Annotated in this window: 112 protein-coding genes, 1 tRNA gene and 1 pseudogene (1 of these 114 only partly in view); 40 read left to right on the forward strand and 74 right to left on the reverse strand. The window is 66.6% G+C overall.

Features of this window, described 5'->3' with window-relative positions:
* Entirely contained in the window at positions 1-312 is a 312-nt protein-coding gene (locus HNO51_RS10430) for an SCP2 sterol-binding domain-containing protein (RefSeq protein WP_197447301.1), read from the reverse strand.
* Between the two features lie 143 nt (positions 313-455).
* On the opposite strand from HNO51_RS10430, the gene sohB reads away from it, so the two are divergent.
* The gene (sohB, locus tag HNO51_RS10435) at positions 456-1,496 is read left to right on the forward strand and encodes a protease SohB (protein WP_197447302.1); all 1,041 of its coding nucleotides are present in this window, start codon (positions 456-458) and stop codon (positions 1,494-1,496) included.
* 18 nt (positions 1,497-1,514) lie between these two features.
* On the opposite strand, the gene HNO51_RS10440 is transcribed toward sohB, so the two are convergent.
* Positions 1,515-1,835 carry an ArsR/SmtB family transcription factor gene (locus HNO51_RS10440; protein ID WP_111411897.1) on the reverse strand — a complete coding sequence of 107 codons (321 nt, stop codon included), beginning with the start codon at positions 1,833-1,835 and terminating at the stop codon, positions 1,515-1,517.
* 368 nt (positions 1,836-2,203) lie between these two features.
* Here HNO51_RS10440 and HNO51_RS10445 point away from each other — a divergent pair, with 368 nt between their 5' ends.
* From HNO51_RS10445 to HNO51_RS10455, 3 genes are all read left to right on the forward strand, one after another.
* Positions 2,204-4,114 (forward strand): propionyl-CoA synthetase, encoded by a 1,911-nt coding sequence (locus HNO51_RS10445; protein WP_209537397.1) that lies wholly within the window; start codon positions 2,204-2,206, stop codon positions 4,112-4,114.
* Between the two features lie 195 nt (positions 4,115-4,309).
* The gene (locus tag HNO51_RS10450) at positions 4,310-4,981 is read left to right on the forward strand and encodes a 7-cyano-7-deazaguanine/7-aminomethyl-7-deazaguanine transporter (RefSeq protein WP_209537398.1); all 672 of its coding nucleotides are present in this window, start codon (positions 4,310-4,312) and stop codon (positions 4,979-4,981) included.
* A gap of 45 nt (positions 4,982-5,026) precedes the next feature.
* On the forward strand, positions 5,027-5,809 hold the full coding sequence (locus tag HNO51_RS10455; protein ID WP_209537399.1) for an alpha/beta fold hydrolase: 783 nt from the start codon (positions 5,027-5,029) through the stop codon (positions 5,807-5,809).
* Positions 5,810-5,814: 5 nt separating this feature from the next.
* On the opposite strand, the gene HNO51_RS10460 is transcribed toward HNO51_RS10455, so the two are convergent.
* Complete coding sequence (locus HNO51_RS10460) at positions 5,815-7,083, reverse strand: ABC transporter substrate-binding protein (protein WP_209537400.1); 1,269 nt, start codon at positions 7,081-7,083, stop codon at positions 5,815-5,817.
* Positions 7,084-7,223: 140 nt separating this feature from the next.
* On the opposite strand from HNO51_RS10460, the gene HNO51_RS10465 reads away from it, so the two are divergent.
* The 4 genes from HNO51_RS10465 (at position 7,224) to HNO51_RS10475 (ending at position 9,777) form a co-directional block, all read left to right on the forward strand.
* A complete protein-coding gene (locus HNO51_RS10465) occupies positions 7,224-8,930 on the forward strand; it encodes a potassium/proton antiporter (RefSeq protein ID WP_197447307.1) in 1,707 nt (568 codons plus the stop codon).
* Positions 8,931-9,073: 143 nt separating this feature from the next.
* A complete protein-coding gene (locus tag HNO51_RS10470) occupies positions 9,074-9,280 on the forward strand; it encodes a DUF2795 domain-containing protein (RefSeq protein ID WP_209537401.1) in 207 nt (68 codons plus the stop codon).
* Positions 9,281-9,310: 30 nt separating this feature from the next.
* Positions 9,311-9,397 (forward strand): small membrane protein YohP, encoded by an 87-nt coding sequence (locus HNO51_RS21315; RefSeq protein WP_442345781.1) that lies wholly within the window; start codon positions 9,311-9,313, stop codon positions 9,395-9,397.
* A 119-nt stretch (positions 9,398-9,516) separates the two neighbouring features.
* Positions 9,517-9,777: a hypothetical protein gene (locus HNO51_RS10475; RefSeq protein WP_197447309.1), complete on the forward strand. Its 261-nt coding sequence runs from the start codon at positions 9,517-9,519 to the stop codon at positions 9,775-9,777.
* 55 nt (positions 9,778-9,832) lie between these two features.
* Here the strand turns inward: HNO51_RS10475 and nhaD are convergent, their stop codons facing one another.
* Together nhaD and HNO51_RS10485 are read right to left on the reverse strand one after the other, a co-directional pair.
* Positions 9,833-11,317: a sodium:proton antiporter NhaD gene (nhaD, locus tag HNO51_RS10480; protein WP_209537402.1), complete on the reverse strand. Its 1,485-nt coding sequence runs from the start codon at positions 11,315-11,317 to the stop codon at positions 9,833-9,835.
* 172 nt (positions 11,318-11,489) lie between these two features.
* Positions 11,490-11,579: transfer RNA gene (locus HNO51_RS10485), tRNA-Ser, on the reverse strand.
* A gap of 98 nt (positions 11,580-11,677) precedes the next feature.
* On the opposite strand from HNO51_RS10485, the gene HNO51_RS10490 reads away from it, so the two are divergent.
* From HNO51_RS10490 to HNO51_RS10520, 7 genes are all read left to right on the forward strand, one after another.
* Positions 11,678-12,103, forward strand: a complete 426-nt coding sequence (locus HNO51_RS10490) for an NUDIX hydrolase (protein ID WP_209537403.1) — start codon at positions 11,678-11,680, stop codon at positions 12,101-12,103.
* A gap of 109 nt (positions 12,104-12,212) precedes the next feature.
* Complete coding sequence (locus HNO51_RS10495) at positions 12,213-12,881, forward strand: Bax inhibitor-1/YccA family protein (protein ID WP_197447312.1); 669 nt, start codon at positions 12,213-12,215, stop codon at positions 12,879-12,881.
* Between the two features lie 70 nt (positions 12,882-12,951).
* Positions 12,952-13,344 (forward strand): sulfurtransferase complex subunit TusD, encoded by a 393-nt coding sequence (gene tusD, locus HNO51_RS10500; protein ID WP_197447313.1) that lies wholly within the window; start codon positions 12,952-12,954, stop codon positions 13,342-13,344.
* A gap of 12 nt (positions 13,345-13,356) precedes the next feature.
* Positions 13,357-13,734: a sulfurtransferase complex subunit TusC gene (gene tusC, locus HNO51_RS10505; protein ID WP_197447314.1), complete on the forward strand. Its 378-nt coding sequence runs from the start codon at positions 13,357-13,359 to the stop codon at positions 13,732-13,734.
* Positions 13,735-13,762: 28 nt separating this feature from the next.
* Entirely contained in the window at positions 13,763-14,053 is a 291-nt protein-coding gene (gene tusB, locus HNO51_RS10510) for a sulfurtransferase complex subunit TusB (protein WP_197447315.1), read from the forward strand.
* A complete protein-coding gene (locus HNO51_RS10515) occupies positions 14,053-14,406 on the forward strand; it encodes a TusE/DsrC/DsvC family sulfur relay protein (RefSeq protein ID WP_197447316.1) in 354 nt (117 codons plus the stop codon). Before tusB ends, HNO51_RS10515 begins: the two co-directional genes overlap by 1 nt.
* Before the next feature lie 10 nt (positions 14,407-14,416).
* Positions 14,417-15,007 carry an acyl carrier protein phosphodiesterase gene (locus tag HNO51_RS10520; protein WP_197447317.1) on the forward strand — a complete coding sequence of 197 codons (591 nt, stop codon included), beginning with the start codon at positions 14,417-14,419 and terminating at the stop codon, positions 15,005-15,007.
* Here the strand turns inward: HNO51_RS10520 and HNO51_RS10525 are convergent.
* The 5 genes from HNO51_RS10525 to HNO51_RS10545 form a co-directional block, all read right to left on the reverse strand.
* Positions 14,994-16,202, reverse strand: coding sequence for a molybdopterin molybdotransferase MoeA (locus HNO51_RS10525; protein ID WP_209537404.1), 1,209 nt, complete (start codon positions 16,200-16,202; stop codon positions 14,994-14,996). The genes HNO51_RS10520 and HNO51_RS10525 overlap by 14 nt on opposite strands.
* Entirely contained in the window at positions 16,195-16,716 is a 522-nt protein-coding gene (moaB, locus tag HNO51_RS10530; RefSeq protein WP_197447319.1) for a molybdenum cofactor biosynthesis protein B, read from the reverse strand. Before moaB ends, HNO51_RS10525 begins: the two co-directional genes overlap by 8 nt.
* Positions 16,713-17,033: a DUF1244 domain-containing protein gene (locus tag HNO51_RS10535; protein ID WP_197447320.1), complete on the reverse strand. Its 321-nt coding sequence runs from the start codon at positions 17,031-17,033 to the stop codon at positions 16,713-16,715. Before HNO51_RS10535 ends, moaB begins: the two co-directional genes overlap by 4 nt.
* 64 nt (positions 17,034-17,097) lie before the next feature.
* Positions 17,098-17,730 (reverse strand): helix-turn-helix domain-containing protein, encoded by a 633-nt coding sequence (locus HNO51_RS10540; RefSeq protein ID WP_209537405.1) that lies wholly within the window; start codon positions 17,728-17,730, stop codon positions 17,098-17,100.
* Positions 17,731-17,840: 110 nt separating this feature from the next.
* Positions 17,841-18,776: a histone deacetylase family protein gene (locus HNO51_RS10545; protein WP_197447322.1), complete on the reverse strand. Its 936-nt coding sequence runs from the start codon at positions 18,774-18,776 to the stop codon at positions 17,841-17,843.
* A 108-nt stretch (positions 18,777-18,884) separates the two neighbouring features.
* Here HNO51_RS10545 and HNO51_RS10550 point away from each other — a divergent pair, with 108 nt between their 5' ends.
* A complete protein-coding gene (locus tag HNO51_RS10550; protein ID WP_209537406.1) occupies positions 18,885-21,632 on the forward strand; it encodes a bifunctional acetate--CoA ligase family protein/GNAT family N-acetyltransferase in 2,748 nt (915 codons plus the stop codon).
* A gap of 50 nt (positions 21,633-21,682) precedes the next feature.
* Here the strand turns inward: HNO51_RS10550 and pdxH are convergent, their stop codons facing one another.
* The 5 genes from pdxH to HNO51_RS10575 all read right to left on the reverse strand — a co-directional run bounded on the left by pdxH (position 21,683) and on the right by HNO51_RS10575 (position 24,387).
* Entirely contained in the window at positions 21,683-22,324 is a 642-nt protein-coding gene (gene pdxH / locus HNO51_RS10555) for a pyridoxamine 5'-phosphate oxidase (RefSeq protein ID WP_197447324.1), read from the reverse strand.
* A gap of 114 nt (positions 22,325-22,438) precedes the next feature.
* Positions 22,439-22,840 carry a DUF2069 domain-containing protein gene (locus tag HNO51_RS10560; RefSeq protein WP_197447325.1) on the reverse strand — a complete coding sequence of 134 codons (402 nt, stop codon included), beginning with the start codon at positions 22,838-22,840 and terminating at the stop codon, positions 22,439-22,441.
* Positions 22,837-23,460, reverse strand: coding sequence for an NAD(P)H:quinone oxidoreductase (wrbA, locus tag HNO51_RS10565; RefSeq protein WP_209537407.1), 624 nt, complete (start codon positions 23,458-23,460; stop codon positions 22,837-22,839). Before wrbA ends, HNO51_RS10560 begins: the two co-directional genes overlap by 4 nt.
* Positions 23,461-23,488: 28 nt before the next feature.
* On the reverse strand, positions 23,489-23,845 hold the full coding sequence (gene arsC / locus HNO51_RS10570; protein WP_197447327.1) for an arsenate reductase (glutaredoxin): 357 nt from the start codon (positions 23,843-23,845) through the stop codon (positions 23,489-23,491).
* A 92-nt stretch (positions 23,846-23,937) separates the two neighbouring features.
* A complete protein-coding gene (locus HNO51_RS10575; RefSeq protein WP_209537408.1) occupies positions 23,938-24,387 on the reverse strand; it encodes a gamma-glutamylcyclotransferase family protein in 450 nt (149 codons plus the stop codon).
* 124 nt (positions 24,388-24,511) lie between these two features.
* Between HNO51_RS10575 and smrA the strand changes: the two genes are divergently transcribed.
* Positions 24,512-25,105: a DNA endonuclease SmrA gene (gene smrA / locus HNO51_RS10580; protein ID WP_197447329.1), complete on the forward strand. Its 594-nt coding sequence runs from the start codon at positions 24,512-24,514 to the stop codon at positions 25,103-25,105.
* Positions 25,106-25,165: 60 nt separating this feature from the next.
* Here smrA and HNO51_RS10585 read toward each other — a convergent pair whose 3' ends face one another.
* The 4 genes and pseudogenes from HNO51_RS10585 to metH form a co-directional block, all read right to left on the reverse strand.
* Positions 25,166-25,699 carry a DUF934 domain-containing protein gene (locus HNO51_RS10585; protein WP_209537409.1) on the reverse strand — a complete coding sequence of 178 codons (534 nt, stop codon included), beginning with the start codon at positions 25,697-25,699 and terminating at the stop codon, positions 25,166-25,168.
* Positions 25,692-27,344, reverse strand: coding sequence for a nitrite/sulfite reductase (locus HNO51_RS10590; RefSeq protein WP_209537410.1), 1,653 nt, complete (start codon positions 27,342-27,344; stop codon positions 25,692-25,694). Before HNO51_RS10590 ends, HNO51_RS10585 begins: the two co-directional genes overlap by 8 nt.
* Positions 27,345-27,481: 137 nt before the next feature.
* The gene (locus HNO51_RS10595; protein ID WP_209537411.1) at positions 27,482-28,810 is read right to left on the reverse strand and encodes an MATE family efflux transporter; all 1,329 of its coding nucleotides are present in this window, start codon (positions 28,808-28,810) and stop codon (positions 27,482-27,484) included.
* Positions 28,811-28,891: 81 nt separating this feature from the next.
* A pseudogene (metH, locus tag HNO51_RS10600) lies at positions 28,892-32,606 on the reverse strand (methionine synthase).
* 245 nt (positions 32,607-32,851) lie between these two features.
* Here metH and nfuA point away from each other — a divergent pair.
* Positions 32,852-33,442, forward strand: coding sequence for a Fe-S biogenesis protein NfuA (gene nfuA / locus HNO51_RS10605; RefSeq protein WP_197447334.1), 591 nt, complete (start codon positions 32,852-32,854; stop codon positions 33,440-33,442).
* Between the two features lie 76 nt (positions 33,443-33,518).
* Here the strand turns inward: nfuA and HNO51_RS10610 are convergent, their stop codons facing one another.
* Positions 33,519-34,562, reverse strand: coding sequence for a DNA-binding protein (locus HNO51_RS10610; RefSeq protein ID WP_197447335.1), 1,044 nt, complete (start codon positions 34,560-34,562; stop codon positions 33,519-33,521).
* Positions 34,563-34,831: 269 nt separating this feature from the next.
* Between HNO51_RS10610 and HNO51_RS10615 the strand changes: the two genes are divergently transcribed.
* Positions 34,832-36,043: a tyrosine-type recombinase/integrase gene (locus tag HNO51_RS10615; RefSeq protein WP_209537412.1), complete on the forward strand. Its 1,212-nt coding sequence runs from the start codon at positions 34,832-34,834 to the stop codon at positions 36,041-36,043.
* 28 nt (positions 36,044-36,071) lie between these two features.
* Complete coding sequence (locus HNO51_RS10620) at positions 36,072-36,503, forward strand: SufE family protein (RefSeq protein WP_197447337.1); 432 nt, start codon at positions 36,072-36,074, stop codon at positions 36,501-36,503.
* On the opposite strand, the gene HNO51_RS10625 is transcribed toward HNO51_RS10620, so the two are convergent.
* From HNO51_RS10625 to gorA, 12 genes are all read right to left on the reverse strand, one after another.
* Positions 36,467-36,874: a ribbon-helix-helix domain-containing protein gene (locus HNO51_RS10625; RefSeq protein ID WP_209537413.1), complete on the reverse strand. Its 408-nt coding sequence runs from the start codon at positions 36,872-36,874 to the stop codon at positions 36,467-36,469. The two genes, HNO51_RS10620 and HNO51_RS10625, sit on opposite strands and share 37 nt — an antisense overlap.
* Positions 36,875-36,943: 69 nt before the next feature.
* On the reverse strand, positions 36,944-37,525 hold the full coding sequence (locus HNO51_RS10630; RefSeq protein ID WP_209537414.1) for a DJ-1/PfpI family protein: 582 nt from the start codon (positions 37,523-37,525) through the stop codon (positions 36,944-36,946).
* 143 nt (positions 37,526-37,668) lie between these two features.
* Entirely contained in the window at positions 37,669-38,019 is a 351-nt protein-coding gene (gene yidD, locus HNO51_RS10635; protein WP_209537415.1) for a membrane protein insertion efficiency factor YidD, read from the reverse strand.
* Between the two features lie 3 nt (positions 38,020-38,022).
* Positions 38,023-38,475, reverse strand: coding sequence for a phosphoribosyl-AMP cyclohydrolase (gene hisI, locus HNO51_RS10640; protein ID WP_197447341.1), 453 nt, complete (start codon positions 38,473-38,475; stop codon positions 38,023-38,025).
* Between the two features lie 21 nt (positions 38,476-38,496).
* Positions 38,497-38,949 carry a transcriptional repressor gene (locus tag HNO51_RS10645; RefSeq protein WP_197447342.1) on the reverse strand — a complete coding sequence of 151 codons (453 nt, stop codon included), beginning with the start codon at positions 38,947-38,949 and terminating at the stop codon, positions 38,497-38,499.
* 33 nt (positions 38,950-38,982) lie between these two features.
* Positions 38,983-39,978 (reverse strand): alpha-L-glutamate ligase-like protein, encoded by a 996-nt coding sequence (locus HNO51_RS10650; RefSeq protein WP_197447343.1) that lies wholly within the window; start codon positions 39,976-39,978, stop codon positions 38,983-38,985.
* Positions 39,979-39,983: 5 nt separating this feature from the next.
* Positions 39,984-41,489 (reverse strand): inactive transglutaminase family protein, encoded by a 1,506-nt coding sequence (locus tag HNO51_RS10655; RefSeq protein WP_197447344.1) that lies wholly within the window; start codon positions 41,487-41,489, stop codon positions 39,984-39,986.
* Positions 41,490-41,534: 45 nt separating this feature from the next.
* Positions 41,535-42,329, reverse strand: a complete 795-nt coding sequence (locus HNO51_RS10660) for an ATP-dependent zinc protease family protein (protein WP_234283489.1) — start codon at positions 42,327-42,329, stop codon at positions 41,535-41,537.
* Between the two features lie 378 nt (positions 42,330-42,707).
* Positions 42,708-43,103, reverse strand: coding sequence for an ectoine synthase (locus tag HNO51_RS10665; RefSeq protein WP_197447346.1), 396 nt, complete (start codon positions 43,101-43,103; stop codon positions 42,708-42,710).
* A gap of 92 nt (positions 43,104-43,195) precedes the next feature.
* Positions 43,196-44,461, reverse strand: coding sequence for a diaminobutyrate--2-oxoglutarate transaminase (ectB, locus tag HNO51_RS10670; protein ID WP_197447347.1), 1,266 nt, complete (start codon positions 44,459-44,461; stop codon positions 43,196-43,198).
* 80 nt (positions 44,462-44,541) lie between these two features.
* Complete coding sequence (ectA, locus tag HNO51_RS10675) at positions 44,542-45,120, reverse strand: diaminobutyrate acetyltransferase (protein ID WP_197447348.1); 579 nt, start codon at positions 45,118-45,120, stop codon at positions 44,542-44,544.
* Positions 45,121-45,329: 209 nt separating this feature from the next.
* Positions 45,330-46,691 carry a glutathione-disulfide reductase gene (gorA, locus tag HNO51_RS10680; RefSeq protein WP_209537416.1) on the reverse strand — a complete coding sequence of 454 codons (1,362 nt, stop codon included), beginning with the start codon at positions 46,689-46,691 and terminating at the stop codon, positions 45,330-45,332.
* A gap of 170 nt (positions 46,692-46,861) precedes the next feature.
* Here gorA and can point away from each other — a divergent pair, with 170 nt between their 5' ends.
* From can to HNO51_RS10695, 3 genes are all read left to right on the forward strand, one after another.
* On the forward strand, positions 46,862-47,518 hold the full coding sequence (gene can / locus HNO51_RS10685; protein ID WP_197447350.1) for a carbonate dehydratase: 657 nt from the start codon (positions 46,862-46,864) through the stop codon (positions 47,516-47,518).
* 68 nt (positions 47,519-47,586) lie between these two features.
* Entirely contained in the window at positions 47,587-48,897 is a 1,311-nt protein-coding gene (gene pepQ, locus HNO51_RS10690; RefSeq protein WP_197447351.1) for a Xaa-Pro dipeptidase, read from the forward strand.
* Between the two features lie 3 nt (positions 48,898-48,900).
* Entirely contained in the window at positions 48,901-49,941 is a 1,041-nt protein-coding gene (locus HNO51_RS10695; RefSeq protein WP_209537417.1) for a hydrolase, read from the forward strand.
* Here the strand turns inward: HNO51_RS10695 and msrA are convergent.
* The 6 genes from msrA to galU all read right to left on the reverse strand — a co-directional run bounded on the left by msrA (position 49,922) and on the right by galU (position 59,986).
* Entirely contained in the window at positions 49,922-50,536 is a 615-nt protein-coding gene (msrA, locus tag HNO51_RS10700) for a peptide-methionine (S)-S-oxide reductase MsrA (RefSeq protein ID WP_197447353.1), read from the reverse strand. The genes HNO51_RS10695 and msrA overlap by 20 nt on opposite strands.
* 61 nt (positions 50,537-50,597) lie before the next feature.
* Complete coding sequence (tamB, locus tag HNO51_RS21150; protein ID WP_209537418.1) at positions 50,598-54,836, reverse strand: autotransporter assembly complex protein TamB; 4,239 nt, start codon at positions 54,834-54,836, stop codon at positions 50,598-50,600.
* A gap of 1 nt (position 54,837) precedes the next feature.
* A complete protein-coding gene (gene tamA / locus HNO51_RS10710) occupies positions 54,838-56,721 on the reverse strand; it encodes an autotransporter assembly complex protein TamA (RefSeq protein WP_422674236.1) in 1,884 nt (627 codons plus the stop codon).
* Between the two features lie 53 nt (positions 56,722-56,774).
* The gene (locus tag HNO51_RS10715; protein ID WP_209537419.1) at positions 56,775-57,692 is read right to left on the reverse strand and encodes a coiled-coil domain-containing protein; all 918 of its coding nucleotides are present in this window, start codon (positions 57,690-57,692) and stop codon (positions 56,775-56,777) included.
* Positions 57,693-57,770: 78 nt separating this feature from the next.
* Positions 57,771-59,090, reverse strand: coding sequence for a UDP-glucose/GDP-mannose dehydrogenase family protein (locus tag HNO51_RS10720; RefSeq protein ID WP_197447356.1), 1,320 nt, complete (start codon positions 59,088-59,090; stop codon positions 57,771-57,773).
* Positions 59,091-59,095: 5 nt separating this feature from the next.
* A complete protein-coding gene (gene galU / locus HNO51_RS10725) occupies positions 59,096-59,986 on the reverse strand; it encodes a UTP--glucose-1-phosphate uridylyltransferase GalU (protein ID WP_197447357.1) in 891 nt (296 codons plus the stop codon).
* A 163-nt stretch (positions 59,987-60,149) separates the two neighbouring features.
* Between galU and ubiG the strand changes: the two genes are divergently transcribed.
* Entirely contained in the window at positions 60,150-60,869 is a 720-nt protein-coding gene (gene ubiG, locus HNO51_RS10730) for a bifunctional 2-polyprenyl-6-hydroxyphenol methylase/3-demethylubiquinol 3-O-methyltransferase UbiG (RefSeq protein ID WP_209537420.1), read from the forward strand.
* Positions 60,866-61,528 (forward strand): HAD-IA family hydrolase, encoded by a 663-nt coding sequence (locus HNO51_RS10735; RefSeq protein WP_197447359.1) that lies wholly within the window; start codon positions 60,866-60,868, stop codon positions 61,526-61,528. The genes ubiG and HNO51_RS10735 overlap by 4 nt, the downstream gene beginning before the upstream one ends.
* A gap of 32 nt (positions 61,529-61,560) precedes the next feature.
* Here the strand turns inward: HNO51_RS10735 and HNO51_RS10740 are convergent, their stop codons facing one another.
* The 13 genes from HNO51_RS10740 to HNO51_RS10800 all read right to left on the reverse strand — a co-directional run bounded on the left by HNO51_RS10740 (position 61,561) and on the right by HNO51_RS10800 (position 72,511).
* Positions 61,561-62,319, reverse strand: coding sequence for a YciK family oxidoreductase (locus tag HNO51_RS10740; protein WP_197447360.1), 759 nt, complete (start codon positions 62,317-62,319; stop codon positions 61,561-61,563).
* 27 nt (positions 62,320-62,346) lie between these two features.
* Positions 62,347-63,117: a tol-pal system protein YbgF gene (ybgF, locus tag HNO51_RS10745; protein ID WP_209537421.1), complete on the reverse strand. Its 771-nt coding sequence runs from the start codon at positions 63,115-63,117 to the stop codon at positions 62,347-62,349.
* A gap of 36 nt (positions 63,118-63,153) precedes the next feature.
* Positions 63,154-63,690: a peptidoglycan-associated lipoprotein Pal gene (gene pal / locus HNO51_RS10750; RefSeq protein WP_197447362.1), complete on the reverse strand. Its 537-nt coding sequence runs from the start codon at positions 63,688-63,690 to the stop codon at positions 63,154-63,156.
* A gap of 37 nt (positions 63,691-63,727) precedes the next feature.
* Entirely contained in the window at positions 63,728-65,023 is a 1,296-nt protein-coding gene (gene tolB, locus HNO51_RS10755) for a Tol-Pal system beta propeller repeat protein TolB (protein WP_197447363.1), read from the reverse strand.
* The gene (gene tolA / locus HNO51_RS10760) at positions 65,023-66,282 is read right to left on the reverse strand and encodes a cell envelope integrity protein TolA (protein WP_209537422.1); all 1,260 of its coding nucleotides are present in this window, start codon (positions 66,280-66,282) and stop codon (positions 65,023-65,025) included. Before tolA ends, tolB begins: the two co-directional genes overlap by 1 nt.
* A 31-nt stretch (positions 66,283-66,313) precedes the next feature.
* Entirely contained in the window at positions 66,314-66,751 is a 438-nt protein-coding gene (gene tolR / locus HNO51_RS10765) for a protein TolR (RefSeq protein ID WP_197447365.1), read from the reverse strand.
* Positions 66,752-66,763: 12 nt separating this feature from the next.
* Positions 66,764-67,441 (reverse strand): protein TolQ, encoded by a 678-nt coding sequence (gene tolQ, locus HNO51_RS10770; RefSeq protein WP_179951204.1) that lies wholly within the window; start codon positions 67,439-67,441, stop codon positions 66,764-66,766.
* Between the two features lie 8 nt (positions 67,442-67,449).
* Entirely contained in the window at positions 67,450-67,872 is a 423-nt protein-coding gene (ybgC, locus tag HNO51_RS10775; RefSeq protein WP_197447366.1) for a tol-pal system-associated acyl-CoA thioesterase, read from the reverse strand.
* Positions 67,869-68,906 (reverse strand): Holliday junction branch migration DNA helicase RuvB, encoded by a 1,038-nt coding sequence (gene ruvB / locus HNO51_RS10780; RefSeq protein WP_197447367.1) that lies wholly within the window; start codon positions 68,904-68,906, stop codon positions 67,869-67,871. The genes ybgC and ruvB overlap by 4 nt, the downstream gene beginning before the upstream one ends.
* A gap of 90 nt (positions 68,907-68,996) precedes the next feature.
* On the reverse strand, positions 68,997-69,611 hold the full coding sequence (gene ruvA / locus HNO51_RS10785) for a Holliday junction branch migration protein RuvA (protein WP_197447368.1): 615 nt from the start codon (positions 69,609-69,611) through the stop codon (positions 68,997-68,999).
* A gap of 136 nt (positions 69,612-69,747) precedes the next feature.
* Positions 69,748-70,287: a crossover junction endodeoxyribonuclease RuvC gene (ruvC, locus tag HNO51_RS10790; protein ID WP_197447369.1), complete on the reverse strand. Its 540-nt coding sequence runs from the start codon at positions 70,285-70,287 to the stop codon at positions 69,748-69,750.
* 118 nt (positions 70,288-70,405) lie between these two features.
* Positions 70,406-72,184, reverse strand: a complete 1,779-nt coding sequence (gene aspS / locus HNO51_RS10795) for an aspartate--tRNA ligase (protein WP_197447370.1) — start codon at positions 72,182-72,184, stop codon at positions 70,406-70,408.
* A 54-nt stretch (positions 72,185-72,238) separates the two neighbouring features.
* A complete protein-coding gene (locus tag HNO51_RS10800; protein WP_197447371.1) occupies positions 72,239-72,511 on the reverse strand; it encodes an FmdB family zinc ribbon protein in 273 nt (90 codons plus the stop codon).
* Between the two features lie 155 nt (positions 72,512-72,666).
* Here HNO51_RS10800 and HNO51_RS10805 point away from each other — a divergent pair, with 155 nt between their 5' ends.
* The 3 genes from HNO51_RS10805 to HNO51_RS10815 are packed head-to-tail and all read left to right on the forward strand — an operon-like array spanning position 72,667 to position 75,497.
* Positions 72,667-73,614 carry a D-2-hydroxyacid dehydrogenase gene (locus HNO51_RS10805; RefSeq protein ID WP_197447372.1) on the forward strand — a complete coding sequence of 316 codons (948 nt, stop codon included), beginning with the start codon at positions 72,667-72,669 and terminating at the stop codon, positions 73,612-73,614.
* Entirely contained in the window at positions 73,611-74,537 is a 927-nt protein-coding gene (locus HNO51_RS10810; protein ID WP_242597097.1) for a ribokinase, read from the forward strand. The genes HNO51_RS10805 and HNO51_RS10810 overlap by 4 nt, the downstream gene beginning before the upstream one ends.
* 18 nt (positions 74,538-74,555) lie before the next feature.
* Complete coding sequence (locus tag HNO51_RS10815) at positions 74,556-75,497, forward strand: nucleoside hydrolase (protein WP_209537423.1); 942 nt, start codon at positions 74,556-74,558, stop codon at positions 75,495-75,497.
* Between the two features lie 15 nt (positions 75,498-75,512).
* Here the strand turns inward: HNO51_RS10815 and HNO51_RS10820 are convergent, their stop codons facing one another.
* Complete coding sequence (locus HNO51_RS10820) at positions 75,513-75,785, reverse strand: acylphosphatase (protein WP_197447374.1); 273 nt, start codon at positions 75,783-75,785, stop codon at positions 75,513-75,515.
* A 245-nt stretch (positions 75,786-76,030) separates the two neighbouring features.
* Here HNO51_RS10820 and HNO51_RS10825 point away from each other — a divergent pair, with 245 nt between their 5' ends.
* A complete protein-coding gene (locus HNO51_RS10825; RefSeq protein ID WP_209537424.1) occupies positions 76,031-77,068 on the forward strand; it encodes a Glu/Leu/Phe/Val family dehydrogenase in 1,038 nt (345 codons plus the stop codon).
* A gap of 41 nt (positions 77,069-77,109) precedes the next feature.
* On the opposite strand, the gene HNO51_RS10830 is transcribed toward HNO51_RS10825, so the two are convergent.
* Positions 77,110-78,015 (reverse strand): YihY/virulence factor BrkB family protein, encoded by a 906-nt coding sequence (locus HNO51_RS10830; RefSeq protein WP_209537425.1) that lies wholly within the window; start codon positions 78,013-78,015, stop codon positions 77,110-77,112.
* A 135-nt stretch (positions 78,016-78,150) separates the two neighbouring features.
* On the opposite strand from HNO51_RS10830, the gene HNO51_RS10835 reads away from it, so the two are divergent.
* The gene (locus HNO51_RS10835; protein ID WP_197447377.1) at positions 78,151-79,227 is read left to right on the forward strand and encodes a bifunctional nicotinamide-nucleotide adenylyltransferase/Nudix hydroxylase; all 1,077 of its coding nucleotides are present in this window, start codon (positions 78,151-78,153) and stop codon (positions 79,225-79,227) included.
* A gap of 226 nt (positions 79,228-79,453) precedes the next feature.
* Here the strand turns inward: HNO51_RS10835 and HNO51_RS10840 are convergent, their stop codons facing one another.
* The 7 genes from HNO51_RS10840 to HNO51_RS10870 form a co-directional block, all read right to left on the reverse strand.
* A complete protein-coding gene (locus HNO51_RS10840) occupies positions 79,454-80,371 on the reverse strand; it encodes a LysR substrate-binding domain-containing protein (protein ID WP_197447378.1) in 918 nt (305 codons plus the stop codon).
* A gap of 117 nt (positions 80,372-80,488) precedes the next feature.
* Positions 80,489-81,907 carry a cardiolipin synthase gene (gene cls / locus HNO51_RS10845; RefSeq protein ID WP_197447379.1) on the reverse strand — a complete coding sequence of 473 codons (1,419 nt, stop codon included), beginning with the start codon at positions 81,905-81,907 and terminating at the stop codon, positions 80,489-80,491.
* A 145-nt stretch (positions 81,908-82,052) separates the two neighbouring features.
* A complete protein-coding gene (locus HNO51_RS10850) occupies positions 82,053-83,558 on the reverse strand; it encodes a fumarate hydratase (RefSeq protein ID WP_209537426.1) in 1,506 nt (501 codons plus the stop codon).
* A 172-nt stretch (positions 83,559-83,730) separates the two neighbouring features.
* Positions 83,731-84,552, reverse strand: a complete 822-nt coding sequence (gene nei, locus HNO51_RS10855; RefSeq protein WP_209537427.1) for an endonuclease VIII — start codon at positions 84,550-84,552, stop codon at positions 83,731-83,733.
* 158 nt (positions 84,553-84,710) lie between these two features.
* The gene (gene uvrB, locus HNO51_RS10860) at positions 84,711-86,732 is read right to left on the reverse strand and encodes an excinuclease ABC subunit UvrB (RefSeq protein ID WP_197447382.1); all 2,022 of its coding nucleotides are present in this window, start codon (positions 86,730-86,732) and stop codon (positions 84,711-84,713) included.
* A gap of 81 nt (positions 86,733-86,813) precedes the next feature.
* A complete protein-coding gene (locus HNO51_RS10865) occupies positions 86,814-87,236 on the reverse strand; it encodes an OsmC family protein (RefSeq protein ID WP_197447383.1) in 423 nt (140 codons plus the stop codon).
* Positions 87,237-87,252: 16 nt separating this feature from the next.
* The gene (locus HNO51_RS10870; protein ID WP_197447384.1) at positions 87,253-87,450 is read right to left on the reverse strand and encodes a hypothetical protein; all 198 of its coding nucleotides are present in this window, start codon (positions 87,448-87,450) and stop codon (positions 87,253-87,255) included.
* A 139-nt stretch (positions 87,451-87,589) separates the two neighbouring features.
* On the opposite strand from HNO51_RS10870, the gene ygfZ reads away from it, so the two are divergent.
* Positions 87,590-88,630, forward strand: coding sequence for a CAF17-like 4Fe-4S cluster assembly/insertion protein YgfZ (ygfZ, locus tag HNO51_RS10875; RefSeq protein ID WP_209537428.1), 1,041 nt, complete (start codon positions 87,590-87,592; stop codon positions 88,628-88,630).
* On the opposite strand, the gene HNO51_RS10880 is transcribed toward ygfZ, so the two are convergent.
* From HNO51_RS10880 to prfC, 3 genes are read right to left on the reverse strand one after another with little or no spacing between them, the layout of a single operon-like run.
* On the reverse strand, positions 88,627-89,394 hold the full coding sequence (locus tag HNO51_RS10880; protein ID WP_197447386.1) for a TatD family hydrolase: 768 nt from the start codon (positions 89,392-89,394) through the stop codon (positions 88,627-88,629). The genes ygfZ and HNO51_RS10880 overlap by 4 nt on opposite strands.
* Positions 89,395-89,437: 43 nt before the next feature.
* Positions 89,438-89,926, reverse strand: a complete 489-nt coding sequence (mscL, locus tag HNO51_RS10885; RefSeq protein ID WP_197447387.1) for a large conductance mechanosensitive channel protein MscL — start codon at positions 89,924-89,926, stop codon at positions 89,438-89,440.
* 59 nt (positions 89,927-89,985) lie between these two features.
* A complete protein-coding gene (prfC, locus tag HNO51_RS10890) occupies positions 89,986-91,575 on the reverse strand; it encodes a peptide chain release factor 3 (protein WP_209537429.1) in 1,590 nt (529 codons plus the stop codon).
* Between the two features lie 146 nt (positions 91,576-91,721).
* On the opposite strand from prfC, the gene HNO51_RS10895 reads away from it, so the two are divergent.
* Positions 91,722-92,987, forward strand: coding sequence for an ATP-binding protein (locus tag HNO51_RS10895; RefSeq protein WP_209537430.1), 1,266 nt, complete (start codon positions 91,722-91,724; stop codon positions 92,985-92,987).
* 19 nt (positions 92,988-93,006) lie between these two features.
* Positions 93,007-93,546 carry a response regulator transcription factor gene (locus HNO51_RS10900; RefSeq protein WP_209537431.1) on the forward strand — a complete coding sequence of 180 codons (540 nt, stop codon included), beginning with the start codon at positions 93,007-93,009 and terminating at the stop codon, positions 93,544-93,546.
* 109 nt (positions 93,547-93,655) lie between these two features.
* Here the strand turns inward: HNO51_RS10900 and HNO51_RS10905 are convergent, their stop codons facing one another.
* Together HNO51_RS10905 and hybE are read right to left on the reverse strand one after the other, a co-directional pair.
* Positions 93,656-94,429 carry a 3-hydroxybutyrate dehydrogenase gene (locus HNO51_RS10905; RefSeq protein ID WP_197447391.1) on the reverse strand — a complete coding sequence of 258 codons (774 nt, stop codon included), beginning with the start codon at positions 94,427-94,429 and terminating at the stop codon, positions 93,656-93,658.
* Between the two features lie 87 nt (positions 94,430-94,516).
* The gene (hybE, locus tag HNO51_RS10910; protein ID WP_209537432.1) at positions 94,517-94,963 is read right to left on the reverse strand and encodes a [NiFe]-hydrogenase assembly chaperone HybE; all 447 of its coding nucleotides are present in this window, start codon (positions 94,961-94,963) and stop codon (positions 94,517-94,519) included.
* Between the two features lie 121 nt (positions 94,964-95,084).
* On the opposite strand from hybE, the gene HNO51_RS10915 reads away from it, so the two are divergent.
* The 3 genes from HNO51_RS10915 to HNO51_RS10925 all read left to right on the forward strand — a co-directional run bounded on the left by HNO51_RS10915 (position 95,085) and on the right by HNO51_RS10925 (position 97,205).
* Positions 95,085-95,906 (forward strand): inositol monophosphatase family protein, encoded by an 822-nt coding sequence (locus HNO51_RS10915; RefSeq protein WP_197447393.1) that lies wholly within the window; start codon positions 95,085-95,087, stop codon positions 95,904-95,906.
* A 119-nt stretch (positions 95,907-96,025) separates the two neighbouring features.
* Complete coding sequence (locus HNO51_RS10920; protein WP_197447394.1) at positions 96,026-96,286, forward strand: GrxA family glutaredoxin; 261 nt, start codon at positions 96,026-96,028, stop codon at positions 96,284-96,286.
* A 151-nt stretch (positions 96,287-96,437) separates the two neighbouring features.
* Positions 96,438-97,205 (forward strand): VOC family protein, encoded by a 768-nt coding sequence (locus HNO51_RS10925; RefSeq protein ID WP_197447395.1) that lies wholly within the window; start codon positions 96,438-96,440, stop codon positions 97,203-97,205.
* A 171-nt stretch (positions 97,206-97,376) separates the two neighbouring features.
* On the opposite strand, the gene HNO51_RS10930 is transcribed toward HNO51_RS10925, so the two are convergent.
* Together HNO51_RS10930 and HNO51_RS10935 are read right to left on the reverse strand one after the other, a co-directional pair.
* Positions 97,377-98,036, reverse strand: coding sequence for a CoA transferase subunit B (locus HNO51_RS10930; RefSeq protein WP_197447396.1), 660 nt, complete (start codon positions 98,034-98,036; stop codon positions 97,377-97,379).
* Between the two features lie 78 nt (positions 98,037-98,114).
* Positions 98,115-98,816 (reverse strand): CoA transferase subunit A, encoded by a 702-nt coding sequence (locus tag HNO51_RS10935; RefSeq protein WP_209537433.1) that lies wholly within the window; start codon positions 98,814-98,816, stop codon positions 98,115-98,117.
* A 130-nt stretch (positions 98,817-98,946) separates the two neighbouring features.
* Here HNO51_RS10935 and HNO51_RS10940 point away from each other — a divergent pair, with 130 nt between their 5' ends.
* The 4 genes from HNO51_RS10940 to HNO51_RS10955 all read left to right on the forward strand — a co-directional run bounded on the left by HNO51_RS10940 (position 98,947) and on the right by HNO51_RS10955 (position 102,315).
* A complete protein-coding gene (locus tag HNO51_RS10940) occupies positions 98,947-99,840 on the forward strand; it encodes a LysR family transcriptional regulator (protein WP_197447398.1) in 894 nt (297 codons plus the stop codon).
* Between the two features lie 78 nt (positions 99,841-99,918).
* Positions 99,919-100,788, forward strand: a complete 870-nt coding sequence (locus tag HNO51_RS10945) for an acyltransferase (RefSeq protein ID WP_197447399.1) — start codon at positions 99,919-99,921, stop codon at positions 100,786-100,788.
* A complete protein-coding gene (locus tag HNO51_RS10950; RefSeq protein ID WP_209537434.1) occupies positions 100,737-101,687 on the forward strand; it encodes a LysM peptidoglycan-binding domain-containing protein in 951 nt (316 codons plus the stop codon). Before HNO51_RS10945 ends, HNO51_RS10950 begins: the two co-directional genes overlap by 52 nt.
* A gap of 4 nt (positions 101,688-101,691) precedes the next feature.
* Positions 101,692-102,315, forward strand: coding sequence for an alpha-ketoglutarate-dependent dioxygenase AlkB family protein (locus tag HNO51_RS10955; protein ID WP_209537435.1), 624 nt, complete (start codon positions 101,692-101,694; stop codon positions 102,313-102,315).
* Positions 102,316-102,321: 6 nt separating this feature from the next.
* Here the strand turns inward: HNO51_RS10955 and HNO51_RS10960 are convergent, their stop codons facing one another.
* From HNO51_RS10960 to HNO51_RS10990, 7 genes are all read right to left on the reverse strand, one after another.
* Complete coding sequence (locus HNO51_RS10960) at positions 102,322-103,596, reverse strand: O-antigen ligase family protein (protein ID WP_197447402.1); 1,275 nt, start codon at positions 103,594-103,596, stop codon at positions 102,322-102,324.
* Between the two features lie 129 nt (positions 103,597-103,725).
* Positions 103,726-105,576, reverse strand: coding sequence for a glutamine--fructose-6-phosphate transaminase (isomerizing) (gene glmS, locus HNO51_RS10965; protein ID WP_197447403.1), 1,851 nt, complete (start codon positions 105,574-105,576; stop codon positions 103,726-103,728).
* A 139-nt stretch (positions 105,577-105,715) separates the two neighbouring features.
* Positions 105,716-107,683 carry a polysaccharide biosynthesis protein gene (locus HNO51_RS10970; protein WP_197447404.1) on the reverse strand — a complete coding sequence of 656 codons (1,968 nt, stop codon included), beginning with the start codon at positions 107,681-107,683 and terminating at the stop codon, positions 105,716-105,718.
* 50 nt (positions 107,684-107,733) lie between these two features.
* Complete coding sequence (locus tag HNO51_RS10975) at positions 107,734-108,915, reverse strand: DegT/DnrJ/EryC1/StrS family aminotransferase (RefSeq protein WP_209539214.1); 1,182 nt, start codon at positions 108,913-108,915, stop codon at positions 107,734-107,736.
* On the reverse strand, positions 108,915-109,625 hold the full coding sequence (locus HNO51_RS10980; protein WP_197447406.1) for an acetyltransferase: 711 nt from the start codon (positions 109,623-109,625) through the stop codon (positions 108,915-108,917). The genes HNO51_RS10975 and HNO51_RS10980 overlap by 1 nt, the downstream gene beginning before the upstream one ends.
* Complete coding sequence (locus tag HNO51_RS10985) at positions 109,618-110,217, reverse strand: sugar transferase (protein ID WP_197447407.1); 600 nt, start codon at positions 110,215-110,217, stop codon at positions 109,618-109,620. Before HNO51_RS10985 ends, HNO51_RS10980 begins: the two co-directional genes overlap by 8 nt.
* On the reverse strand, positions 110,214-110,623 hold the final stretch of the coding sequence (locus HNO51_RS10990; RefSeq protein WP_209537436.1) for a glycosyltransferase family 4 protein. It continues 841 nt past the right edge of the window; only the last 410 of its 1,251 coding nucleotides appear in the window; the start codon falls outside the window, past its right edge; the stop codon is at positions 110,214-110,216. The genes HNO51_RS10985 and HNO51_RS10990 overlap by 4 nt, the downstream gene beginning before the upstream one ends.

A 110,623-nucleotide genomic window follows, 5' to 3' on the forward strand; every position in this document is an offset into this window, starting at 1 on the left:
TCAGCGATTCGGAAACAGGCTCGTCAGCTTGGTCGCCAGCATCACGTTGCCGGTGGCCTTGAGCTTGCCGGTCATGAACGCCGTCATGCCATTGACCTCCCCGGTCATGATGCCCTTCAACGTCTCGCTGCTCATGGAGAGCGATACGGAGGGATCGTCATGCTCGCCTTCCTCGATCGACAGGGTACCGTCCTTGACCACCAGGTAGTGGCTGCCATTGTCACTGAAGTGGAACTGGAAGACATCGTTCATGCCCTGGGCAGCCTGTGGGTCGAAGCGCTCTTGCAGTTTGTCTAGTGTCGAGGTGGACATGGAGATCCTTCCTTTGTGAGTGAAGAGGGTCGGGGTGCCCGTAGGGCAGAGGTTATTTCAAACGATTGTTTCAATCAAGTCCGTTGTCAGGAACGTGCCAGCGGGTCACGATGAGTGAAACTACGCGAAAACGGAGAGGCGACGTGAATGAATGGTTGATGGACATGGGGCGTTTCGTCGTGCAGGTGTCGGTTCTGACGCTGCTGGTCGTGGTGACGGTCGTGGTGATCGCCCGGATCAAGAGCGAGGCGGGTGAACGCGTACGCCTGCGGGTCGATGAGCTGAACAATCGTCTCGAATACCGGCGTCGCCGGCTTGCTCTGGCCGCCACCGAGCCGAGCGCTCGCAAGCGCTTGGCCAAGGCTTTCCGGCGCGACGACAAGAGCCGCTCCCGTGCTGGCCGCAGGCAAGCCGACGAGCCTCGCGGCACGGTGTGGGTACTGGACTTCCACGGCGACCTCCGGGCGACGGGAGCCGCCCGCTTCGCCGAAGAGATTTCCGCCGTCACCGCGGCGGCCAGCGAAGGGGACGAAGTCGTGATTCGCCTGGAGTCGGCGGGCGGCCTGGTGCACGCCTACGGCCTGGCGGCCGCCCAGGTCGATCGACTGCGCGAGGCGGGGCTCGACACCACGGTATGCGTGGACAAGGTGGCGGCCAGCGGCGGCTATCTCATGGCGTGTGCCGCGAATCAGCTGCGTGCCGCACCGTTTGCCGTTCTGGGCTCGATCGGCGTCGTGGCCCAACTGCCCAATGTCCACCGACTGCTCAAGCGCCACGACGTCGACGTCGAACTGCTCACGGCAGGCGAGTACAAGCGAACGCTGACCGTATTCGGCGAGAACACCGAAGAGGGACGGGAGAAGTTCCAGTCGGACCTCGAGCACATACATGAGCTGTTCAAGCGGCACGTGGCCGAGCGCCGCCCGACGCTGGACGTCGAAGCGGTGGCGACGGGGGAGGTGTGGTACGGGCGCGATGCGCTCGAGAAGGGCCTGGTGGACGCCTTGGGTACCAGTGAGGCCTATCTCCTGGCGCGCATGGAAGAGGCACGAGTCGTCAGCGTACGCCTGGAAGCCCGACATCCAATGGGAAAACGGCTCGGCCTGGCCGTCAGGGAAGGCATTGAGGCCGGCGTCGAGCGGGTGCTGGAACGGCTCGATGCCAGCCGCTGGGAAAAGCGGTGAGTCATTCAGCCGGGCTCGTCACGCCTCCTGCAGCCTGACGAGCGCTCCGATCATCTCACGCGCCTGCTTTCCCTGCAGCGAATAGTAGATGGTCTGGGACGCGCGTCGCGTCGACACCAGGCCTTCGCGCCTGAGGATCGCCAGGTGCTGGGACAGCGCCGACTGGCTCAGCGCCAGCCGTTGGTTGAGCTCCGTCACCGACAGCTCGGAGCCATCCAGCAGACACAGGATGCGCAGTCGATTGTCGTTCGCCAGAGCCTTCAGAAGCGCAGTAGCCTGGTCGATGGCCGGATTGCCGGCCTGGAGAAGGCGGGATGCAGCGCTGTGCGAGGTGCTCATGGTGATCTCCCCCGTGTTGCTGCCCGGTCCACGCACTGGCTCCGGGCAGGCGGCTTCGGGCGGCTACCTCGCCCACGACAGAGAGCGCAAACCACCTGTCGCAGACGATGCGATCCGGCAGTGCCCAAGTTTGGTTATGGCATTGCTGATTTAGTCATCATTGATAGTGACTCCGCGACTGTCAAACGAAGAATCAACCCAACAGGACATTCAGGAGACGAGCTCGTCACATTGTCAACAATTATGTAGCGGAAATATGCCTTGAATCGCTTTTTCGGTTTGACTAGCCGATGGTATGAAGGAAATCTTGGAAAAAACCTCTAGAGTGTCAACAATCCAAGTTCACAGCGATGCCGGACAAGACCCTCATGACCACCTACAATGCCGAGTACCAGCGCTCCATCGACCAGCCTGAAGGCTTCTGGTCCGACCAGGCGAAACGTATCCCCTGGTTCACGTCACCGCGCACCATTCTCGAATATGACGAGCAGGGCCATGCGAGATGGTACGTCGACGGCGAGATGAACCTCTGCCATGCCGCCCTGGACCATCACGTGGCTCAGGGGCGTGGTGACCAACCGGCTGTCTACTGGGATTCGCCCGTCACCGGCGCCAAGCGCACCCTGACCTATCGCGAGATGCGCGACGAGGTAGCGCTGTTCGCCGGGGCCCTGAAGGACCTCGGCGTCGAAAAGGGCGACCGGGTCGTCATCTACATGCCCATGGTGCCGGAGGCGCTGGTGGCCATGTACGCTTGCGCGCGCCTGGGAGCAGTGCATTCCGTGGTCTTCGGCGGCTTCGCGCCGCACGAGCTCGCCGTGCGCATCGACGACGCCCGACCCAAGGTCGTGGTGGCGGCCTCCTGCGGCATCGAGATCGAGCGGGTGATTCCCTATCAGCCCAACATTCAGGCGGCTATCGAGCAGAGCGAGCACAAGCCCGACGCTTGCGTCTACCTGCAGCGTGAGCAGCAGCGTGCCGCACTCGGTCCGTGCGACCACGACTGGGCAGAGCTGCTGAAGCGTGCCACTCCGGCCGATTGCGTGCCGGTCAAGGGCAGCGACCCGCTCTACGTACTGTATACCTCGGGCACCACGGGCAAGCCCAAGGGCGTCGTACGTGATACGGCGGGCTATGCGGTGGCGTTGCACTACTCGATGGAGACCATTTACGACGTGGCGCCGGGCGACGTGTTCTTTTCCGCCTCCGATGTCGGCTGGGTAGTGGGGCATTCCTATATCGTCTATGCGCCGCTGCTGCGCGGCTGTACCACGGTCGTCTACGAGGGCAAGCCGGTCAGGACGCCGGACGCCGGGGCCTTCTGGCGCGTCATCAGCCAGTACCGGGTCAAGAGCTTCTTCACCGCGCCCACGGCCTTCCGGGCCATCAAGAAGGAAGACCCGGACGGCACGCTGCTGCAGCAGTACGATATCTCCTGTCTGAAGGCGCTCTACCTCGCCGGCGAGCGCCTCGACCCGCCGACCTTCCACTGGCTCGACGACCTGCTCGAAGTACCGGTGATCGACCACTGGTGGCAGACCGAGACCGGCTGGCCGATCGCAGCCAACCTGCAGGGGCTGGAGCCGCTGCCCACCAAGGCCGGCAGCGCCACCGTGCCGGTACCCGGCTTCAACGTGCAGATCCTCAACCGGGAGGGCGAGCAGGCCGGGGCGATGGAGCAGGGCAGCGTGGTCATCAAGCAGCCCATGCCGCCTGGCTGCCTGGTGGGGATATGGGGCGATCCACAGCGCTTCCATAGCGCCTACATGGCGGCGTATCCGGGTTACTACCTGACCGGTGACGGCGGCTACTTCGACGAGGATGGCTATCTGTTCATCATGGGCCGCACCGATGACGTCATCAACGTGGCGGGGCACCGTCTCTCGACCGGTGAGATGGAGGAAGTCGTCGGTGCGCACAAGGCCGTCGCCGAGTGTGCCGTGATCGGTATCCACGATGCCCTCAAGGGGCAGATCCCGGTCGGCCTGGTGATCCCCAAGGACGGCTTCGATGGCGACGAGGTTGCGCTCGAGAGCGAGCTCATCGCCCTGGTGCGCGACAGGATCGGCCCGGTCGCCTGCTTCAAGCAGGTTCTGGTGGTCAACCGGCTGCCCAAGACCCGCTCCGGCAAGATCCTGCGCAAGCTGCTGCGTAACATCGCCGATGGCAAGGAGTACGGCGTCCCCTCGACCATCGACGATCCCGCCAGTCTGCAGGACGTGCACGAGGCCATGAAGGCACGTGACGTCGGCGCCGCCCATGAGGCCCGCCAGGTCTGACCTCCGTCACGGCCAGCCCATCGCGCCGCCCTGCAGGGCGGCGCAGCTGCCAGCGCCGGCATTGGCCAGCGCCGCACCTGCCACGTATAATCTCCGCCGCATTCCGGTAACCGTTCTCGACGGGTGCCGGCGAGGGTTCCCTCACCCCTCGTCCGTTCGACAGGCCACACCAAGGCCGCCAAAAAGGATTCATGCATGTTCGTACTGTCGCAAGCGCAGCAACGCCGCTGCCTGCTGCTGCTGGTGTCATTCCATATCCTGGTGATCGCGGCCAGCAATTATCTCGTGCAGTTGCCCTTCACGCTGTTCGGGTTTCATACCACCTGGGGGGCGTTCAGTTTTCCCTTCATTTTCCTCGCCACCGATCTCACGGTGAGGCTGTTCGGCAAGGAGCCGGCCCGGGCCATCATCATGCGGGTCATGCTCCCCGCGCTGCTCGTCTCCTATGTCGTCTCGGTGGTCTTTCCCCGCGGCACCTTCATCGGCTTCGCCGCGCTCGGGGAGTGGAACCTGTTCGTGGCTCGCATCGCACTGGCGAGCTTCATGGCCTACGTGCTGGGCCAGCTTCTCGACGTTCAGGTCTTCGACCGCCTGCGCACCCTGCGCGCCTGGTGGATAGCGCCGGCGGTTTCCACCGTGCTGGGCAACCTCGCCGATACCGCGGCCTTCTTCGCCATGGCGTTCCATCGCAGCCCCGACCCCTTCATGGCCTCGAACTGGGTCGAGATCGCCACCGTCGACTACGTGATCAAGCTTGCCATCAGCCTGCTGTTCTTCCTGCCGCTGTATGGCGTGCTGCTGGCATGGCTGAGCCGGAGGCTGGTGTCGCTCACCGGACAGCAGGATCTCGCGCCGCAACATCTGTGATCGCCGAATCACGATGCATCGCCAAGACAACCTCGGGGAGGAGCAATGAGCGTCGAACTCAACTACCACGACACCGGAGGAGAGGGCACGCCGCTGGTCGTGGTCCACGGCCTGCTGGGCAGCGCCGACAACTGGCGTTCGCACGTCAGGCAGTGGCAGGCTCGCCGACGGGTGGTGGCTGTCGACCTGCGCAACCATGGCCGCTCGCCGCATGCCGAGGGCATGAGCTATCGCGAGATGGCGGCCGACGTGCTGGCCCTGATGGATCGCCTGCGCATCGACAAGGCGCACCTGCTCGGCCACTCCATGGGCGGCAAGGTCGTCATCAGCCTGGCGCGACAGGTGCCTGAGCGCGTGGCATCACTGATCGTGGCGGATATCGCGCCGCAGGCCTATGGCCATGACCACGACGCCGTCTTCGCCGGGCTCCGGCACCTCGAGCGAGGCAAGCCGGAGAATCGGCGTGAGGCCGACGCCTTGCTGGCCGAACATGTCGCCGAGCGTGCCACTCGGCTGTTCCTGGCCACCAACCTGGAGCGTGGGGAGCATGGCGGGCTGAAGCTGCGAGTCGGCCTCGACCAGATCGAGGCCGGCTATCGCGACATCATGCAGGCCCCCGCCGGTGAGGGCGCCTTCGAGGGGCCGACGCTGGTGCTGCGAGGCGGGAAGTCGCACTACGTCCCGGATACGGCGCTGGCGAACCTGCGCGAGGTGCTCCCCAACTCGCGCCTGGTGACCCTCGAGGAGGCTGGCCACTGGTTGCACGCCGAGCAACCCGAGGCGTTCCAGTCGGCGGTCGAGGAGTTCCTGGATTCACTGCCAGACTGAGGTGCTCAGGGAGCGGTCGTGCCGAGATCGACGGCGAGCCGCTCCAGCGGCGTTGCGGTCTCGACCACGCCCGCCTCGAGCAGGAACTGCTCGAACCGCAGGTAGCGCCCGCGATCCACGGCCGCAGGCTGCAACGCAAGGCGAGGAACGATATCGTTCCAGGCGTCGCGCCCGGTGTGGTCGGCAAGTGCGGGCTCGGCCGTCTCCAACAGCTGCCAGGCCTCATGCGGATGGTTGACGATCCACAGGGCGGCCTCCTCCAACGCCGAGACCAGTCGGCGCACGGCATCACGCTTGCCATTGAGCCGGTCACGATTGGCCATCAAAATCAGTCCATCGTGGGCAGGCAAGCCGTACGCCTCGCTCGGCAACGTTCGTGTCATCACGCCTTCGTCCGCCAGCTGTCGTGGCAGCAGGAAGCGATGATGCATCACCAACCCGTCGACTCGCTGCTCGCGCATGGCCGCCAGGGCAGAGTAGCCGACCTCCTCGAGCTCCACCAGCTCGAGCCCCATGGCCGTGCCCAGCAGCTCCGTGAGCATGCTGGCCAGCACCACATCACGGCCGTCGCCGTCGGTGACACCGATGCGCAGCCCCTCGAGAGGGATCTCACCGCTGTCGCTTCCGAGCGCATCGCTCACTAGCAGGCCGGAAACGGGAGTCGCGATCAGCGTGGCCACGCGCACCACCGGCATCCCCTTGTCGACCAGCAGGTGCAGTTGAGGTTGGCGCCCGAGTGCCAGGTCGGTGCGTCCCGCCGCCAGCAGCTTGGCAGGCACGCTGGGATCCGCTGGCGCGATCAGCGCCACATCCAGCCCGCGGCGTGCAAACATGCCTCGTTCACGTGCCACGAGCAGGGCGGCATGCTGGGGGTTGAGGTACCAGTCCAGGGTGACGGTGAGGCGGGTCGTAGGCGGTGGCACGATTGGTTCGGCAGGCACACTGACCATCGAGGGCACCTCCGCGGCAGGCTCGGCCCGAGGCTCCTGCTGGCCGGATGGTTCGTCCTCCAGCAGTGGCGCGAGGACACCCCGGCCCTCGACCGCCGGAGGCACCTCGACCACTGCCGCAGCTTCGCTTGGCGCCAGGGTCTCCGTGTCGCGCAGCTCGGGAGGAACCTTGACGATGCTCTCGAGCTCAAGCTCGAGCGGAGGGGCTGGCAGGGCGGCTTCCCGGTCGGCATCGGCCACGAGCTGAAGGGAAAGCGATACGGCCAGAATTGCGATCGTTCCAGCCAGGGCGCGAGCCATGCAGCGTCGATGGGGCTTGGCCATGGATGGACGTCTCCAGGCAATTCGTAAGCGTCGGTAAGCAGTTAGTTTATCGTTGTCGTGCCAGTCATGGCTAGCCGAGGCAGCGCCTGCCCCGCCTGGGCACTCGTGGCATAATGGGGCATCCCGGCTCGAGGTCATGCATGGACACCATCAATACGCTTTTCCTGCTTTCCGGTTTTCTGATCGCCCTCAGCGTCGTGGCCAGTCGTATCTCTTCCATGGTGGGGCTGCCCTTGCTGTTGATCTTCCTGGGCCTGGGGATGCTGGCGGGCGAGGAGGGGATCCTTGGCATCCAGTTCGACGACTACTCGCTGGCGTTTCTGATTGGTCACCTTGCGTTGGCCATGATCCTGCTGGATGGCGGGCTGCGCACCCGCCTCAAGACCTTTCGTGTCGGCTTCAAGCCCGCGCTGTCGCTGGCCACACTCGGCGTGTTCGTCACCAGCGGCGTGGTGGGGGTATTCGCCATGTGGGTGTTCGACCTCACCCTGGTCCAGGGGCTGCTGGTGGGAGCCATCGTCGGCTCGACGGACGCCGCGGCGGTGTTCTCGATGCTCAGCGGGCGTGGCGTCCATCTCAACGAGCGCGTCAGTGCCACGCTCGAGATCGAATCCGGCACCAACGATCCGATGGCCATCTTCCTGACCCTGCTGCTGGTCGAACTGTTGGTGGGCGACATCCGCGGCCCGCTCGAGACCGCGATGTTCATGGTGCTGCAGTTCGGTCTCGCCACGTTGATCGGCCTGGGCGGCGGCTGGCTGAGCGCCAAGTTACTGCGTTGGCTCGATCTCGCCCCCGGGCTGTACTCGCTGCTGGCCCTGGGCCTGGGCTTCTGTGTCTTCGGTGCCACCAGTTTTCTCGGCGGAAGCGGCTTCCTGGCGATCTACCTGACCGGGCTGATGATCGGTAACCAGCCGGGGCGTCACCTCAACTTCATCCTTCCCGTACATGACGGCCTGGCATGGCTGAGCCAGATCGGCCTGTTCTTGATCCTGGGCCTGCTGGTCAATCCATCCGGGCTGCTCGAGTTCGCCTTGCCGGCCGCGCTGGTGGCCCTGGCCTTGATCTTCGTCGCCCGACCGCTGGCGGTGCTGCTCACGGTGAAGCCCTTCTTCCGCTTTCGCTGGCGTGAGATCGGCTTCATCTCGTGGGTGGGATTGCGCGGGGCGGTCCCCATCGTGCTCGCCATCTTCCCCGTCATCGGCGGGGTGGAGAATGCCGCGCTCTATTTCAACGTCGCATTCGCCGTGGTGCTGTTGTCGCTGTTGATCCAGGGCGGAACCTTGCCGTTGATGGCGCGCTGGACGAAGGTGGAGGTTCCCCTGGGAGTCACCCCGGACCACCGTGGACCGCTAGGGATCCTGCCCGAGAACGACTACGAGATGTTCGTCTATAAGGTGGACAACCAGGACCTCGACGATGTCCCCATTCGCCTGCTGCGCTTCCCCTCCGGCGCGGTGATCTCGGCACTCTTCCGTCAGCATGCCATGCTGCATCCCAAGGGCAGCACCCGACTCAAGCCCGGCGACGTCATCTGCGTCATCGGGCGCAGCGAGGATCTGCCGGCCCTCAATCGGCTCTTCAGTGGGGATGCCAAGCTCAAGCGCGAGCGCGCCTTCTTCGGCACCTTCACCTTCGACGGCGATGCGTTGATGAAGGACATCGCCGGTGTCTACGGCCTGACCCTCAGCCCCGGGGAGAGCGAGATGACGCTCGCCGAGTTCGTTTCACTGCGCGTGGGCGGCCACCCCGTAGTGGGCGACGACATCGACTGGCATGGCATTCATTGGGTCATCAGCGAGATGGACGGCAACCGTGTGACTCGCGTCGGCCTGCGCCTCTATTGACTGCCCGCCGTGCAGCCTGATGACACCGCGATTGTCCTGCAGCCTGGCAGGGAGCGGTGTCGGCCGCCTCGCTTGTCGCCCCCGTCGAGGGCAGCTATCTTCCTCGATACCATCACGTTCAACAGGATTTGACGGAGGTAGTCATGACTCGAGGACTCGGAGGTCGCTCACCTGCCAACATCACGCACCATCTGCAGGGCGTGGATTTTCCCGCCCGGCGCGATGACCTGATCGCTCAGGCCCAGGCCAATGGCGCGGAGGACGAGGTCTTGGAGGTCGTTCGGCGTTTGCCGGAACAGGAATACGAGAGCATGGCCGATGTCACCAAGGGCGTCGGTGAGGTCGAATAAGGCGCACTTCACTCCCGCAAGGAGAGCGGCATGCTCAAGTTTCTGGCAAGTACCGTCGGCATTATCTTTCTCATCGGGCTGGCCGTGGTCATTGGCCTGCTGATGCTCATCTTCTGACGTCACTCATTGCCAGGGCAGCGCCGCTGCCCTGGTACGGCAAGCCTGCACTCTTCGCAAGAACCTGCCTCCCTTCGCTAGTATGTGGGTACGCTAAAAGAAGTTGACGGGAGCTTGCGATGTTGCTTTCGCATCGACAGTGGTTCGTGCTGGTAGCAGGTCACGCGATCGGCACCTTCCTGTTCGTGATCCTGGGCTGGCCCCCCGATGCCAACCATGACCTTTTCCTGGCCTTTGGCGGCATGCTGGTGCCGACGCTGCTGGCCTTCTTCGGCGCGCTACTGGGACGTATCCACAGCCGGCAGGGCGCAAGCGTGGGAATGGTCATCGGCTATGTCATCTTCTTCGCCCCGGCCGGCGTGGTGATGCTGGGCAGATGAGCGGCCAAGCAAAGCGCCCGGCCGAAGCCGGGCGCATGGATAAGGCGTGGGACCTTCAACCGGAGATGGCAAAACTCGCCGCGTTGAGCCAGAGGTGGGCGGCCACGCTGGCGGCATAGCCCACTGCAATGGCGGGTGCCCAGCGCAAGTGCCCAATGAAGGTATAGCTGCCGCGCGCCTGGCCCATCAGCGCGACGCCGGCGGCGGAGCCGATCGACAGCAGGCTGCCGCCGACACCGGCCGTCAGGGTGATCAGCAGCCAATGTCCGTGCGACATGTCGGGCTCCATGGTGAGCACGGCAAACATCACCGGGATGTTGTCGACCACGGCGGAAACCACACCCAGCACGATATTGGCCCAGGTGGCGTCCCAGCCCGCGTAGAGCGCCTCGGAAAGCAGGCCGAGATAGCCCAGGAAGCCGAGACCGCCGACGGCGACTACCACGCCGTAGAAGAACAGCAGGGTATCCCACTCCGCGCGTGCCACGCGGTTGAAGACATCGAAGGGAACCACGCTGCCCAACTGACGCAGCTTGCGCTCGTCACCGCGACGGGTATAGCGGATGCGCTTCTTCTCCAGCGAACGCGGCAGCGTCATGCGCAGGAAGTAACCGAAGAACTGCAGGTAGCCAAGACCGGTCATCATCCCCAGCACCGGCGGCAGGTGCAGCAGGGTATGGCAGGCCACGGCGGTCGTGATGGTCAGCAGGAACAGCAGAATGATGCGGCGCGCGCCACGCTTGAGCCAGACATCCTCATAGACGCCTTCCGGCTTGCGGTTGTTGATGAAGAAGGTCATCAGCACGGCCGGGATGAGGAAATTCACCAGCGAAGGCACCAGCAAGGTGAAGAATTCGTAGAACTGGACAATTCCCGCCTGCCAGACCATCAGGGTGGTGATATCGCCGAAGGGGCTGAAGGCACCGCCGGCATTGGCGGCCACGACGATGTTGATGCAGGCCAGGTTGATGAAGCGCTTGTCACCCTCGGCCACTTTGGTGACGACAGCACACATCAGCATGGCCGTCGTGAGGTTGTCGGCGATGGGCGAGATGATGAAGGAGAGGGAGCCGGTCAGCCAGAACAGCTGCTTGTAGCTGAACCCCTTGCGAATCATCCAGGAGCGCAGGGCATCGAAGACGCGCCGCTCGTCCATGGCATTGATGTAGGTCATCGCCACCAGCAGGAACAGCATCAGCTCGGCGAATTCGAGCAGCGTCTCGCGAAAGGCGTGCTCGGCCTCGGTGGGCATGCCAGACTGCACGTAGACCCAGCCGATCATGACCCAGATCAGACCGGCAGCCACCAGCACCGGCTTGGACTTGCGCATGTGCAATTTTTCTTCGCCCATCACCAGCGCATAGGCGAGCACGAAGATGGCGACAGCCACATAACCGACGGTCGAATCGGTCAGATCAAGGCTGCCAGTCACCGCCAGAGCGGCAGGGCTGAACAGCAGGATGCCGAAAGCAAGCAATAGGGCACTCGGCCAACGGAGCGATTTCCGTAGCCTGGTTTGTGAACAGCAACCAGTTGGCATGGAGGGTAATCCTGTTTGTTAAGGTTTTCAGGGAGAGGTGAAAAAAGCGCCTGAATTTTATCATGCCCTGTTGCGGTGCAACAGTTATCCGGAAGGGGTAGAGGGGGTTTGGGACTAGACATTAGTCAATAAAAAACCCCTGACTCGGCAGGGGTTTTTTAAAGAATCAAGGTGGCGGAGGGACAGGGATTCGAACCCTGGAAGGGCGTTAACCCTTGCCGGTTTTCAAGACCGGTGCATTCAACCGCTCTGCCATCCCTCCGGCTCACGGGGGCGAATATTACCAGTTACGTTCATAAGGTCAAGTGGGATTCAGCAAAGTGCATCGAGGGGAGGGCGAAGGTGGCCGGAGATGACACGATGAAGGTGAGGCCAGCCCCGGCGGTTGCGGCAGCCGTGGTGGATCGGGGCAAGGTGTTGATGGTTCGCCGGCGTCACCCTCCCAATGCCGATATGCTCGCGCTGCCGGGAGGGCGCGTCGAGCCGGGCGAGACGCTGTTCGAGGCCGCCGTGCGCGAGTTGCGCGAGGAGACCGGTGTCGACGCCGAAGCGCAGCGCGTGCTGACCGCCATCGATCAGATCCAGTGCGATGAGGCGGGTCGCTTGCTCAGCCACTTCGTCATCGTGGTAGTGGAATGCCGCTGGACGGGAGGGCGCGCGATGGCAGGTGACGACGCGAGCGATGCCCGCTGGCTGGATGCGGTACAGCTCAGTGAGGATGCCGAACTGTGCGCCAGCGCACGCCAGATCGCGCTCGAGCTGCTGACAGTCGCGGAGTTTCGATGAAGAGGCGTTGAGTCTTGCAGAACTAAGGACTTGCGTCGGGAACCAAGCAACGGCATCCTTGGTCCACTGCAGAGATCAACCAAGATCAATCACAGGGAGCTCTGGATCAATGGCCTATCACGACACACATGTGGCCCAGCACTCGTCGCAGGCCGTCAGTGCCAGCAAAGTGCTGCGCAATACCTATGCGCTGCTGGCGATGACGCTGCTGTTCTCCGCCATCACAGCGGGTGCCGCCATGGCCATGGGCGTCGAGCGGATGAACATCCTGGTCTTCTTCATCGGCGCATACGGCTTGATGTTCCTGGTGCACAAGACCGCCAACTCGGCCGCCGGCCTGCTGGCGACCTTCGCCTTCACCGGCTTCATGGGCTTTACCCTCGGCCCGATTCTCAGTGCCTACCTGGCGCTGCCCAACGGGGCCGCGCTGATCATGAACGCCCTGGCCATGACCGGGTTGACTTTCATCGGTCTCTCCGCGGTGGCGCTGATCACGAAGAAGGATTTCAGTTTCCTGGGCAACTTCCTGATGGCCGGTGCCATCGTGCTGATCCTGGCCATGGTGGCGGGCCTGGTCTTTCAAATCCCCACCCTGATGCTGATGGTGTCGGCTGGCTTCGTGCTGTTCGCCTCGGCCGCCATCCTCTTCCAGACCAGCGAAATCGTACATCGCGCCGGCGAGACCAATTACATCCTCGCCACCATCACCCTGTACGTCTCGATCTACAACCTCTTCGTCAGCCTGCTGTCTCTGCTCGGCATCATGAGCAACGACTGAAGCCAGCGGTCAACGGTTGCCAGGCCCCGCCACTGCGGGGCCTGCGTGTTTACGAAGACAGGAACAGCCCATGCGCTATGGTCTACTCGTCGAGGGAGCGCCCTACAGCAGCCAGGCATCCCACTCTGCGCTACGTTTTGCCATGGCGCTGATCGCCAGAGGACATCGGGTGGAAAGCGTCTTCTTCTACCATGATGGGGTCTACAATGCCTCTCGCCTTGCCGCACCGCCCCAGGACGAACCGCATCTTCACGATGCCTGGTGCTCACTCCATGCCGAGCACGCTACCCGGCTACAGGTCTGTATCGCCGCCGCCTTGCGCCGCGGGCTGCTCGATTCGCGCGAAGCCGATCGGCATGGCAAGTCGGGGCACAGCGTCGAACCTCCCTTCGAGCTGACGGGGCTTGGCCAACTGGTCGATCTGGGGCACTCGGTCGACCGGCTGGTGACCTTCGCCCCCTGAGGAGAACCAACGATGCCAACATGCCCCCCGGTCACCGGAGACGTGCTGGTCATCCTGCGGCATGCACCGCATGGCAGCAGTTGGCTGCGCGAAGGCCTCGACGCCGCGCTGGTGGCCGCCGCCTTCGGTCAGTCGGTAACCCTGCTGTTCCAGGGCGACGGCGTGCTGGCCCTGGCCAAGGGGCAGCAGGGCGGCCCGCTCGGCCAGAAGGGCACTGCAGCGACCCTCGATATGCTGGCCATGTACGATATCGAGTCGGTCCACTTCGATCCGGAGGCGCTCGAGCGCTTCGGGCTTGCCCAGCAGGATCTGCAGCTCCCTGCCACGGCAGTCGACGCCGGCTCGCTCCCGCCAATGATTGCCGGGCATCGGCTGGTCCTGACATTCTGATGACCTTGACGCCGGAACGAGGACGCCCATGATCCTGCATATTCTCAATCGACCGCCCAGTTCGAGCCTGGTCTACCGCGACGCGCTCGCTGCGATGGGGGGCACGGATCGACTGCTGCTGATCGAGGACGGCGTGCTGGGCGCCATGACGGCGCAGGTTCGCCACTTCCAGGCGATCGACGGGCGCCTTTTCGCGCTGCGCGAGGATCTCAGCGCGCGCGGTCTCGAGGGCCAGTGCGATGCCAGCGTCCAGGTCGTCGACGTGGATGGCTTCGTCACCCTGACCGAAGAGGCCGACAAGACAGTGAGCTGGTTCTGATGGCTTCCTCCGAGATCGATCGTTACCTGCAGGTCGGCGACGAGCGCATCGCCCTCGACCCCGAGGGCTATCTTGTCGACCTCTCGGCCTGGACCCCGGCCGTGGCCGAAGCCCTGGCCGCCGAGGAGGGGCGCGAGCTGACGACGGAGCACTGGGAGGTGATCGAGGTGCTGCGCCGCTTCTATGAGCGCTATGAAGCAGCGCCGGCCATGCGCCCGCTGGTCAAGGCGGTGAACCAGTCGCTGGGACCGGAGAAGGGGCGCTCGTTGCACCTGATGAAACTCTTTCCCGACAGCCCCGCCAAGGTGGCTGCACGCCTTGCCGGGCTGCCGAAGCCCGCCAACTGTCTCTGACGGCAGCAACATGAACTTCCTGGCCCATGCCTGGCTTGCCCGCGGCGGCAGCGACGACTTCCTCTACGGCAACCTGATCGCCGACGGCGTGAAGGGCCGCGACCTCACCGCCTGGCCCGCCGAAGTGGCCAACGGTATTCGCCACCACCGTCGCGTCGACGCCTTCGTCGACGCGCACCCGGTGGTGCTCGCGGCCCGCCGACGTGCGCCCCCAGAGTATCGGCGCTACGCAGGGATCGCCCTCGATCTGGTGTGGGACCATTTCGTGGCACAGGAACTCGCGCTGGATCAGCGGCCGTCTCGCCTGGTCCAGCGCAGCTACCGGGTGCTGAGTCACCGACCTGCGCCGGCGCGCCTGGAGCGGATGATTCCGGCCCTGGTCGCCCAGGACTGGCTGCACCGCTACGCCGACTTCGCCTTTACCTGCGATGCGGTGCGCGGGATCGGCCAGCGCCTCTCCGGCCCGAACCGCCTGGCGGCACTGGTGCCCTGGTTGGAGGAGGACTACGTCGCCCTGGAGTACGACTTCCGCCGGCTGTGGCCGGCAGTGGCGATGGCGCTCGAAGTAGCCCCCGGCAGCGAACGCCTCAGCCGCCCCTAAGCCACAGGCACTCGACCGTGTCGCCCACTTCGATACGTGAATCGGCCGGGATCGCGGCCAGCGCATCGGCTCTCACACAGGAGGAGAGCACCGCCGAGCCCTGATCCGCGAAGGCATGGGCCGTGATGCCGTGCTCGCTCATGTCCAGGCTGACCCGCATGTAGTGCCGCCGTGGCCCAGTGCGAGTGGCAAAGTCGGCGCGTGCGCTGAGCCTGGGCAGACTGGCAAGGCCGGGGCAGTCGAGCAGGGCGCCCATCAAGGGGCGCAGGAAGAGCCAGGCGGCGACGAAACCGGAGACGGGATTGCCGGGCAGGCCAACGAAGCGCACCTCGCGCCCGTCGCTGGCGGCAAGCCTGCCCAGTGCCAGCGGCTTGCCGGGCTTGAGCGCCAGGCGCCACAGGTCGAGCCGACCGATCGCCTCGATGGCGGACTTGACGTGGTCTTCCTCGCCGACGCTAACACCACCGGTGCTCACCACCACATCGACCTGCTCGGCAGCCAGTGCCAGCATGGCGCGGGTGCCGGCGGCATCGTCGGGCATCGAGGCAATGAAGGTGACCTCGGCGCCGAAACTTTCCAGCAGCTCCTTCAGCATGGGGCGGTTGCTGTTGTAGATCTGACCCGGGAGAAGCGGCCGGCCCGGCTCGACGATCTCGTCGCCGCTGGCGAGCAGGGCGACGCGGGGGCGACGGCGTACCGCGACCTCGACGATGCCTTGGCTCGCCAGATGCCCCAGCGCGGCGGCATCCAGGCGATGGCCGGCCTCGAGCAGCACCGCGCCGGCGGCGACGTCGCTGCCGCGGTGGCGCACGTTATTGTTCGCAGGCACCTGGCCTGGTATCGCCACGACGTCACCAGCGAATTCGACCTTCTCCTGCATCACCACGCAGTCGGCGCCGGGGGGGAGCGGGGCGCCGGTGAAGATGCGTGCGCAGCTGCCCCGCTCCAGCGGCTGCGGCTCGCTTCCCGCGGCGATGCGCTGGGCGATGGGCAACCGCTTGCCGGCGTCCTCGTGGTGCAGGGCATAGCCGTCCATGGCGCTGTTGTCGAACGGTGGCACGTCGAGGCGGGCGATGACCTCTTCGGCCAGCACGCGACGCCCGGCCAGTTCGCAGGAAACGGTCTCCGCCTCGACGGGGGAGACCTCCTTCAACAGGGCGGCAAGCGCCGCCTCGACGGACTGTAGCTCAGACATGCTGGCCTCGTTCGGGGATGACCAGGTTGGCGAAGTTGCACGGCTTGTGGCGGCTGTCGAGCTGTTCGAGCAGCAGCCCATCCCAGGCCGTGCGACAGGCGCCGCTCGAGCCCGGCAGGCAGAAGATCGCGGTGGCGTTGGCCAGGCCACCGAGACAGCGGCTCTGGATGGTCGAGCTGCCGATCTCCTGCCAGGAGAGCTGGCGGAACTGCTCGCCGAAGCCCTCGATGCGCTTGTCGAGCAGTACCGCCACCGCTTCGGGCGTGGAGTCGCGGCCGGTGAAGCCGGTCCCGCCGGTGGTGAGGATCACCTGGATCCCAGGGTCTGCGATCCACTCGGAGACCACGGCACGAATGCGGTAGACGTCGTCGATGACGATGCGGCGGTCGGCCAGGCGATGCCCGGCCTCGGCGAGCCGCTCGGCGAGCAGGGCGCCACTGCGGTCGCTGTTGAAGTCGCGGGTATCGGAGATGGTCAGAACCGCGATGCTGAGCGGGATCATCGCCTCGCTCATGACCGGGGTTCCCGCTTGCGGGCCTGACGCGCCTCGAAGGCGGCCTGCTGCTCCGGCGTGGCCTCCTGCTGGTACTTCACCTTCCACTCGGCGTAGGGCATGCCGTAGACGTACTCGCGCGCGGCCTCATAGTCGAGCTCGGCGCCCTGTTCGTCGGCGGCGGCCACCAGCCACTTGGAAAGACAGTTGCGGCAGAAGTCGGCGAGAATCATCAGGTCGATGTTCTGCACGTCCTTGTTGGCATCCAGATGCTGGAGCAGGCGACGGAAGGCGGCCGCCTCCAGCTGGGTGCGTGTGGCGTCGTCGAGATGCTGCATGACGTTGGCTCCTGGTTCAGGTCGCCTCAGGATAACAAATGGCGGCGGGCCTGACGTCTACCGCTCAGGTCGTATCGCCGCGGGTGCAGACCGAGAGCACCACCGCATCGTCGTCGCTGACCGAGACCAGTGCATGGCCCATGTCGCTGTCGAAGTAGATGCTGTCGCCGCGCGACAGCAGCAGCGGCTCGTAGAACTCGGTGTAGAGCTGGATCTCGCCCTCCAGCACCATCAGAAACTCCTCGCCGTCATGGCGCACCCACTCGCTGAACTCGTCGAAGCTGCGTGCGCGGACGATGGTCTTGAACGGAATCATGCGCTTCTGGGCCAGCTCGCAGCTGAGCAGCTCGTGCTCGTAGGTAGGCGTCGGGTGGCGCTGCCCTTCGCCCTGTCGGGTCAGATCGCGGCGCCCCATGGTGCGCGGCTGCACCTTGGGCGGCGTGAGCAACTGCGGCAGGTCGATGCCCAGGCCGTTGATCAGTTTCTGTACGGCGGTGAACGTCGGCGAGATCTGGTCGTTCTCGATCTTGGACAGGGTGGAGCGGGCCAGGCCGGTGCGCTGGCTGACGTCCTCCAGGGTCCACTGGTTGGCCAGGCGGATTTCCTTGAGTCGTTCGCCGAGGCGCAACGGTTCGACGAAGGGTTTGCGTCCCGAGGCGATGCGTAGCGCGGCCTGCTGGTCGGTGTTGGCGGGCATGAATGAGTTCACTATCGGAAACAGAGTTTCCCGAAGCGTACCACAGATGTTCCGCTTGCACCGGTCGCATGGCGCCACCCCCATGCGCGTTCCCGACACAGCCGGGCGGCTCAGGTCTCGAAGGGCAAGCCTAGCAGGGCCTTGAGGTGGGCCTCGGCGCTGCGCCCCAGCGAATCCAGGTCGTAGCCGCCCTCGAGCACCGACACCAGGCGCCCCTCGGCATACAGCGCGGCGACATCCAGGGCCAGGCGAGTGACCCAGTAGTAATCCTCGTCCTCCAGGCACAATTCCGCCAAGGGGTCGTCGCGATGCGCGTCGAAGCCGGCCGAAACCAGCACCAGCTCGGGCTTGAAGGCGTGCAACGCCGGCAACCAGTCGTCCTCGATCGCGCGGCGGAAGGCGGCGCTGCCGGTGCCGGCCTCCAGCGGCGTGTTCACCACGTTCTGCCACTCGCTGCGCAGGTAGCGCCAGGGGTAGAAGGGGAACTGGAAGCTGGAGCAGATCAGGACATCCGGGTCGTCCTTGAAGATATCGATGGTGCCGTTGCACTGGTGCACATCGAAGTCGAGGATCGCAATGCGCCGCGCCCCGTAGCGGGCGCGGGCGTGAGCCGCGCCGACGGCGACGTTGTTGTAGAAGCAGAAGCCCATGGCATCGGTGGCCTCGGCGTGGTGGCCGGGGGGGCGCACGGCACAGAACACGTTGTCGGCCTGGCCGCGATAGACCTGGTCGACGCCGCGGATCACCGCGCCCGCGGCCACGCGGGCGGCGTCCAGGCTGTCCGGATTCATCAGCGTGTCACCGTCCAGGCTGACGATGCCCGACTCGGGAACACACTTGTCGAGCGCTTGGAGGTGACGCAGCGGATGCACCCGGGCGAGTTCCTCTTCGCTGGCGGGTCGCGCCTCCGATTGCATGGTCTGCTGCAGCAGGCCGCTGAGGGCCAGACGGGCGCGGATGGCCTCGAGGCGCAGGGGGCTTTCGGGGTGCTCCGGGCCCATATGGTGAAGGTCGCAGTCCGGGTGCGAGATGAACGCCGTGATCATATGGAACTCCAGAGTGACTGAAGTCACCTTAATGCGCGCAAGCCCTTGCACAACAGTGTCAATAAGTCGTACACAAGGAGGCATCCACTGCTCTGCTGAGGTGACGTCTTGAGCACCCGATTCCTGCGCCACTTCTTCGAACCTCGTACCATCGCGGTCATTGGCGCCTCGGAAAAGCCCCACTCCATCGGCGGCATCGTGATTCGCAACCTGCAGGAGGCCGGCTTCCCCGGGGCAGTGTGGGCCGTCAACCGCAAGGGCTACGAGACGGTTTTCGACCGGCCGTGCGTCTCGCGGGTGAGCGAGCTGCCCGAAACGCCCGATCTTGCCGTGGTCTGCACGCCCGCGGCGACCCTGCCCAGGGTGATCTCCCGGCTGGGGCGGATCGGCGTGAAGGCGGCCCTGGTGCTCTCCGGCGGCGCACATCTCGACGACCCGGAGGAAGGCCGCGGCTCGATCCGCGAGCGCATGCTGTCGGCGGCGCGCGAATCGGGTATCCGCGTGCTGGGGCCGGAGTGCATGGGACTGATCGTGCCGGGCCGACGCATCAACGCCTCCTACTCCAGCCAGCCGGTAAAGCCGGGCAAGGTCGCCTACCTCGGGCAATCGGGCATGCTCGGCAACGCCATGATCGACTGGGCGGCAGGCCGCGGCATCGGTTTCTCGCACCTGATCACGGTGGGCGACAGCGTCGACGTGATGCTTCCCGATCTGATCGACTACATCAACCAGTACGCGCCGACCCAGGCCATCCTGCTCCACCTGGAGCGCATCCAGGATTCCCTGCATTTCATGACCGCGCTGCGCGATGCCTCGCGCCATCGCCTGGTGCTGGCGATCAAGAGCGGCCGAACGCCGCAGTCCGATCTCTCCGGCATGCCGCCGACCCCGGGCATCGCCAATCGCGACGTGGTCTTCGAAGCCGCCTTCTCGCGCGCCGGCGTGGTGCGGGTCAACGATTCCGACGAACTGTTCGATGCGCTGATGACCCTGTCGCAGATGCGCCCGCTCAAGGGCGATCGCCTGGCCATCGTCTCCAACGGGCTGGGACCGGCCATGCTGGCCATCGACAAGCTGATCAGCGCGGGAGGCGCCCTGGCGAGCTTCAGCGCGGAGACGCGCCAAGCGCTGCGCGAGGGTGAGTTCGACATGAGCAAGCCCGGCGAGAACCCGGTGGACCTGGGGGGCGATGCCACGCCGGAGCGCTTCGTCGCGGCGCTGGAGATCGTCGCCGCGGACCCCGGCGTGGACGCCGTACTGGTGGTACACGCTCCCACGCGGCTGGCCCCGTCAAAGACCACCGCCCAGGCACTCATCGCCAATCGCAAGCGCTTCAGGCGCAACCTGCTGACCAGTTGGATGGGGCTGGAGGGCGCCCTCTATGCCCGCCACGAATGCAGCATGGCGGGCATCCCCACCTATGTCTCGCCGGAAAAAGCGGTCAAGGCGTTCATGCACATGGTCGATTACCAGCGCGTCCAGGCGCTGCTGCAGGAGACGCCACCGAGCCTGCCATTCAGCACCACCACGGACATTCGCGCCCGTTGCCATACCCTGATCGAGCAGGCCAGGGCAGAGGGGCGCGAGACCCTGTCCCACGCCGAGACCGCCCAGGTGCTCGAGGCCTACGGCATCCCCGTGGCCCCCAGCCGCTACGTGCACACGCCCGAGGAAGCCGCGGCGGCAGCCGAGGAACTCGAGGGTCCCTGGGCGTTGAAGGTGATTCACGATGGCAACTGCCGCCCGTTTCGCTATCGCAAGCATCCGCACCGCATCTCGGCGGGGCTGCTGCAGGACCTCCATGAGCCGAGCCAGGTCGCCGAGGGCCTCACCCGGCTGGGCGAGAAGGTGCACGAGAAATTCCCCCCGGTGAAGATACGCGAGTACTGCCTGCAGCCCATGCAACGCGGCAAGCAGTCGATGCAGCTCTGCGCCGGCATCACCCGCGATCCGGTGTTCGGGCCGCTGATCGTGTTCGGCATCGGTGGCTACAAGGTCAATATCCTGGCCGACCGGCAGGTCGCGCTACCGCCGCTCAACATGACCCTCGCCGCCGACGTGGTGGGGCGAACCCATGCTGCGAGGCTTATTCGCGAACACTCCGGTGAACCCGAGCGCGACCTCCAGCGGCTGTGCCAGCTACTGGTCAAGCTGTCGCAGATGGCGTCGGACCTGCTCGAGCTGCGCGGGCTGGAGCTCAACCCCCTGCTGCTCAATCGCGACGGCATGCTGGCGGTGGATTTCGCCCTCGACCTCGGCCCCCCGGCACGCTTCGCCATCATGCCGTACCCGGAGGAGCTGCGGGAGTGGGTGACGCTTAACAACGGCATGCGCGTCGAGGTGCGCCCCATCCGCGCCGAGGACGCCCCGCTGATCACCAGCTTTCACAGCCAGCTGTCGGAGGAGAGCATTCGCTTCCGCTACTTCCACAACAAGTCCGACCTCAGCCAGCGCGACCTGTCGATGCTGTCGCACATCAACTATGACCGCCAGATGGCCTTCATCGCCGAGCACCAGAAGGAGGATGGCGGCAAGGAGATGCTCGGCGTGGTACGGGTGTGGAACGACCCCGACAACATCCGCACCGAATTCTCCATCATCGTGCGTGACGATATGGCCGGGCAGGGGCTCGGCAGCCTGCTGATGAAGAAGATGATCGCCTACTGCAAGAGCGTGGGTACGCTGGAGATGATCGGCAAGATCATGGTCGACAACCACCCCATGCGAGCGCTGATGAAGCATCTCGGCTTCCGTTGCCGCTACAACATGGAAGAGCAAGTCGTGGATGCGGTACTGCGCCTCAACGAGCCGGAGAGCGAATGGCAGCGGCACCGGCTGGAAAGCCTGCCGGACTGACGCCATTCGGCGCCGACCTCAGCGTCGGCGCCTGCCGTTGGGGCGGGACCTCAGGGCGCCAGGCGGAAGGAGTGCCAGCTCTCGTCCCGATACTCGTAGCGAATGCGATCGTGAAGCCGGCTCGGCTGCCCCTGCCAGAACTCGATCATGTCGGGCACCACACGGTAGCCGCCCCAATGCACGGGGCGCGGGATCTCCTGCCCCTCGTAGGCCTGCTCGAAGCGGTGTTGACGCTCCTCGATCCAGTGCCGGTCGGGGATCACCACGCTCTGGGTCGCCACCCAGGCGCCGAGCTGGCTGGCACGGGGGCGACTGTTGAAGTAGGCGTCCGACTCCTCGTCGGAAACCAGTTCGACACGACCTTCGATGCGCACCTGCCGCCCCAGGGAAGGCCACCAGAACACCAGCGCGGCATGCGGCACGTTGCTCAGCTCGCTGCCCTTGTGACTGTGGTAGTTGGTGTAGAACACCACGCCACGCTCATCGTAGCCCTTGATCAGCACGATGCGCGCGTGAGGTAGCCCCTGGCTGTCGACGGTAGCCAGCGTCATCACGTTGCCATCCTCACCCTCGACTTCCAGTGCCAGCGTCAACCACTCATCGAACAGTACCATGGGCGCCGCGGGCACCATGCCTTCCTCGAGCCTGCCACCCTCGTAGTCGCGCCGTATGTCGGCGATGTTGCGTGTCATGGCGTACTCCTCGTCTTTCTGTTCATGGTCGCCGCTGAGAGACGTCAGCACAACACCCCGCGGCTTGACCGTTATCATGTTTTCGTCATCCGGACCGTGCCGGTAGCCCGCGTTTCACGCGTCGCGCGCCGCCTTGATCTGACGACTGCGAAAGCGGGCGTAGAACATGCAGCCGGTGAACAGCGCCAGGGCGACCAGGGCCTCGGCAACGCCGAGCGCCCCCTGCCCGGGCAGCGTGGCCACCATCACGCCTTGAACGAAGTACAGCAGGCTGACGAAGGCCAGCCAGGCATGGCCCCTGGCGCGCTTTCCCAGGATCGAAGGCAGGAACAGGATCAACGGCAGCGCGCGGATCAGGATCGGCGTCAGCGGATGGGTCCCGGCCTGCATCGCCAGGCCGCTCCAGACCAGCAGGACCAACAGCAATACATAGCTGGTGAGGACCAACTGGCGACTGCGCTCGGTGAGCATGTCCAGGCCATGGCGAGTCTCGAGTCCCTCGACCCAGCGCCTCATGAAGCTTTTTCCCTCAGGTGCCCGAGCGCCAGGGCCAGGCGCCCCAGACGCTCCCCCTGGGCACGCACCAGCCGCCGCTCGGCATCGGCCAACGGCTGGTCGCTACGCTGCCCGGCCAGATGGCTGGCCCCGTAGGGAGTGCCACCGACGGTAGTGGTCATCAGGTCGGTCTCGCTGTAGGGCAGGCCGGCATAGACCATGCCGTGGTGCAACAGCGGCAGCAGCATGGAGATCAGCGTGGTTTCCTGACCACCGTGCAGGCTGGAAGTGGAGGTGAACGCCGTCGCCGGCTTGTCCACCAGCACGCCGTTGAGCCACAGGGCGCTGGTGGAATCGATGAAATACTTCAGCGGCGCGGCCATGTTGCCGAAGCGGGTCGGGCTGCCCAGCGCCAGGCCGGCGCAGTGACGCAGGTCCTCCAGGTCGGCATAGACGGCCCCCTCGGCGGGGATCTCGGGGTCGACGGCCTCGCAGGTGGGTGAAACGGGCGGCACGGTACGCAGCCGTGCCTCGATGCCGGGGCAGGACTCGACGCCGGCGGCCAGCTGCTCGGCCATGCTGCGCGTGGCGCCATACCGGGAATAATAGAGGATCAACACATAGGGCAGGGAGTCGCGCATCGTGGCTCCGATTCGAGTGGGCAGGCGATCAGTCGTGGGCATGGAGCAGGGCGAGCACGTCCTCCGGCGGGCGACCGATCACGGCGCGCTTGCCGTCGTCGGCAATCGGACGCTCCAGCAGCTTGGGAAAGCGAAGGAGGGCGGCGATCACCTGCTCCTGATCCTGCAGGTCGGTATCGTCGACTTCCTGCCACTCCGCCTCCTGGGTGCGCACCAGGCGCTCGCCGTCGGCGTCCAGGCGCGACATCAGATCGCGCAGCTCTTCCTCGTTCAGCGGCTCGTCGAGGTAGCGCCGCACGGTCACCTCGGCGCCGTGCTCCTCCAGCAGCGCCAGCGCCTGGCGCGACTTGGAGCAGCGGGGGTTGTGATAGAGCGTGATGGCCATGCGCGACTCCTCGATCCTTGGAAGGTTGGTCCATATTGTAGAAGGGGCGTCACCCAGGCCACAACCGCAGCCACTCGAAACTTCCGCGCCGATCAGTCGGTTGCGCCGGCGCCGGCGGGGTGCGATACCTCGCTCAGGCGGCGGTAGACCCATGCCATGCGGCCATCCGCCAGGCGCATGGGCACGCGTCGATAGCGTATCCCCAGGCGCTCGTAGCGATCCAGGCGCTCCAGCTCATCGGCGTCGACCACCACGATTTCACCCGGGACCCGCTCGCCCGGCGCCTCGGCCAGATCGAGCCCCTCGCGGCGAAAGCCTTCTAGCACGGCCGCCTGGGTCTCTCCCGCACGGCCCATCACCACCCAGCGTATAGGGGCGAAGCGCAGTGTGCCGTAGACGAAGACGGCATGCTCGCCTTCCTCGATCGGGGGGAGATGGTCGGGACGATCGTAGCTGAAGGGGCTGAGCAGGGTCAGCCATAGCCAGCCGAGCACGGCCAATGGGGTTGCCAGTGCCACGATAACGGCATGGGACAGGCGCATACACGCTCCTTGCGTTCGTGATGGGATTTATCCTGACACGGCAGAGGCGAGGCTGTCCGGTTCTCCCTCGGCTCGACGCTCTGTTAGGATGCGAAGCATGGCTCGACCACCGCGGAGGATGCCCATGGCCCAGTCGGCACACGAGGATCAGGACTTCAGGGCGTTGATGGGAGATGTGAAGCCGCTACGCCGGCGCACCAACCGAGCCGATCCGGGTCAGCGACGACGCCGGCCCACGGAGGCCCAGTTGGCACGACGCGAAAGCGCCCAGGCCGAACTCGCCGAGGACAGCTTCCTGTCGGACGATTTCGTCGAGCTGCTTCCACCGTTCGATCCCGTCGCGTTTCGCCGCGACGGCATCCAGCAGGGCGTCGTCGACCGCCTGCGCCACGGCGGCTATCCCGCCCAGTCACGCCTGCATCTGCTGCGGCGCCCGCTGGCCGAGTGCCGGCGGGTACTGCCGCCCTTCATCCGCGAAGCCTATGCCCACGACCTGCGTTCGCTGCTGATCGTACACGGCCGGGGGCAGCAGCCCGACAGCCCGGCCAACGTACTGCGCTCCTACCTGGCCAAGTGGCTGGCCCAGTTCGATGAGGTACAGGCGTTCGCCTCCGCCCAGCAGGCCGACGGCGGTCTTGGCGCCACCTGGGTGATGCTGCGCAAGAGCGAGCGGGCGAGGGCGGACAACCGCGAGCGGCAGCAGAAGCGACGCGGCTGACGCTGCCCCTGCACCACGAAGCCGGCACGCGGCCGGCTTCGTGGTTACACCAAGGGGGCTTTATGCCAACGCTGGCTCAGCGTGCTTTACCGCTTCGCGCATGCGCCGGCGGAACAGCGGCTCATCGACGTCGACGGCCGGCTGATAGGCGCGGCTGAAGGCGTTGAGGGCCTGCAGGGCGTCTTCAAGCCACTGGTCTTCGCGCAGCGACAGGGCATCGAAGCCGCAGCGGGTGAGGAAGAAGGCTTGATCGACCAGCACGTCGCCGATGGCACGAATCTCGCCATCGTAGCCGTAGCGCTCACGCAGCAGGCGCGCGAGACTGTAGCCACGGCCGTCGGTGAACTTGGGGAAGTCGATGGCGATCAGCGGGGCAGAAGCCAGCTCGTCGGCCAGTTCCGGCGTCAGCTCGGTGTCGCTGCCCAACCAGGGCGCCAGCTCCTGGCTTCCTTTCAGCTCCTGCCAGCGCGCCAACGGCACGATGGCCGGAGAGGCGGGCAGCGCGGCGTCCTCTTCGCGAATCAGCACCCAGCGGTCTTCGGCCGGCTTGCCGCCACGAATGAAGGGGCGCACGGAGACGTTCTGATCAGGCATATACCCGCTCCTTGAAAGGCTTGAGGCCGATACGGCGATAGGTTTCGATGAAGGTTTCGCCCTCGACACGCTCACCGACATAGACTTGCAGCACCTTGTCGATCACCTCGGGCACGCTTTCGCGGTCGAACGAAGGGCCGAGAATCTTGCCCAGCGATGATTCGTTGCCCTGAGCACCGCCGAGCGAGATCTGATACCACTCCTCGCCCTTCTTGTCGACGCCGAGGATGCCGATATGGCCGACGTGGTGATGTCCGCAGGCGTTCATGCAGCCGGAAATGTTGAGATCCAGCGGCCCCAGGTCATAGAGGTAGTCGATGTCCTCGAAGCGCTCCTGAATGGCCTGGGCCACCGGGATGGACTTGGCGTTGGCCAGGGCGCAATAGTCACCGCCCGGGCAGCAGATCAGGTCGGCGAGAGTGCCCACGGTGGGGTTGGCCAACCCGAGCTCGCCCAACCGGTGCCAAAGTTCCTCGAGGCGATCCACCGCCACGTCGGCAAGCACCAGGTTCTGCTCGTGGGTCACGCGAATCTCACCGTAGCTGAACTCGTCGGCCAGGCCGGCCACCTGATGCATCTGCTCCCAGGTCAGGTCACCGGGCGAGTGGTTCTTGCGCTTGAGTGACAGCGTCACCGCCTTGTAGCCCGGCACCTTGTGCCCATGCACGTTATTGGTCACGAAGCGGGCAAAGGCCCGGTTCTCGCCGCGCAGGCGCTCGAACTCGGCAATTGCCCCGTCGCTGACGGTGCGCCGCTCGGGGTCGACGAAATGCGACTGCATCGCCTCGACGGCTTCGCGGGTCAAGGTCTGCGGCCCATCCTTCAGATGCGCCCATTCGGCGTCCACCCGACGGCGGAACTCCTCGACGCCCAGCGCCTTGACCAGAATCTTGATGCGCGCCTTGAACTTGTTGTCGCGGCGGCCGAACTGGTTGTAGACGCGCACCAGGGCCTCGAGATAGGTCAGCAGGTGCTGCCAGGGCAGGTCCTCACGCACCACCTCGCCGATCATCGGCGTACGACCGAGACCGCCACCGGCCAATACCTTGACGCGAACGTCGCCGTGTTCGTCGCGCCATAGGCGCAGGCCCACGTCATGCACCTGGATGGCGGCACGATCCTCGGCGGCACCCGTCACCGCGATCTTGAACTTGCGCGGCAGGTAGGTGAATTCGGGATGGAAGGTCGACCACTGGCGGATCAGCTCGCACCACGGGCGCGGATCGACCTCTTCGTCCTCGGCAATGCCGGCGAACTGGTCGGTAGAGGTATTGCGAATGTCGTTGCCGCTGGTCTGGATGGCATGCATCTGCACGCTGGCCAGCTCGGCCAGCATGTCCGGCACCGTCTCCAGCTTCGGCCAGTTCAGCTGCAGGTTGGTACGGGTGGTGAAGTGTCCGTAGCCGCGATCGTAGTCGCGAGCCAGATCGCCCAGCTTGCGCAGCTGGTAGGAGGCCAGCATGCCGTAGGGGATGGCAATACGCAGCATGGGTGCGTATCGCTGGACGTAGAGGCCGTTCTGCACGCGCAGCGGCAGAAATTCCTCGTCGCTGATGCGGCCGGCCAGGTAACGGTTCATCTGCTCGCGAAACTGGGCGACGCGTTCATTGACCAGTGTCTGATCATGGGTGTCGTAGCGGTACATTCAGCCGGTCCTGCTGCTAGGGGATTGGCGAAGCGTCAGGGGGCACCATAACGCCCCTGCGATATTCTATGAAAGAATAAATATTCATATTTTTTATACGTAAAGACATATAAAGCGTCAAGGGGCATGCTACCTGCTCAAAACTGCAGCCGAAGCCACTGACGACGCTGCCAGATCGCGGCAAACCACAGTGAATTCAGGCAGCGATAGCCGAGCTGCACCCACCAGATGCCCAGCAGGCCCTGCTCCATGGTCACGCCGACCCACCAGGCCAGAGGCAGGAAGACCAGCCACTGCAAGGTAAGGGTAGTGGTCATCACGGTACGGTTGGCCCCGGCACCCAGCAGCGCCTGCCCCAGAACCAGGGCAGCGGCATCCAGCACGATCATCACGGCAGTCAACTGCAGCGGCAGCCGGGCCAGGGCGATCAGCTCAGGATCGTACAGGAACAGCCCCAGGACATGCTCGGGCCACAGCGTCATGGGCAATGCCAGCGACGCCAGGCATAGCCAGGCCAGGCGCACCACGTCCCAACCCCAGCGATGCGCCTCGCCATGAGCCTGTTCGCCAAGCGACTGGCCCACCAGGCTCATCGCGGCCATGCCCAGGCCCACGCCGGGCAGGATCAGCAGCAGCGACAGATTCACCAGCACATGGCCCACCGCCACGCTGGCGGTATCGATCCGGCCCAGGATCCAGAACAACACGGCATAGCCGGCAGCGAACCAGAGCTGCTGAAAGGAGTGCGGCGTGGCCAGGCGCAGGGTCGTCAGTAGCGTAGGGCGCTCCGGCAGTTGCCTCATGAAACCGCAGGAGACGGCGTGACGGGCGCTGACCCAGGCCCAAAGGCCAAGCCCGGCGAGCAGCGAAAGGGTGGTTCCCGCGCCAGCGCCTGCCGCCCCCATGGCGGGCATTCCCAGGTAGCCGAAGATCAGACAGAGGCTGGCGAGCACGTTGACGACGTGCATCACCAGCATGATGCGCAGGTAGTAGCCACTCTGCTGGATGCCGTTCCAATAGCCACGAAAGCAGAAGATCATCGCCACGGCGGCGAGCGACATCACTCGCCAGCGGAAGTACTCCACCGCGACCTCGGTGACCTCGGCGCTGGGGTTGAGCCACCCCAGCAGCCACGGCGCCTGCCACAGGCAGAGCAGGGTAACGGGCAGCGACACCAGCAGGGCAATCGCAAGGCCGGCATTGAGCGGCAGGGCACGCAGGTGCCAGGCCTGCTCGCCGTGCCGCCAGGCGGTCTGTGCCTGCACCCCCGACGAAAGCCCGAACACCAGCGCGGTGATCAGGAACATGGCGTAGCCGCCGATGCCCACGCCGGCCAGCGGCACCTCGCCGAGCGAGCCGACCAGGCCCGCATCGATCAGATTGATCAGGCTCTGGGTGACCATGGCAGCGATGATCGGCAGAGCGAGGCGCAGGATTCTCCGGCGGCGCAGGGAGTCGGGTAACATCCGTACTATCGGTTCGCGTACTATCGGTTCATCTGAAAAACGCCCGTGCCGGTGGCACGGGCGGTGTCGAATGGCGACACGTCAGGCCGGATCGTAGGAGAGCACCGGCGACAGCCAGCGCTCCATCTCGGCAAGCGTCATGCCCTTGCGCTCGGCCAGCGCCTCGACCTGGTCGCGGGTGATCTTGCCGGTCGAGAAGTACTTCGACTGGGGGTGGGAGAAATACCACCCCGAGACTGCCGCGGCCGGCCACATGGCGAAGTTCTCGGTCAGCTCGATACCGGCGTTCGCCGTGGCATCGAGCAGGCGGAACAAGGTGCGCTTCTCGGTGTGGTCGGGGCAGGCGGGGTAGCCCGGCGCCGGCCGGATGCCCTGGTACTTCTCGGCGATCAACGCATCGTTGTCCAGCGTCTCGTCGGGCACGTAGCCCCAGAACTCCTTGCGCACCCGCTCGTGCATGCGCTCGGCGAAGGCCTCGGCCAGGCGGTCGGTGAGGGCCTGGACCATGATCGCGTTGTAGTCGTCGCCGGCGGCCTTGTAGCGCTCGGCCAGCGCCTCGACGCCATGGCCGGTGGTCACGGCGAAGCCGCCGATCCAGTCGGGCTTGCCGCTCTCCTTGGGCGCGACGAAATCCGCCAGGCTGTAGCAGACGCCGTCGCGATTCTTGGTGGTCTGCTGGCGAATGTGATGCAGCCGCTCGATCACCCGGCTGCGCGACTCGTCGGCATACACCTCGATGACGTCGTCATCGACGCTATTGGCCGGCCACAGGCCGATCACGCCGCGCGCCTCGACGCGCTTCTCGTCGATCAGCTTGCGCAGCATCTGCTGGGCATCGGCGAACAGGCTGCGCGCCGCCTCGCCGACCACGGCGTCGTCGAGAATCTTGGGGTACTTGCCCACCAGCTCCCAGCTCATGAAGAAGGGCGTCCAGTCGATGCGCTCGAGCAGCTCCTCGATATCGTAGCCATCGAACACCTTGAGGCCGGTGACGGCAGGCCGGGGCGGGGTATAGCCGTCCCAGTCGATGGGCAGCTTGCGCTGACGCGCCTCGGCATAGCTCAGGTCGGCCGCCTTGGGTCGACGCTTGGCATTGCGGTCGCGCACCTGCTCGTACTCGGCCTTGATCTCGGCCACGTAGGTGGGCTTGAGCGCGGGCGAGAGCAGCTTGCCGGCCACGCCGACCGCCCGGGAGGCGTCGGCCACGTAGATCACCGGCTCGTCGTACTGCGGCTCGACCTTTACCGCCGTATGCGCCTTGGAAGTGGTGGCGCCACCGATCAGCAGCGGCAGCGTGAAGCCCTGGCGCTGCATCTCCTTGGCCACGTGTACCATCTCGTCCAGCGACGGGGTGATCAGGCCCGAGAGACCGATAATGTCGGCGTTCTCCTCGCGGGCCGTCTGCAGGATCTTTTCCGCCGGCACCATGACGCCGAGGTCGACCACGTCATAGTTGTTGCACTGCAGGACCACGCCGACGATGTTCTTGCCGATGTCGTGTACGTCGCCCTTGACCGTGGCCATCACGATCTTGCCCTTGGCCTGCTGATCTTCCGCCGCGAGCTCGCTCTTCTCGGCCTCGATATAGGGAATGAGATAGGCCACCGCCTGCTTCATGACCCGCGCCGACTTGACCACCTGGGGCAGGAACATCTTGCCCGCGCCGAACAGGTCGCCGACCACGTTCATGCCGTCCATCAACGGCCCCTCGATCACCTCGATGGGGCGGCTGGCCTGCTGGCGGGCCTCCTCGGTGTCGTCCTCGATATAGGCCGTCACCCCCTTCACCAGGGCATGCTCGATTCGCTTGTTGACCGGCCAGGATCGCCACTCGAGGTCCTCCTTTCTGGCCGCACCGCTGCCATCGCCCTTGTACTTCTCGGCCAGATCGACCAGTCGCTCGGTGGAGTCGCTGCGGCGATTGAGCACCACGTCCTCGACCGCCTCGCGCAGTTCCTCCGGCAGGTCGTCGTAGACCGCCAGCTGGCCGGCGTTGACGATACCCATGGTCAGCCCGGCACGGATCGCATGGTAGAGGAAGACCGAGTGGATCGCCTCACGCACCGGGTTGTTGCCACGGAAGGAGAACGACACGTTGGAGACGCCGCCCGAGACCATGGCGTGGGGCAGGTGCTCGCGAATCCAGCGGGTGGCCTCGATGAAGTCGACGGCGTAGTTGTCGTGCTCTTCGATGCCGGTGGCGATGGCGAAGATGTTAGGATCGAAGATGATGTCTTCCGGCGGGAAGCCGACCCGTTCGACCAGCAGCTCGTAGGCGCGCTGGCAGATCTCGGTCTTGCGCGCGAAGGTATCGGCCTGGCCGGCCTCGTCGAAGGCCATCACCACCACGGCGGCGCCGTAGCGGCGGCACAGGCTGGCCTGCTCGAGGAAGGCCGCCTCGCCCTTCCTTGAGCGAGATCGAGTTGACCACCGCCTTGCCCTGCACGCACTTGAGCCCGGCCTCGATGATCTCCCACTTGGAGGAGTCGATCATGATCGGCACGCGGGCGATGTCGGGCTCGCCGGCGATCAGGTTGAGGAAGCGCACCATCGCCTCCTGGGACTCGAGCATGCCCTCGTCCATGTTGATGTCGATGACCTGGGCGCCGTTCTCCACCTGCTCCAGCGCCACCTCCAGCGCCGTGGTGTAGTCCTCTTCGACGATCAGCCGCTTGAAGCGCGCCGAGCCGGTGACGTTGGTGCGCTCGCCGACGTTGACGAACAGCGAACTCTTCTCGATGTTGAACGGCTCGAGGCCGGAGAGGCGGCAGGCGCGCGGGCGCTCGGGCACCTGGCGCGGCGCCAGGCCCTGGATGGCGGCATGGATCGCGGCGATGTGCTCCGGGGTCGAGCCGCAGCAGCCGCCGATGATATTGACCAGGCCGCTCTGGGCGAACTCGGCGACGATGGCGGCCATCTCCTCCGGCGTCTGGTCGTACTCGCCGAATTCATTGGGCAGCCCGGCGTTGGGGTGCGCGGAGACGAAGGTGTCGGCCTTGTTCGAGAGTTCCTCGAGATAGGGGCGCAGCTCCTCGGCGCCCAGCGCACAGTTGAGGCCGATGGAGAGCGGCCGGGCGTGACGCACCGAGTTCCAGAAGGCTTCCGTGGTCTGGCCGGAGAGGGTGCGCCCCGAGGCGTCGGTGATGGTGCCCGAGATCATGACCGGCAGGCGCTCACCGCGGGCCTCGAACAGGGTCTCCAGGGCGAAGATGGCGGCCTTGGCGTTGAGGGTGTCGAAGATCGTCTCGATCAGGATCAGGTCGGCGCCGCCCTCGATCAGCGCTTCGGCCGCCTCGTAGTAGTTGTCGCGCAGCTCGTCGAAGGTGACGTTGCGCTTGGCCGGGTCGTTGACGTCCGGTGACAGCGAGGCAGTGCGCGAGGTCGGCCCGAGCACGCCGGCGACGTAGCGCGGCACGCCGGTTTCGGCCGCCACGGCGTCGCACACCTCGCGCGCCAGGCGCGCCGACTCGCGGTTGAGCTCGGGCACCAGCGCCTCCATGCCGTAGTCGGCCTGGGACAGGCGGGTGCTGTTGAAAGTATTGGTCTCGATGATGTCGGCACCGGCCTCGAGATACTGGCGGTGAATGCGCGTGACCAGATCGGGGCAGGTCAGCGCCAGCAGGTCGTTGTTACCCTTGAGGTCGGAGGGCCAGTCGCCAAAGCGCTCGCCGCGGAAGTCGGCTTCGTCGAGCCGCGCATTCTGCAACATGGTGCCCATGCCGCCATCCAGCATGAGGATGCGCTCGCCGAGCCGTTCGGAGAGGGAGGCGGTCAGTGCAGAAGGTAGGGCGGCCATGGGTCGGGTCAGTCTCCAGCGAAAGTCACGTCCAGGAATCGAGGCCGCCCCGCGAATTCTTGTCGGCTGCTGGCGGTGGCGGTCGTGTCGGCCCGCCATGGTAGCAAAACCAGCGCCTTGAGGGCAGGGCCGATCAAAAACCGAGCAAAACAGTCGGGATTGTCTCTCAGCCGGCTTTTGCTTACCATAATGGCATGTCACTTACGGCCGGCCGACGCGGCCGAGGCCCGACCAGCGAGAACACCATGAGCGAGACCATCCAGATTACCGACAGCGCCCAGGACTACCTCGCCGAGCTGCTCGAGAAGCAGAACGTCGAGGGAATCGCGGTGCGCATCTTCATCACTCAGCCGGGAACCCCCTACGCCGAGACCTGCCTGGCCTACTGTCGCCCTGGCGAGGAGGAGCCGAGCGACGAGAGACTCGCGCTCGAAAAGATCGTGGTGTTCCTCGACAAGAACAGCCTTCCCTTCCTCGAGGAGGCCGTGGTCGACTTCAATGCCGACCGCATGGGCGGCCAGCTGACCATCAAGGCGCCCAACGCCAAGATGCCCAAGGTCAACGCCGATAGCCCGCTGGAGGATCGCGTCAACTACATCCTCTACAGCGAGATCAATCCCGGCCTGGCTGCCCACGGCGGCGAGATCAAGCTGGTCGAGCTGACCGAGGATCAGGTGGCGGTGCTGGCCTTCGGCGGCGGCTGCCAGGGCTGTGCCGCGGTCGACCTGACCCTCAAGGAGGGGGTGGAGAAGACCCTGATGGAGCGCATCCCGGAGCTGGCCGGCATCCGCGACGTGACCGATCACACCGATACCACCAACGCCTACTATCGCTGAGCCTCCCGCGGCGAGCCGCATCTGGCGGGATCGCCGCGGTTCACACCGAACGCGCCCACCGGGCGCGCCGCTCCTTTCAGCGAACGCTCTCGGAAGGCTCTATCCTGGAGCCTTCCTGGGTTTCGGCTCCCCGTTCCGCACGGCGTGACGCCTTTCCTTCCTCGTCAGGCTGCCAGGTTCGCCGCATCAGCTCCGCTTCGAGCGTACGCAGGCGTGCCGCCTGCTCGTCGATATGGCGTTTCTGGTCGTCGATGCGGGCCTGCAGCAACGACTGCTCGTGGCGCAGGGTATCGATGCGCTCCTCGGCACGGCTCCTGGCCCACTGGGTCTCGCGATGCTGTTTCTCCTCCCTGGACAGCGCCGCCTGGGTCTCGTGCAGCTGCCGCTGCATGTTCTCCTGGCGCTTCTCGAGTTGCGCCACCGTGGCGTCGTGTCGCTTCTCGGCCGACATCCGCTCTTGACGCGCCTCGTCGAGCAGGCCCATCAGTCGCGCCTCGGCGGCCTCGTGGCGCTGCTCCTCCTGGTTCAGGCGCGCCAGTTGCTGGGCGTCGCGGTCGGCCAGCGCCTGCTGGTGCGCCTGCATCTGCTGCTCGTTCTCTCGCTGCAGCTTGTCGAGCTGCTGCAGGGTGCGATTCAGGCGCTGTTCCAACTGGCGCGTGCGCTCCTGCCACTGGTCGCGCTCGCTCTCCACCTTCGCCAGCGCAGCACTACGCTGCTCGAGCCGCTGCTCCGTGCCCGCCAGGTGCGCTGACAGGGCGGCCTCGCGCTGCTCGGCATCCTCGACCTGGCGCTGCGCCTCCTGCATGGCGGCCTGCGCATCCGCCACGCGCCGGTCGGCCTGCTCGCGGTAACCCGCCAGCCCCTCGCCGGCCGCCTCCTGGGCCTTGTGCCACAGGCTTTCCGCCAGTTTCAGCACCGGTTCCGGCATGGATTGGGAGGCGGGCAGGTCGCGGCTGGCCTCACGCTGCAACCGCCACTCCCTCAGATGATCGCTGATGGTGGTAAAGCTGCCGGTTCCCAGCACGTCGCGAATCTTCTGGACGCTGGGCGCCTCCCCTTTGGCCAGCAGGGTCTCGATGGCCTGCTGGACGTCCTCGTACTGCACACCGCTGCGCGCCATGACGATCTCCTTGTGTGGTGGGGCGGCTGATCCTTGCTCTAGCGGCAGGCGTCGCTTGTTGTTGCTGTTTCCGTGCGCCCGCTCGGATACCTAAGCATAGCGACTTTCGTCCAAGGCGGAAAGCTAATTACATTATACGTAATTACGTAATTTACGTAACACAGATCACCAAAAATTCATGATTACCCGTCTTATCTTGAATTTGTTGCCGCTACACGGGAGACTCAAGCACACGACAAGGGGCAGAAAGCACAGCGGCAGGGCAGGCGATGCACGAACGAGAGGCGTACGAGGAGAGCGGCAGTGACACCACCGCGAACCGGAACCAGGGGCGGCCGCCGGTTCGCCATGCCATCCCACCGACGACGGTTCCTGTCGTGGCCAACGCCAATGGCGCTGCTCGTATCGCGGCCAGCAGCGATGCCGAGGCCGTGGCCCTGTGGCTTGCCGAGTACCGTGCCAGCCCGCAGACCCTGCGCGCCTATCGCCGCGAAGCCGAGCGGCTGCTGCTATGGCTGGAACACCAGGGGCGGGGTCTCGAGCAATTGCACCGCCAGGACCTGGACGCCTTCGAGGCGTTCCTGGCGTCGCCCACGCCGCGCCACCTCTGGGTGGGGCCGCCGCGGCCGCGACACGCGCCGGACTGGCGGCCGTTTCGCGGACCGCTGTCGCCGGCCAGCCGCAGGCAGAGCCTGGTGATCCTGCAGGGCATGTTCGCCTGGCTGGTCGAGGCGGGGTGGGTTGCACACAACCCGTTCCGCTTGATGCGCGACAAGCGCCGCCGGCTCGACAATCGTCAGCCCGGCATCGATCGCTATCTGGAGCGCCCGCTGTGGGAGTGGCTGTGGCAATGGCTCACCCAGCCCCTGGAAGATGACGCCAGCGCTCGCGAACGCTACCTCTGGCAGCGTCGGCGCGTGATATTCGGCTTCGCTTACCTGCTGGCACCGCGTATCGGCGAGATGGCCGGCGCCGAGATGGACGACTTCTTTCAGCGCGAAGGGCGCTGGTGGTGGCGCGTAGTGGGGAAGGGCGACAAGGCTGCCCGGATACCGGTGCCCGACGACATGCTGGCCCTGTTGCGTGACTGGAGGCGTGAACTCGGCTTATCCGCTGAGCCTGCGCCCGGGGAGGCAGGCCCCGTGCTGCGCGGACTGGACGGCCAGCGTGGCCTGGGCGACAACCAGCTCTACCGCCTGATACGCGACACCTTTCACCAGGCCGCCTCGGCCCTGGAAACCGAGGCCGGCGATACGGCGACGGCACAGGTGGCGCGGCTGCGCAGCGCCACGCCGCACTGGCTACGCCATACCGCGCTCACGCACCAGGCCCAGGCCGGCGTGGAGCTGCGCTACCTGGCCAGCACCGCTCGCCATGCCCGACTGGACACCACCGCCCAATACCTCCATACCGAAGACGAGGAGTGGCATCGCCAGCAGTCGGCCCATGGATTGCCCGGCAGGGCGGCTGAGCCGGTATAATGGTGGACGAGCCAATACGGGAGACGACATGACTACCGAAGCCACGGCCGAACAGGCCCAGCAGGCGCTGCTGGAAGAGTTCGAGATGTTCGACAACTGGATGGACCGCTACCAGTACATCATCGACATGGGCAAGCAGCTGCCGGCGTTTCCCGAAGAGTGGAAGACGCCGGAGCGCAAGATCCAAGGCTGCCAGTCCAACGTCTGGATGCATCATCGCCGCGAGGGCGAGGTACTGCACTTCGACGCGATATCGGATGCCGCCATCGTCTCCGGCCTGATCGCCGTGCTGATGCGCATCTACAACGACCGGCCGGCCGCCGAGATTCGCGACACCAGCCCGCATTTCCTCGAGGATTTGGGACTGGACAAGCACCTTTCGCCGACGCGCAGCAACGGGCTGCACGCCATGCTCGGCAAGATCTACGAGGTCGCCGACAGCGAGGCAGCCTCGGCCTGACGCCGCCCCGGCGCGAGCGCGATGGCGCGTCGTCGCCGCTCCCGCGCGAGGATGCCCTCGGCATCCAGACTGGTGATGGAAACGTCACGCGCGGCAGGGATCTCGCCCGCCAGTTGCAGCGCCTGGTAGCGACCACAGCAGACGCGCAGGAAAGAAGCGAAGTTGGCGGGGTCGTGGCCGGCCTCGGCGCACTCCCGCGACAGCTTCGCCAACAGCTGGCTCAGGGACAGCCCGTCGCGCCTGCCGATCTCCTCCAGGATCGCCCAGAAGAAGCGCTCCAGGCGCACGCTGGTGGAGACCCCGTCGAGGCGGATGGAGCGGGTCCGGGGCTCCCAGAGGCTGGATTCGGCGCCGATGAAAAGCCTGCACATGCCGTTGTCCCCCTTGCTGGCCCGACCGACACCTCATCATGGTACCGGATGCGGGCCAGAGCAAGGCGATCAGGGCTCGATGCGCGTTCCGAGGACCTGCAGGAACTGGGCGAGCCAGGCAGGGTGGGCGGGCCAGGCCGGAGCGGTGACCAGCTTGCCATCGGTAACCGCATCGTCCACCGCAATATCGGCATAGCGCCCCCCGGCCAGCTCCACCTCGGGTCGACACGCCGGGTAGGCCGAGCAGGTACGCCCCTCCAGCACCCGGGCGGCCGCCAGCAGCTGGGCGCCATGGCAGATCGCCGCCACTGGCTTGTCGGCCTCGAAGAAATGACGCACCAGGCCGATGACCTTGTCGTTCAGGCGCAGGTACTCCGGCGCCCGGCCGCCGGCGATGACCAGGCCGTCATAATCGGCCGGCTCCACCGTAGCGAAGTCGGCGTTGAGCGTGAAGCGATGGCCGGGCTTCTCGCTATAGGTCTGGTCGCCCTCGAAATCGTGAATGGCGGTGGCGACGGTATCGCCGGCCCGCTTGTCGGGGCATACGGCGTCGACGCGATGCCCCACGGCCTTGAGGGCCTGGAACGGCACCATGGTCTCGTAGTCTTCGGCAAAGTCGCCGCACAGCAAGAGCAGTCGCTTGGCAGGCATGGCGTGTCTCCTCATCGACTCGTCGTGGTGGATGTGCCCACGCATCAGTCTGGCACGGGCGGGCCGGAGGAGGGTGGTAGCGGGCTACTACAGCCACTCGTCAAGCAAAGGCAGGCGCGCGACGAGGCGCCGGCATGGCAGGGTCAGCGTTCGGGCAGGTGGCACGCGTGGCGACAGCGAAAGTGCTCGTCCAGCTCGGGGTCTTCGCGACAGAGCCGTTCGCTGGGTCCGCCGGGCACGGGATCAAGGCCGCCTTCGCTACCGGGGTGGCAGCGTACGATGCGCTTGGCGGCAAACCAGCCGCCGCGCAGCGGGCCGTGGACATGAATGGCTTCCACCGTGTAGTGGGAGCAACTGGGCCAGAAGCGGCAGCGTGGGCCCAGCAGAGGGCTGATCGCCAGCTGGTAGAGCCTGACCAGGCCGATCATCGCGAACCCAAGAGCGCCGCGTAGCAATCGACCAAGGCAGGCGAGCCAGGCCGCCAGGCAGGGCATGGCTCAGCGCCCCTCCGCCGGCTTGCGGTAGAGGGTTTCCGGGTCGATCAAAGGCTCGCTGGTGATGCGCGCTTCGCCGTTTTCCAGGGCCACGTAGAAACAGCTGCGCCGCCCGGTATGGCACGCGGGGCCGGTCTGTTCGACCTGTAGCAGCAGGGTGTCGCCGTCACAGTCGAGGCTGGCTCCGCGCAGGTGCTGCTGCTGGCCCGACGACTCCCCCTTGCGCCACAGCTTGCCGCGGGAGCGCGACCAGTAGCAGACGCGCCCGGTGGCGAGCGTCTCTTCCAGCGCCTCGCGGTTCATCCAGGCCATCATCAACACTTCACCGCTGTCGTGCTGCTGCGCAATGGCGGGGATGAGGCCGTCGCCGTTGAAGCGTACGGCGCCGAGCACCTCGGCCAGCGGCACTCGGGAGTCGAGCTCGGCATGCTCGAGTTGCTTGAAGGTATCGGTCATGGCTTTTCCGTTATGACTCGCTCAGGCCTGCGCCACTGCCTTCAGGCACAGGTCGCAGCTGCCCAGCAGCTCGATGGTCTGGCGCTCGACGCGAAAGCCGAGGTCGCGGGCCTGGGCGCTGAGCTGGGCGTTGACGTCGTCCAGATGCAGCTCCTCGACGCGCCCGCAGTGGCGGCAAATCAACAGCTGGAAGCCGTGTGCATGCTCGGGGCAGGGGCAGGCTACGTAAGCGTTGAGCGACTCGATGCGATGCACCAGCCCTTGCTCGATGAGGAAATCGAGCGCGCGGTAGATGGTCGGCGGGCGGGCAGCCGCATGCTCGACGGCGAGCCGATCGAGCAGCTCATAGGCCTTTAGGCCGCCGCTGGCCCCGGCGATCATCTCGAGTACGCGTCGTCGGATCGGGGTGAAGCGCACCCCGCGAAGCTGACATTGTCTTTCGGCCTGCGCGAGCAGGGTGGTAGCGTCGGTCATGGGCGACCCAGGATTTCAGGAACAGCCACCATTCTACGTGGTGACACAAGGCTCGGCCAGCTCGGGATCGGGCAGGTCCTTGAGTTCGCCGCGGCGAGCGAAGTGCTGCTGGGCGAACGCGACCCGCGCCTTGACGCCCATCCCTTCGGGCTGCTTTTCCACCAGGTCCAGGCGTGAGCGCAGCCCCTCACCATTGGCCATTTGGATGGCGAGACCCGGGCGAGCATTGAGTTCGAGCAGCATGGGGCCGCGGTCGCGGTCGATCACCATGTCGGTACCGAGATAGCCGAGCCCGGTCATCTCGTAGCAGCCGGCGGCCAGTTCCAGCAGGTTGGTCCAGTCGGGAATGCGCAGGCTGGCCAGCTCGTGGCCGGTATCCGGGTGGTCGCGACGCGAGCGGTCGAACTGGACGCCACGCACCGCCGTGCCCGTGGCGATGTCGAGCCCCACCCCCACCGCGCCCTGGTGCAGGTTGGCCTTGCCGTCCGAGGCGGCCGTGGAGAGACGCATCATGGCCATCACCGGGTAGCCGCGGAAGATGATCACGCGAATGTCCGGCACGCCCTCGTAGGTGTACTCGGAGAGCTGCTCGTCGAAGTTGATCAGCGCCTCGATCATCGCCACGTCGGGCGCGCCCCCCAGCGAGTAGAGCCCCGACAGGATGTTCGAGATGTGGCGGTGCAGGTCCTCGAGGCTGAGCTTGGCGCCGCTGGGCTTGACGAAGCCATCGCTGTCGACCCGCTCGATCACCAGGATGCCCTTGCCGCCGCTACCCTTGGCCGGCTTGATGGCGAAGCCGCCATGCCCCTCGATCATCTTTCCGACCTGCTTGACCTCGAACTGCGTGGTCACCGTGCCGATCAGTGCCGGCGAGGTGATGCCGTGCTTCTCGGCAAGCAGCTTGGTTTTCAGTTTGTCATCTACCAGGGGGTAGAGACGGCGCTTGTTGTAGCGTCCGATATAGCGGATGTTGCGCCGGTTCATGCCGATGATGCCGCGGCTACGGAGTTGGCTTGGCCATACCCACATGATGCTCAGTCCTCGGTGACCGGTTTGAAGCGCCGCAGCTCGAGCAGGCGGTAGCCGGTGTAGTTACCCAACAGCATGATCAGCGCCATGATGATCAGCTGGACGCCCAGGAAGTTGAAGGTGATGTGGCGAATCCAGGGATTGTTCATCGCCAGGTACGCCAATACCGCCGTTATGAGGCTTCCGCCGCCCTGAATCAATACCTGCTTGGGGCCTTCCTCTTCCCACAGGATCGACATGCGCTCGATGGTCCAGGCCAGGATGATCATCGGGAAGAAGGTGATCGTCAGGCCCGCGTTGAGGCCCACCCGGTAGGAGAGCACGGAGAAGATCGAAATGATGGCGATGACCGTGATGATCACCGCCGAGACTCGAGCCACCAACAACAGGTTGAGATAGGAGAGGTAGTTGCGTATCACCAGCCCGACGGAGACGACCAGCAGGAAGCCGACCAACCCGGTGGGCAGAGTCGTCTGGATGAAGGCCAGTGCGATCAACACGGGCATGAAGGTGCCCGAGGTCTTGATCCCGACGAGGATGCGCAGGAACACGACGACCAGCGCGCCGATGGGAATGAGCAGGATGGTCTGGAACAGCGCCTGCTCCTCGAGCGGCAGGCTGTGAATGGAAAAGTTGAGCAGGGTATCGTCTGCCAGCTGGCTGCGTACGGCAGCCGCAGCAGGCTGGCTGCGCGACAGCATGGAGAAGGTGACACGCGAGTTGGTGCCGCCCTGGACCTCGAGCACGGCACGTCCGGCCGTCTCCCAGAGCAGGAGATTCTCCGGCTGACCCTGGTCGGCGGTGCGCGGGTTGAACAGCGCCCAGTTCTCTTCGTCCTCGAAGACCATGATCCAGGAGGTCAGCGTCTGGCGCCGGCGCCCGTCCTCGAGCATCAATCCGCTGACTTCGCGGGCATGCACGCCGGCCTGATTGAGCAGGCGCACCAGCAGGGGCGTACGCTCGAACTGGGTCAGCAACAGGCGTGCGTTCTCGCCCTGGCGATCGTCGTTGAAGTCGCGGATCAGCTCGCGTGTGAACGTGTAGGGATCGGCGCTGCGCATCCAGGCGCGCTCGATCACCTGCGCCGCCGCGGTATCGTAGGGGCGCTCCCAACTGACTTCGCGCAGGGAGGGGCGCGAGATCTGGCGCTTGCGCTGGTCATCGGTCACCAGCAGGCGCACGGAGTAGTAGAGCTGCTGGCTGCCGGTGGCCTGGCGGATCGACCACTGCGCGCGCCGCCCGGTTTCGTCCTGCAGGAACGACAGCCCGTAGCCCGGGGAGGCGGTGTTCTCGGTCAGGATCCGGTAGCCGCGCTGATGCGAGGGCAAGGCCAGTTCGACGCGGGCGGGCTCGCCCAGGGCGGTGAAGTCGACGACCGCTTCGACTTCCCAGACCTGGCGCTGCTCGCCCGGGGTCCAGGGCACCTCCATCGCGATGTGTCGATGCAGGCTCGTGCCGATACCGAGCACCATCAGCAGACCCACGATGAGATAGAAGGGCAGTCGCGACATGTATCATCCTTGGCAGATAGGCAGATAGGGTAGTGAGGCTCGGTATCAGCCTTCCTCTTCGTCCCGGTCGTTGATCTCGTCTTCCGCCGCCTCGGAGGCCGGGCGGCCGCCGGGGAATTCGGGCCGTGGGTGAATGTAGTTCTCCGCCACGTCGATCAGGGCGATATCCATCAGAAAACGTCGACCCAGCAGGACCGGATAGTTGAGGTGGGTACGGTCGTTGAGGGTGAACTCCACCGTTTCACGGATCGGCCCCAGGGTCATCAGCAGGCTGACGACCGGGCGCGACGTGCTGCCGGCGGCCTGCATCACGCGCACGCGACGCTCGACCGGCCGTTCGATCCACTCGTCGCGCACGCTGTCGACGACGACATCGTCCTCGTTCAAGCCCAGCTTGAAGCGCACCCAGTCCTCGCCGTCGCGCTCGAAGCGAGTGATATCGGTAGCCGAGAGAGAGGAAGTGTTGGCTCCGGAATCGACCCTTGCCCGCAGGTAGGTGCCTACATCGGGCAAGCCGATCCATTCGGAGCGACCGACCATCGACTTGGACGAGAGCGTCTCGCTCAGTTCATTGTTGCATTCCGCCGGAATCACCTGGGGCTCGTCGCCACGCTGCTCGAGCCGCTCGATATCGCCGCGTAGATGGCGAAGGGTGACGCCGGCATCGCGCAGCTCGGCGAGCAGCTCGGCCTGTCGCTGGTCGCTGGCAGCCTGGCCATCGGAACGGTCGCAGCTCTGTGCGATCTGTTCCTCGAGCTGGCCGATACGCGCCTCGAAGGCCGTAGGGCTGAGTGTGGGTTCGGGCTCCGGCTCTGGTGTGAGGGCGCATCCGCTGATCAATAATGTACTCAGCAACCAGGGTATGGGTGCGGATAGCGTTCTCGGTCGCATTGGAATTGACAGCCTCCGGTCGGGCTACGGGCGAGGCGTAGCGGCAGTGGGCTTGGCTTGAAGGGTGCGCGCGTCGTCGCGGTGAAACATGACGGTGGATGATAAGGATTTCGAGGTAGCGTTGTCCAACGCCGTGACAGAGATCCGATTTAACATAATATACATTACACGCACTAACGGATCAGGCTAGGCGGGCCGGATCGCACCAGGCAAAACGGCCCGCTGTCTGCCGGCATCGGCTCCCGCGTGACGCTATCCACACGACGAACCCCGACTCGCCGGCCGGGGTTCGTGGCTTCGCTGACGCGGCGGCCAATCGCCTTCATCTCATGCCTCGTCGGCCGGCGCGTAGGAGCCGTCCTCGCGATGCACTTCCTTGCCGGTGATCGGCGGCGTGAACACGCAGGCCAGGTGCATGGTCTTGTGGGCGCGCAGCAGGTGCTCGTCGTGCTGGTCGAGAATGTAGATGTCACCCGGCTTGATCGGCCAGATCTTGCCGTCGGCCAGGGTTTCCACTTCGCCTTCGCCCTCGATGCAGTAGACCGACTCGTAGTGATGCTTGTAATGAATGTGCGTCTCGGTGCCTTCGAAGATCCGCGTGATGTGGAACGAAAAACCACCGCCATCATTGGCCAGCACCAGGCGCGTGCTGTCCCAGGTGCCGCTCTCCGCCTTGACCAGGCGCTCGGTCTTGCGCGCTTCCTCGAGATTGCGAACGATCATTTTCCCAAGTCTCCGTTCAATCCATGGATTGGCCGGCAGCCGCTGCAGCCGGCCGACAAAAGGTCATGGGTGCCGCGTCGGACGGACGTCGCTCAGGCCATGACTTCCTTGACACTTGCCTCGAGAATGTCCAGCCCCTCGAGCAGGTCCTCGTCGGGAATGGTCAACGGGCACAGGCATTTGACCACCTCACCGGCCTGACCGCTGGTCTCGATCACGAGCCCCTTCTCGAACGCCTTGGCGGTGATCCTGTCGGCCAGCTCGCCATCGCCGACGTCGATACCGCGCATCAGCCCACGGCCACGCTCTGACGCCGCTACGCCCTGCTCGCTGATCCAGGCCGCGATCTTCTGGAAGCGGTCCTCGACTACCCTGCCCTTGCGCTGGACATCGCGCTCGAAGGTATCGTCCCGCCAGTACTGTCGCATGGCGGCGGCGGCCGTGGCAAAGGCCAGATTGAAGCCGCGGAAGGTGCCGTTGTATTGGCCCGGTTTCCACTTGTCCAGGTCGGGACGCATCAGCACGTGAGCGAACGGCAGGCCGAAGCCGGACAGCGACTTGGAGTTGGTCACGATGTCGGGCTTGATGCCGGCGTGTTCAAAGCTGAAGAACTTGCCGGTGCGGCCGCAGCCGGCCTGGATGTCGTCGACGATCAGCAGGATATCGTTGTCGCGACAGATCCGCTCCAGGCGCTTGAGCCAGTCGAGGCCGGCCACGTTGATGCCGCCCTCGCCCTGTACCGTCTCGACGATCACCGCCGCCGGAATATCCAGGCCGCTGGAGTTGTCGCCCAGCAGTTTCTCGAAGTAATCCAGGCTGTCGGCGTGCTCACCCAGGTAGCCGTCATAGGGCATGAAGGCGCTGCCCTGCAGCGGAATGCCGCCGGTGGCCTCGCGGAACTTGCGGTTGCCGGTGGCGGCAAGCGAGCCCATGGTCACGCCGTGGAAACCGTTGGTGAAGGTGACGATGTTGTGTCGCCCCTGGGCGACCCGGGCCAGGCGGATAGCCGCCTCGACGGCGTTGGTACCGGTCGGGCCCGGCAGATGGACCTTGTACTCGAGCCCGCGCGGCTTGAGGATCACCTCCTCCAGCGTCTCCAGGTAGTCGCGCTTGGCGGCAGTCCAGAAATCGAGGCCGTGCACGATCCCATCGCTCTCCAGGTAGTCGAGCAGCGCCTGCTTGAGGTGGGGGTTGTTGTGACCGTAGTTGAGGGTGCCGGCGCCGGCGAGGAAGTCGATGTATTCACGGCCGTTCTCATCGGTCAGCCGGGCGTTCCTGGCCTGGGTGAAGACGACCGGGAAGGAGCGGGAATAGGTCCGCACGTTGGATTCGAGCCGTTCGAGAGTCTGGGTCTGCATGTCGACCTCCTGTCGGGATAGTCAAGCGTAGGAAAGCATGGACGGCCGAGGGGCTCGACCATCCAGCGATTCGGGTAGGATCAGATGCGCCGTGTGTCGAAGGGACCGATGCGCACGAGGTTCTCTGGGTCGTGTTCGCCGCCGAGCTGGTCCGTGGAGAAGTATTCACGACTGTTGAGCGGTGCCTGCCAGCGATCGGCCAGGCGCCGGAAAAGCCCCCAGGACGCCTGGTTGTCCGGCGTGATGGTGGTCTCCAGATGGTGGACCTCTCCCTGCTCGGGGCGACTCATGACGGCCTCGACGAGGCGGCGGGCCAGGCCGGTGCCGCGGGCCTTCTCACCCACCGCCACCTGCCAGAGAAAGTAGGTATCCGGCGCGTTGCTCTTCACGTAGCCCGAGACGAAGCCGACGATCTCGCCCTCCTCGTTGGTGGCGACGGCACAGCTATCGCGGAACTGGGTCGCCAGCAACAGGTAGGCATAGGCGGAATTCACGTCGAGCGGCGGACACGACTTGACCAGCTCGTAGATTCCCCAGCCGTCGTCGGGGTTGGGCTTGCGAATGAACAGTGGCGAGGCATCACTGCCGACCACGGCATCGGCCACGCTGGGGCGGGCCAGGTCGGCGGAAGGTGTGAAGGGCTGCGTTGTCACGTTCATGGTTAGGCTTCGCTGTAGCGATGTTGCTCGTAATGATAACAGGGCTCATCATTAAATCAAAACTAGCATTATGAGAGCGGCACAGTTCAATAACAAAAATTTATCGACAGTTGCCGAAGCGCCAGGGAAAGTGTAGCCCAGGAAACGACCGGGAGTCGGAACGACATCGGGCCGCTCGAAGGCGGCCCGATGTGGCGTGGAGAAGCGCTTCAGCGGCGTGAAAGGGTGCGCATGGTGACGAACTCCTCGGCACCCGTCGGATGGATACCGACCGTGGCGTCGAAATCCGCCTTGGTCAGGCCGGCCCTCACGGCGATGGCGACGCCCTGGATCAGCTCGCCGGCCTCCTCGCCCACCATGTGGGCACCGACGACCACGTCGCTGTCGTCGGCGACGATCAACTTCATCAGGCAGCGCTCCTCGCTGCCGGAGAGCGTATGTTTCATGGGGCGAAAGTCGGTGCGGTAGACCCGAATCGCCCCGTACTGCTTGCGCGCCTGCTCCTCCGAGAGCCCGACCGTGCCGATGTTGGGATGACAGAACACCGCAGTGGCGATATTGCGGTAATCCATCGGGGCCGGTGGGGCGTCGCCGAAATGCTGCTGCACCAGATGCATCGCCTCCGCCAGCGCCACGGGGGTCAGCTCCGGCCCGCCGATGACGTCGCCCAGCGCCAGGATGGAGGGAACGGACGTCTCGAAGCGCTCGTTGACCTTGACCGTGCCGTCGCCGTTGAGCTCGATGTCCAGCGCATCGAGCCCCACGCCTTCCAGGTGGGGCCGGCGCCCCGTCGCCGCCAGCACGGCGTCGACCTCCAGCGACTCGCCGTTGGTGAGCGTGACCAGAAGCCCACCCTCGACCTTGTCGATACGCTCGACGTTGGCTTCGAAATGCAGCCTGACGCCCTTGGCCGCCATCTGCTCGCGGGTGAACTCGCGAACCTCGCGGTCGAAGCCTCGCAGGAACAGCTCGCCCCGGTAAACCAGATGGGACTCGCTGCCCAGGCCGTTGAAGATGCTGGCGAACTCCACCGCGATGTAGCCGCCGCCGAGGGCCAGGAAGCGCCGCGGCAGCTGCGCCAGGTCGAACACCTCGTTGGAGGTCACGGCGAGCTCACGCCCCGGGAAGTCGGGCACCCAGGGCCAGCCACCGACGGCCACCAGGATCTTGGCGGCGGTAATGCTCTCGCCCGCCACCTCGACGCGGTGCGCATCCACCACCCGTGCACGACCATGGATCAAGCGTACGCCGGCGCTGTCCAGCAGGCGGCCGTAGATCTCGTTGAGCCGGGTAATCTCGCGAACCTTGTTGTCACGCAGCGTGGCCCAGTCGAACACTGGCGCTTCGGGCAGGCGCCAGCCGAAGCCACGGGCGTCCTGGAAGGCGTCGTGGAAGTGGGCCGCATAGGAGTAGAGCTTCTTGGGCACGCAGCCCACGTTGACGCAGGTACCCCCCAGGTAGCGATCCTCGGCAACGGCCACCCGGGCACCGGCGGCCGCTGCGGTGCGGGCGGCGCGCACTCCGCCGGAACCGGCTCCGATGACGAATAGGTCATAGTCGAAGTCAGACACTCGATTCTCCTCGTCTTGCCGGGCGTGGGACGACGGCCCGGTCGAATCGCTCGATCTTACCAGCGCGACCCATGGCGTGTGGAGCCGCCCCCGCGACTGCGCCGGTTGACCCCCATCCGCAGCGGCGGTAAAAGAGGCCCTCGACAACAGCCCCGGCGAACGGACCCAGCATGGACAAGGACATCGAAACCCTGCTCGACAACAACCGCTCCTGGGCGGAGCGAATGTGCCGCGAGGATGCGGACTACTTCACACGCCTGTCGCAGCAGCAGAACCCTGACTACCTCTGGATCGGCTGCTCGGATAGCCGGGTACCCGCCAATCAGATCGTGTCGTTGCCACCGGGCGAGGTCTTCGTGCATCGCAACGTCGCCAACCTGCTGCATCACAACGACATGAATGCGCTGTCCGTGGTGCAGTACGCCGTCGACATGCTGCAGGTCAAGCACATCATGGTGGTGGGCCACTACGGCTGCGGCGGCGTGAGGGCAGCCGTGGCCGGCGGTGAATGCGGCATGGTCGACTACTGGCTGCACTCGGTGCGTGAACTCTACAGTCAGCATCGCTCCGTGCTGGCGCACCTGCCACTCGACCAGCAGATCGATCGCATGTGCGAGCTCAATGTCCAGGCGCAGGTCAACAACCTGTGCCGCACCAAGATCATCCAACTCGCCTGGCAGCGTGGTCAGCCGCTGGCCGTGCACGGCTGGATCTACGGCCTTGGCGACGGCCGCATCACCGACCTGAAGTGCACCGTGAAGGGCCTGGACCAGGTGGCTACGCTCTACCGTATCGACCGCATCGAGGCGAGCCCCGACGCCTCCTGACTCGGGCCGACTCGAAACCGTGGGCGATGCCCCCTACACTGCGAGCGACGACACCCCAGGGAAACGCCATGGCCGATCCACTCGCCACGCTTCAGCAGCAACATCTCCAGGCCCTGGAACGCCATTACGTCGAGACCCTGGCGGCCTTGGGCTACGATGGCGTGCTGATCTACAGCGGCCGCCCTGCCCTGCACTTCGGCGACGACCAGTACGCCAGCTTCTGCAGCTATGGCCATTTTCAGCACTGGACCGGCCAGGCCGGCCTGGCCCATAGCTGGCTGCTGATCCGCCCGGGACGACGGCCCGTCTGTTACCTGCATGCCCCCGACGATTTCTGGCATCTGCCGGCGCAGCTCCCCGACGAGGCCTGGACCGAAAGGCTCGAAGTGATTCCTGGACGCTACGACGAGGCGCCCCCCATTGCCGCCGGCGGTCGCCTTGCCGTGGTCGGCGATGTCTCCGCCGCCACATCCGCCGCGCTTGGTGCGGAACTCAACCCAGCCGCCCTGCTCACCGCGCTGGATGAAGGCCGTGTACGCAAGTCCGATTACGAGGTCGCCTGCCTGGGCGAGGCCAATCGCATGGCCGGGCTCGGGCACCGCGCCGCGCGGGAGGCCTTCCTGGCCGGCGGCAGCGAACTCGACGTCCACCTGGCCTATCTCCAGGCCTCGCGTCAGCGTGAAAGCGAGCTCCCCTACGGCAACATCGTCGGCAGCGGCGCCCATGCCGCGGTGCTGCACTATCAGCACTACGACACGCAGGCGCCACGTGAGCGATACAGCCTGCTGGTGGATGCCGGTCACCGCCATCGCGGCTACTGCGCCGACATCACCCGCACCTGGGCCGGGGCAGATGCCGAACCGCTCTTCGGCGACCTGGTCGCGGGGATGCACGATATCAAGCAGCGCCTCGTCGAAGCGGTCGCGCCCGGCGTTGACTTCGTCGAACTGCACGAACGGATGCATTGCCTGCTCGGCGAGCTGCTGGTCGCCAGCGGGCTGGTCACCGGCTCTGCGGAGACGGCCGTCGAAAGCGGCATCACCCGTGCCTTCTGCCCGCATGGACTCGGCCACCTGCTCGGCATCCAGGTCCACGACGTGGCCGGCCGCCGGGCCAGCGACGGCACGGCGCTGCCTCCGCCCGCCCAGCACCCGGCGCTGCGCCTGACACGGGAACTGGAAGCGGGAATGGCGGTCACCATAGAACCGGGGCTGTACGTTATCCCCATGCTGCTCGAGCCGCTCACGTCGGGGCCTGCTGGGCGGCACCTCAACCGGGCTTCGATCGAGCGCCTCGCCCCCCATGGCGGCATTCGGATCGAGGATAACGTGGTTGTCACGGCCAACTCAGCCAGGAACCTGACCGCAGACATCGAGTGACCCATGCCTGAACGGTGGCAGCAGACCGGCTTCGTTCCCCCGCGCGGGTTGGCCAACCCGCACGTGCAGACGCTGCTGCCTCGATGCCTGCCTCGGCCCCACCTCGCACGCAACAGCGAGGTCCTCGAACTGCCCGACGGCGATTTCGTGGAGCTCGACTGGATCCTCCCGGCCCCTGCCGACTCCGGCGCGCCGCTCTTCGTGCTGTTCCATGGGCTCGAGGGCTCGTTCCAGTCACCCTATGCCCGTTGGCTGCTGGCCACGGCCAGCCGCATGGGCTGGCGGGCTCTGCTGATGCACTTTCGCGGCTGCGGCAGCCGACCCAACCGGCTGCCGCGCGCCTACCACAGCGGCGACACCGCCGACGCCTACTGGCTGATCGGTGAATTGTCGCGGCGCTACCCCAAGGCGCTGAAGGTGGCCGCGGGGGTCTCGCTGGGAGGCAACATGCTGCTCAAGCTCGTCGCCGAACAGGGCGGCGGCGGTCTCGACCTGGCCGGTGCGATCGTGGTCAGCGCACCGCTCGACCTCGCCGCCAGCGCCGAGAGACTGCACCGGGGGTTTTCCCGCCTCTACGAACGCCACCTGCTGAACGCCCTCAAGCGCAAGGTCGCGCCACGTCTCGCACGCGGCGAGCTGCCCCTGGCATTGGATAGCCGTGCGCTGGCACGCATCGACAGCCTGCGCGGCTACGACGACGCCGTCACCGCGCCGCTGCATGGCTTTAGCGATGCCGCCGACTATTACCGCCGCGCCTCCGCCGGGCGCCTGCTCGGCGAAGTCGAGCTGCCCACCCTGATCCTGCACGCCGACGACGATCCGTTCATGCCCGCCGGCCTGTTCGAGCGACTGCCCGATCCGGCCGATGCAGTGCGCCTGGAGATCACCCGCCACGGCGGCCATGTCGGCTTCATGGAGTGGCGCGAACGGCGCCTGCAGCCCTGGCTGGCCCGGCGCCTGGCCCATGAACTCGCCTGCTGGGCAGACACCGGCGCGTCCTGCCAATCGGCGATGGATCACCACCTCAGCCGATCGGACAACTGACCCCGGTTCCCTGCAGGCCGCAGTACCCCCCCGGGTTCTTGTGCAGGTACTGCTGGTGGTACTCCTCGGCCAGGTAGAAGACGTCGAGCGGCGCGATCTCCGTGGTGATGCGGCCACGCCCGGCCTGGGCCAGCGAGTACTGGTAGGCGTCGCGGCTGTGCTGCGCGGCCGCAAGCTGGGCATCGCTGGTGGTGTGGATCACCGAGCGATACTGGCTGCCCACATCGTTGCCCTGCCGCATGCCCTGAGTGGGGTCATGGGCCTCCCAGAACACCCTGAGCAACGTCTCGACATCCACCTCCTGCGGGTCGAAGACCACCCTGACCACTTCGGCGTGACCGGTGCGCCCGGTGCAGGTCTCCTCGTAGGTGGGGTTGGGCGTCACGCCCCCGGCATAGCCCACCGCCGTGACGTAGACGCCGGGCAACTGCCAGAACAGGCGCTCGGCGCCCCAGAAGCAGCCGAGGCCGAAGACGATTGTCGCGTGTCCCGCGGGGAACGGCGGCAGCATCGAGCGACCGTTGACGGCATGCACGCCCGAGACGCGCATCGGGGTGTCGCGCCCCGGCAGGGCATGGGAAGGCTCGACGGTCATGGCGATTCTCCTGTTAACGGATCCCGTTGACGCCCCGTGACGCCCGCCCCGGGGCAGCCGATCATGGCGCTTCGTCGATCCGGGGCGGCTTGCCCGGCCGGGTGAAGATGTAGACCAGGTCCACGGCCTGGGCGGCACCCGAGACGGCCTGCACGTAGAGGTTACGCCACAGGGTGTAGCGCAGCGTCAGTTCAGCGATCGGCGAGAAGATACCGACACCATAGCTGACGCGCAGATCCTCTGTCAGGTAGCCGCTCACCACCACCTGGCTTTCGTCGCCGACCCCGGTGGTCTCCAGCGCCAGGTCGTCGATGCCGAAGGCCTGGCCGATCGCCCCCACGGCGCCGCCGGTACGCCCCAGGGTGAGGCCAACCAGCGCGGAGGTCAGCGCGCCATCGGCGTCGCCGTCCCGCGGTGCACGCCCGCGCAGCAGGTAGGAGAGCGCGCGAGCCTCGTCCATGGCCGGTTCGGAGAAGATCGTCAGGGTCGGTTCGGCAGCGAAGCCGGTCACTCGCAGGCCAGCGATGACGCCGTCCTCGGTGATGTCTGGATTGCGAATGGCCTCGAAGTCGAGCAGCGGCTGGTCCGGCGGGCCGCTGAACAGCAGCTGGCCCTGGCGGATCAGCAGATCCTGGCCGAAGGCGCGGAAGCGGCCATCGACCAGGTTGACCTCGCCGAACAGCTGCACCGGGCCGTCCTGCTGACGCACCTGCAGGGTGCCGGCCAGCCCGGTCTCGAGTCCCGACGCGGCGAGCTGCATGTCCGGCCCGAGATGCAGCTCGAGGCGCACATCCAGCACCATGCCGGCCTCGCGCAGGGCCACGGCGGCCGCTTCGTCGTCGCCCGCGGTGGCCGGCAGGTCCTCGCGCTGCCGGGCCCGCGCCTCGTCGCGCCGGGTGATGATGATCTCGTCCGGGCTGGGGCTGACGGCCGCCGGTGGCGCTTCGCCGATCTCCAGCCTCGCCCAGGGCACCTGCACATCGCCGCGCACGCGCAGTCGCCGGGGATCGATACGCACGGCGATCTCCGGGGCGATGCGCAGGCGCCCGAACTGGGGCAGGCTCACCAGCAGCGGGCGGCGGGTGCCGTCCAGGTCCACGGCGATGCGCCACTCGTCGAGAGAGGGCCAGTTGGCGTTGCCGTCGATGACCAGGCGCCCCTCGTCGCTGGCGACGTAACCCATCAATCGCGCGCTGTCGCCGGCGAACTCGACGCGTATGCGGCCATCCTCGACGATCAGCGGCACGTCGAGACCCGAGGCCTGCAGTCCGGTGAGTTCGAGCGCCCCGTCCAGGCTCGGGTTGTCGCGGGTCCCCGATATCCCGACCCGACCGCTGACGACACCCTCCAGCGTGTCGAGCCCTTGCACCAGGGTGCGATAACGCGACAGATTGAGCCCGTCCAGCACCAGGGTGCCGCTCAGCTCGGCGGCCCCCAGCGGGTCGTCGAGACCGATATCCAGATCGAGCCGCCCGGCATCGCCCAGGGTCAGGTCAAGATTGAGTGCCGTACGCGCCTGATCGGCATCCAGCGTCACGTTGAGTCGCGTATCGGGCATCGACCAGGGCTGGCCGTAGATGTCGACTCCCTCCAGGTCCAGCGCGCTGTCCAGCTCCGCCTCGACGTTCCAGCGGTTGCCGCCCTGGCGCCAACCTGCCTGGAGCCGCAGGTCGGTCTCGCCGCTCGCGCGCCACTCCTCCGGCAACCACTCGGCGAGCAGGTCCATGGGCAGGCCGCGCATCGACAGCACAACCTGTCCCTGGTCGGCGCCGGCCTGCAGCGTCTCGTCCAGGCAGACCCGCCCCCCCTGCTCGCGACGCAGGCAGAAGGGCTGCACCTGGGCCCGCCCGTTGGCGAGGTCGGCTTCGAACTCGACCGGCGAATCGAGACGCATGTCACCGTAATCGCTATCGACCTCAAGCGGTTCGATACGCCCCGTATAGCGCTGTCGCTCGGTGGAGAGCCCACCCTCGAGGCTCAGCTCTGCCCGCGAGAGCGGCATGTCGCGCCCGGCAAGCGCCGTCAGGTTTGCCCGATGTGACGACAGGCGACCGCTCAGGTCGAGACTCACGTCACTGAAGCGCTGGCCTCCGGCATCAAGGCGCTGGAGGTCCAGCGCCAGGTCGAGTTCGGGGTCGTCGAGCCCCTCCACACTGCCCGACAGTGCCAGCGCCTCGACGCGGTTGTCAGCGAAGGCCAGCCGGTTGCCCTGCAGATCGAGGTTCAACCGCGGCCGCCCCGACGTACCCGCAGTGCGGAAGCGCCCGGTCACGCTGCCGCTGAGCTCATCGTGCAGGCTGCCGAGCTCGGTGAGCGAGATGTCCCCGCCAAGATCCATGCGCTGCTCGGAGATGGCGCCTTCCGCCGTGATGCGATTGTCACCCTGGCGGAAGTCGAACTCATGCACCTGCCATTGCATGTCGCTGTCGCCTGCCAGGCGTGCCCGCAGCGACAGCGGCAGCTCCTGCAGCACGCCGTCGATGGCGAGGCGCGGCACACTCAGTTGCCACCCCGCCGGGGTCTGGCGGAAGGTCGCGTCGACGTTGCCGCTCAGGCGCCCCTCCATCGCTTCGGTGAACAGCCCAGGATCGACATTGTCGAGGCGAGCGGTGGCATCGACGCTCAAGCCCTCCTGCCACTCGATCCGCCCGCGGCTGACCACCGAGGCATCGCCGAGTGCCAGCGACAGCGGCGTCCAGGCGAAGTGCTCGAAATCGCCGCTTCCCGACAGGGCGACCCGGGTCAGGGGAATGTCGGGGCCTTCCAGGCGCATCGACAGCGCGGCGGTGTAATTCTCCAGGCTGCCCGACGCTTTCAGCGTCAGGTCCTCCACCACGAACGGCTCGGCGACTTCCGTGCCGTCGGCCTGAGCGGCGGCCATCGGCAGCGGCCACTGCAGGAACTCGCTCTGCAGCGCGGCATCGAACGGCACGCGGGGGTCCAGCACATCGGCGCTGGCGGTCAGCTCGGCGTCCACCGGGCCGCGCGCGGTCAGCCGTGCGCTCAACTCGCCCAGGTTGCCGTCCAGCGTCAGTTCGAGGCGCTGGCCGGCCAGCTCGGGCATCGTTTCGGGCACCCACAAGGCGGCCTCGAGTCGTGCCTCGAGCGGATAGTCGTCACGCAGCATGACCCGGGCGGTCAGGCGGGCGTCGGCATCGAGGCTGGCAACCTTCAACGCCGCAATCTCCACTTCCTGGCCACTCGCCTCGAAGGCGAGCGTCAGGAACCGCAAGTCGTAGTCCACGGGCCCGCTCACCTCGATGCCATCGACATGCACGCGCGGTGCCGACACGGTCACCGGCAGGGTGATATCGGGCAGCGCGATGCGTTCGCGCTGGTCAAGGGGTAGCGACGCCGCTTCGTCAGCGCTGGCCGGCGCCTGCACGGCCTCGGCTGCCGCCAGCGCCCGCTCGTCCAGCACCGCGGCGTCTCCCGCCGCCTCCAGGGCCAGCGCGGTGGCCGCCGGAGGCATCGCGACCCGCAGCGCAACGAGTCGCGTCGGCAACAGGGTGAGCCGCTCGTCCTCCGCCTCGACGCCGGTATGCAGGCGATCCCATCCGATACGCGTCCCGTCGGCAAGTCGCAGCTCGACATCCTCCACGTCGAGTTGCGGCGCCACGATATCGAGCGGGAAGCGGAACGGCACGACGGCAGCCCCGGAGGCCTCATCCACGAACGGTTCCTCTGCCGGGACCGGAGGCGCCCCTTGGCCCGCTTCCGGCGTCGGCTCCGATGACTGCAGCAGTTCGACACGCAGGCCATCGGCGCGGGAGGCCGCCAGGTGCAGCTGGCTGTTCTCCGCCTGGGCTGCCGTCGCTAGCCGCTCGAGCTCGATCCGGGTGCCGTCCGCCAGCTCGACCCGGGTGTCCTGCAGTGTCAACTCCCGGACCTCCAGGGGCAGCGGCAACTGGATGGGGTCGCTCGCCTCGACCTGTCGTTCCGGTTCTCCCGGCTCGCCAGCCCCGGTCTCATGCAGCCTTACGTGCCCTCCCTGCATGGCCAGGCGCTCGATGCACAGCCGGCCACGCAGCAGGCAATCGTCCGCCCAGGCGAGCTCGAGCCGCTCGGCGGCGATCTCGGCGGGGCCGGCCTCGAGTCGGAAGCCATGCAGCACCAGGCGGTCCAGCGGCGCCCCTTCGACCCGCTCCAGTTGGTAATAACCGCGCTCGGCGCCCTCCTCGAGCAGCAGACCGGTGCCCCACGGCGACAGCGCCAGGCCGATCACGAGAAACACGACCCCGGTCGCCAGCACAGGCAGCACAATCAGCAGTTTCAGAATGGCAAGAATCAATGACCGCATCTTAGAATTCCGGGCCGATGGCGAAGTGCAGGCGCCACGAGTTCTCCTCGTCATCGAAGGGATGGGCGATGTCGAAGCGCACCGGCCCCACGGGGGAAATCCAGCGTACGCCGAGGCCGGCCCCGGTATTGAGGGCCTGCGGCCACCAGTCGTCGAAGGCATCCCCGCTGTCGACGAAGGCCGCCCCCCACCAGTTGCCGGTGACGCGGCGCTGGATCTCGACGCTGCCGGCCAGCATCTGCTGGCCGCCGCGCAGCAGGCCCTCTTCGTTGCGGGGCGCCAGGGTCTCGTAGCCGTAGCCGCGAACCGAACGATCGCCACCGGTGAAGAAACGCAGCGAGGGAGGGACCTTGGAGAAGTCGCTGGTCTCGATGGCGCCCAGGGCGAGACGAGTGACGAAGCGCAGATCGTCCCCCAGCATGCGTATCCACTCGGTATTGCCCGTCATGCGCAGGAAGTCGGCACCCGACCCCCAGGACGTGTCGGAATACTCGAAAGTGACGCGTTGGCGATCGCCCCAGGTGGGGAAGCGAGGATCACGGGTCCGCACGCGCGACCAGCTCACCCCCGGGTAGTAGATGAAGACGCTCTCGTCCTCCCCGCCCTGGGTGAAGTCCTCGTAGGTAGCGCGCGCGAACAGGGTCTGCACCCAGCGGTTGTCGAACTCCCAGCGGCGAGCCAGCTCGACGGTCGCCTCGTTGGATCGCGTATCCTCGTTGTCGCGGTGGCGCAAGCCGTACTGGAAGCGGTACTGATCGCGCAGGGGGTCGTCGAGCGGCATCAGGTAGGTGCCGCTCAGCTGCTGTTCCGGCTGCGAGAGAAAGACGTCGTGCTCGAGGCTGTGACCATAGCGGTTGATCCACGGCTGGTTCCAGCCGAACTGCAGCCGCGGCCCGACATCGGTGGCGTAGCCGATGCCGGTCTCGAACTGGTGGCGATCGGCGGGATCCAGCGCCACGTCGATTGGCATGCTGGGGCGCTCGGGGGCATTGAGCCGCGCGGCGGCGTCCAGCGCCAAGGCGGAGAGCCGGGGGCCTGCGGTCATGGCCGTACGCGACGACGGCGCCTGCGGCAGCGCGGCGTCGCCCTCGGTTTCCACCACGTTCCACCAGCCCAGGGTCGGCGGCGCCAGGGCCAGCTCACGACGGGCATCGAGCCGGGGTCGCACACTGACCGAGCTGAACCAGTTGGTCTGCCCCAGGCGCTGGGCATAGAGCGCCACCTGACTGGCCCGATAGGGCTCGCCGGGCTCGAAGGGTGCCAGGTTGCGCAAACGCTCCTCGACGATGTGGCTGCCGCGAATGGCGATGTCGCCGAAGGCGTAGCGCTGCCCGCTGTCGAGGGTGAGATAGAGCCTGGCACTCTGGTCGAAGGGCCGCACCTCCATGCGCCGGTCGGTGAAGGACCAGTCGAAGTAGCCGCGCTCGAGCGCGAGATTGGCCAGCCGGCTGCGCATGCGATCCCAGGGCGCATGCACCAAAGGGTCCCCCTCTTTCAGCGGGAAGGCGCCCAAGGTGTCGTCGAACGGCTCGTCCCCGGCAGCCTCGCCTTCGAGGCGAACGTCGAGAACCTCGATCACCACCCGGGGGCCGGGGTCGATGGCGAGGCTGACGTAGCGCGGGGGATCCTGTTCATCGAGCCGTGGGCGCACCCGCGGCTCGTAGTAGCCATAGACGCGCATGGCCTCGCGCGTGCGGCGTACCGCCTCGCCTTCCAGACGACGGCGGTCATACTGCGCAGCATCCAGATCGTCGAGATAGTAACGAACGTTGTCGGCAACGTCGCCTTCCAGTCCGTCGATACGTGCCTCGAGTGCCAGCGCTCCATGCACCATGCCGAGACACAGGGCCGCCGCCCCCATGCGTGAGATCACGCCTCTTCCCATATTCACGGCTTCCCGACTTGACTCTCGCCCGGCCCGCACCTGGGCCAGGCAGATTACCGCAGGGCTTCCAGTCCTGCGCTGAGTGACAGCTGCTCCTGACGCAGCTCACGGAGCTCGGCCTCCATCGAGGTCAAGCGCCCCCTCAGGGTCTCGATGTCCTGGGCGGCATCGCCGCGCTCGGCAACCGCCTCGAGCTCGCCGGACAGCTCGTCGAGGCGCTCCTGCAGGGCCGCTTCCCGTGTCGCGAAGCTTTCCTCCAGCGCGGCAAGCTCCTGTTCGACGAGCTGCCGGACTTGCTGATCCGTGCTGTCGAACCGCTCATCGAACGATGCTCTCACGCCCTGCTGGCTTTCCGCCAGCTCCTCCTGCTGAGAGCGCAATTCGTCAAGGCGCTGGCCGTGGCGCTCGCTGGCCTCGGCCAGCGCCTCGACCCTGGCGGCCAAGGCGTTGCGCCCCTCCTCGCCGGCACTTTCCAGCGAGTCGAGGGAGGCGCGTACCGCCACCAGCAGGGCATTACGATCCTCGGCCTCCTCGGCCAGCCGCCCGAGCCTGGCCGACACGTCATCGACACGTTCGTCGAGCGCCTCGAACCGAGAGGCGTCCCCTTCGCTGACCTGCTGGACCTCGACCTCCAGCCCCGCCATGCGTGCCACGATCGACTCGGCATGCTCCTCGGTGGAGGAGAGACGCGACTCGATGTTCTCCAGACGATCGCCGCGCCCCTCTTCCGCATCGAAGCGGGCATGGACGTTGGACATCTCGGCGGAAACTTGCTGCAGCTGGGCATTCAACCGTTCGCGCTCCTGCCAACCCAGCCATATCGCCACGAGCAGCAGGGCCAGAAGCAGCAGTACGGCGAACTTCAGTGGCCACAGGCGTGGTTGCGGTTGGGAAGGACGGCGCGGCCTTGTCAGGCTGGAATCCGGATCGGGCACGATGGGACGTCGCTCGGAGGGACGCGCTTCGGGCATGTCAAGCTCCTTGTGGGCAGATGCGGCAGGCGCCTGTCCATTGTAAGCAGGTCAAGCACCTGCGCGCACACTGCTGCCTCAACGCGTCGCCGGCCGCTCTCGCGCATCCGCGCGGCGACCGATGCCCCGGTAGGTCAGTCCCCAGCTGGCCACGTGGTTGGGGTCGTAGATATTGCGGCCATCGAGCAGCAGACGCTCGCGCAGCAGCTCGGCCAGGCGCGGCCAGTCCGGGTTCCAGTAGTGCTTCCATTCGGTGACCAGCATCAGTGCATCGGCACCCTCGCAGGCGGCATAGGGGTCGCCGTCGAACAGCGACAGCAACGGATGGTCGCCCACGGCGGCGTGCAATGCCGGGGTCGCCGCCGGATCGTGCAGTCGCACCCGCACGCCCTGGGCCCAGAGCGCTTCGAGCAGCGTGAGCACCGGGGCGTGATCGATGCGCGCCGAGCCCGGCTTGAAGGCGGCCCCCCAGATCGCCAGGGTGCGCCCCTCGAGCTGGCCCTGGAAGTGGGTCCAGAGCTTGCGGAAGAGCGTCTCCTTCTTCTGCTCGTTGATGTCCAGCACCTGCTCGAGCAGCGCCGAGTGACGCCCGCTGGCCTCCTGCACGTCGGCCAGGCGCATCAGGTCGCGCGAGAAATGCGGTCCGCCGAAGCCGCAGCCGGGATAGAGGTACTCGTAGCCGATTCGCGAATCCGCCCCCATGCCTTGGCGTACGTATTCCACGTCGACCCCCAGGCTGTCGGCGAGCCCCGCGATCTCATTCATGTAGCTGATCCGCGTGGCCAGCATGCCGATCGTCGCCAGCTTGGTCAGTTCGGCAGCCCGGCGCGGCATCAACTGGATCACGTCGCGGCGACGATTGAAGGCACGCAGCAGTTCGCGCACCTGGGTCTCGGCCTGCTCGTCGTCGCAGCCCAGCAGCCAGCGGCCCGGACGGGTGAAGCTGGCCCACGCCCGCCCCTCCTCGATCATGTCGACCAGGGCCACCGCGCGCCGCGCGCCGCTCTCCAGGCGCGCCTCCAGCCGCTCGGTCTCGCCGACGGGAAAGGTCGAGTTGTTGACCAGGGTCAGCGGGCCCGGTTCGCGCGAGGCGACCCGGGCGACCAGGTCACCGGCTTCCTCGCGCTGCTCAGGCGACAGCGCGAGCCAGAGGATGTCGACACCTTGCGGCGAGGTGTCGGTTCCACCCTCCCCGTTGGCCAGGTGCAGGGTCCCCTGCTCCAGCCCCTCCTCGAGGCGGTCGAGCAGGTCCGGCTCCCGGCGCAGCCAGTCGGCCTTGCTGAGCGATGGCCAACGCATGCTCTCGTGCGGCACCCAACGCACCTGATGGCCGACCCAGGAGAGTGCGGCGGCGGCTGTCGCCGCCGCCAGCTCACTGCCATGTATCTCGATGCGCATGACGCTCACCTCGCCTGGCTATAGCGGGCCAGCAGCTCGCGGAAGCCTTCGCCGAAGCGCGGGTGACGGCGGCCATAGACCAGCGTGGCCTCGAGATAGCCGAGCTGATGCCCGCAGTCGTAGGTCTTGCCGCGCATGCGCCAGGCATCGACACCGTCGCGCTGACGCAGCGTCTCGATGGCGTCGGTCAACTGGATCTCGTCGCCGGCGCCGGGGGGCGTCTCGGCCAGCAGGGGAAAGATGCTGCCCGGTAGCACGTAGCGACCGATCACCGCCAGGTTGGAGGGCGCCTCCTCGCGAGCAGGCTTCTCGACCACGCCGGCCAGCGGACAGGCATTGCCGGCAGTCGGAGCCTCGCCTTGGGGACTCACGATGCCGTACTTGTGCACGTTCTCCCAGGGCACCTCCTCGACCATCAGCTGCGAGCGCCCGGTCGCCTCGAAGGCCTCGAGCATGCCGGCGAGGTCGTTGCGCTCGAGTCCCTCGTCGTCGACCAGCACGTCGGGCAGCAGCACCGCGAAAGGCTCGTCGTCGCCGATGACGGGGCGCGCGCAGAGCACGGCATGCCCCAACCCCAGCGGCTCGTGCTGGCGCACGCTGATGATGTTGACGTCGGCGGGCACGATGGCACGCAGCTCGTCGAGCAGCTCCTGCTTGTTCTTGGCCTCGAGCGTTGCCTCGAGTTCGTAGTGAGTGTCGAAGTGGTTCTCGATGGCGCTCTTGCTGGCGTGGGTCACCAGCACGATGTCACGGATACCGGCCTTCACCGCCTCGTTGACCACGTACTGGATCACGGGACGGTCGACGATCGTGATCATCTCCTTGGGAATTGCCTTGGAAGCCGGCAGGCAGCGGGTGCCGAAACCGGCCACGGGCAGTACGGCCTTGCGGATCATGGGTGCCTTCCTTGTCGGTTGATGAATGGACGTGAACGATACTCCCCGGGCCGGTCCTTGATTCCGTCATGGGAAAGCCCGGGCAGCTACGGGTACAATGTGCATGATACCGAAGGTAAAGAATGTTGCCAGGGTGCCGGACCAATTGACACGGAGAGACCACATGAGCGCTACCCTCCACCACAATGTCGACCAGGGCGAGATCGCCAAGTTCGAGGCCCTGGCCAGCCGCTGGTGGGATCCGCACAGCGAGTTCAAGCCGCTGCACGACATCAATCCGCTGCGCCTGGACTTCATTGACGCCCGCTGTGGCCTGGCCGGCCGCGAGGTGCTCGACGTGGGCTGCGGCGGCGGCATTCTGGCCGAGGCCATGGCGCACCGCGGCGCGCGGGTCACCGGCATCGACATGGGCGAGGCGCCGCTTGGCGTGGCACGCCTGCATGCCCGGGAGAGCGGCGTCGAGGTCGCGTATCGCCAGGCCAGCGCCGAGGCCATGGCCGCCGAGCACCCGGGCAAGTTCGACGTGATCACCTGCATGGAGATGCTCGAGCACGTGCCCGACCCCGGCTCGGTGATCCAGGCCTGTGCCACCCTGGTCAAGCCCGGCGGCCACCTGTTCTTCTCGACCATCAACCGCAACCCCAAGGCCTATGCCCTGGCCATCGTCGGCGCCGAGTACCTGCTGCAGATGCTGCCCCGCGGTACCCATGAGTATCGCAAGTTCATCCGCCCTTCCGAGCTGGCCGGCTGGTGTCGCGAACACGGGCTTGCCGTTCGCGAGCAGAGCGGACTGGTCTACAACCCGCTGACGCGCCGCTATCGCCTCTCGCCGCGGGACGTCTCGGTCAACTACCTGATGCACTGCCGCCGGGAGCCGGCATGACAGCTTCGCCCCATGCCCTGCTGTTCGACCTCGACGGCACGCTGGTCGACACGGCCCCGGACCTGGCCCGCGCCACCAATGCCCTGCGCGCCCACCATGGCCTCGCGCCGCTGCCCTACCCGCTGATTCGCGCCCAGGTGTCGAACGGTGGCAGTGCCCTGGTCACCCTGGCGCTGGGGATCGAGCCGGCGCACCAGGACCACGACGCGGCGCGTCAGTTCCTGCTCGACGCCTATGGCCAGGCCGTGGCGGAAGAGAGCTGCCTGTTCCCCCACCTCGACCGGCTGCTGGCCAGCTGGGAAGCGGGGAGCCGCCCCTGGGGCATCGTTACCAACAAGCCCCGCGCCTATGCGGCGCCGCTCGTCGAGGCGCTGGGTCTGGCACCGGGCGCGCTGCTGTGTGCCGATGACCTGCCGCAGCGCAAGCCGGCGCCGGAACCGCTATGGGCCGCCGCCGAACAGCTGGGCGTACCGGCCTCGCAGTGCTGGTACATCGGCGATCACCTGCGCGACATGCAGGCGGCCCGCGCCGCCGGCATGGTCGCGGTGGCCGTCGGCTACGGCTACATCGAGGAGGGAGACGACTACCGGGAGTGGCCGGCCGACTGCTGGTTCGAGACCTGCGAGAAACTGGTCGAAGCCCTGCTGGAGCCTGCCTGAGACGCCCCAGGCAGTCCCGCGCAGCCATTTGCTTACCTAGGCGGCTGGGCGTCGAAGCGCTCGCCGTTGTGCCCTTTGCTCTCCGGCCCCATCAGCCACAGGTAGGTCGGCATGATCGCTTCCGGCGTGCGCAGGGTATTCGGGTCTTCTGCCGGGTAGGCATTGACACGCATCGCCGTACGGGTCGCCCCGGGATTGAGCGAATTGACGCGCAGCGTACCCAGGTGCTCGACCTCGTCGGCGAGGACTTCCATGAAGCCCTCGGTGGCGAACTTGGACACCGCGTAGGCCCCCCAGAACGCCCGCCCCTTGCGCCCGACGCTGGATGAGGTGAAGACCACCGAGGCATCGGGCGAGGCCTGCAGCAGCGGCAGCAGGGCCTGGGTCATCCAGATCGGCCCGTTGAAATTGACCTGCATCACCTGCTCCCACAGCTCCGGGTTGTACTGCTCGAACGGCGTGATGCGACCCAGCAGCCCCGCGTTGTGCAGGATGCCGTCGAGCCGGCCGAACTCCCTGTCCAGGGTCTCGGCCATGTCATGGTAGTCCTTGTGCGTGGCGCCCTCGAAGTTGAGCGGGAAGATGGCCGGCTGGGGGCCGCCGGCGGCCTCGATCTCGTCGTAGACCTTCTCCAGCTTGGCGATGGTGCGGCCCAGCAGGATCACGGTGGCACCGTGTCGAGCGAAGGCCAATGCCGCCGCCCGACCGATACCGTCGCCGGCCCCCGTCACGAGGATGATGCGATCGGCGAGCAGGTCGGCCGGTGCCACGTAGTCGATCTTGCAGGTCATCTTGGCTCCTTGGACGAGACCAGTCCGCTACAGGGACTGGCGCAGGAAATCGTTGGCAAGCCCCGCCGCGCTGGAGTCGGGGTAATCGTCACGCACGCGCTCGAGCAGCCCACGACTCTCCTCGAGTTCGCCCTGACGCGCCTTGATCAGGCCGAGCTTGTAGAGCGCATCGGGCACCTTGCTGCTCTGCGAGAAGTTGTCGATGACCTGGCGAAAGGCGGCTTCCGCCTGGTCCAGGTTGGCTTCCGCCGAGTGCAGCTCGCCCAGCCAGTAGTAGCCGTTGGCGGTCAGGTTGGTATCGGGGTAGTCGGTGACGAAGGCTTCGAAGGCCTGGATGGCCTCGGCGAACTCCCGCGACTGGACGCGAGCGAAGGCGGCCTGGTAGGCGGCCTGGGCGTCGGGGCTGTTGCCGCTTGGCGAGGGGGTCTGCGCCACCTGGCGGGCCGACTCCTGATCGACCTGCGGGTTGGCCTCGATGCCGGCGCTGCCGGCCATCAGCCGCTCGTCGAGATCGAGGTACTGCTGGCGGGTCTGGTTGCGCAGCTGCTCGAGCTGGTGGCGCAGTTCCTCGATCTGTCCGCGCAGCTGCTGAATCTCGCGCTGATGCTCCTGCAGCTGGTTGTACATCACCAGACTGCCGCCGGCCTCCTCGCGCACCTCGGCCTGTTCGAGGAACCCCCGCGGCTGTGCGGTGCGGTCTTCGACGATCGGGCGCTGCTGGGCTTCTACAAGGCTCATCACGGACAGCGGGAGCACCAGGGCTCCCGCGCCGCACAGCCTTTTCAGACTGTGTCTCATGCTTCACTCCATTGGCGCACGTCGGCGCCAGTTCGCTCAGTAGGCAAACACGACGCGGCGGTTCTGGGCATGAGCATCGTCGCTGTTGCCACGTGCAGCCAGGCGCTCCTCGCCATAGCTCACCACCTCGAACTGGGACGGGGAGACGCCCTGCACCTCGAGGAAACGCTTCACCGCGTTGGCACGACGCTCACCCAGCGCCATGTTGTACTCGCGGGTGCCGCGCTCGTCGGTGTGGCCCTGCAGCACGACGCGTGCATTGCTATTGGAACGCAGATAGCGCGCATGCGACACCAGCACCGATTCGAATTCCGGACGGATGCTGTCGCGGTCGAAGTCGAAATAGATGGTGCGAACTTCCGGGATGCGGCCGTCGGCCTGCTGGCCGGAACGGTCGCCGCTGACGCCGGAGCCGCTGACCTGGCCCGAGCCGGCCGTTCCGGTCCCGACGCCGCCATTGGCGCCCGTGCCATCCATGGACCCGTCACGGCTTCCCCCGGTGCTCGAACAGCCGGCAACCAGAGCCAGGGACAGGGCAATTGCCAGGATTCTGGCATGCGACTTGAATTGCATCGTCAAACTCCTCACAGGATTCGAATGACACGTACCATTAGTTCAAGAACGGTGACCATGCGGGTTCACGCACGTCACCCTGTGCCGAAGGCAACCGGTAGGACGCCCGTCCATCGGCCGACACGGCCCCCAACACCCCGCTGTTACCTTGCTGGGTGGCGAAGATTACCATGGTCCCGTTGGGTGCAACACTAGGGGATTCATCCAAACGGGAGTCACTGAGTACGACCAGGCGGCCGGAATCCAGGTCCTGCCGCGCCACCTGATAGCCGTCATTGCTGCGATGGATCAGGAACAGCGACTCGCCGTCCGGCGAAATGCGTCCCCGCGCATTGTAGTTGCCGGTGAAGGTCAGGCGCTCGGCCTCACCGCCACCGAAGCTGTAGCGATAGATCTGCGGCCCACCGCTGCGATCCGAGGTGAAGATCAGGCTGCGCCCGTCGGGCGACCAGGCCGGCTCGGTGTCGATGCTCGAGTTGTTGGTGATGCGCTCGAGATTGCGCGAGCCGACATCCATCACGTAGATCTCGGGCTGGCCATCCTTCGACAGGGTCATGGCCAGGCGACGTCCGTCGGGCGACCAGGCCGGCGCCCCGTTGATGCCGTCGAACGAAGTCAGCCTGGTCCGCTGCCCGGTGTTCACGTCCTGCACGTAGATCGCCGGTCGCTCGGTCTCGAAGGAGACGTAGGCCAGCCGACGGCCATCCGGCGACCAGGAGGGAGACAGGATCGGCTGGCGCGAATTCAGCACCTGCTGGCTATTGTGGCCATCGGCATCGGCAACGTAGAGAGCATACTGTGCGTCGTCACCGGTGCCCTGGGCGGTGACATAGGCAATCCGGGTCGAGAAAGCCCCTCGGATGCCGGTGATGGCCTCGAAGATCTGATCACTGACGAAGTGAGCGACGGCACGCAACTCGTTGGCGCCACCAGTGACGCTCTCGCCGAGCATGCGGCGCTGACCGCTGACGTCCATCAGCTCGTAGCGGATGCGGTAGCCCTCCGCCCCGCGGCTGACCTGACCGACGACCAGATAGCGCACGTCGAGCGCACTCCACTGGCCATAGCGCACCTGGTCGCCGGAGCTGGGACGGTCGTACATGGCATCGCGCGGCAGTGGCTCGAAGAAGCCACTGCGCTCCAGATCGTCACTGATGATCTGGGCCACGTCCCCGGGCAACTCCTCGCCGTCTGCTGCGAACGGCACGATGGCGATGGGGGTCGCCCGGTCGCTGCCGCGGGTGATCTCGATGGTCAGGTCGGACTGAGCATGGGCGAGCGCGCCGAACATCAGCAGCACGGCAGCCAGCCAGGTGGTCATCAGGGCTTTCATCAGCGTACATCTCCCGGTGTGAAACGCAGATTGAACTGGCGGAAGTCACGTTGCGCCGTTGGCGGCAATTGGCGCAGTTCGTTGAACGGGGCGGCAGCTTCCACCGCCTGAATGGCGGAGCGGTCGAAGCTGCTGTCTCCGCTACTCTGACTAATGGTAGCGCCAAACAACTCTCCCGAGGGCCCGAGCTGGACCTGAACGGTAGCAGACAGCCCCCCGCTGGCCCCGGGCGGGATCACCCAGGCCTGCTCCACCGCACGGCGGACCAGGTTGATGAAGCTGTTGGCCGCCTCCTGGCCCTGTCGGGCATCGGCCACGCTATCCGACTCGCCCTCGATGGCACGCTCGAGTCCCTGGGAGGCAGCCTCCGCTGCACGGCGCGCCTCCTCCTCGCGACGCCGCTGCTCCTCGGCCTCGCGCTGGCGCTGGGCTTCCTCCTCGGCCTCGCGCTGGCGCCGGGCTTCCTCCTCGGCCTCGCGCTGGCGCCGGGCTTCCTCCTCGGCCTCGCGCTGGCGCCGGGCTTCCTCCTCGGCCTCGCGCTGGCGCTGGGCTTCCTCCTCGGCCTCGCGCTGGCGCTGGGCTTCCTCCTCGGCCTCGCGCTGGCGCCGGGCTTCCTCCTCGGCCTCGCGCTGGCGCCGGGCTTCCTCCTCGGCCTCGCGCTGGCGCCGGGCTTCCTCTTCGGCCTCGCGCTGGCGCCGGGCTTCCTCCTCGGCCTCGCGCTGACGCCGGGCTTCCTCCTCGGCACGACGCTGCTCCTCGGCCTCGCGCTGGCGCTCGGCCTCCTGTTCCTCGCGCAGCTGGGCCTGCCGCTCGGCCTCCTCGGCGCGGCGCTGGGCCTCCGCCTCGGCTTCCTCGCGGGCCTCCTGCAAGCGGCGCGCCTCCTCCTCGCGTTCGGCCTGCTCCTGCTCGGCCTGGCGCGCCTGCTCTTCGGCCGCCTGCCGTTCGGCCTCCTCACGCGCCTGCTCCTCGGCCTCGGCCTGCCGGGCCTCTTCTTCCTGTTGCGCCTGCTCCTCGGCCTGCCGGGCCTCGGCGCGCGCGCGGGCTTCCTCGGCCCGCTGGGCCTGGTCGGTCGTGGTCTCGGTGCTGACGAGCGTGGCCTGGACGATGGAGGTCGTCTGCGACTCCGGCTGACGCTGGGGCAAGGTAACCACGCTGAGGATCAACACCAGCACGTGCAGGCCAATCGCCAGCAGCGCCGGCACGCCATAGCCGACCGGTCGGTCACTTACATGAGCAGGTCCACGCTGACGTCGGGCCATCACGTCTCCCACTTTGCTAATCAAGAAGCGCCTAATCACGCGGTGGCGGCTCGGAAATCAGCCCGACATTGGCCACGCCGGCCACCTGCAGAGTGCTCATCAGGGTCACGATTTCGCCATAGGGGACGTAGCGGTCGCCGCGCACCATGACCGGCGTGCCGGGCTGGCGATCGAGCAGGATGATCACCCGGTCACCCAGCTCCTCGAGCTCCACGTTCATCTCCTCGCCGCCGATCGAGAGGTAGTACTGCCCCTCTCGATCCACCGACACGATGATGGGTTCTCGGTCCTCTTCGACGTCGATCGGCTCGGAGGTGACCTGGGGCAGCTCGACCTGCACGCCCTGGGTCAGCATCGGTGCGGTGATCATGAAGATGACCAGCAGCACCAGCATGACATCGATGAAGGGGACGACGTTGATCTCCCCCATCGGCTTGCGGCGGCCACCGCGGTTGAACGGTCCATGCATGTCGCGACTCCCTCAGGCGGCGCCGGCTTCGCTGCGGCCCTGCAGATTGCGATGCAGGATGGAGTGGAACTCTTCGGCAAAGTCCTCGTACTTGCCCAGCATGCGGTCGGTTTCGGACGACAGGCGGTTATAGAAGATCACCGCCGGGATGGCGGCGAACAGGCCCATGGCGGTTGCAATGAGCGCCTCGGCGATCCACGGCGCCACGGTGGCCAGCGTGGCCTGCTGGGCCATGGAGAGCGACTGGAACGAGCCCATGATGCCCCACACGGTGCCGAACAGGCCGATATAGGGGCTTGCCGAGGCCACCGTGGCCAGGAACACCAAGTGCAGGGTGAGGCGCTCCTCCTCCCGCGACCAGGCGACACGCATGCTGCGCTGAACGCCGTCGAGGATGGCATCGGCGCTCTTGGTCTTGGCCATCAGGCGATTGAACTCACGAAAACCGGCGCGGAAGACATGTTCGGCGCCCTGGGTCTCCTGCTCGGAGGGTGTCTCGCGGTAGAGCTCGTTGAGGTCGACCCCCGACCAGAAGCGCTCTTCGAATGACTGGTGCGCCCGGCGTGCCCGACGCAGCACGAAGGTGCGCTGGAAAATCACCACCCAGGAGAGAATCGAACCTATCACCAGGATCAGCATGACCAGCTGCACCACGGTGCTGGCGCTCATGATCAGGTGTGGTATTGACATGGAGTCGTTCACGGGCTTCCTCGCTGATCTTGCAGTTGACCGTTGAGAACCGCGGCGAGCGCCGGCGGCCAGGGCATGGGTTTGAGACGCACGGCATCCACACAGGCGATGTCGACCCGCGCCTCGCACAAGGGTTCCTCGCCACGCATCACCGCCTGAGAAAATCTCAACCGGCAGCGGCCGGTGGTTTCGACGGCCGCCGTGACCGAGAGTTCGTCGTCGAGATGGGCGGGCTTGGCATAGCGGCACTCGAGCCGGTGCACCACCAGTTGGATACCGGCGTCGAGCAGTTCACGCTGGGTGAAGCCGCGCTGGCGCAGCCACTCGCTGCGCGCCCGCTCCATGAACTTGAGATGGTTGACGTAGTAGACGATGCCACCGGCATCGGTATCTTCGATGTAGACCCTCAGCGGCAGGCGAAAATCACTCACTGACGCACCTCGCCAGAGGCATCCAGAGCCTGCTCGTGCGGCACCAGGTCGAAGTGCTGCCAGGCCTGGCGGGTCACCACCCGACCACGGGCAGTACGCATCATCAGGCCCTGCTGGATCAGGTAGGGCTCGATCACGTCCTCGATGGTATCGCGCTCCTCGCCGATCGCCGCCGCCAGCGAATCGATACCCACCGGGCCACCGTCGAACTTCTCGATCATGGCCAGCAGCAGGCGACGGTCCATGTGGTCGAGCCCATGGTGGTCGACGTGCAGCATGTTCAGCGCCTGATCGGCCACTGTCGCGTCCACCTGGCCATTGCCGCGCACCTGGGCGAAATCGCGCACTCGGCGCAGCAGTCGGTTGGCGATGCGCGGCGTACCGCGCGAGCGGCGCGCCACCTCGCGGGCACCGCCTCGGTCCGCCTCGACGCCGAGCAGCCTGGCCGAGCGCGCAACGATCTCGGTGAGCTCCTCGATGTCGTAGAACTCCAGGCGCTGGACGATGCCGAAGCGGTCACGCAGCGGAGAAGTGAGCAGGCCGGCCCGGGTGGTGGCGCCCACCAGGGTGAAGGGCGGCAGATCGAGCTTGATGGAGCGTGCCGCCGGGCCCTCGCCGATGACGATGTCGAGCTGGAAGTCCTCCATCGCGGGATAGAGGATCTCCTCCACCACCGGCGACAGGCGGTGGATCTCGTCGATGAAGAGCACGTCGCCGGGCTGCAGGTTGGTGAGCATGGCGGCGAGGTCGCCGGCTCGCTCCAGCACCGGCCCGGAGGTGGCCTTGAGCCCCACCCCCATCTCGGCGGCAATGATGTTGGCCAGCGTGGTCTTGCCCAGCCCGGGAGGACCGAACACCAGGGTATGGTCGAGACTCTCGTCGCGCCCCCGCGCCGCACTGATGAAGATCTCCAGCTGCTCGCGCACGCGGGGCTGGCCGATGTACTCGGCCAGCCGCTTGGGGCGAATCGCATGGTCGACGCGGCTCTCGCCCTCGCGCTCGTCGGCGGCGATCAAGCGATCATTGTGCATCATGTCGAACACTCGTGGCGCTCATGAAAATGCCCTCTGTCACCGATCGGATGAATCCTGGCACCGTGATGGAGACATGCGTCGAGCCTCGCCCTAACCCGCCATGCGCCGGGTCAGCGCCGCCTTGATCATGGCCTCGGTCGACAAGCCTTCGTCGAGCCCGGAGAGCATCCTGGCCGCCTCGGTGGGCTTGTAGCCCAGGCTGACTAGCGCGGCCTCGGCGTCGGCCAGCGGGTCCTGACGCCCCTGTCCGGTGGCGGGTGACGGCTTGGCGCCGGCGAGGTCGGTCGCTCCCGGGTGTTCCCAGTGGGGAAAGCGGTCGCGCATCTCGACGATCAGGCGCTCGGCGGTCTTCTTGCCGACACCGGGCAGACGCGTCAACGCCTTGGCGTCATCCTCCATCACGCAGCGGATGAAAGCCGTCTCGTCCATGCCGGATAGAATCGCCAGGGCCAGCTTGGGGCCGACGCCATTGACCTTGATCAGCGCACGAAACAGTGCCCGCTCCTGCTCGCTTGCGAAACCGAACAGCAGATGCGCATCCTCGCGCACGGTGAGGTGCGTATAGAGAGAGACGGGCTCCCCCGCCCCGGGCAACGCCATCAGCGTCGTCATCGAGGCTTCGAGCTCGTAGCCGACGCCGGCCACGTCCACCACCAGCCAGGGGGGCTGCTTCTCGAGCAGGGTGCCACGCAGGCGTCCGATCATGGAATTCAGTGTCCCGATCCGTATACGACCATGGCCAAAGGCCTTCCTGGCGCCACTATACTGATCACTCAAGCGCCTGACCAGTCTAGAGTAAACGGTGTTCGACAATTAATCGACTGCCGCTGCCCGGCCTCATTCAAGGGCGGAAATCGCGCCAGGAACCGCCTCGGCGCCGCGAGCGATGCCCGCCGAAACTGCCTCGGGTCAGCAGCCCGAGCCTGGCATGGGCGTGGGTCAGCGCGATGGCCAGGGCATCGGCGGCATCGGCCTGCGGCGAGGCGCCGAGCCCCAGGATCGCGACCACCATGTGCTGCACCTGGGCCTTGGTCGCCCCACCGCTGCCGGTCACCGCCTGCTTGATCTGGCGCGGCCCGTATTCGTCGACCGGCAGGCCATGGTTGGCGGCGCAGACGATCGCCGCCCCTCGCGCCTGGCCGAGCTTGAGCGCGGAGTCCGGGTTCTTCGACATGAACACCTGCTCGATGGCCACTTCCCCCGGACGATACTCGCCGATCAATTCGGCGATACCCGCATAGATGCGCGCCAGGCGCTGCGGCAACTCGACGTCCTGCAGGCGGATGCAGCCGCTGGCCACGTAGCGCGGCGTGGGTGTGCTGACGTCGAGCACGCCGTAGCCGGTGATGCGCGAGCCCGGGTCGATACCGAGGATCAGCACGCTGCGTTCCCCCGTTCGCGGGCGACCGACACGCGCCCGGCATGACGTCGCTTGACGCGTCGTGAAACCGGCGCCACGTGGGCGCCGGTTTCTTTCATCGCACAGCAGGCTGGCGTATTCACTCCTGCCCTTCCGCCTTGGCCTTCTGGCGCAGGCGGATGTTGAGCTCGCGCAGTTGGTCGCCGCTCACCTCGCCCGGGGCGTCGGTCATCAGGCAGGCCGCGCTCTGGGTCTTGGGGAAGGCGATCACTTCACGGATGGTGCGCGCCCCTGCCATCAGCATCACCAGGCGGTCGAGACCGAAGGCCAGGCCGCCGTGGGGCGGCGCGCCATAGTGCAGGGCGTCGAGCAGGAAGCCGAACTTCTCGCGGGCCTCCTCCTCGCCGATGCCGAGGATCTCGAACACGGTGCTCTGCATCTGCTGGTCGTGGATACGGATCGAGCCGCCACCCAGTTCGGTACCGTTGAGCACCATGTCGTAGGCTCGCGAGAGCGCCGCGGCCGGGTCGGACTTGAGCGCCTCGGGGCTGCACGAGGGCGAGGTGAACGGGTGGTGCAGCGGACTCAGGCGCCCGCTGTCGTCGGTCTCGAACATCGGGAAGTCGACCACCCACAGCGGCGCCCAGTCACGGGTATAGAGGTTGAGGTCCTCACCCAGCTTGACCCGCAGCGCCCCCAACGCCTCGTTGACCACCTTGGCCTTGTCGGCGCCGAAGAAGACGATGTCGCCATCCTCCGCACCGATGCGGTCGAGCAGCTCCTCGATCACGTTCTCCATGAACTTGACGATCGGCGACTGCAGGCCCTCGAGCCCCTTGGCGCGCTCGTTGACCTTGATCCAGGCCAGGCCCTTGGCGCCGTAGATACCGACGAACTTGGTGTAGTCGTCGATCACCTTGCGCGACATGCTGGCCCCGCCCGGCACCTTGAGCGCCGCCACGCGGCCGTCGGCGGCATTGGCCGGGCCGGAGAAGACCTGGAAGTCGACCTGCTTCATCAGGTCGTCGACGTCGACCAGCATCAACGGGATGCGCAGGTCGGGCTTGTCGGAGCCGTAGCGATCCATGGCGTCGGCCCAGCTCATGCGCGGGAACTCGGGCAGCTCGACGTCGAGCACGTCCTGGAACAGCTCGCGGATCATGGATTCGGTCACACCCATGATGTCCTCCTCCTCGACGAAGGAGGCCTCGATATCGATCTGGGTGAACTCGGGCTGTCGGTCGGCGCGCAGGTCCTCGTCGCGAAAGCACTTGGCGATCTGGTAGTAGCGGTCGAAGCCGGCCACCATCAGCAGCTGCTTGAACAGCTGCGGCGACTGCGGCAGGGCAAAGAAGCTGCCCGGATGGGTGCGGCTCGGCACCAGGTAGTCGCGCGCGCCCTCGGGCGTGGCGCGGGTCAGGATCGGCGTCTCGATGTCGAGGAAGCCCTGGCCTTCGAGGAAGGCGCGCACGTGGTGCGAGATGCGCGAGCGCAGGCGCAGCTTCTCGATCATCTCGGGCCGACGCAGGTCGATGTAGCGATGCTTGAGGCGCACCTCCTCGCCCACCTTGCCATGCTCGTCGAGCTGGAACGGCGGCGTGGCCGCCGTGTTCAGCACCTCGACGTCCTTGGCCAGCACCTCGACCAAACCGGTGGGCATCTTGGGGTTCTGGGTGCCTTCGGGGCGCAGCCGCACGCGACCGGAGATGCGAAGCACGAACTCGCTGCGAGCCCGGTCGGCAGTGGCGAAGGCCTCGGCGGTGTCGGGGTCGACCACGACCTGGGCGATGCCGTCGCGATCGCGCATGTCGAGGAAGATCACGCCTCCGTGGTCACGGCGGCGGTGAACCCAGCCGCACAGGGTGACCGTCTGGTCCACCAGGGTCTCGTTGAGCTGGCCGCAATAATGGCTGCGCATGTCGTATCCTGTTTCGTTAAGCGTTGTCTGTGAAAGGGTCGGTATGGGTCACGGTCAGGCCGCGGCGCCGTCCTTCGCCGGCGCCTTGCTCTGCTTGCCTTCTCCGCCGCCACTTCCCGAATCGCCGGCGAGGTTCTTCTTGCTGCCGGATTTGAAGTCGGTCTCGTACCAGCCGCCGCCGGCCAGACGGAAGCCCGCCGCGGAAACCAGGCGGCCGAGCGCCGGTGCTTCGCAGGCGGGACAGTCGGTCAGGGGAGCGGCGCTGAGCTTCTGGAGCTTCTCCAGTCGATGGCCGCAGGCCTTGCACTGATATTCATAGATGGGCATGGTTCAATTCACTCCTGATTCGACAGCGCGCAACCAACGGCGATATAGGGTCGAGCGGTGCACTTTCCAAGCCTGCCGTGAAAGCCCGATAGTATAACGTGCCCTGCAAGGCCTGTCCCAGCCCTGCCGCGGCGAACCAACACAAGGAATCCAGCATGAAAGCCGTGATACTCGATGCCGCCAGCCTGGGCCCTGACGTCGACCTCACCGCCATCCGCGAGCAGGTCGATACGCTGGAGGTCCACCAGACCAGTACCACCGCGCAGAGCCGCGAGCGCCTGGCGGGCGCCGAGATCGCCATCGTCAACAAGGTGGTACTCGACGGCGCCACCCTCGAGGCGCTGCCCGAGCTCAGGCTGATCTGCGTGCTGGCCACCGGCACCAACAACATCGACATGGCCACGGCGGAGCGCTTGGGCGTTCCGGTGCGCAACGTCACGGCCTACGGCACCGCCAGCGTGGCCCAGCATACGCTGATGATGATCCTGGCCCTGGCCAATCGCCTGCCGCTCTACCAGCGCGACGTGGCGACCGGGCGCTGGAATCAGAGTCCCTTCTTCTGTCTGATGGACCACGGCACGCTGCAGCTCGAAGGCAAGCACTTGGTCATCGTCGGCCAGGGCGAGCTGGGCAGGCGCGTGGCTGCGCTGGCAGAAGCCTTCGGCATGCGTGTCAGTTTCGCCGCCCGGCCCGGCAACGAGGCCGGCGACAGCCGCCCTGGCATCGCCGAGCTCGCCCCCGAGGCCGACGTGATCAGCCTGCACTGCCCGCTCACCGAGGCCACCCGCCACCTGATCGGCGCCGACCTGCTCGCCTCGCTGAAACCCGGTGCCCTGCTGGTGAACTGCGCCCGCGGCGGCATCATCGACGAGGAAGCGGCACTGGAAGCGCTGCGCGGCGGGCGCCTGGGCGGACTGGGTGTCGACGTGCTGCCGGTGGAACCGCCGCGTGACGGGCATCCCCTGCTCGACGCCCTGGGCGAGCCCCTGAACCTGATCGTCACCCCGCACAACGCCTGGATCACCCCCGAAGCGCGCCAGCGCATCGTGGCGCTCACCGGTGACAACCTGCGCCGCTGGAAGGCCCAGCGGGACGGAGCATGACCATGCTGCACAACTCCATGCTTCACAACCTCGGCTCGATCAACCTCGACCACTTCTATCGGGTACCGCACCTGGTCCACCCCGGCGAGACGTTGGCCAGCCACAGCTATCAGGTCGGCCTCGGTGGCAAGGGCGCCAATCAGTCGCTGGCCATGGCCCTGGCCGGCGGCCAGGTGTGTCACTGGGGGCGGCTGGGCCGACAGGACGGCTGGGCCCGCGACAGGCTGGCCCGCGCCGGGGTCGACGTCACGCATGTCGAACTGGTGGACGAGCCCAGCGGCCATGCCATCATCCAGGTCGACGACCATGGTGAGAACGCCATCATTCTCTGCCCCGGCGCCAACCACGGCTTCACCCGCCGCCACCACGAAGCGCTGTGCGAGACGGCCAGGCCCGGCGACTGGCTGCTGGTGCAGAACGAGTGTAACGCCCTGCCCGAGCTGCTCGAGTGCGCCCGCCAGCAGGGGCTCGCCATCGCCTTCAATCCCGCGCCGATGAGCGACACGGTGCTGGCGCTGCCGCTGGAAGCCTGCCAACTGCTATTCGTCAACCGCGGCGAGGCCGCCTGGCTCGCCGGCCTGCCCGAGACGAGCGACGCCCGCGTACTGCTGGAAGGCTTGCACGCGCGACTGCCGGCTACAGCCACGGTGTTGACCCTCGGTCGCGAGGGCGCCTGGTACCAGTCCGGCAGCGAGCGTCACTTCCAGCCCGCGCTGCCGGTGGCGCCGGTGGATACCACCGGCGCCGGCGACACCTTCATCGGCTTTTTCATGGCGGCGCTGCAGGAGCAGCGCTCACTCCCCGACTGCCTGGCGTTCGCCGCTCATGCCGCGGCGCTCGGCGTACAGCGCCCCGGCGCCGCCGACAGCATCCCGTCCCGCGACGAGGTCGAACGGTTCCTCGCCAGCCCCTCAAACGCCTGACACCCACAAGGAGGCAACGTGTCGCATCCGATCATCTTCGATACCGACCCCGGCGTCGACGACGCCCAGGCCATCGCCATCGCCCTGCGCCATCCCGAGATCGAGCTGCTCGGCCTGACCACCACCTACGGCAACGTCGACATCGAGACCGCCACTCACAACGCCCTGCTGCTGAGCGAGCTGGCCGGCCGCGACATCCCCGTCGCCCAGGGTGCCGCCGGCCCCATGGTCAAGCCACGCCACCCGGCGCCGGCCCACATCCACGGTGCCAATGGCCTGGGCAACATCGAACTGCCCGAACTGAGGGGCGAGAAGGATCCGCGCAGCGCCGCCCAGTTCATCGTCGATACGGTGAATGCCCGCCCCGGCGAGGTCACGCTGGTCGCGGTGGGGCCGGTGGGCAACCTGGCCGCCGCCCTGCAGCTCGACCCGGGGCTGACCGAGAAGGTCAAGCGCGTGGTGATCATGGGCGGTTCGATCCGCGAGGGTGGCAACGTCACTCCGGTGGCCGAAGCCAACATGTTCAATGACCCGCATGCCGCCCAGCGCGTGCTCACCGCCGGGTGGCCGCTGACCCTGGTCGGGCTCGACGTCACCCACCGCTGCGTGCTCAGCCAGGCGCACATGCAGCGCATCGAGGCGGGCCAGGGCGAGCTCGGCAAGGTGCTGGCCGGCAGCTACGCCTTCTATCGCGACTTCTACCGTGAATTCCTCGGCATCGACGGCTGCTGTCCCCACGACAGCTGCGCGCTGGCCTGGCTGCTGCGCCCGGAGCTGTTCACCACCGCCCCGGGGCACCTGTCGGTCGTCACCGAGGGGATCGCCGAGGGCCTGACCCTGTTTGCCCCCGAGGGGCGCGGCTTCATTCAGGAGCGCTGGTCGCAGACGCCCCTGGCGGAGGTGTGCCTCGAGGTCGACGGCGAGGCCGTGGTGGAGTGGATTGCCGACACCCTGAGCTAAGGGGCCTCCCCGGCATTACAGACAGACGAAGTTGTCCGGGTCATGACACTCCAGCGCTTCCAGCTCGACGTGCGTGACCCGGGCATTCGGCGGCCCCTGCCACAGCCAGTTGGCAACCTGATTGACCGCCTCGCCGTCACCGCACAGCAGCACCTCGACCTGGCCGTCGGCCAGGTTTCTGGCATGGCCGGTCAGGCCGTGCTGCAGCGCCTGCTCCTGAACCGCCCGGCGGTACCACACGCCCTGTACCTTGCCAGCCACCAGGGCCTTCACGCAGCGCTTGTTCATGCTTCCCTCCTCGCTCCGCCAGTTGGTGTTCGTCCATCCCAGTCTGGCCACTCGCGTCAAGCCTGAACAGGAGATCGGTATCAACGCTCGAAGCCGGCGAGCGGGATTCCAGCCATCTGCCCAAATGCTCTAATCTAGATAGTAGGGATGCGGCCTCGCCACAAGCAACGGCCGCCCCACTGGAAGCGCTGCCACCCACCGCGCTTACGACCACAACAATGGATCCTCACAAGGGAGATAACGCCATGCGGGTCTTCGACCACCCCGAGTTCGACCATCACCAGCAGATCGTCTTCGGCTGCGATGAAGCCAGCGGTCTGCGCGCCATCATCGCCGTCCACGACACGCGCCGCGGTCCCGCCCTGGGCGGCCTGCGCATCTACCCCTATGCCGACGAGGTTGACGCCCTCACCGACGTGCTGCGGCTGTCCCGCGGCATGACCTACAAGTCGGCCCTGGCCGACCTGCCCCTCGGCGGCGGCAAGGCGGTCATCATCGCCGATCCCCGTCGGGACAAGACGCCTGCCCTGCTGCGCGCCATGGGCCGGCTCGTCGAATCGCTGGGCGGACGCTACATCACCGCCGAGGACTCCGGCAGCGGCGAAGAGGACATGCGACTGATTCGGGAGGAGACCCGTCACGTCAGCGGCCTGGGCCATGACGGCGAGTCCGGCGACCCTTCGCCCTTCACCGCCCATGGCGTGTTCTGCGCGCTGAAGAGCACCGTGCGTCATCGCTTCGGTCGCGACGACCTGAAGGGCCTGCGCGTGGCCATCCAAGGTGTCGGCCACGTCGGCGCCCACCTCGCCCGCGAGCTGCACGAAGCCGGCGCCCAACTGCTGTTGACCGACATCGATCGCGGCAGCCTGGGCCTGCTCAGCGACGAACTGGGGGCGCGGAGTGTCGCACCGGGGGAAATCTTCGATGTCGATGCAGACGTCTTCGCTCCCTGCGCCATGGGCGCCGTGCTGACGGAAGCGGTGGCCGAACGGCTCAAGGCCAAGGTGGTCTGCGGGGCGGCCAACAATCAGCTCGCCACGCCCGACGTGGCGGAGCGCCTGCATGCGCGTGGCATCCTCTACGCCCCCGACTACGTAGCCAACGCCGGCGGCGTCATCGAGGTTGAGGCCCAACGCCATGACCACTACGACCGGGAAGCCGTGATGCGCCACGTGGAGCGGATCTCCGCCACCATCGACGAAATCCTCACGCGCGCCCGGGAAGAGGACAGCAACCCGGCAGAGGTGGCCGACCGGCTCGCCCGCGAGCGCCTGCAAGGCTGAGCCGTTGCCGGGCGCCATCGGCGCCCGGCTTCGTCACTCGCTCACTCCGTCAACAGCTCGCGCCTGACGATCACGGCGCTGTTGCGCGGTACCACCTCACGCCCCATCGCGACCACGTAGCTACGCGTGAAGGCGGCGCCGAACAGCAGGATCAGCGAGCTGTAGTAGACCCACAGCAGGATCATCACCAGCGAACCAGCGGCGCCGTAGGTCGAGGCGGTCGCGGTATAGGCCAGATAGTAGGCGATGGCACTGCGACCGATGGCGAACAGCAGTGAGGTGACCAGCGCTCCCAGCAGTACGTCCCGCCAACTCAGCACCACATCGGGGAGCACCTTGAAGATCGTCGCGAACAGCGCGGCGATCACCGCCAGGGAGATGAGGAATTCCGCCCCGGCCGTCAGCGGCCCCACCAGCGGCATGGCGTCGTCGATGGCCTGCAGCACGGCACGCAGCATCACGCCCACCAGCAGCGAGACGAGCAGGATGAAGCCGATGGCGAGCACCACCGTGAGCGACAGCAGTCGCTGCTTGAGGAATACCAGGACACTGTTGCGGCTGGGCTTGGCGGTCACGCCCCAGATCATGTTCAGTGAATACTGCATCTGGGCGAACACCGTGGTGGCCCCCACCAGCAGGCCGCCAAAGCCGAGCAGGGTCGGCACGAGACCCGACTCCTCGATACGCGACGCCGCCACCGCCTTTTCGACCGCTCGCGCCGCCTCTTCACCCAGCGTTCCCTGCAACTGGGCGACGATCTGCCCCTGGGCGGCATCCTCGCCGAACACCACGCCGATGACAGCAACGGCGATGATCACCGTCGGCGCGAGCGAGAACAACGTGTAGAAAGGCAGCGAACCGGCATAGCTGAAGGCATTGCGCTCCAACCACAGGCTGAAGCCTTGCTGCAGCGCATTCCACCAGAACCTTAACGAGAGACTGTGCACGCCACCTCCTTGTCAACAACTTTCGTACCCAGCTTAGGCAATCGAAATGCTCCTGTCGGCCAAAGGCTTGCATTGCAGCCCCAAACCGACCGCGCCCATAATAAGGCCCCCGAGCCACACGCGAAGGATACGCCGATGAGCGATACCGATCACGATTTCGACTGTCTCGTCTTCATCGGGCGTTTCCAGCCTCCCCACCTCGGGCACCTGGCCGTGATCAACGAGGCCCTGCGCCATGCGCGTCAGGTCATCGTGCTCGTTGGTTCGGCCTGGCAGGCACGCTCGCTGCGCAACCCCTGGCGCTTCGACGAGCGACAGGCGCAGCTGCGCAGCTGCTTCGACGAAGAGGAAAATGCACGGCTGGAGATCGTGCCGCTACTCGATGCGCTCTACAACAACGACGTCTGGGTGCGCGACGTGCAGCGCAAGGTGCGCGACATCGCCGGCCATCACCACGCCCGGCTGCCACGCATCGGCCTGATCGGCGCGAGCCGCGGCCAGTCGAGCTACTACCTCTCGCTGTTCCCCCAGTGGGAGTCGGTCAGCGTGCCGCTGGTCGATGGCATCTCCGCCAGCCAGATCCGCGAGCGCCTGTTTCGTTCACCCTCCTCCACCGAGGATTACCTCAGCACCGGGGCAGCCCACGACCTGCCGCCCGGGGTGTGCGATGCGCTGCGCGACTTCGCCGGCAGCGACGCCCACCTGCAGCTGATGGAAGAGCAGACGCTGCTCGACCAGTATCGCAGGGCCTGGGCCAACGCCCCCTACCCGCCGATCTTCGTCACCGTCAACGCCGTGGTGGTGCAGTCGGGCCACGTGCTGCTGGTGCGGCGCACCGCGGCACCGGGCAAGGGGCTGCTGGCGCTGCCGGGTGGCTTCGTCAACCCGCACGAGCGCCTGCTCGACGCCTGCCTGCGCGAACTGCGCGAGCGGGTCCGTCTCAAGGTACCGGAACCGGTACTCAAGGGCTCGCTGCGCGGCCAGCGGCTGTTCGACGAACCCCACCGCAGCTGGCGCGGCCGCACCCTGGCCGAGGCCTTCTACTTCGCCCTGCGCCCCGACCAGCAGTTGCCCCGGCTCAAGCCGGTCAAGGGCGGCGATCACGCGCGCTGGGTACCATTGGCCGAACTCGAGCCCGACAGCCTGTTCGAGGACCACTTCTTCATCATCCAGAACTTTCTCGGCCTGCCGGCCGACTTCGGCGGGGCCTAAAAGTGCTTTACGGATCGGCGAGCGGCCCTAGCGCAAGGCGACCGGAGCACAGGAGGTGCAGCATATGGTGTATATGTGACGCCTCGACGGTCCGACGCTTCGGCACCGCGTACAAATTCGTCGGGAACGAATTTGAACAGCCTTTAGGCTGGCCCGAAGGATAGCCGCCAGGGGACGGCGGCGATAGCGCAGCGATTGCGGGCGCAGTCATTCGTAGAGTGCTTTCCTAAGCCTGTAGGAAGTCGCGCGGCAGCTTCATCATCTGCCGCCACAGCTTCTCGACGCCCGGCTTGTGCACCAGCGAGCAGCGATAGAGGCGGATCTCCAGCGGCACGTCCCATTTCTCGCCGCCGGCGCGCACCAGCCGGCCGTTCTTGAGCTCCTCGCGCACGCAGAAGTCGGGAATCCAGGCCAGCCCCACCCCTTGCAGCACCATGCCCTTGAGGCCTTCGGCCATGGCCGTCTCGTAGACGGTACGCAGACGCAGGCGCAGCGGATCGTTCTTGAGCAGCATGCGCACGCTGCGGCCGAGGAAGGCGCCCTGGGTATAGGCCAGGTAGGGAATCGTGTCCTTGCTGTCGAGGCTGAAGCGCGGCCTGCCCTTGGCGTCGGGGAGGCTGACCGGCAGCATCTTGACCTGGCCGATGGAGAACGAGGGGAACACCTCGGCATCGAGCTGCATGGTCGCGTAGGGATCGTGGTAGGCCAGCATCAGGTCGCAGTTGCCCTCGCGCAGCACATGGATCGCCTCGCCCACGTTCATGGCCACCAGCCGCGTCGGCAACTCACCCAGCCCCTCCTGCAGGCGTGAGATCCACTCGGGGTAGAAGCTCAGCGCCAGGGAGTGGGCGGCCACGATGTCCAGCGCCTCGCGCGCCATGGAAACGCCACGCAGGTGGCCCAGGCATTCGTTGAGCTGTTCCACCAGGTTGCGCGCCGTGATCAGGAACAGCTGCCCTTCCGGGGTCAGGTTGATGGGCGTGGTCGAGCGGTCGACGAGGGTGACGCCGACTGCCTGCTCGAGTGCGCGAATGCGGCGACTGAAGGCCGGCTGAGTGACATGGCGCTGCCGGGCGGAGGCAGAGAAGCTGCGGGTGTTGGCCAGGGCCACGAAATCTTCCAGCCACTTTGTCTCGAGGTTCACCGGGACTCCCGCTGACAGCAATCACGATTCGAGTGAATTCATCGTGCCCCAGGACATCTTTCTGAGGCAGCGCCTAATGTACCCCAGCCGCTCATCGAACCCAAGGAACTTCACGCCTCACTGGATCGGCGCGGTGAGGTAGGCGGCGCGTGACACCAGCTTGCTCCACAGCGGTCGCCGCTGAAGCTCCTCGTAGCTGATGCGACGGCAATCGGCGAAGTCCCGCTCGAGCATCAGGTGCACCTCGGCCGCGAAGCGACGGTCGGGGATGAAGGCGGTGATCTCGAAGTTGAGGCGGAACGAGCGATTGTCGAGGTTGACCGTACCGACCGCCGCGGCGCTGTCATCGATCAGTATCACCTTCTGATGCAGGAAGCCCGGCTGGTAGCGATATACCTTGACCCCGGCCCGCACCATGTCGGGGAGGAACGAGAAGGCGGAAATGTAGATCAGCAGGTGGTCGGGATGCTCGGGCATCATGATGCGAACATCGACGCCGCGCATGGCCGCCAGGCGCAGGGCGTCCTGTACGCCCTGGTCGGGCACGAAGTAGGGGCTGGTCACCCACAGCCGCTCCCTGGCGCTGTGGATGGCCTGCTGCACCAGCAGGCTCGCGGTCTCCTGGCGATCGGCGGGGCCCGACGGCACGATGACCACGTTCTGGCACTCGTCGCAGGTCACTAACGGCTCCCAGCACAGGTTGATGACTTCACCGGTCGCCCAGTGCCAGTCTTCCCAGAAGGCCTCTTGCAGGCCCAATACGCTGGGGCCGGTGAGCTTGAGGTGGGTATCGCGCCAGGGACCGTGCCGGGGATGCTGGCCGAGGTACTCGACCCCGACGTTGAAACCGCCTAGCCAGCCCTCTCGGCCGTCGACCACCAGGATCTTGCGGTGGTTGCGAAAGTTGAGCTGAAAGCGGTGCTTGAAGCCGCGCGACGAGCGGAACGGGCTCACTTCCACCCCTGCATCGGCGAGCTCGCGGAGATACCCCTCGGCGAGCTTGCGGCTGCCGATCTCGTCGAACAGGAAGTAGACCCGCACGCCGCGTCGCACGGCGCGAAGCAGGCGCTCCTTCAACTGCTGCCCCAGGGCATCGTGGCGGACGATGAAGAACTGTACCAGCACGTAGTCGCGGGCGGCATCGATGCCGGCGAAGATGCTGTCGAACGTGGCCTTGCCGTCGATCAGCAGTTGCGCATGGTTGCCGCTGGTCAGCGGCATCATGGCCAGACGCTCCACCGCGCGCACATCGGGGCTGCGGGCATCGGCCAGATACGGTTCGAGGCGGACGCGATAGTCGGCGAGAATGCGCCGCAGCACGGTGTCGCGCTCGCCGCGGGCGGAAACGTAGCCATAGAAACGTGGCCGGCCGAAGATCCAGTAGGCAGGCACCGCCAGATAGGGGAAAGTGACCAGGGAGATGATCCAGGCCACGGCGCCCTGTGAGGTGCGACTGGAGAGCAGCGCCAGGATCGCCGACAGAAAGCCGAGCAGATGCACCAGGAAAATCGCTAGGCCGAACAGCCAGGATGCCATGATCTCTCCCTGAAAAAACAGCACGCTGCAGCATACCCCAGACGACGACGGCCCCGCCAGTTGGCGGGGCCGTTTGCAGCATGGGCCATCGACGACCAGAAGGACGCCGGGGACAGCCTTGTTCCCGGCCCAGGGTCGAGCGCCCTCAAGCGCGCTCGGCGATGATCTCCTTCCACTTGGCGGGGCCGGTCTGGTGCACCGAGGTGCCCTGGCTGTCCACCGCCACGGTGACCGGCATGTCCTCGACCTCGAACTCGTAGATCGCTTCCATGCCCAGGTCGGCGAAACCCACCACGCGGGACTTCTTGATCGCCTGGGCCACCAGGTAGGCGGAACCGCCCACGGCCATCAGGTAGACCGCCTTGTTGTCGCGGATCGCCTCGATCGCCGCCGGGCCGCGCTCGGCCTTGCCCACCATGCCGAGCAGGCCGGTCTCTTCCAGCATGGTACGGGTGAACTTGTCCATGCGCGTGGCGGTGGTCGGGCCAGCCGGGCCGACCACCTCGTCGCGCACCGGATCCACCGGGCCGACGTAGTAGATGAAGCGCCCTTTCAGATCGACCGGCAGTTCCTCGCCCTTGGCGATCATGTCGACCATGCGCTTGTGGGCGGCATCACGCCCGGTGAGCAGCTTGCCGTTGAGCAGCAGGGTGTCGCCCGGCTGCCAGCTCTGCACCTCTTCCGGCGTGACCGTATCCAGGTTGACGCGCTTGACGTTGTCCCCCGCCTCGCGGGTGATCTCGGGCCAGTCCTCGAGCTTCGGCGCCGGCAGCGCGGCCGGGCCGCTGCCGTCCAGGGTGAAGTGCGCGTGACGGGTGGCGGCGCAGTTGGGGATGATCGCCACCGGCTTGTTGGCGGCGTGGGTCGGGTAGTCCTTGACCTTGATGTCGAGCACCGTGGTCAGGCCGCCAAGGCCCTGGGCCCCGATGCCGCTCTTGTTGACCTTGTCGAACAGCTCCAGGCGCAGCTCCTCGGCGCGGTTGGACGGGCCACGCGCCTGCAGCTCCTGGATGTCGATGGGATCGAGCAGCGCCTCCTTGGCGATCTCCATGGCCTTCTCGGCGGTACCGCCGATGCCGATGCCGAGCATGCCGGGCGGACACCAGCCGGCGCCCATCTTGGGCAGTTGCTCGAGCACCCAGTCGACCACGCTGTCGGAGGGGTTGAGCATGGCGAACTTGCTCTTCGCCTCGCTGCCGCCGCCCTTGGCCGCGACGTGCACCTCGACGGTGTCGCCCGGCACCAGCTTGTGATGGATCACCGCCGGCGTGTTGTCGCCGGTGTTCTTGCGCGCTCCGTCCGGATCGGCCAGCACCGAGGCGCGCAGCACGTTGTCCGGGAAATTGTAGGCACGGCGCACGCCCTCGTTGATCATGTCGTCGAGGCTCATGTCGGCCTCGAAGCGTACGTTCATGCCCACATGCACGAACACGGTAACGATACCGGTATCCTGGCAGATCGGCCGGTGCCCCATGGCGCACATGCGCGAGTTGATCAGGATCTGAGCGATGGCATCCTTGGCCGCCGGATTCTCTTCCCGCTCGTACGCCGCCGCCATGGCGTCGATGAAATCCTTGGGATGGTAATAGGAGATGTACTGCAGGGCGTCGGCGACGCTCTGGATCAGATCGTCCTGGCGGATCACGGTCATGTGCTAGGAACTCCTCGGCAGTGTCGGCATACCCGCTTCTGGATTCGCAAGCGCGAAGCGGCGGGTTCGAACGGTGCCGAATTATACCGTATCGGGACCTGCTAGACAGGTTCGTAGGCCAAGGTAGTAGGCAGACTGGAGAAATGCAGGAAGATAACGGTATAAATACAAGTTACTGTGACTGGCACTGCGGGCAAAGATAGAGCCGACGCGAAGCCACCATGGCCCGTTCGATGGGCGTACCGCAGGCATGACACGGCAACCCGTCGCGCTCATAGACAGCAAAGCGACAAAGGCGCCGGTTCTCGCCTCGCCGTCGCGCAGCTGCTGCCCATTCGTCACGGTTGGTCACACCTGCCTGGTCGTAGGCACGCCGCGTCACGTCGAGAATGGCGCGCGCCAGTAGCGCCAGACGCTCCTCGCCCAGCTCCATGGGCTTCTCACTGGGCGAAGCGCCGGCGAAGAACAAAATCTCTGAGCGAAGGTAGTTGCCGATGCCGGCGAATAGCGTCTGATCGAGCAGTAGCCCGCCTAGCCTGCGCCGTGCAAAACGCGGCTCGGCCAGGCGCGCCATGGCCTGCTTCGGTGTGACGCCGTGGGTCAGCAGGTCGGGGCCCAGCCGGGAGAGAAATGGATGCTCGGCGAGCCTGTCGCCCGGCCACAGCGAGACGTCCGAGGCGCTGTAGAGGCTGGCCGAGCGCCCTTCCGCCGTCAGCCGCACGCGCAGCGAGCGCTCGGTATCGGGCTCGCGCTCGGCGTCGTGCAGCTTCCACACGCCGTAGAGCTGGTTATGACTGTAGAGCACGCGACCGTCGTCGAAGCGGGTCAGCAGCGCCTTGCCCCAGCTGTCCACCGCCGTGACCTCTCGACCTACCAGCGAGTCGGCCTCGGCGGCCAGTTCGGGGAAGGCGAACCACACCGACTCCAGCCGCCTGCCGGCAAGCTGCTCGTGCAGGCGGTCGGCGGCACGGCGAATCTCAGGGCCTTCGGGCATCGTGACTCCAAGTTCAGGACAATGCGGGAACGCAGCAAGAGGCGCCGGGGACTGGGCGTAGAGGGGGTCTTTTGCCATGGATGGCAAAAGTAGCGCCCAGGGATGGGTTTACAGCGCCCCCTCGTAGTCCTGTCGACGGAAAGCCTCGAGCGGACAGACTACCCAAGCGCCAGTTGCCGCTCCTTGAGCTCATGCAGCCGGTCGCGCAGCCTGGCCGCCTCCTCGAACTCCAGGTTCTGGGCCGCCTCGAACATGGCGTCCTCGACTCGCGAGACCTCTTTGACCAGGTCCGTCGGCGAGAGCTCGGAGATATCGTAGATCGCCGCACCCTCGGCCACCTTGCGCTCGCCGCGGCGCCCCTTGCCCTTGCGACCCGGGGCCTGGGCCGCCTCCATGATGTCGGCCACCGAGCGGGTCACGGTGGTGGGCGTGATGCCGTGCTTCTCGTTGTGGGCGATCTGCTTGGCGCGGCGCCGCTCGGTCTCGTCGATGGCGCGGCGCATGGAGTCGGTCACCCGGTCGGCGTAGAGGATCGCCTTGCCGTGGGCGTTGCGCGCCGCCCGGCCGATGGTCTGGATCAGCGAGCGCTCGTTGCGCAGGAAGCCCTCCTTGTCGGCATCGAGGATCGCCACCAGCGAGACCTCGGGGATGTCGAGGCCCTCGCGCAGCAGGTTGATGCCCACCAGCACATCGAACTTGCCCAGGCGCAGGTCGCGGATGATCTCCACCCGCTCCACCGTGTCGATGTCCGAGTGCAGGTAGCGCACCCTCACGTCATGTTCGTCGAGGTACTCGGTGAGGTCCTCCGCCATGCGCTTGGTCAGGGTGGTGACCAGCACCCGCTCGCCCACCTCGGCGCGGGCACGGATCTCGGAGAGCAGGTCGTCGACCTGGGTCGAGGCCGGACGCACCTCGATCTCGGGATCGACCAGCCCGGTGGGGCGCACCACCTGCTCCACCACTTGGCCGGCGTGCTCGGCCTCGTAGGGCCCCGGGGTGGCCGAGACGAAGATCGTCTGCGGGCAGATGCGCTCCCACTCCTCGAAGGTCATGGGGCGGTTGTCCAGCGCCGAGGGCAGGCGGAAGCCGTACTCGACCAGCGTCTCCTTGCGCGAGCGGTCGCCCTTGTACATGCCGCCGACCTGGGGAACGCTGACGTGGGACTCGTCGATGAACAGCAGCGCATCGTCGGGCAGGTAGTCGAAGAAGGTGGGCGGCGGCTCGCCGGGGTTGCGGCCCGAAAGATAGCGCGAGTAGTTCTCGATGCCGTTGCAGTAGCCCAGCTCGTTCATCATCTCGAGATCGTAGAGAGTACGCTGCTCCAGCCGCTGGGCCTCGACCAGGCGATCGTTCTTGCGCAGCCACGCCAGGCGTTCGACCAGCTCGGCCTTGATCGCATCGGCAGCCGAGATGATGGTCTCCCGCGGCGTCACGTAGTGGCTCTTGGGGTAGATGGTCATGCGCGGTACCTGGCCGCGCACCTCGCCGGTAAGCGGGTCGAACAGCCGGATCGAGTCGATCTCGTCGTCGAACAGCTCGACCCGAACCGCTTCCTCGTCGGAATCGGCCGGGTAGATGTCGATCACGTCGCCGCGCACCCGGTAGGTACCACGCTTGAAGTCCATGTCGTTGCGGGTGTACTGCAGCTCCGCCAGGCGGCGCAGGAAGCGGCGCTGATCGATCAGCTCGCCGCGGGTGAAGTGCAGGCGCATCTTGAGGTACTGGTCGGGGTCGCCGAGACCGTAGATCGCCGAGACCGACACCACGATCAGCGCATCGCGCCTTTCCAACAGCGCTTTCGTCGCCGAGAGCCGCATCTGCTCGATGTGGTCGTTGATCGAGGCATCCTTCTCGATGAAGGTATCCGACGAGGGAACGTAGGCTTCCGGCTGGTAGTAGTCGTAGTAGGAGACGAAGTACTCGATGGCGTTGTCGGGAAAGAACGACTTGAACTCGCCGTAGAGCTGGGCGGCCAGGGTCTTGTTGGGCGCCATGACGATGGTCGGCCGCTGCAGCCGCTCGACCACGTTGGCCATGGTGAAGGTCTTGCCCGACCCGGTCACGCCGAGCAGCGTCTGGTGGGCCAACCCGGACTCGAGCCCGTGGATCAGGCCCTCGATGGCGGTAGGCTGATCGCCGGCGGGCTTGAAGTTGGCATTGAGGCGAAACGGCTTGCTCATGACGGCTCCAGACGGCTTCAGGCGCCGTTCGGCGCCCGGACGGTACGTACCGATATCAGCAGCAAAAGGCCGGCCTTCGGCCTATGCCTGGGTGACATCGGCAGCGCGCGTGGTGACTTCCACGGTGGCACTGGTCATGAGGCGATGAATGGGGCACTTGTCGCTGATCTCCTCCAGCCGCACCCGCTGCTCCTCGTCCTCGATGCCATGGAAGGTCATCACCACTTCGAGTCGGTAGACGCCCTTGCGTTCCTCGCTGTCGTCGCGGTTGACCCTGACGCTGACCCCCTCGAGCGGCCACTGCTTGCGCCGGGCGTACATCTGCGCGGTGATCGCCTTGCAGGCGCCGAGGGAAAGGTCGAAGTAGTCGTGCGGGTCCGGCGCACTATCCTCGCCGCCGAAGGCACTGGGCACATCGGCGTAGAGATCCTCGAACCCCTCGATGCGAACCCGCTGACGAAAGATGCTGTTGCGCTCGCTGACGATCTCGATGGACTTGGGCATGGGCGATTCCGTTCGGTTACTTGATATCGATGGGAAGCTTGAGGGCCTGGACGGCACGGATCAGCGCCTCGCGGCTGACGCGCCCCTCCACGTCCGCCCCATGGCGCCCCACCTCGGCGCTCTCCACGCCCTCCACCATCATCAGGGCCGTGGTAATGCGATTGACCTGATCGGCGCTCTCCACGCCGCTGAAACTGAGCGACTGCTGCGGCATGCCTGACTCCCCGGGGCATGGAATAGGAATGCACGAGTCTAACATGGCAACCTTGAAGCGGCAGCCGCTTGCATTCCCGCCGCCGTGCCCGCATACCATGGGCCATATCCCTGACATGACGACCCGGAGCCACACAGGCATGAACGATTGGATAACCGCCCTGGGAGGACGACGCTCGAGCGATGAGCGGGTGGCGTTCGATACGCCAGACCCCGCCCGCCAGGCCATGGAGCATACCGTCATCACTCCGCTCGTCCACCTCGGCGTTCTCGATGTGGTCGGCCCCGGCGCCGGCAAGCTGTTGCAGGGCCAGACCAGCGCCCAGGTCGACCTGGCCGACGGCAGCTTCGCCCCGCTGACCTGCTTCTGCAGCGCCAAGGGGCGCATGCTGGCCAATGCTCAGCTGCTACGCATCGATGCCGAACGCTACCGCCTGATTCTGCATCGCGGCCTGCTCGCGCCGCTGTGCGCCCACCTGAAGAAGTTCGCGCCGTTCTACAAGAGCGAACTCGCCATCCGCGACGACCTGGTACTGCTGGGGCTGATCGGCAAGGAGGCCCAGGCGCTGGCAGAGGTACGCTTCGACGTCGCCCCTCCCGCCGTCTGGCACCAATCGGGCGACGAGAAGGTGCAACTGCTGGCCCACCCGGGGCCACAGTACCGGCTGCTGGCCTGCCTGCCGCTGGAGCAGGCCGAAGCGGTCGCCACCCGACTCAACGAGCAGGCGGCTGCGGTCGGCAACGCCGTGTGGTGCCTGCAGGACATCCAGGCCGGGCTCGCCTGGCTGACGCCAGCCCACCAGGACGCCCTGCTCCCGCAGATGATCAACTGGGAGGCGCTGGGCGGGGTCAGCTTCAAGAAGGGCTGCTACACCGGCCAGGAGGTAGTGGCCCGCGCCCACTTCCGCGGCCAGGTGAAGAAGCGCCTGGTTCGGGCTCAGCTCGAGGGGGAGTGTCTGCCTGCACTCGGCGCAGCGGTGGTCGACGACAGCGGCAAGAGCCTGGGCGAGATCGTGGCGGCGGAACTCGACGCCTACGGCCAGGCCGAGATCCTGGCAGTGCTGAGTACCCGCGACGATCCCGGCCCGCTCAGCGTCGATGGCCAGACTGTCAAGCTGCTGAAGCTGCCCTACCCCATCGAACGCCTCGATCCGGAGAGCCTGGCCCAGGCAAGCGCCTAGGGCAAGTCCAGCCCGAACACCCGCTTGGCGGTCGCCGTGCTCTGGGCGGCGACCGCCTCCGTGCTTTCCCCTCGCAGCTTGGCCACCATCTCGCACACCTGGGCGATGCGTGCCGGCTCGTTGCGCTGGCCCTGGTGCCCGCATAGCGGCATGTCGGGGCTGTCGGTCTCCAATACGAAGCCATCCTCAGGCAGGCGCTTCACTGCCCGCCACAGGCGCTGGGCGCGCTCGTAGGTCACGGCACCGCCCAACCCGACCACGAAGCCGAGATCGAGGAATTTCCAGGCCTGGTCCGGCGAGCCGGCGAAAGCGTGAATCAAACCGCCCGCCGGCAGGTCGAGCTGGCGCAGCCGCTTGGAGACCTTGTCGTTGGCGTGTACGCAGTGGATCACCACCGGCAGCCGGCGCGCCTTGGCCAGGCGCAGTTGGGCGTTGAACAGCGCCCACTGGTCGTCCAGGGTCTCCTCGAAGCGCGCGTCGATGCCGCATTCGCCCAGCGCCCGCACCTCGGGATGGTCATCCAGCATCTGCGCCAGCGCCTCGACGTCGCCCTCGCCGTGTTCATGCATGAAATAGGGGTGCAGGCCCAGGCTGACGTGGACGTCGTCGCGCTGGCCGAGCGCCAGCACGGCCGGCCAGCGCTCGCGGGTGGTGCCCGGCACCATGAAGTGACCGACACCGGCCGCCCTGGCGCGCGCGAACATCGCCTCGCGGTCGTCGTCGAAGGCCTCGAAGTCGAGGTGGCAGTGGGCGTCGATCAACATCCGTGTCGTGCTCCCTTGCGTGGCGTGGCTTCGCCGCCTGCCGTCACTCCGCCTCGGCTGGCGTCGCCGGCAGCTCAGAGGTGCAGGCCGGACAGCGCGTGGCCGGAATGGGAATCTTGCTGAGGCAGTACGGGCAATCCTTGACCGTCGGCGCCGCCGCCGTCTCGGGCGGATAGGCGAGGTTCTTGAGCCGATTGATGTTGCGGATCAGCAGGAAGGTGGCGAAGGCGACGATCAGAAACGACAGCACCGCATTGAGGAACAGGCCGTAGTTGAGGGTCACCGCCCCCGCCGCCTGGGCCTGCTCCAGGGTGTGGTAGATCTCCTCCCCCGGGCCGTCGCGCAGCACCAGGAACTGGTTGGTGAAGTTCAGTCCACCCGTCGCCAGGCTGATCAGCGGGGTGAAGACATCCTTCACCAGGCTGTTGACGATGGAGGTGAACGCCGCCCCGATGATGATCCCCACCGCCATGTCGACGACGTTGCCCTTGACCGCGAACTCGCGGAACTCCTTCAGCATCTTCGATGCCATGCCCCCATCTCCCCATCGCAGCTTCTTCGGCTTGCTCTCTCGCCTGGTCGACGCCCGCCTCAGTGTTCCCGGGTGGCGGCGAAACGAATCTCCGGCCAGCGCTCCTGGGTCATCTGAAGATTGACCCTCGTGGGAGCAATGTAGGTCAGGTAACCGCCGCCATCCAGCGCCAGGTTGGCGCTCGCCTTGCGCCTGAACTCCTCGAGCTTCCTGGCATCGTCGCAGTAGACCCAACGCGCGGTCTGCACGTTGACCGGCTCGTAGACGCAGTCGACCTTGTACTCCTCCTTGAGCCGGTGCGCGACCACATCGAACTGCAGGGTACCCACGGCACCGAGGATCAGTTCGTTGTTGTCCAGCGGCTGGAACAGCTGGGTGGCGCCCTCCTCGGAGAGCTGCTGGAGCCCCTTCTGCAGCGCCTTGAGCTTGAGCGGGTCCTTCAGCTGCACGCGCTTGAACAGCTCCGGCGCGAAGTGGGGGATGCCGGTGAAGCGCATCTCCTCACCCATGGTGAAGGTATCGCCGATCTGGATCGTGCCGTGGTTGTGCAGGCCGATGATGTCGCCGGGCCAGGCCTCCTCGACGTGGGCGCGGTCGGAGGCCATGAAGGTCAACGCATCGGCGATCTTGACGTCCTTGCCGATGCGCACGTGGCGCATCTTCATGTTCTTCTCGTACTTGCCCGAACAGACCCGCAGGAAGGCGATGCGATCGCGATGCTTGGGGTCCATGTTGGCCTGGATCTTGAATACGAAACCGGTGAAGCGCGAGTCCTCGGCCTCCACGGTACGGGTGTCGGTCTCGCGCGGCTGCGGCGGCGGCGCGTACTCGACGAAGCCGTCGAGCATCTCGCGCACGCCGAAGTTGCCCATGGCGGTACCGAAGTAGACCGGGGTCAGTTCGCCGCGGCGGTAGGCGTCGAGATCGAACTCATGGGAAGCGCCACGCACCAGTTCCACCTCCATGCGCAGCTCCTCGGCCTGCTCGGCACCCAGCACCGCGTCGACCTCGGGATTGTCGAGCCCCTCGATGCGCCTGTCGTCGGGAATGCGGCTGCCCTGGCCCTGGGTATAGAGATGGATCACGTCGTTGTAGAGGTGATAGACCCCCTTGAAGTGGCGCCCCATGCCGATCGGCCAGGTCATCGGCGCGCACTGGATGTCGAGCACCGTCTCCACCTCGTCCATCACCTCGATGGGATCGCGAATGTCGCGGTCCATCTTGTTGACGAAGGTGAGGATCGGCGTGGTGCGCAGCCGGCACACCTCCATCAGCTTGATGGTCCGCGCCTCGACGCCCTTGGCGCCGTCGATCACCATCAGCGCCGAGTCCACCGCCGTCAGGGTGCGGTAGGTGTCCTCGGAGAAGTCCTCGTGCCCCGGGGTGTCGAGCAGGTTGACGATGCGCCCGCCATAGGGGAACTGCATCACCGAGGTGGTCACCGAGATGCCCCGCTCCTGCTCCATCTTCATCCAGTCGGACGTGGCGTGGCGGTCGTTGCGCTTGCTCTTCACCGAGCCGGCGAGCTGAATGGCGTTTCCGAACAGCAGCATCTTCTCGGTGATGGTGGTCTTGCCCGCATCGGGGTGCGAGATAATGGCGAAGGTTCTACGCAGCCCGACTTCGCGGGCCAGATCGGCAGCTGACATCAGTCTCGGATTCGTCGTGGCACCCAGACGGTGCGTGAATGGTGAATTGGCACGCATTCTACGGCTTTGCCCCGCACAGTTGTAGGGCAGCGGCGAGAAAGGGCACGAGACGGTATCATGGCGGCACGAATGCTCCAGGAGACGTCATGCCTACCGCTCCCCCCCTCCCGCTGTCGACGCCCAGCCGCAACCTGATTCGCCTGACCATCGTACGCGGCATCACCTGGACCGGCTTCCTGGCGGCGGTCATCGTCGGCGTCGAACTCCTGCACTTCGAACTCGAGATCGCAGCGGTGATCGGCGTGATCGTCTGCATGGGCCTGGTCAACCTGTTCACCTGGTGGCGGCTCGGTCGCCAATGGGCGGTCAACCACACCGAGTACGTGATCCACCTGCTGGTCGACGTGCTCGGCCTGACGCTGCTGTTTTATCTCACCGGGGGGGCCACCAACCCCTTCATCAACTATTACCTGGTGCCGGTCACCATTGCCGCCGCCACCCTGCCATGGCGGTATGCCTGGATCGTCGCCGCCTCGGCCATGGCCTCCTACACCCTGCTGATGTGGGACTACCATCCGGTCCCTCAACTGACCCACGACCAAGGCAACGAGATTCTCAACCTGCACGTGCTGGGCATGTGGATCAACTTCGGCCTGTCGGCCGGCCTGGTGACCTTTTTCATCTTCAAGATGGCCCACGCCCTGCGCAGCCGTGAACAGGCCCTGTCCCAAACCCGCGAGACGGCGCTGCGCAACGAGCAGATCGTCGCCGTGGCCACCCAGGCCGCCGGCACCGCCCATGAGCTGGGTACGCCGCTGTCGACCATGGCGGTGCTGCTCAGCGAAATGCGCGAGGACGCCCGCGGCAACCCGGCGCTGGAACAGGATGTCGAGTTGCTGCGCCAACAGGTCGATGTATGCAAGTCGCGGTTGCGCCACCTGGTCGAGAGCGCCGACCGCCGACGCATGGCCGAACCCGAAGTGCGCGACGCCCGCGATTGGCTCAGCGGCGTGGTGCAGCGCTGGCTGGTACTGCGACCGGACGTCAGCCACCGCCTCGAGATCGCCAGCCAGCGCGGCACGCCCTGGCTCAAGGTCGACACGACCCTCGACCAGGCAATCACCAACCTGCTCAACAACGCCGCCGACGCCAACCCCGACGACATCCATATCGGCCTGGACTGGAATGCCCAGGACGTGGTGATCGACATCCGCGACCATGGCCCCGGGGTTACCCTGGACATCGCCGACCAGCTGGGCGAGACCTTCGTCTCGACCAAGAGCAAGGGACTCGGCATCGGCCTGTTCCTCACTCACGCCACCATCAATCGCTTCGGCGGCGGCGTGAGGCTGTATAATCATCCGGACGGGGGGACGCTGACCGAAGTGATCCTGCCACACAGTGAGCCCTGAGCGACGCGACGAGGTTGCCATGCAAGATGCCGATACCCGCCTGTTGATCATCGACGACGACGAGATGTTCTGCCATGTTCTCTCTCGCGCCATGACCCGACGCGGCTACGAGGTGCTGGTGGCCAACGATGCCGAACAGGCACTCGCGTTGGCTCGCCGTCACCGCCCCCAGCTGGCCACGCTAGATCTCAAGCTGGAGCACAGCTCGGGGCTGAAGCTGCTGCCGGAATTGCTCGAGGTGATGCCGAACTGTCGCATCGTGGTGCTGACCGGTTACTCCAGCATCGCCACCGCGGTGGAGGCGATCAAGCTCGGCGCGGTGAACTACCTGTGCAAGCCCGCCGATGCCGACGAGATCCTCGTTGCCCTGGGTCGGGAAGAGGGCGATCCGGAAGCCGAAGTGGCCGACAACCCGCCGTCGATCAACCGCATCGCCTGGGAGCACATCCAGAAGGTGCTGCAGGAGCACGACGGCAACATCTCCGCCACCGCCCGCGCCCTGGGCATGCACCGCCGCACCCTGCAGCGCAAGCTGCAGAAGCGGCCGGTGCGGCGCTGATCAGAGGCGCAAGAATGAAGATTGAAGAGAGAAGAAGGGATGGAGTTCTTTCTTCCCTCTTCCAGGTGCGTAGCGCCGCTCTGCCCTCTTCGAGCGGCGTAGCCGCGTCTTACTGAGCCGTCCAACCCAGATCAATGTTCCAGCTCGAGCCGCTCACCGCACCCGCCGCATCCGAGGCCAGGTAAGCCACCAGGCCGGAGACCTCCTCTGGATCGATCAGGCGCTTGACCGCGGCGTTCTTGAGCATGATCTGCTCCACCACGTCCTGCTCGTCCATGTTGTGCAGCCTGGCCTGGTCGGCGATCTGGTTCTCCACCAGCGGTGTCTTGACGTAGGCCGGGCAGATCGCGTTGGCCGTGATCCCCTGGGGGCCACCCTCCAGCGCTGCCGTCTTGGTCAGCCCAATCAGGCCGTGTTTGGCACTGATGTAGGCCGACTTGCCCGGCGAGGCGACCTGGGCGTGCACCGAGGCAATGTTGATGATCCGCCCCCAGCCGTTCTGGCGCATCGAGGGCCAGACCGCCTGGGTCAGCAGGAACGGCGCCGTCAGCATCAGGTCGACGATCTGCCGCCACTTGGCTTCGGGAAAATCCTCGATCGGCGAGACATGCTGGATGCCGGCGTTATTGACCAGGATATCGACCCGGCCGAAGCGCTTGATCGCTTCCGCGACGGCTCCCTTGCAGGCCTCGCCATCGGTGAGGTCGGCCTGGTAGAAGGCCGCCCCGGCGGCGTCGGCCTTCTCCTTGGCCTGTTCGTTGAAATCGACGGCCAGGACCTGATGGCCGAGCTCGCGGAACTGGCGTACCACGGCTTCACCGATACCGCTGGCGGTGCCCGTGACCAGGGCGACGCGAGGCACGGGGGTCGTTGCATTGGGCATGGGTAAATCCTTCTACGCGGCGTTGGGATGTGAGAGTGTCACCAGCATAAGCCGGAGGCGGCGATCAGGGCCAGCCGCGGCATCGCCTCAAGCGGCATCCTCGGGGTTCATCACCCGGTCCATCAGGCGTTGCGCCAGGCGGCTGCCCTCCTCGCGTGTCTCCAGGTCGGAGAGATCGTCGAGCAGCTGGCAGCGCCACAGCCACAGTTCCGCCTCCAGCACCTCGGCGACGAAGGGGTAGCGGCCCGATGGCAAGGCGAAGGCGCGACGCTCGCCCTCGGCCGGTGCCGCGACGGTGGCAAAGGCCGGGAACAGCACCAGCGACAGCGAAACGGGGCTGATCAGGGCGCCGACAAGGTAATCGCGGCCCGCCGTCGCCGCCACGTCATCGGGACAGACCTGGAAACACAGCGCGTCGACGTCGAGTTGCGGGTTGTATCCCGGGGCTGTCTCGATCGCATCGGCCTGGCGGCGCTTCCAGGCCTGGGCCATCTCGTTCAGGCGCCGGTACTGCTCGGGCGTTGGGGCCAGCATGCCGCTCTCCTCTAATCCGCAATGGACGATGCGCCACCGGCGCTCATCGGCGAGAGGTCTCATTCGGCAGGACGCCTCGCGGCTGCTATTCTGGCAGCTCCATGCGCGACGAGGAATGCCCATGCTCCCCCAGCAACGTCTTGAGCTGGCCGTCTCCATCGCCCGCGAGGCCGGCGAGCGAATCGTGGCGGCCAGGCAGAGCCAGAGCTTCAACCAGCAGTTCAAGCACGGCCAGGAGCTTGTCACCGACGTCGACGTGGCCGTCGACACCCTGATCCGCGACCGCCTCGACGCCAGTCTGCCGGGCGAGCAGCGGCTCAGCGAAGAGCTCGCCCCCGACCGTGAGGTGATGCGCACGGCCGAGGCGCTGTGGGTCATCGACCCGATCGACGGCACCGTCAATTTTGCCCATGGCCTGCACCATGTCGCCGTCTCCATCGCCTGGGTCAGCGAGGGCAAGTCCCGCCTGGGCGTGGTGCATGCCCCCTTCCTCGGCGAGACCTACACCGCCCTGTGCGGTCAGGGCGCCTGGCGCAACGGCAAGCCGATTCATGCCAGTCGCACCACCAACCTGCAGCGCTGCCTGGTCGGCACCGGCTTCCCCTACCGGCGCGACAGCCGCCCGCCGTTGATGCGTCGGCTGATGGCCGTGCTGGAGCACTGCCAGGACGTGCGGCGCAACGGCTCGGCCGCGCTCGACCTGTGCGACGTCGCCTGCGGCCGGCTGGATGCCTATTACGAGAGCGTATCGCCCTGGGACTTTGCCGCCGGCCTGCTGATTGCCCGCGAGGCCGGCGCCCGTACCGGCCACCTCTATCCCTGCCCGAAGGGCATTCCGGAAGACCTGTACGGCGAAAACCTGCTGGTCAGCGCCCCCGAGATCCACGCCGAGCTCGGCGACCTGCTGCGCGCGGCCGATGCCAACGAGCTGAGACCGTACTGAAGGCTTCCGCCGCGGCCGCGATAGGGCTGTCCAATCGGGCCGCTAGCAGCCTGCTATTGGCCCGCAGCCCTCCCATCCGTCACAATGGCGCCCAGGAAAATACCTTCAGGAGACATGCTATGTTCGTGGTCATCTTCGGTCGTCCCGGCTGCCCCTTCTGCGTTCGTGCCCAGCAGCTCGCCGAGAGCCTGGAAAGCGCCAACGTGATCGAGGGTCACCGCTACGTGGACATCTGGGCCGAAGGCATCAGCAAGGCCGACCTGGAGAAGACCATCGGCAAGCCGGTCTCGACCGTGCCGCAGGTCTTCATCGACCAGCAGCACGTCGGCGGCTTCACCGAGTTCGATCGCTACGTGCGTGACAATGCCCTCATGGCCTGACGAATCCGGCCCGCCAGGCCGAGACAGAGCGCCGGCCTGGCCCCTGCGTCCATTTCCCGTTTAACGTTCCTCCCCCGTTGAAAGCCGTTCCTGTCCAGCCCCTATACTGAGGTCTAATGCGCAAGCGCATCTGGACATAAGGAACGGCACGATGCAAAGGGAAGAATTCCTCCAGCAGCTCTGGCTCGACTACATCCATCACCATCCAGACGTGGGGATGCTGCGCCTGTGGCCGACGAATGCGCCGGTCGAGTACCTGACGCTGCTCACCCTCAATCAGCCTCCCTTCGCTGCCGACGACCTGCTACCCACGCTCGGCCACCTCGGCTATCGCCCCGTACAGCGCTACGCCATGGCCGACCGCGGCCTGCTGGTCACCCTGCTGGCGCCGCCCGACAGCGGCACCTGGCTGGTGCTGGCGGAACTCCAGCTCAGCAGCCTGTCGCGCCAGCCGCGCGATGCGCTCGCTGCGCTGGTCAGCCGCACCCACCCCCAGGATACCCGCGGCAAGAACCTGCTGAGCCGGGGCCGCCCTTGGCCCATGCCCAGCTGGGACGTCTATCGCTCGCTGTACGACGCGCACCCCTTGGCCGCCTGGTTTGCCGCCATGGGGCCGAGCGTACATCACGCCGGCTTCGACTGCGCACGCCTCGGCAACAGCTTCGAAGCGCTCGATGCCGCCCTGTCGGCAGCCGGCCTCGCGGGCAATGAAGACCGTCATCACGGCGTCTTCCCGGTATCGCCGCTGCTCCAGTATCGCTTCTACCCCACCTGCTCACAGCGGCTTGCCTTTGCCGAGGGCGACGAGCACCGCATCTGCCTGGGCGGCCTGGCCTTGATGCAGAAGCGCCTGAGCAGCGACCACGAGCGCAGCGTGGAGCTGCTGCTGCCTCACCACACCCGCTGCGAGCTCACCTGACCCGCCGCCGGGCGTTATCCACAGAAACTGTGGATAACGCTGTGCAAGACGCCGTGACAAGCCTCGTTGGCCCAGGCACGACGCCCCTCGCTCGGGTTGATCATAAAATCATCACAGATTGAAACAGAAAGGCCCGGGCAAAGCCCGGGCCCGAAGGTACCGCGGAGCAGCTCAATCGAAGGTCATTTCCGGCACGTGATCCGGGACGATCAGCTTGCCGGCGGTCTTCTCGACGATCTCCTCGACGCTGACGCCGGGCGCCCGCTCCTTGAGGATGAAGGCGCCGTTCTCGATCTCCAGGTAGGCGAGGTCGGTGAGCACCCGATTGATGCAGCCCGCCCCGGTCAACGGTAGCGTGCATTTCTCGAGCAGCTTCGACTCACCATGCTTGGAGGCATGGGTCATGGTACAGATGATGTTCTCGGCGCCGGCCACCAGGTCCATGGCGCCGCCCATGCCCTTGATCAGCTTGCCGGGGACCATCCACGAGGCGATGTTGCCCTCCTGGTCGACCTCGAAGGCGCCAAGCACGGTCAGGTCGACGTGGCCGCCGCGGATCATGGCGAAGGATTCGGCGGAATTGAAGATCGCCGCCCCCAGGCGGGCCGTCACCGTCTGCTTGCCGGCGTTGATCATGTCGGGGTCGACCTCGTCCTCGGTGGGGAAACGCCCCATGCCGAGCAGGCCGTTCTCCGACTGCAACATCACGTCGATGCCCTCAGGCACGTAGTTGGCCACCAGGGTGGGGATGCCGATGCCCAGGTTGACGTAGAAGCCATCCTTCAGTTCCTGCGCCACGCGCTGCGCCATCTGTTCGCGAGTCAGTGCCATCTTGTTTGCCTCTAGTGTTCGGTGGAGAAGCGATATGTGGTGTGCCGGTCGCTGCCGGCGGCGGAAGCGGCGCCGGGCTCAGCCCTCGCGCACCGTGCGCTTCTCGATACGCTTCTCGAAGGTGCCCTGGATGATGCGGTCGACATAGATGCCCGGGGTATGGATCTGGTCGGGGCGCAGTTCGCCCGGCTCGACGATCTCCTCGACCTCCACCACGGTGATCTTGCCGCAGGTGGCAGCCAACGGGTTGAAGTTCTGGGCGGTGTCGCGGTAGATCACGTTACCGTAGCGATCGGCCTTCCAGCCCTTGACGATGGCGAAATCGGCGTGGAACGCCTCCTCGAGAATATAGTGGCGGCCGTTGAATTCGCGCACCTCCTTGCCCTCGCCGATCGGCGTGCCGTAGCCGGTGGCGGTGTAGAAGGCCGGAATGCCCGCCCCTCCGGCGCGCATCTTCTCGGCCAGGGTGCCCTGCGGCGTCAGGATCACTTCGATCTCCTCGTTGAGCATCTGCTGCTCGAACAGGGCGTTCTCTCCCACGTAGGAGGCATAGAAACGCTTGATCTGCTTGTCTTCCAGCAGCACGCCCAGGCCGAAGCCGTCGACGCCACAGTTGTTGGAGATGACGGTCAGGTCCTTGACACCGCGGCGCTTGACCTCGGCGATCAGGTTCTCGGGGATGCCGCACAGGCCGAAGCCCCCAGCCACCACGGTCATCCCGCTTTCGATGCCTGCCATCGCCTCTTCGTAGGAGTACACGCGCTTGTCGAATCCGGACATCGCAAAGCCTCGTCTTGTTGTGAAATGGGTACAGGTGACGGTACCTGATCAGTGTTGACCTGCCCAATATATTTGTTAAGTTTGTTTTTTTTATCAATTGATATGAATTATTTATAAAATAGGCCGCACCATGACCGTCAAGCAGCTTCGCGCCTTCCTCGCCGTGGCCCAGAGCCTCAGCTTTACCCAGGCCTGCGAGCGGCTGCACCTGTCGCAACCGGCGCTGAGCCTGGCCATCAAGGGGCTCGAGGAGACCCTGGGCGGCCCCCTGCTGATTCGCAGCACACGCAGCGTGCGCCTCACGCCGGAGGGCGAGATCCTGGTGCCGCTGGCCAAGCGCCTGCTGGCCGACTGGGACAACGCCGAGGAACTGCTGCGCCAGCGCTTCACCCTGCAGCTCGGGCGGGTGGCCCTGGCCGCCATGCCCTCCATCGCCTGCAATCGGCTGCCTCGCGCGCTGAGGCGCTTCCGCGAGCGTTTTCCCCGGGTCAACGTGACGGTGCACGACGTGATCAACGAGCAGGTGATCGACATGGTGCGCCACCAGCGGGTCGAGCTGGGCATCGCCTTCGAGCCCGAAACCCGCGAGGGCATCGACTTCCTGCCGCTGTTCGACGACACCTTCGTTGCCGTGCTGCCGCCGGATTCCCCCTTGGTCGCCGCCGAATCGGTCGACTGGAAGGCCCTGCTCTCGCACGACTTCATCGCCCTGCAGCGCCCCTCCATGGTACGCATCCTGCTGGAACAGGCCCTGGCGCGCCGGCAAACGGAGCTGCCGGTGGCGTTCGAGAGCCATCAGCTGGCGACGGTCGGTCGCATGGTGGCCAGCGGTCTCGGCGTCAGCGCCGTGCCCACACTGTGCCGCGAGCAGATGCATGAGCTCGGCGCTCGCTGCGTGCCACTCTTCGACCCCCAGATCCGCCGTACCGTAGGCGTGGTAGTGGGTGCCGGGCAGGAGCTTTCGATTGCGGCGCGGGCGCTGTTCGACGTGCTGCAGACGACGCTGTGCGAGCCGTCAGCGTGAGTGGAAGCGCTGGGCAGTAAGGGCCCGATCCATTAGCATGTGCGGCTATTGTCACGACGTCACATCGAGGAGTCAGGCATGTCGACCCTGAAGGGGCTCGTCAGCGCATTGCTACTGGTGGTCACCACCCTGTTCTGGTCGGTTCCCCTGATCCTGTTGACCCTGCTCAAGCTGATCACGCCGACGCGCCCCCTGCGGTTGATCGTGCTGCGCGGCCTCAATGGCGTGGCGCTGAACTGGATCGGCTGCAACCTGTGGTGGATGCGCCACTGGCTCAAGCCTCGCCTCGAGGCGACCCTGCCCGAAGGCCTGTCGCCCGAACAGCGCTGGCTGGTGATCTCCAATCACCGCAGCTGGACCGACATCTTCATGTTGCTCATGGTGCTGCACCGGCGCATCCCGATGCCGCGCTTCTTCCTCAAGCAGCAGCTCATCTGGATACCGATCGTGGGGCTCGCCTGGTGGGCCCTCGAGTTCCCTTTCATGCGCCGCTACCGCCGCGAGCAGATCGAGCGCAATCCGCAACTGGCGGAGGTCGACCGCAAGGCGACCGAGCGCCTGTGCGAGCGCGCCCGCGAGATGCCGCTCGCCATCTTCAACTTCGTTGAAGGCACGCGATTTACCCCGCTCAAGCGCGATGCGCAGAATAGCCCCTTCCGCCATCTGCTTCGCCCCAAGGCCGGCGGTGTCGCCCAGGTGCTGAGCCTGCTGGGTGCCCAGCTCGACGGTATCCTCGACGTGACCTTGCACTATGCCAACCCGGACCCGACCTTCTGGGGCTTCCTGTGCGGACGCGAAGGGCCGATAACGCTCGAGGCTCGCCGACTCGAGGTACCGGGCTGGATGCTCGACAGTCGCTACCATGACGATCCGCACTACAAGGAACGCTTCCACTCATGGCTCAACGCCCTGTGGCAGGAAAAAGACCAGGCGCTCGCATCGCGCTGACGCTGCTTTACGTACTGGCACTGCTGTCGCTCGTCGCTTGCGCCTCGCCCGGCGGCGAGGTCCAGCGCAGCAGCGATCCCGGCATTGCCGGCAGTTGGGTCGTGGTACAGCGCGGCGACACCCTCGGCAGCATCGCCGCCCGTGCCGACGTGCCGCTGGCCCGCCTGCAGCGCTTCAACCCCGGCGTCAACGCCAATCGCCTGGCGGTCGGCCAGCGCCTGCTGATTCCCACCCAGCAGGAGCGAGCCCCCTCCGGCGGCCCCTACCGCTACCAGATTCGCCCCGGCGATACCTTCTCGGCGGTCGCACGGCGCTTTGGCACCACGCCGGCGCGCATCCAGTCGGCCAACCCCGGTGTGGCGCCAACCCGCCTGCGCGTGGGCCAGCTCATCCAGGTCCCCCTGCGCGGCTCGACCACGACGACGACCGCCCGCTCGTCAAGCGCTTCGAGCAGTCGCGCCAATACCCCGAGCCGCCCTGCCAGCCCCCCAGCGGCAGCGTCCGCACCGAGTTCGGTGCCGGGTTCGGCGCGGAACTGGCCCTGGCCACTCGAGGATTATCGTGTCGTGCGTGCCTACGGCACCGACAGCCGCGGCACCCTGCAACCGATGCTGCTCGCCACCAACCGTGGTGCGCGGGCCAAGGCGGTCGCCGACGGCGACGTTCGCTTCGCCGGCAGCATGCGTCAGCTCGGTCGCGTCGTGATCGTGCACCATGCCGACAACCTGCAGAGCGTCTACGCGCTGTGCGACAAGCTGCTGGTGGACGACGGCGCGCGTGTCAGCCGCGGCACGCCGCTGTGCGAGGTGGGCTTCAGCAATGCCACGGAGCGTTTCGACCTGCTGTTCGACATACGTCTCGGCGGCAAGCCGATCGACCCGCGCCGGGTGCTGCGCTAGCGCCATGGCGACGCCGGCCTGGGAACGGTGCCTGCCAGCACCGCCGCTGTATCGCTACCGGGGCGTACTGGGAGAGCCCGCGGCCAGTGAGGTCCTGGCCAGGCTGGACGCGGAGCTGGACTGGCAACAGCCCCGCCTGCGCCTGTACGGGCGCGAGCACCCGATTCCCCGCCGCCAGGTATGGATGGGCGACCCCGAGGCGCACTATCGCTACTCGGGGCGTGACTTCGTGCCGCTGGCGTGGCATCCCGACGTCGTCGCGATACGCGAGCGCATCGCCGACCTGCTGGCGAAGCTGGGTCTCGACATCGCGTTCAACAGCGTGCTGCTCAACCGCTATGCCGATGGCGACGAGCGCATGGGCTGGCACAGCGACGACGAGCCGGAGCTCGGCGACAACCCCGTCATCGCCGCCGTCACACTGGGCAGCGAACGGCCGCTGCGGTTCCGCTGGAAACAGGGCGGCGACCCACCCTTCAATGTCTGGCTGCCCCACGACAGCCTGCTGCTGATGGGACCCGGCTGCCAGGCGAAGCTGCAGCACGCCCTGCTGCCCAGGCGCGTCCCCGGGCTGCGCATCAGCCTCACCTTCCGGCGCGTGCTGACACGCCCCCGGCGCCGGCGCTGAGCCCGGTCAATGGGCTTGGCGGTAGAGCCCCCACAGGATCGTGATCAACAGCGCGTAGACCAGCCCGCCGACGGGATAGGTGAGAAAGCTGTAGGTCAAGCCGAAGTCGATGAAGGCGACCGGCACCAGCGTGCCCGCCACCGCCAGCGCCCGCTGCTCGCCCGAGCCGGCGCCGACCCCGCGGGCGAACAGCCACAGCGGCGTGAAGTAGAGCGCCAGCAGCGCCAGCAGCCCCGGCACCCCGCGCTTGACCCAGGCGTCGAGGATATCGTTGTGGGCGTGCCAGAAGCGCCCCAGCGCAGGGTCCTGCTCGCCCTCGGCGCCGCGCTCGCGCATGGCGGCCTGGTAGCCGCTGCCGCCCCACCCGAGCAGCGGGCGCTCCAGTATCAGCTGCGAAGAACCCCGCCACATCTCCAGCCTGGCGCTGACCGAGGTCATCTCGTCGTCCCCCGCCACGTACTGGCGCAGGCTGTTGACGGCATTGTCGACGCGCGTGGCCACGCCGGTCTGCGGCATCGCATACAGGCTGCCCAGCAGCGCCATCAGGGCCGCCACCAGGGTCACCCGCCAGCCCAGCGAGAGGCGGCGGCCATGCCCGCGATAGAGCACCCAGATCGCCAGGGGCAGGCCGATCCAGCCCCCGCGCGACCCGGACAGCGCCGAGGTGAGCAGGCCCGCCAGGCCACCGACGATCAGCAGCAGCGACCAGGGCCAGCGCTCCCGCCGGGCAAACGACCAGCTCAGGCCCGCGAGGCACAGCAGCCCCATCAGCAGGCCGAGGTTACCGAACAGGATGGCGTGCAACGGCTCATGACCGTTGGCACGCGTCGTCCCCTCGACGACGCGCTGCCACAAGGCCCAGGCGCTCGCCGCCAGGCTGCCCAGCGCCAGGCCGGCCCAGAGCCAGGTGGCACGGACCCTGACCCTGGCGAACGCCACCAGCGCGACCATGGCCAGCGCGAATGGCCAGGCATTGACCAGACCGGAGGCGCCTTCGCCGTGCAGCAGGAGCATGCCGACCCAGGCCAGGCCCTGCAGCCCCATGGCGGCCACGAGCAGCAGATCCTCGCGCCGCGGAAACGCATCGACCTGCCCTTCCTCGCCAAGCCAGGCCGCTGCCAGCAGCAGCAGCGGCACGACGATGAGACCCTCCCACGGCAGCGCCAGCATCGACGCCCCCAGGGTGAGCATGGCCAGGGCCGACAGCCACGCCTGGCACACGGCTCTCCAGCTGCGCGACATGGATCCGGGGAGCGGTCGATAGGAATTGTCTTCGATCATGGCAATGGCTCATCCGTTGATACGCTGCCGTCAACGGCGCCCGGGGAACTGCCCTCCTGGCTTCCGGGCGCCGTGTCGAAAGATTACCCTCTCAGGATAGTGGAAGCGATGTCCACCCGACCGATTCCTTCACTCCACGGTGACGGACTTGGCCAGGTTGCGCGGCTGGTCGACATCGGTATCGCGCGCCACCGCGACGTGATAGGCCAACAGCTGCAGCGGTAGGGTGTAGACGATGGGGGCCAGGAAGCGGCAGCAGCCGGGTACCTTGATCACCGTCATGCCCGCTTCCTGCTCCAGGCCGCTCTCGGGATCGGCGAAGACCAGCAGTTGGCCGCCGCGCGCCCGCACCTCCTGCAGGTTGGACTTGAGCTTGTCGATCAGCTCGTCCAGCGGCGCCAGCGCCACCACCGGCATACTGCCGTCGATCAGCGCCAGGGGCCCGTGCTTGAGTTCCCCGGCGGGATAGGCCTCGGCGTGGATGTAGGAGATCTCCTTGAGCTTGAGCGCCCCCTCCAGGGCGATCGGCATCTGCGCACCGCGCCCCAGGAACAGGGTATGGCGGTAGTCGACGAAGCGCTGGGCCAGGGCGGCGATCTCGCCGTCGAGCTTGAGCGTGTCGCCCAGCAGGGTCGGCAGGTAGCGCAGGCGGTGCACCAGCCTGGCCGTCAGGTCGGGGTCGCCGCCATGCAGCTGGCGCAGCGCCAGCGCCACCAGCATCAGCGAGGTCAGTTGGGTGGTGAACGCCTTGGTCGAGGCCACGCCGATCTCGGGGCCGGCATGTGTCATCAGGCTGAGGTCGGACTCGCGCACCAGCGAGCTGCCCGGCACGTTGCAGATCGCCAGCGCCCCGACGTAGTTCTCGCCCTGGCGCTTGCGAGCATGGCGCAGGGCGGCCAGGGTGTCGGCCGTCTCGCCCGACTGCGACAGGGTCAGCAGCAGCGTCCCCGGAGGGGCCACTACGTCGCGATAGCGGTACTCGGAGGCGATCTCCACCTGGCACGGCACCCCGGCCAGCGCTTCGATCCAGTAGCGCGCCACCATGCCCGCATGGTAGCTGGTCCCGCAAGCGACGAGATGAATCTGGCGAGTCTTGCCCAGCAGCTCGCGCGCCTGGGGGCCGAAGGCCTCGATCAGCACCTGATCGCCCCCCAGCCGCCCTTCCAGGGCGTTGGCCACGGCCACCGGCTGCTCGTGGATCTCCTTGAGCATGTAATGCTCGAACTCGCCCTTGCCGACCGCCGGGTCGTCGTGCTCGTAGCGCAGCACCTCGCGCACTACCGGGGCACGCCGCCCCTCGGCGTCGAGACCATGCACGACGCAGCCGTCGCGCGTGGCCTCCACCAGATCGCCGTCCTCCAGGTAGACGAAGCGATCGGTCACCGTGAGCAGCGCCAGCGGGTCGGATCCCAGGTAGCAGCCCGGCTCGCCGATCCCCACCACGAGCGGGCTGCCGTGGCGCGCGCCGACGACGCGATCGGGCCGGTCGGCATCGATCACCCCCAGGGCATAGGCGCCTTCGAGCCGTGCAACCGCCGCCTCGACCGCCAGCAGCAGGTCTCCCCGGGCTTTCAGCTCGCGCTCGACCAGGTGCGCCACGACCTCGGTGTCGGTCTGGGAGACGAAGACGTAGCCATCGGCGACGAGCTCGGCCTTGAGCGCATGGTGATTCTCGATGATGCCGTTGTGGACGACGGCGACGCGCCCCGAGACGTGGGGGTGGGCGTTGTCCTGGCTGGGCTCGCCGTGGGTCGCCCAGCGGGTGTGGGCCACCCCCGTCATGCCCGTCAGCGGCGACGCCGACAGTAGCCGCTCCAGCGCCGCCACCTTGCCCACTTCCCGGGCGCGGCCCAGCTTGCCGGGGGCTTCCACCAGGGCGACACCGGCTGAATCATAGCCCCGGTATTCGAGGCGCTTGAGACCTTCCATCAGGATGGGCAGGACGTTGTCCGCCCCCACTGCAGCTACGATGCCACACATGCTCTCTTCTCCATGAACGGTGCCACGACCTCGAGCCGTGATGCACTGGCTAGGGCAATCAAATCGCGTGCGATGCGCCGGCTGCGATGACACCGGCTGGCGGCCGTCCCGGGCCGCCAAGGCGTTCGACCGATGCCGCCTACTTGTGCCGTTCCAGCACCGGGCGCAGCGGCATGATGGCGACGTTGGAGGCCATCGGCGGGGCCTCGCGATGGCGCTTCTCGAGCCACACCAGGTCGACGATCTCGCCCTCCGGCCGGTACGCCGTCGGCGCCTCCAGCAGCAGGCGGCGAATCCCGTCGTGCTGGAAGAGACGGCACGCCTCGAACAGCCGGTCGAGGAACGCCTCGAGCCGCGGCCACTCCCAGAACACCTCCTGGGCGGTCATGATGCGCGGGTGCGAGGTCGCCGCGACGTCGTCGCCCACCAACAGTTCCTCATAGAGCTTCTCGCCCGGACGCAGGCCGCTGTAGGCGATGGCGATGTCGCCATCCGGACTGTGCTCGTCGCGCACCTTCAACCCCGACAGGCGTACCATCTGCCGCGCCAGGTCGGCGATGCGCACCGGCTCGCCCATGTCGAGCACGAAGACGTCGCCGCCGCGGGCCATGGCACCCGCCTGGATCACCAACTGGGCGGCCTCGGGGATGGTCATGAAGAAGCGGGTGATGTCCGGGTGGGTCACCGTGATCGGCCCGCCCGCCTGGATCTGCTCGCGGAACAGCGGCACCACCGAACCGCTGGAACCCAGCACGTTGCCGAAGCGCACCATGCAGAATCGTGTCGCCTCCTGGTGCTTGGCGAAGGCCTGGCAGATGAGTTCGGCCAGTCGCTTGGTGGTGCCCATGACGTTGGTCGGCCGCACCGCCTTGTCGGTGGACACCAGCACGAAGGTCTCGACCCCGGCGTCCATCGCCGCACGGGCGGCCGAGAGAGTCCCGAAGACGTTGTTCTGCACGCCCTCTACCACGTTGTGCTCGACCATCGGCACATGCTTGTAGGCCGCCGCGTGATAGACGGTCTGCACCTCGAAGGCCTTCATCACCGTGGTCAGCCGCTTGCGATGCTGCACCGAACCGAGCAGCGCCTCGATGCCGACCTCGAGCCCCTCGTCCCTGGCGATGCGGCGCAGCTCCTGCTCGATGCGGTAGAGCCCGAACTCGGAGATCTCGAGCAGCAGCAGCCGCCTGGGTCCGTGACGCAGCAGCTGGCGACAGAGCTCGGAACCGATGGAGCCCCCTGCGCCGGTGACCAGTACCACCTTGTCGCGAATGTTGGCCTCCATCAGGGTGGGATTGGGCGGCACCGGGTCGCGACCGAGCAGATCCTCCACCGCCACGTCGCGCACCTCGCTGATCCTGGCGCGCCCGGTCACCACGTCGACCACGCCGGGAATCGTCTGCACCGGGAAGCCCTGCGGCTCCAGCTCGGCGAGGATCTCGCGCCGCCGTGCCCGGCTCACGCTGGGCATGGCCAGCAGCACCCGCGAGGCGCCATAGGTGTCGGCCAGGTAGCCGAGCTGGCGCGGCGGATAGACCTTGAGCCCCTCGATGTAGGTGTTCTGCAGGCTCACCGCATCGTCGACGAAGGCGATCGGCAAATACTCCTCGCCATGGCTGAGCGACACCGCCAGCTGGCGCCCGGCCGCGCCGGCGCCATAGATCACCACCCGCGGCTTATGGCGAATCTGGCTGCGCAGGTAGATCGCGCGCAGCCCGAAACGCACCCCACCGATGGTGAGCAGCGCCAGCATGGCGTAGATGAAGGGCACGCTGCGCGGGATCCCCAGCGCGAAGAGATAGCTGGCCAGCGGCAGCGACAGCGCCGACACCACCACCCCGATGACCACGGCACGTATCGCCTTGGGCCCCAGGTAGCGGATCACCGCGCGATAGAACCCGAGCCGCACGTAGATCACCAGGCTCAGCGGGATCATCACCAGCAAGGCCATCCAGGTCTGCGCCTCGGCCAGGGGCGCCCAGCTCTCCAGGCGCAGCAGCATGGCCAGCAGGAAGCTGGTGGCGATCAGCACGCAGTCCACCACCAGCTGGATGGTGCGTTTCTGCCGTCTGGGCAGGCGGAACAGGGATTGGAGCAGGTCTCGCATGTCGTCTCTCCATGACCGCGGGCGCCGACGCACCCGCCTGATTCCGGGCGTCAGGCACAGGCCCGCGCCATGACCTCTTCGAGCACCGCGCAGGTCCGCGCGATCTCACCCTCGGTCAGCGTCGGATGACAGAGGAACATCAGGCTGGTGTCGCCCAGCTCGCGGGCAACGGGAAGTGGCGCTGCGGGGCGCCAGCCGGTGCCGTCGAAGGCCTTCTCGCGGTACACCTCCGAGCAGGAGCCCGAGAAACACGGCACCCCGGCGGCATTGATCTCGGCCATGATGCGGTCGCGATCCCAGCCCGCTGCCAGGCGTTCTGGCTCGACGAAGACGTAGCACTTGTAGGCGGCATGGTCGCAGTGCGGCGGCACCTCAGGCACGCGCAGGCCGGGGCAGCCGGCTGCCGCCCGCCAGATACGCTGCGCATTCGCCCGGCGCGCCGCATGCCATTGCGGCATGCGCCCGAGCTGGATACGCCCGATGGCGGCCTGCATCTCGGTAAGCCGCCAGTTGGTGCCGAAGCTCTCGTGCAGCCAGCGGAAGCCGGGCGGGTGCTCGCGCTCGTACACCGCCTCCCAACTCTTGCCGTGGTCCTTGAAGGCCCACATGCGACGCCACAGCTGGGCGTCGCTGGTGGTGACCATGCCGCCCTCGCCGCCGGTGGTCATGATCTTGTCCTGGCAGAACGACCAGCAGCCGACGTGGCCGATGCTGCCCACGCTGCGACTGCGGTAGCGCGCCCCGTGGGCCTGGGCGCAATCCTCGATCACATGGAGCCCGTGGCGCTCGGCCAGCGCCATGAGCGCATCCATCTCGCAAGGCCAGCCGGCCAGGTGCACGGCGACGATCGCCCGGGTGCGCGGCGTGATCTTCTCGGCCACGCTCTCGGCGGTGACGTTCTGCGAGTCGCGGTCGACGTCGGCGAAGACCGGCGTGGCCCCGGAGGTGACGATGCTCGACGCCGAGGCCAGGAAGGTGCGCGAGGTGACGATCACCTCCTCGGCGGGGTCCGCGCCGATGCCGAGCCCACGCAGGGCGAGGTCGAGGGCGACGCTGCCGTTGGCCACGGCGATGGCGTACTCGCTGCCGGCAAAGCGGGCGAATTCGCGCTCGAATTCGCGACACTCATCGCCGGTCCAGTAGTTGACCCGGTTGGAGAGCAGCACGCGCGCCACCGCATCGGCTTCCTCAGGCGTGAAGGCGGGCCAGGGAGAAAAAGGTCCGTTGAGCATCATGATCTTCCTTGCGGTGAAATCAGGTCGAAGCGCAGCACGTTCGACCCACTGGGAGGCGTGTCGTCGTCGTCCTGAGCCGACGCCAGCGGGCGTGCCGGCACGCCGGCCACCACCTGGTTGCCATCGATGTCGGAGACCACGGCCGCCCCGGCGCCGACCATCACGGCCTCGCCGATCGCCACGCCCTGACGCACCACGGCGCCGGCGCCGATCCAGCTGGTGCGACCGATCTCCACGTCGCCGGCCACGTTGGCGCCCGGCGCGACGTGCACACAGGCGCCCAGGCGGCAGTCATGATCCACGGTGGCGGCGGAATTGACGATGGTGCCCATGCCGAGCTCGGCAAAGGCATTGATGATCGCCCCCGCCATGACCACGCATCCCGGGCCGAGACGGGCCATCGGACTGACCGTGGCTCGCGGATGCACCAGCGAGACGATCCTGGCACCCTGCGTCAGCAGGGCATCGAGCTTGGCCTCGCGGATGGCGTTATGGCCGATCGCCACCACCACCCCCTCGAAGTTGGGCAGGTCGTTGAGCAGCATCGGCAGCGTGCCTTTTATCTCCCAGTGCTCGTGACGCGTCCTCTCCGGCCAGGCATCGTCGTAGAAGACCAGATCCCGCCAGCCGGCGTGGAGGGCGATATCCGCCACCACCTTGCCGTGGCCGCTGGCGCCGAGAATGGCGAGACGATGACGATTACTCATGAGGATGGCCTCCACGGAACCTCGGCATGGCGACATCGCCGTCATGGGCGATGCCTTCGCGAACCAGCACTTTCTTCACCGTCAGCAGCAGGATGCGCAGGTCGAGCCACAGCGAGCGGTGGTCGACGTACCACACGTCAAGCTCGAACTTCTGCTCCCAGGAGAGCGCGTTGCGGCCGTTGACCTGGGCCCAGCCGGTCACGCCCGGGCGCACCTCGTGGCGCCGCGCCTGGCGCGGCGTGTAGAGCGGCAGGTACTCCATCAGCAGTGGACGCGGACCGACCAGGCTCATGTCGCCCTTGAGCACGTTCCACAGCTCCGGCAGCTCGTCGAGGCTGGCCGCGCGCAGCCGCTGGCCCAGAGGGGTCAGGCGCGCCGCATCGGGCAGCGGATTGCCGTCGCGGTCGACGGCATCGCGCATGGTGCGAAACTTGATCATCTCGAACGGACGCCCGCGCCGCCCCGGCCTTGTCTGGCGGAACAGCACCGGCGAGCCGAGCCTCAGCCTCACCAGCACGGCCACCACGAGCAGCACAGGCGAGAGCAGCATCAGCGCCACCAGGGAGAGCACGATATCGAACAGTCGCTTCATTGCCTCTCATCCATTACGTCGTTCATGATCCCGGCCAGGCGCTCGGCCAGGATCCGGTAGTCGTAGACGGCTTCCACATGGGCCCGACCCGCCCGCCCCATGCGGGCGCGCTCATCGGGCGGCAGCGCCGCCAGCCGCTTGATCGCCTCGGCCAGGGCCAGCGGATCCTCGGGCGGGACGGTGATGCCGGCCCCCGCCTCGGCCACCGGATCGTTGACCGCCGCCGAGGCGATGATCACGGGACGCGCCGCGGCCATGTAGTCGAACAGCTTGTTCATGCTGATGCCGAAGCGATATAGCCGCGGCAGGTCGCGCACCGTGATGACGAAGGCGTCGGCCTCGCTGGCCAGCGCCGGGATCTCGCGCTTGGGTACCGGCGGCTCGAAGCGTACCCAGCGCCCGTCGA

It is taken from the genome of Billgrantia sulfidoxydans (assembly GCF_017868775.1).
GTDB classification, from domain to species: domain Bacteria; phylum Pseudomonadota; class Gammaproteobacteria; order Pseudomonadales; family Halomonadaceae; genus Halomonas; species Halomonas sulfidoxydans.

Coding starts and splice junctions, on each gene's coding strand:
- HNO51_RS10430 (WP_197447301.1), bottom strand. CDS start 312: ATGTCCACCTCGACACTAGACAAACTGCAAGAGCGCTTCGACCCACAG.
- HNO51_RS10440 (WP_111411897.1), bottom strand. CDS start 1,835: ATGAGCACCTCGCACAGCGCTGCATCCCGCCTTCTCCAGGCCGGCAAT.
- HNO51_RS10445 (WP_209537397.1), top strand. CDS start 2,204: ATGACCACCTACAATGCCGAGTACCAGCGCTCCATCGACCAGCCTGAA.
- HNO51_RS10450 (WP_209537398.1), top strand. CDS start 4,310: ATGTTCGTACTGTCGCAAGCGCAGCAACGCCGCTGCCTGCTGCTGCTG.
- HNO51_RS10455 (WP_209537399.1), top strand. CDS start 5,027: ATGAGCGTCGAACTCAACTACCACGACACCGGAGGAGAGGGCACGCCG.
- HNO51_RS10460 (WP_209537400.1), bottom strand. CDS start 7,083: ATGGCCAAGCCCCATCGACGCTGCATGGCTCGCGCCCTGGCTGGAACG.
- HNO51_RS10465 (WP_197447307.1), top strand. CDS start 7,224: ATGGACACCATCAATACGCTTTTCCTGCTTTCCGGTTTTCTGATCGCC.
- HNO51_RS10470 (WP_209537401.1), top strand. CDS start 9,074: ATGACTCGAGGACTCGGAGGTCGCTCACCTGCCAACATCACGCACCAT.
- HNO51_RS21315 (WP_442345781.1), top strand. CDS start 9,311: ATGCTCAAGTTTCTGGCAAGTACCGTCGGCATTATCTTTCTCATCGGG.
- HNO51_RS10475 (WP_197447309.1), top strand. CDS start 9,517: ATGTTGCTTTCGCATCGACAGTGGTTCGTGCTGGTAGCAGGTCACGCG.
- nhaD (WP_209537402.1), bottom strand. CDS start 11,317: ATGCCAACTGGTTGCTGTTCACAAACCAGGCTACGGAAATCGCTCCGT.
- HNO51_RS10490 (WP_209537403.1), top strand. CDS start 11,678: ATGAAGGTGAGGCCAGCCCCGGCGGTTGCGGCAGCCGTGGTGGATCGG.
- HNO51_RS10495 (WP_197447312.1), top strand. CDS start 12,213: ATGGCCTATCACGACACACATGTGGCCCAGCACTCGTCGCAGGCCGTC.
- tusD (WP_197447313.1), top strand. CDS start 12,952: ATGCGCTATGGTCTACTCGTCGAGGGAGCGCCCTACAGCAGCCAGGCA.
- tusC (WP_197447314.1), top strand. CDS start 13,357: ATGCCAACATGCCCCCCGGTCACCGGAGACGTGCTGGTCATCCTGCGG.
- tusB (WP_197447315.1), top strand. CDS start 13,763: ATGATCCTGCATATTCTCAATCGACCGCCCAGTTCGAGCCTGGTCTAC.
- HNO51_RS10515 (WP_197447316.1), top strand. CDS start 14,053: ATGGCTTCCTCCGAGATCGATCGTTACCTGCAGGTCGGCGACGAGCGC.
- HNO51_RS10520 (WP_197447317.1), top strand. CDS start 14,417: ATGAACTTCCTGGCCCATGCCTGGCTTGCCCGCGGCGGCAGCGACGAC.
- HNO51_RS10525 (WP_209537404.1), bottom strand. CDS start 16,202: ATGTCTGAGCTACAGTCCGTCGAGGCGGCGCTTGCCGCCCTGTTGAAG.
- moaB (WP_197447319.1), bottom strand. CDS start 16,716: ATGAGCGAGGCGATGATCCCGCTCAGCATCGCGGTTCTGACCATCTCC.
- HNO51_RS10535 (WP_197447320.1), bottom strand. CDS start 17,033: ATGCAGCATCTCGACGACGCCACACGCACCCAGCTGGAGGCGGCCGCC.
- HNO51_RS10540 (WP_209537405.1), bottom strand. CDS start 17,730: ATGCCCGCCAACACCGACCAGCAGGCCGCGCTACGCATCGCCTCGGGA.
- HNO51_RS10545 (WP_197447322.1), bottom strand. CDS start 18,776: ATGATCACGGCGTTCATCTCGCACCCGGACTGCGACCTTCACCATATG.
- pdxH (WP_197447324.1), bottom strand. CDS start 22,324: ATGACACGCAACATCGCCGACATACGGCGCGACTACGAGGGTGGCAGG.
- HNO51_RS10560 (WP_197447325.1), bottom strand. CDS start 22,840: ATGAGGCGCTGGGTCGAGGGACTCGAGACTCGCCATGGCCTGGACATG.
- wrbA (WP_209537407.1), bottom strand. CDS start 23,460: ATGCGCGACTCCCTGCCCTATGTGTTGATCCTCTATTATTCCCGGTAT.
- arsC (WP_197447327.1), bottom strand. CDS start 23,845: ATGGCCATCACGCTCTATCACAACCCCCGCTGCTCCAAGTCGCGCCAG.
- HNO51_RS10575 (WP_209537408.1), bottom strand. CDS start 24,387: ATGCGCCTGTCCCATGCCGTTATCGTGGCACTGGCAACCCCATTGGCC.
- smrA (WP_197447329.1), top strand. CDS start 24,512: ATGGCCCAGTCGGCACACGAGGATCAGGACTTCAGGGCGTTGATGGGA.
- HNO51_RS10585 (WP_209537409.1), bottom strand. CDS start 25,699: ATGCCTGATCAGAACGTCTCCGTGCGCCCCTTCATTCGTGGCGGCAAG.
- HNO51_RS10590 (WP_209537410.1), bottom strand. CDS start 27,344: ATGTACCGCTACGACACCCATGATCAGACACTGGTCAATGAACGCGTC.
- HNO51_RS10595 (WP_209537411.1), bottom strand. CDS start 28,810: ATGTTACCCGACTCCCTGCGCCGCCGGAGAATCCTGCGCCTCGCTCTG.
- nfuA (WP_197447334.1), top strand. CDS start 32,852: ATGAGCGAGACCATCCAGATTACCGACAGCGCCCAGGACTACCTCGCC.
- HNO51_RS10610 (WP_197447335.1), bottom strand. CDS start 34,562: ATGGCGCGCAGCGGTGTGCAGTACGAGGACGTCCAGCAGGCCATCGAG.
- HNO51_RS10615 (WP_209537412.1), top strand. CDS start 34,832: ATGCACGAACGAGAGGCGTACGAGGAGAGCGGCAGTGACACCACCGCG.
- HNO51_RS10620 (WP_197447337.1), top strand. CDS start 36,072: ATGACTACCGAAGCCACGGCCGAACAGGCCCAGCAGGCGCTGCTGGAA.
- HNO51_RS10625 (WP_209537413.1), bottom strand. CDS start 36,874: ATGTGCAGGCTTTTCATCGGCGCCGAATCCAGCCTCTGGGAGCCCCGG.
- HNO51_RS10630 (WP_209537414.1), bottom strand. CDS start 37,525: ATGCCTGCCAAGCGACTGCTCTTGCTGTGCGGCGACTTTGCCGAAGAC.
- yidD (WP_209537415.1), bottom strand. CDS start 38,019: ATGCCCTGCCTGGCGGCCTGGCTCGCCTGCCTTGGTCGATTGCTACGC.
- hisI (WP_197447341.1), bottom strand. CDS start 38,475: ATGACCGATACCTTCAAGCAACTCGAGCATGCCGAGCTCGACTCCCGA.
- HNO51_RS10645 (WP_197447342.1), bottom strand. CDS start 38,949: ATGACCGACGCTACCACCCTGCTCGCGCAGGCCGAAAGACAATGTCAG.
- HNO51_RS10650 (WP_197447343.1), bottom strand. CDS start 39,978: ATGTGGGTATGGCCAAGCCAACTCCGTAGCCGCGGCATCATCGGCATG.
- HNO51_RS10655 (WP_197447344.1), bottom strand. CDS start 41,489: ATGTCGCGACTGCCCTTCTATCTCATCGTGGGTCTGCTGATGGTGCTC.
- HNO51_RS10665 (WP_197447346.1), bottom strand. CDS start 43,103: ATGATCGTTCGCAATCTCGAGGAAGCGCGCAAGACCGAGCGCCTGGTC.
- ectB (WP_197447347.1), bottom strand. CDS start 44,461: ATGCAGACCCAGACTCTCGAACGGCTCGAATCCAACGTGCGGACCTAT.
- ectA (WP_197447348.1), bottom strand. CDS start 45,120: ATGAACGTGACAACGCAGCCCTTCACACCTTCCGCCGACCTGGCCCGC.
- can (WP_197447350.1), top strand. CDS start 46,862: ATGGACAAGGACATCGAAACCCTGCTCGACAACAACCGCTCCTGGGCG.
- pepQ (WP_197447351.1), top strand. CDS start 47,587: ATGGCCGATCCACTCGCCACGCTTCAGCAGCAACATCTCCAGGCCCTG.
- HNO51_RS10695 (WP_209537417.1), top strand. CDS start 48,901: ATGCCTGAACGGTGGCAGCAGACCGGCTTCGTTCCCCCGCGCGGGTTG.
- msrA (WP_197447353.1), bottom strand. CDS start 50,536: ATGACCGTCGAGCCTTCCCATGCCCTGCCGGGGCGCGACACCCCGATG.
- tamB (WP_209537418.1), bottom strand. CDS start 54,836: ATGCGGTCATTGATTCTTGCCATTCTGAAACTGCTGATTGTGCTGCCT.
- tamA (WP_422674236.1), bottom strand. CDS start 56,721: ATGGGAAGAGGCGTGATCTCACGCATGGGGGCGGCGGCCCTGTGTCTC.
- HNO51_RS10715 (WP_209537419.1), bottom strand. CDS start 57,692: ATGCCCGAAGCGCGTCCCTCCGAGCGACGTCCCATCGTGCCCGATCCG.
- HNO51_RS10720 (WP_197447356.1), bottom strand. CDS start 59,090: ATGCGCATCGAGATACATGGCAGTGAGCTGGCGGCGGCGACAGCCGCC.
- galU (WP_197447357.1), bottom strand. CDS start 59,986: ATGATCCGCAAGGCCGTACTGCCCGTGGCCGGTTTCGGCACCCGCTGC.
- ubiG (WP_209537420.1), top strand. CDS start 60,150: ATGAGCGCTACCCTCCACCACAATGTCGACCAGGGCGAGATCGCCAAG.
- HNO51_RS10735 (WP_197447359.1), top strand. CDS start 60,866: ATGACAGCTTCGCCCCATGCCCTGCTGTTCGACCTCGACGGCACGCTG.
- HNO51_RS10740 (WP_197447360.1), bottom strand. CDS start 62,319: ATGACCTGCAAGATCGACTACGTGGCACCGGCCGACCTGCTCGCCGAT.
- ybgF (WP_209537421.1), bottom strand. CDS start 63,117: ATGAGACACAGTCTGAAAAGGCTGTGCGGCGCGGGAGCCCTGGTGCTC.
- pal (WP_197447362.1), bottom strand. CDS start 63,690: ATGCAATTCAAGTCGCATGCCAGAATCCTGGCAATTGCCCTGTCCCTG.
- tolB (WP_197447363.1), bottom strand. CDS start 65,023: ATGAAAGCCCTGATGACCACCTGGCTGGCTGCCGTGCTGCTGATGTTC.
- tolA (WP_209537422.1), bottom strand. CDS start 66,282: ATGGCCCGACGTCAGCGTGGACCTGCTCATGTAAGTGACCGACCGGTC.
- tolR (WP_197447365.1), bottom strand. CDS start 66,751: ATGCATGGACCGTTCAACCGCGGTGGCCGCCGCAAGCCGATGGGGGAG.
- tolQ (WP_179951204.1), bottom strand. CDS start 67,441: ATGTCAATACCACACCTGATCATGAGCGCCAGCACCGTGGTGCAGCTG.
- ruvB (WP_197447367.1), bottom strand. CDS start 68,906: ATGATGCACAATGATCGCTTGATCGCCGCCGACGAGCGCGAGGGCGAG.
- ruvA (WP_197447368.1), bottom strand. CDS start 69,611: ATGATCGGACGCCTGCGTGGCACCCTGCTCGAGAAGCAGCCCCCCTGG.
- aspS (WP_197447370.1), bottom strand. CDS start 72,184: ATGCGCAGCCATTATTGCGGCCAGCTCAACGAGACCCTGGTGGACCAG.
- HNO51_RS10800 (WP_197447371.1), bottom strand. CDS start 72,511: ATGCCCATCTATGAATATCAGTGCAAGGCCTGCGGCCATCGACTGGAG.
- HNO51_RS10805 (WP_197447372.1), top strand. CDS start 72,667: ATGAAAGCCGTGATACTCGATGCCGCCAGCCTGGGCCCTGACGTCGAC.
- HNO51_RS10810 (WP_242597097.1), top strand. CDS start 73,611: ATGACCATGCTGCACAACTCCATGCTTCACAACCTCGGCTCGATCAAC.
- HNO51_RS10820 (WP_197447374.1), bottom strand. CDS start 75,785: ATGAACAAGCGCTGCGTGAAGGCCCTGGTGGCTGGCAAGGTACAGGGC.
- HNO51_RS10825 (WP_209537424.1), top strand. CDS start 76,031: ATGCGGGTCTTCGACCACCCCGAGTTCGACCATCACCAGCAGATCGTC.
- HNO51_RS10835 (WP_197447377.1), top strand. CDS start 78,151: ATGAGCGATACCGATCACGATTTCGACTGTCTCGTCTTCATCGGGCGT.
- cls (WP_197447379.1), bottom strand. CDS start 81,907: ATGGCATCCTGGCTGTTCGGCCTAGCGATTTTCCTGGTGCATCTGCTC.
- HNO51_RS10850 (WP_209537426.1), bottom strand. CDS start 83,558: ATGACCGTGATCCGCCAGGACGATCTGATCCAGAGCGTCGCCGACGCC.
- nei (WP_209537427.1), bottom strand. CDS start 84,552: ATGCCCGAAGGCCCTGAGATTCGCCGTGCCGCCGACCGCCTGCACGAG.
- uvrB (WP_197447382.1), bottom strand. CDS start 86,732: ATGAGCAAGCCGTTTCGCCTCAATGCCAACTTCAAGCCCGCCGGCGAT.
- HNO51_RS10865 (WP_197447383.1), bottom strand. CDS start 87,236: ATGCCCAAGTCCATCGAGATCGTCAGCGAGCGCAACAGCATCTTTCGT.
- HNO51_RS10870 (WP_197447384.1), bottom strand. CDS start 87,450: ATGCCGCAGCAGTCGCTCAGTTTCAGCGGCGTGGAGAGCGCCGATCAG.
- ygfZ (WP_209537428.1), top strand. CDS start 87,590: ATGAACGATTGGATAACCGCCCTGGGAGGACGACGCTCGAGCGATGAG.
- HNO51_RS10880 (WP_197447386.1), bottom strand. CDS start 89,394: ATGTTGATCGACGCCCACTGCCACCTCGACTTCGAGGCCTTCGACGAC.
- mscL (WP_197447387.1), bottom strand. CDS start 89,926: ATGGCATCGAAGATGCTGAAGGAGTTCCGCGAGTTCGCGGTCAAGGGC.
- prfC (WP_209537429.1), bottom strand. CDS start 91,575: ATGTCAGCTGCCGATCTGGCCCGCGAAGTCGGGCTGCGTAGAACCTTC.
- HNO51_RS10895 (WP_209537430.1), top strand. CDS start 91,722: ATGCCTACCGCTCCCCCCCTCCCGCTGTCGACGCCCAGCCGCAACCTG.
- HNO51_RS10900 (WP_209537431.1), top strand. CDS start 93,007: ATGCAAGATGCCGATACCCGCCTGTTGATCATCGACGACGACGAGATG.
- HNO51_RS10905 (WP_197447391.1), bottom strand. CDS start 94,429: ATGCCCAATGCAACGACCCCCGTGCCTCGCGTCGCCCTGGTCACGGGC.
- hybE (WP_209537432.1), bottom strand. CDS start 94,963: ATGCTGGCCCCAACGCCCGAGCAGTACCGGCGCCTGAACGAGATGGCC.
- HNO51_RS10915 (WP_197447393.1), top strand. CDS start 95,085: ATGCTCCCCCAGCAACGTCTTGAGCTGGCCGTCTCCATCGCCCGCGAG.
- HNO51_RS10920 (WP_197447394.1), top strand. CDS start 96,026: ATGTTCGTGGTCATCTTCGGTCGTCCCGGCTGCCCCTTCTGCGTTCGT.
- HNO51_RS10925 (WP_197447395.1), top strand. CDS start 96,438: ATGCAAAGGGAAGAATTCCTCCAGCAGCTCTGGCTCGACTACATCCAT.
- HNO51_RS10930 (WP_197447396.1), bottom strand. CDS start 98,036: ATGGCACTGACTCGCGAACAGATGGCGCAGCGCGTGGCGCAGGAACTG.
- HNO51_RS10935 (WP_209537433.1), bottom strand. CDS start 98,816: ATGTCCGGATTCGACAAGCGCGTGTACTCCTACGAAGAGGCGATGGCA.
- HNO51_RS10940 (WP_197447398.1), top strand. CDS start 98,947: ATGACCGTCAAGCAGCTTCGCGCCTTCCTCGCCGTGGCCCAGAGCCTC.
- HNO51_RS10945 (WP_197447399.1), top strand. CDS start 99,919: ATGTCGACCCTGAAGGGGCTCGTCAGCGCATTGCTACTGGTGGTCACC.
- HNO51_RS10950 (WP_209537434.1), top strand. CDS start 100,737: ATGGCTCAACGCCCTGTGGCAGGAAAAAGACCAGGCGCTCGCATCGCG.
- HNO51_RS10955 (WP_209537435.1), top strand. CDS start 101,692: ATGGCGACGCCGGCCTGGGAACGGTGCCTGCCAGCACCGCCGCTGTAT.
- HNO51_RS10960 (WP_197447402.1), bottom strand. CDS start 103,596: ATGATCGAAGACAATTCCTATCGACCGCTCCCCGGATCCATGTCGCGC.
- glmS (WP_197447403.1), bottom strand. CDS start 105,576: ATGTGTGGCATCGTAGCTGCAGTGGGGGCGGACAACGTCCTGCCCATC.
- HNO51_RS10970 (WP_197447404.1), bottom strand. CDS start 107,683: ATGCGAGACCTGCTCCAATCCCTGTTCCGCCTGCCCAGACGGCAGAAA.
- HNO51_RS10975 (WP_209539214.1), bottom strand. CDS start 108,915: ATGCTCAACGGACCTTTTTCTCCCTGGCCCGCCTTCACGCCTGAGGAA.
- HNO51_RS10980 (WP_197447406.1), bottom strand. CDS start 109,625: ATGAGTAATCGTCATCGTCTCGCCATTCTCGGCGCCAGCGGCCACGGC.
- HNO51_RS10985 (WP_197447407.1), bottom strand. CDS start 110,217: ATGAAGCGACTGTTCGATATCGTGCTCTCCCTGGTGGCGCTGATGCTG.